The organism is Acidovorax sp. MR-S7 (assembly GCF_000400995.2).
GTDB lineage: Bacteria > Pseudomonadota > Gammaproteobacteria > Burkholderiales > Burkholderiaceae_C > MR-S7.
This window is the reverse complement of the sequence record NZ_DF238897.1, coordinates 1-110,791: the sequence shown is the minus strand read 5'-3', so window position 1 is coordinate 110,791 and position 110,791 is coordinate 1. Positions and strand designations below refer to the sequence as shown.

The window sequence follows — 110,791 nt, the reverse complement described above, 5'->3', positions numbered from 1 at the left end:
GCTTCATGCTCATGGGCCTGTACGTGCTGTGGGTGGTGATCCTCGCCATCTTCAAGCCCAAGGCCGTGCCGGCACTGCCGCCCGAGGCACGCATCTACCGCGAGGACAACGGCAGCTCCGGCTACACCTCGCTCGCCGTGGTGATGGGCCTGTCCACCGCCGTCGCCATCTTCCTGGCCGCGCACATGGCCGACGTCCACACCTGGTGGACGGGCACGGAAGTGCTGGACGTGCCCACCGACGAGAAGATCGTCACCGCCATGTGCGGCGGCACCTTCATCGCCTTCGTGCTCGCCAGCATCAACCGCGTGTTCAAGCTGGGCCTGCTCTCGCGCCTGGCCGAGCGTGTGACGTTCGTGCTGATCCCGCCGCTGCTGCTGATCTTCCTGGTGCTGGGCACCATTTTCCTGGGCATCGCTACGCCCACCGAGGGCGGCGCCATGGGCGCCATGGCCGCGCTGGTGATCGGCTTCGCGCGCAAGCGCCTGGACATGAAGCTGCTGCAGCAGGCCCTGGCCTCCACCACGCGCCTGGCCAGCTTCGTGATGTTCATCATGATCGGCGCCACCACCTTCAGCCTGGTGTTCCAGGCCGCCGACGGCCCGAAGTGGGTGGAGCACCTGCTGACCAGCCTGCCCGGCGGCCAGGTGGGCTTCCTGATCGTGGTGAACGTCATGATCTTCTTCCTGGCGTTCTTCCTGGACTACTTCGAGCTGTCCTTCATCGTGGTGCCGCTGCTGGGCCCCGTGGCCGAGAAGATGGGCATCGACCTGATCTGGTTCGGCGTGCTGCTGGCCATGAACATGCAGACCTCGTTCATGCACCCGCCGTTCGGCTTCGCGCTGTTCTTCCTGCGCTCCGTCGCGCCCGACAAGCCCTACGTGGACCGCGTGACGCAGAAGGTCATCCAGCCGGTGACCACCATGCAGATCTACAAGGGCGCGGTTCCCTTCGTGTTCATCCAGCTCGTCATGGTGACCACGCTCATCGCGTTCCCCGGCATCGTCACCGGCTCGCTCGACAAGAAGGTGGAAGTGAACATGGAGGCCGTGAACAGCCAGATGATGGATGCGCTCAAGAGCGAGGAAAGCTACGGCGACCCGGACAGCAACCCCTTCGGCGAGTCCAGCGAGCCCGCCGAGCCGGCCGAGGCCGAAGGCGCCGGGCCCGCAGCCTCCGACGCGGCGGAGGGCGGCTATGGCTCAGACGACCCGGCCAAGGACCTGCTGCAGCAGAGCAAGTAGCCTCGCGCAGGCTCCCCGCGAGCCCCGGCCCTGCCGGGGCTTTTTTTATGCCGAATCGGGCTGCAGCGCTTATCCATCAAGCGCAAGCAGCTCCATTTTCAATAGCAGAACAGCCATGAAAAAAGCCGCAGCGGCTGCTGCGGCTTCGTGGGCGCGGAGAACGCGCGCGGCGGTCAGATCTTGACCGAGTTCATGTACTGGTTGAACGGGAACTCCGAGAAGCGGTTCCACAGGATCTGGTCGCGCTGGAAGGCGCGCATGTCCTGGTGGATCTTCTTGAACTCGGGCGACTTGGCCTCGTGCTCCTTGAACACTTCCATCGCAGTCTTGAAGCCTGCGTCGATCACGGCCTTGGGGAAGGCCTTGAGCTGCGTCTTGTTGGCCACCAGGCGCTTGATGGCCTGGGGGTTCAGGAACTGGTACTTGGAAGTCATGTCGGCAGCGGCCACGCGCGTGGCCGCGTCCAGGATGGCCTTGTTCTCGGGCGACAGGGCGTTGTACTTCTTGATGTTGATGAAGAACTCCAGGTCCGCGCCGCCTTCCCACCAGCCAGGGTAATAGTAGAACGGCGCCACCTTGTTGAAGCCCAGCTTCTCGTCGTCGTAGGGGCCGACGAACTCGGCGGCATCCAGCGTGCCCTTCTCGAGCGCCTGGTACACGTCGCCGGCGGGCATGTTCTGCGCCACCACGCCCAGCTTGGCCATGGACTCGCCGAACACGCCGCCGCCCAGGCGCATCTTCAGGCCCTTGAGGTCGGCCACGGTCTTGATTTCCTTGCGGTACCAGCCGCCCATCTGGGTGGTGGTGTTGCCGGCGCTGGCGGTCTTGAAGTTGTACTTCTCGAAGAACGCGTCCAGCAGCTTGCGGCCGTTGCCGTGGTCCTTCCAGGCGTTGTTCTGCAGCGTGGTCAGGCCGAAGGGCACCGCGCAGCTGAAGGCGAAGATCGGGTCCTTGCCGGTGAAGTAGTAGGCGGCGGTCTGCGCCATGTCGATGGTGTCGGCCTGCAGGGCGTCCACCACGCCGAAGGCGGGCATCAGTTCGCCGGCGGGGTGCACCGAGATCTCGAACTTGCCGCCCGACAGGGCCTTGACGGTTTCAGAGAGCTTTTCCGCGCTGCCGAAGATCGTATCCAGGGACTTGGGAAAGCTGGAGGCGAGGCGCCAGCGCACGGCCGCTTGCGCGTGCACGGCGGGGGCTACGCCAGCGGCGAGCACGCCTGCCAGACCGGCCTGCTTGATGATTGAACGACGATCCATGGATTGATTCTCCGAAGTGATGAGTAGCAAACAAAACGGCGGCACGCGCCATGTGCGGCCGCCGACACCCACTTTTTGAGTGGATTCAAATTGTAGAAACTCGCCCGCTTGCCTCCCGTGCGGGTTTCCACCGAAAGAAACGTTTCATGCGGCCGCGCGCGCCGGCTGCTGCGCGCCGAAGCGCGCACGGATGGAACGCTCGATGCCCTGCGCATCCAGCCCCTGCAGCGCCAGCAGCTTGGCCGGGTCGCCATGCTCGATGAACGCATCGGGCAGGCCCAGCTGCAGCACCGGGCACTGCACGCCCGCGGCGTTCAGGGCCTCGGCCACCGCGCTGCCCGCGCCACCCATGGTGCAGCCCTCCTCCACCGTCACCAGCGCGTCGTGGCCGGCGGCGACGGAGAGCAGCAGCTCGGTGTCCAGCGGCTTGGCCCAGCGCATGTTGACCACCGTGGCGCCCAGCGCCTCGCCCGCCTCCAGGGCGGGATAGAGCAGCGTGCCGAAGGCCAGGATGGCGATGCGCGCGCCCTTGCGGCGCACCTCGCCCTTGCCGAAGGGCAGGCCCTCCAGGCTCGCCAGCGGCTGCACGCCCACGCCGGCGCCGCGCGGGTAGCGCACGGCCACGGGGTGGTCCTGCTCGAAGGCGGTGGTGAGCAACTGGCGGCATTCGCGCTCGTCGGCCGGGCAGGCCATGCTCATGTTCGGGATGCAGCGCACGAAGGCGATGTCGTAGGCGCCCGCGTGCGTGGCGCCGTCGGCGCCGACGAGGCCCGCGCGGTCGAGCGCGAAGACCACGGGCAGGTTCTGCAGCGCCACGTCGTGGATGAGCTGGTCGTAGGCGCGCTGCAGGAAGGTGGAATAGATGGCGACCACGGGTTTGACGCCCTCGCAGGCCATGCCGGCGGCGAAGGTCACGGCGTGCTGCTCGGCGATGCCCACGTCGTAGTAGCGGCCTGGGAAGCGCTGCTCGAACTCCACCATGCCCGAGCCCTCGCGCATCGCGGGCGTGATGCCGACCAGGCGCTCGTCCTTCGCGGCCATGTCGCACAGCCACTGGCCGAAGACCTGGGTGAAGGTCTGCTTCGGCGGCGTGGCGGGCTTGACCAGGCCCACGCGCGGGTCGAACTTGCCGGGGCCGTGGTAGGCCACGGGATCGGCCTCGGCGAGCTTGTAGCCCTGGCCCTTCTTGGTGACCACGTGCAGGAACTGCGGGCCCTTGAGGCCCTTGATGTTCTCCAGCGTGGGGATGAGCGAATCGAGGTCGTGCCCGTCGATGGGCCCGATGTAGTTGAAGCCGAATTTCTCGAACAGCGTGGCGGGCACCACCATGCCCTTGGCCTGCTGCTCCAGGCGCTTGGCGAGTTCGAGCAGCGGCGGCACGGGCCGCAGCACGCTCTTGCCCACGTCGCGCGCCTTGGCGTAGAACTGGCCGCTCATGAGCTGGGCGAGGTAGCGGTTGAGCGCGCCCACGGGCGGGCTGATGCTCATGTCGTTGTCGTTCAGGATCACGAGCAGGTTGGCGTCGGCCACGCCCGCGTTGTTGAGCGCCTCGAAGGCCATGCCGGCGGTCATCGCGCCGTCGCCGATCACCGCGATGGCGTGGCGGTCCTCGCCCTTCTGCTTGGCCGCCAGCGCCATGCCCAGCGCGGCCGAGATGCTGGTGGACGAGTGCGCGGTGCCGAAGGTGTCGTATTCGCTCTCGGCGCGCTGCGGAAAGCCCGACAGGCCGCCGAACTGGCGCAGTGTAGACATGCGCTCGCGCCGGCCGGTCAGGATCTTGTGCGGATAGGTCTGGTGGCCCACGTCCCACACCACGCGGTCGCGCGGCGTGTCGAACACCGCGTGCAGGGCGATGGTCAGCTCCACCGTGCCGAGGTTGGACGACAGGTGCCCGCCGGTTTTGGACACGCTCTCCAGCACGTAGGCGCGCAGCTCGGTGGCCAGGCTCTTGAGGTCGGCGCGCGGGAGCCGGCGCAGGTCGGCCGGGTCGTTCACGCTTTCGAGCAGCGGGTAGTTCGTCGTGGACATATGCTATGTTTTCCGTAGCTGTTTGCGCTTGCCACATAAGCGCTGGAGGCCAATTTGACTTCCAGAGCCGTCCTTCTATCTTCAGTGCGAACGGTGCACCACCATGTCGGCCAGCGCCGCGAGGGCGCGCGTATCTTGCAGGCCGCTGCCCTCCAGCGCCGCGCGCGCGTCGGCCAGCAGCGCCCGGGCATGCGCCTTCGCGGGCTCCAGGCCCATGAGCGACACGTAGGTGGGCTTGTCGCTCGCCGCGTCCTTGCCCGCCGTCTTGCCCAGCGTGGCGGAGTCCTGCGTCACGTCGAGGATGTCGTCCACCACCTGGAACGCCAGGCCCACGGCCGCGCCGTACTGCGCCAGCGCCTGCTGCGCCCGCGCATCGGGCTGGCCGCAGGCCGCACCCATCACTACGCTGGCCTGCAGCAGCGCGCCGGTCTTGAGGCGGTGCATCTGGCGCAGCTCTTGCTCGCCCAACTGCCTGCCCACGCTGGCCAGGTCGATGGCCTGGCCGCCGGCCATGCCGTCGGCGCCGGCAGCCAGCGCCAGCAGGCGGCACAGCCGTGCCTGCATCGCGGGGGGCACACCGTCCTCGGGCGTGAGCAGCGCGAAGGCCAGGGCCTGCAGGGCGTCGCCCGCCAGCAGCGCCTGGGCCTCGCCGAAGCGCACGTGCACCGTGGGCTTGCCGCGGCGCATCACGTCGTTGTCCATGCAAGGCATGTCGTCGTGCACCAGCGAATAGGCGTGGATCAGCTCCACGGCGCAGGCAGCGCGCAGCGCGGCCTCGCCCTGCCCCTGCACGGCCTCGCAGGCCGCCAGCACCAGCAGCGGGCGCAGGCGCTTGCCGCCGTCGAGCACCGCGTAGCGCATGGCTTCGCCCAGGCCCGCGGGCGCTTCGACGCACACCCAGCGCGACAAGGCGTCTTCCACCTGCGCCAGCTGGCGCTCCATCCAGGGGGTGAGATCGAACATCACTCTTGCGTCCACGGCTGCAGCGCCCCCTCGTCCAGCACCTTGATCTGGTTCTGCACGGCCTCCAGGCGCTTGCGGCAGAACTCCAGCAGCACCGCGCCGCGCTGGTAGCCGGCGAGCATCTCGTCCAGCGGCAACTGGCCCGATTCGATGCGGCCCACGAGCTGCTCCAGCTCCTCCAGCGCGGCTTCGTAGCTGGCGGGATCAGGCAATGGCGAAGGGGCGGCGGGGGCCTTGGGCATGGGGTGGGGAAGCGCCGGGCGCGCGAGTGGAAACCGCCGATTTTAGGCGCAGCCCCCGCACGGCCCCGCCGCGCGGGCAGGCAATACACATACCGCAGGCGCGGAAATAACCCCACCACCTATAATCCCATTCCTTTCACCGCGAACCGGCTACGGAGTCTTCCTGGGCCGGTTTCGTTTTTTCAGCTCCGTGCGCAACCGCACCCTCCCTGTGGGGAGTCTTTAGGTCAGGTCACCCATGTCTGATTTAAGTCTTCAACTGCAGCAGGCCGCAAGCCAACTTCCAGTTTCCAGCTATTTCGACGAAGCGCTGCTGCGGCGCGAGATGGAAACCATCTTCCAGCAAGGGCCCCGCTACGTGGGGCACACCTTGAGCGTCCCCGAACCCGGGGACTACTACGCCCTGCCCCAGGAGGGCGAGGGCCGCGCGCTGGTGCGCAACGCGCAGGGCCAGGTCGAGCTCATCTCCAACATCTGCCGCCACCGCCAGGCGGTGATGCTCAAGGGACGCGGCACACTGCAGGGCCAAGGCAAGGGCCACGCGGGCGGCAACATCGTCTGCCCGCTGCACCGCTGGACGTATTCGCCCAAGGGCGAGCTGCTGGGCGCGCCGCACTTCGCCCACGACCCCTGCCTGAACCTCAACAACTACCGGCTGCGCGAGTGGAACGGCCTGCTGTTCGAGGACAACGGGCGCGACATCGCCTTTGATCTGGCCGGCATGGGGCTGGAGCGCGCGCTGTCGTTCGACGGCTACACGCTCGACCACGTGGAGCTGCACGAGTGCAACTACAACTGGAAGACCTTCATCGAGGTCTATCTGGAGGACTACCACGTCGGCCCGTTCCACCCCGGCCTGGGCAACTTCGTGACCTGCGACGACCTGCGCTGGGAGTTCCAGAAGGAATACTCGGTGCAGACCGTGGGCGTGGCCTCCACCTTCGGCAAGCCGGGCTCCGACATCTACAGGAAGTGGCACGAGGTGCTGCTCAAGTACCGCGAGGGCAAGATGCCCGAGCGCGGCGCGATCTGGCTCACCTACTACCCGCACATCATGGTGGAGTGGTACCCGCACGTGCTCACCGTCTCCACGCTGCACCCCATCGGCGTGGACAAGACGCTGAACATGGTGGAGTTCTACTACCCCGAGGAAATCGTCGCCTTCGAGCGCGAGTTCGTCGAGGCCCAGCGCGCCGCCTACATGGAGACCTGCATCGAGGACGACGAGATCGCCGAGCGCATGGACGCGGGCCGCAAGGCCCTGTGGCAGCGCGGCGACAACGAGGTCGGCCCCTACCAGAGCCCCATGGAGGACGGCATGCAGCACTTCCACGAGTGGTACCGCGCCCGCCTGGGCGGCGCCGTTCCCCAGGCCTGATCCACGGCACCCCCCTTTTTGCTACCACAACCATAGCTGCCAGCGCTTATCCAGCAAGCGCTGGTGGCTTTTTTCGTATAGGTTTCCCATGCAAGCGCTCTGGATGGTATTGGCGGCGTTCCTGTTCGCCAGCATGGGGGTGTGCGTCAAGTTCGCCTCGGCGCACTTCAATTCGGCCGAGCTGGTGTTCTACCGCGGCGCCGTCGGCATGGCGGTGCTGTGGTGGCTGGCACGCTCGCAAGGCGTAGGCCTGGCCACGCGCTACCCCGGCATGCACGCCTGGCGCAGCCTGATCGGCGTGGTCTCCATCGGCGCCTGGTTCTACGCCATCGCCCACCTGCCCCTGGCCACGGCCATGACGCTCAACTACATGAGCAGTGTGTGGATCGCGGCCTTCCTCGTCGGCGGCGCGCTGATGACGTGGTGGCCCTCCAGCCGCGAGCCGCGCCCGCCGCTGCAGGTGCCGCTGGTGCTCGCCGTGCTCGCGGGCTTCGGCGGCGTGGTGATGATGCTGCGCCCCAGCATCAGCGAAAGCCAGGGCTTCGCCGCACTCATCGGCCTGTGCTCGGGCCTCACCGCCGCGCTGGCCTACATGCAGGTGGTGGCGCTGTCGCGCCTGGGCGAGCCCGAGACGCGCACCGTGTACTACTTCGCCGCCGGCTCGGCCGTGGCCGGCGGCGCCGCCATGGCGGTCACCGGCATGTCGCCCTGGCCCGGCTGGCCCGCACTGTGGCTGCTGCCGCTGGGGCTGCTGGCCGCGCTGGGGCAGCTGTGCATGACCCGCGCCTACTCGCGCGCGCTCACGCCGCGCGGCACGCTGGTGGTGGCCAACCTGCAGTACTCGGGCATCGTCTTCGCCAGCATCTACGGCGTGGCGCTGTTCGGCGACCAGATGCCGCTGATCGGCTGGGCCGGCATGGCGCTCATCATCGCCAGCGGCATCACCGCCACCATCCTGCGCGCCCGCGCCGCACCCAACACGCCAGCCGAAGAGCACTGACACAATGGGGGCTTCGACGCTCCCTTCCGTGTGCCCCCATGCCCTTCACCACGCTGATCTCCGTCTCCGAACTGCAGGCCCTCATGCGCAGCGGCCAGCCGCTGATGGTGTTCGACTGCAGCTTCGACCTGGCCCAGCCCTCGCTGGGCGCGGCGCAGTACCGCGAGGCCCACATCCCCGGCGCGCTGCATGCCGACCTGGACAAGGACCTGAGCGCCAAGCACGGCGCCCCAGGCCGGGGCGGCACCATCACCGCCTCGGCGGCCGACGAGCCGGCCTCGGGCGGGCGCCACCCGCTGCCCAACCGCGAGCGCTTCGCCACCTGGCTCTCGGGCATCGGCTTCGCCAACGACATGCAGGCTGTGGTCTACGACCGCAACGGCGCCAACTACTGCGGGCGCCTGTGGTGGATGCTCAAGTGGGCGGGCCACGACGCGGTGGCCGTGCTCGACGGCGGCCTGCAGGCCTGGAAGGCCGCGGGCGGCGCGCTGGCCAGCAGCGAGGAGCCCGCGCGCTTCCAGTCCAACTTCGCGCTGGGCGCGCCGCTGCGCCGCCTTGTGGGCGCGCAGGACGTGCTCGCGCACCTGGGCCAGGAAGGGCAGACTATCGTCGATGCCCGCGCCACGCCGCGCTACCTGGGCGAAACCGAGCCGCTGGACCCGGTAGCCGGCCACATTCCGGGCGCGCTCAACCGACCCTTCGGCCTGAACATCGGGCCGGACGGGCGCTTCAAGAGCGCCGAGCAGCTGCGTTCCGAGTTCCAGGCCCTGCTGGGCGCACGGCCGCCCGCCACCGTGGTGCACCAGTGCGGCAGCGGCGTGAGCGCCATCCCCAACCTGCTGGCCATGGAAATCGCAGGCCTGGGCCCCACGCAGCTCTTCGCGGGCAGCTGGAGCGAGTGGTGCAGCGACCCGAGCCGGCCCGTGGAACGCGGCTGAAATCAACGCCACCCCCTGAGACGCTTCGCGTCTTCCCCCTGCTCTCGGCTTCGCCGGGCAGGGGGACGCAGCCAGCGCGCAGCTATGGATAACTGAGCTGTTTCAGACGTTCGTGATCGAGATCGCGCGCGTGTTCAGGCAGGCCTCCAGCGCCTCCGGCCCGCCCTCGGAGCCGTAGCCCGAATCCTTGATGCCGCCGAACGGCAGCTCCGCGGACGGGCTGGCGGGCTGGTTGATCCACAGCATGCCCACCTCCACGCGCTGCGAGAGCAGGTGCGCGTTCTTGAGCGAGCGCGTGTAGGCGTAACCGGCCAGGCCGTAGGGCAGGCGGTTGGACTCGGCGATGGCGTCCTCCAACTGCGTGAAGCCGCGCACCGAGGCCACGGGGCCGAAGGGCTCTTCGTTGAAGATACGGGCGCTGGTGGGCACGTTGTCGAGCACCGTGGGCGCGAAGAAGTTGCCCGCGCTGCCGATGCGCTCGCCGCCGGTGCACATGGTGGCGCCCTGCTGCAGCGCATCGCCCAGCAGGTCGGCCATGGCGGCCACGCGGCGCGGGTTGGCCAGCGGGCCCATCTGCGTGCCCTCGGCCAGGCCGTCGCCCACCTTCAGGCCCTGGGCATGGCGCGTGAGCGCCGCCACGAAGTCTGCGCGCACGCTCTCGTGCACCAGGAAGCGCGTGGGCGCGATGCAGACCTGGCCCGCATTGCGGAACTTGGCGCCGCCGGAGGCCTTGACGGCCAGTTCGATGTCGGCGTCCTCGCAGACGATCACCGGGGCGTGGCCGCCCAGTTCCATGGTCACGCGCTTCATGTGCTGGCCGGCCAGGCCCGCCAGCATCTTGCCCACGGGGGTGGAGCCGGTGAAGGTGACCTTGCGCACGATGGGGTGCGGGATCAGGTAATTGGAGATCTCTGCCGGGTTGCCGTAGACCAGACCCACCACGCCGGCGGGCACGCCCGCGTCGGCGCACGCACGGATCAGCTCGGCCGGGCTGGCGGGCGTTTCCTCGGGCGCCTTGACCAGCACCGCGCAGCCCGCCGCCAGCGCCGCACCCAGCTTGCGCACGACCTGGTTGATGGGGAAGTTCCACGGCGTGAACGCGGCCACCACGCCCACCGGGTCCTTCACCACGAGCTGGCGCACGGCCAGGCTGCGCGAGGGCACGATGCGGCCGTAGACGCGCATGCCTTCGTCGGCGAACCATTCGATGATGTCGGCGGCGGCCATGGCCTCGATGCGCGCCTCGGCCAGGGGCTTGCCCTGCTCCTGCGTGAGGATGGCGGCGATGGCGTCGGCGCGCTCGCGCATCAGCGCGGCGGCGCGGCGCATGGTCTTCGCACGCTCGATGGCGGGCAGGTCGCGCCAAGTCTCGAAGCCCTTCTGGGCCGCGGCCAGCGCACGGTCCAGGTCGGCGGTGCCCGCATGCGCCACGCGGCCGATTTCCTGGCCGGTGGCCGGGTTGACGACGGGCAGCGTGCGGCCGTCGGCGGCGTCCTGCCATTCACCGGCGATGAAAAGGCGCGTGTCGGGATAGGTCATGCGGTGGCTCCTGTGTACTGAGAAAAGGAAGAGAAGAAGCGCGAGCAGGGCCGGCAGGCCCCGCATCGGCGGCAGCGGGCACTATAGAACGCATCACCCGTCCATGCAGACCCGCGCGCGCAAATCCCTGTCTGCCTCAGCCGGCGCTGTCCCAGCCCCCGCCCAGCGCACGGATCAGCCCCACCGTGGCGGTGTACTGCGCGGTGCGCACCTGCAGCGCCTGGCGGCGGTTGCGCAGCTCGCTGCGGCGCGCGTCCAGCAGTTCGAGCTGGCTCACCAGGCCGTTGCGGTAGCGCGAATCCGACAGTTGCGTGGCGCGGGCGGCCGACTGCACGGCGCGGCCCTGCGCCTCGGCCTGGCCGGCCAGCAGGCGCAGCGCGCTGAGCTGGTCCTCCACCTCGCGGAAGGCCGTGAGCACCTGCCCGCGGTGCGCGGCCAGCGCGCCGTCGAGCCGGGCGCGCGCGCCCTCTTCCTGCGCAGCGCGCTGGCCGCCGTCGAAGATCGGCAGCGACAGCAGCGCGCCGATGCCCCACGATCGTGCCGACCACTTGAACAGGTCACCCAGCTGGGGCGACGCGAGGCCGCCCTGGCCGGTGAGCGTGATGGCCGGGAACCACGCGGCCTGCGCCACGCCCACGCGCGCCTGCGCGGCGAGCACCGTGGCCTGGGCGGCGGACACGTCGGGCCGGCGCGCGAGCACCGTGCCCGGCACCCCCGGCGGGATCACGGGCAGCACGGTATCGCCCGCCGCCGCCGGCACCGCGAAGCCGCTGGCCACTTCGCCCACGAGCACGGCGAGCGCGTGCGCCAGCAGCGCCTGCTGGCGCTCCAGCGCAAGCGCCTCGGACTCGGTGGCCGCCACCTCGGTCTGCACGCGGGCCACGTCGAGTTCGGCCACGTCGCCCGCCTGGTAGCGGCGCTGCGTGAGGCGCAGCGTGCCCTGGTAGGCGGCCAGGCTTTCATCGACCAGCGCGCGCTCGGCCTGTACGACACGCAGCTGCAGGTAGGTCTGCACCACGTCGGCCTGCACCATGAGCCGCGTGCTCTGCAGGAGCGCGTCGCGTGCCTGCGCATCGAGCCGCGCCGCGTCGCTGGCCTGCGAGAGCCGGCCGAACAAGTCCAGCTCGTACGACACGTTGAGCCCTGCCGTGGCCAGCGTGGCTGGCTCGGCACTGCCCGTGGTGGAGGCGCCCGCCTGGCGCGACACGCCAGTGGAGGCGCCCACCTGCGGCGCCCGGTTGGCGTCGGCCGAGCGCAGCAGCGCTCGCGCCTCGGCGAGCCGCGCGGCGGCCTCCTGCACGGTGGTGTTGCCGTCGCCGGCACGCTCGACCAGGTTGCTCAGCACCGGGTCCTGGAAGCCCAGCCACCAGGCGCCGCGCGGCTGCGCTTCGGCCGGCGGCGCGGTGGTCCAGGCCGCGGTGCCGTCCGCGCTGAACGTGGCCGGCACGGCCACGCCCGCGTGCTCGGGCGGCGGGGCCAACGGGGTGCCCATGCAGCCGGCCAGCACCAGGGCCGCGGCGAGCGGCGCCAGCCGGTTCAGGAAAGGAAAGGGAAACATCGTCGTCATGGCAAAGGAACTCCTGCTCATTCGTGCGGCCCGCGCGGCGCGGCCAGCACGGGGCGGGCCACGGCGCCGAGGCCGGCTTCTTCCGTCAACGGCGCCGTGTGGCTGCCGTGCTGCTGCAGCGGCCGGTTGCCGGCCATGCGGCGCAGCGCCACGTAGAACACGGGCGTGAGGAACAGGCCGAAGGCCGTCACGCCGATCATCCCGGCGAACACCGCCACGCCCATGGCGCTGCGCATCTCGGCGCCCGCGCCGGTGGACAGCACCAGCGGCAGCACACCCATCACGAACGCCAGCGAGGTCATGAGGATGGGGCGCAGCCGCAGGCGGCTGGCCTCGATGGCGGCCTGCACCGGCGTGCGGCCGGCGAATTCCAGCTCGCGCGCGAACTCCACGATCAGGATGGCGTTCTTGGCCGACAGCCCCACCAGCACGATGAGCCCGATCTGCGTGAACACGTTGTTGTCGCCGCCCGAGAGCCACACGCCCGTCATGGCGGCCAGCAGGCCCATGGGCACGATGAGGATGATGGCGATCGGCAGCGTGAGGCTTTCGTACTGCGCGGCCAGCACCAGGAACACCAGCAGGATGGCGATGGGAAACACCAGCACGGCGGAATTGCCGGCCAGGATTTCCTGGTAGGTCAGTTCGGTCCATTCGAAGGAGATGCCCTGCGGCAGCGTCTCGGCGGCGACGCGCTCCACGGCGGCCTGCGCCTGGCCCGACGACCAGCCGGGCGCGGGCCCGCCGTTCACGTCGGCCGCCAGGAAGCCGTTGTAGCGCATGGCGCGCTCGGGGCCGAAGCTGGGTTCGATCTTCATCAGCGCCGACAGCGGCACCATCTCGCCCGTCGTGGAGCGCACCTTGAGCAGGCCCACGTCCTCGGCGCGCGCGCGGTAGGCCGCGTCGGCCTGCACGCGCACGCTGTAGGTGCGGCCAAACTGGTTGAAGTCGTTGGCGTACAGGCTGCCCAGGTAGATCTGCAGCGTCTCGAAGATGTCCGTCACCGGCACGCCGAGCTGGCGCGCCTTGGTGCGGTCGATGGCGGCGTAGAGCTGCGGCACGTTGACCTGCCAGCTCGTGAACAGGCCGGCCAGCTCGGGCGCCTGGTAGGCCTTGGCCATGAAGGCCTTCACGGCCGCATCCATGGCCTCGTAGCCCAGCGATGCGCGGTCCTCGATCTGCAGCTTGAAGCCGCCCGTAGTGCCCAGCCCGGCCACCGGCGGCGGCGGGAACATGGCGATGAACGCGTCCTGGATGCTGCCGAACGCCTGGTTGAGCTGCCCGGCCACCGCGCCGCCGCTCTGGTCGGCGCGCGTGCGCTCGGCGAAGGGCTTGAGCGTGGCGAACACGATGCCGGCGTTGGAGCTGTTGGTGAAGCCGTTGATCGACAGGCCCGGGAAGGCGATGGCGTCCTCCACGTTGGGGTTCTGCTTCATGATCTCGCCCATGCGGCGGATCACGTCGTCGGTGCGGTCCAGCGTGGCGCCGTCGGGCAGTTGCGCGAAGCCGATCAGGTATTGCTTGTCCTGCGCGGGCACGAAGCCGCCCGGCACGGCCTTGAACAGGCCCCAGGTGACGCCCACCAGCGCGAGGTAGACAGCCAGCATCAGCGCCTTGCGGCCGACGACGCGGCGCACGCCGCCGCTGTAGGCCTCGGAGCCGCGGTGGAATACGCGGTTGAAGCGGCGGAAGAAGCCGCCGAACACGCGGTCCATGCCGCGCGTGAGCGCGTCCTTGGGCTCGTGGTGGCCCTTGAGCAGCAGCGCGCTCAAGGCGGGCGACAGGGTGAGCGAGTTGATGGCCGAGATCACCGTGGAGATGGCGATGGTCACCGCGAACTGGCGGTAGAACTGCCCCGTGAGCCCGCTGATGAAGGCCAGCGGCACGAACACCGCCACCAGCACCAGCGCGATGGCGATGATGGGACCGGACACCTCGCGCATGGCACGGTAGGTGGCCTCGCGCGGGGTCAGGCCCGCCTCGATGTTGCGCTCCACGTTCTCCACCACCACGATGGCGTCGTCCACCACGATGCCGATGGCCAGCACCAGGCCGAAGAGCGACAGTGCGTTGATCGAGAAGCCCAGCAGGTGCAGCACGGCGAACGTGCCCACCACCGACACCGGCACGGCCAGCAGCGGGATGATGGAGGCGCGCCAGGTCTGCAGGAACAGGATCACCACGATCACCACCAGCGCCACGGCCTCCAGCAGCGTCTGGATGACGGACTTGATCGACGCCCGCACGAACTGCGTCGGGTCGTAGGCGATGCGGTATTCCACGCCCTCGGGCATGCTGCGCTGCAGTTCCGCCATGGTCTCGCGCACGTTGGCGGAGATGTCGAGCGCGTTAGAGCCCGGCGCCTGGAACACGCCCATGCCCACGGCCGGGTCGTTGTTGAGCAGCGAGCGCAGCGAGTAGTCGGCCGCGCCCAGCTCCAGCCGGGCCACGTCGCGCAGGCGCGTCACCGCGCCATCGGCACCGGTCTTGACGATGATGTCGCCGAACTCCTCCTCGGTCGTGAGGCGGCCCTGCGCGTTGATCGACAGCTGCATGTCCACGCCCGGCAGCCCGGGCGACTGGCCCACCACGCCGGCGGCGGCCTGCACGTTCTGGCCGCGGATGGCGGCCACCACGTCGCCGGCCGAGAGGCCGCGCTGCGCCACCTTCTGCGGGTCGAGCCAGGCGCGCATGGAATAGTCGCCGCCGCCGAAGATCTGCACCTGGCCCACGCCCTGGATGCGCGCGAGGCGGTCCTTCACGTTGAGCACGGCGTAGTTGCGCAGGTAGTCGATATCGTAGCGGCCGTTGGGCGAGACCATGTGCACGACCATGGTCAGGTCCGGCGCGCTCTTGACGGTGGTGATGCCGAGGCGCCGCACCTCCTCGGGCAGGCGCGGCTCGGCCTGCGAGACGCGGTTCTGCACCAGCTGCTGCGCCTTGTCGGGATCGGTGCCCAGCTGGAAGGTGACGGTGAGCGTCATCACGCCGTCGGTCGTGGCCTGGCTGCCCATGTAGAGCATGCCCTCCACGCCGTTGATGGATTCCTCCAGCGGCGTGGCCACGGTCTCGGCGATCACCTTGGGGCTGGCGCCGGGGTAGGTGGCACGCACCACCACCGAGGGCGGGGCGACCTCGGGGTACTCCGAAATCGGCAGCGCGCGCAGCGCGATCAGGCCGGAGAGGAAGATGAGCACCGACAGCACGCCCGCGAAGATCGGGCGGTCGATGAAGAAGCGGGAGAGGTTCATGGTGTTCTTGTCTTTCTAGCCACGGCGCGCTCAGGCGGCGGGCTGCCTGGGCGTGGCGCGCGCCTGCGCGCCTTCGCCCGCCAGTTCGGCCTTGGCGGCCATGGGCACGTCCTGCGGGGCGACCTGCGCGCCGGGGCGCACGCGCTGCAGGCCGTTGACGACGATGCGCTCGCCGGCCTTCAATCCGGAAGTGACGATGCGCAGCCCGTCCACGGGCGCGCCCAGCTGTACCTCGCGGTACTCGGCCTTGTCGCCCTCGCCGACCACCATCACGAACTTCTTGTTCTGGTCGGTGCCCACGGCGCGCTCGTTGATCAGCACGGCCTGCGTGCTGCGCGCCTGGCCCATGCGGATGCGCGCGAACTGGCCCGGCATGAGGGCGCCGTCGGCGTTGTCGAACACCGCCCGCACGCGCACCGTGCCGCTCCTCGCGTCCACCTGGTTGTCGATGAGCTGCAGGTGCCCCGCGTGCGGCGTGCCGCCCGTGGTGCCCGTGCCCATCTGCACCGGAATGCTCTCGATTGCGGTGCGTGCGCTCTTGCCGGAGCGCAGGCCTTCGAGCGCCCGCGCGACGATCTGCTCGTCGGTGTCGAAGCTCGCGTAGATCGGGCTCACCGAGACCAGCGTGGTCAGCACCGGCGCGCCGGCGCCCGAGGCCACGAGGTTGCCCACGGTGACCTCGATGCGGCCCACGCGGCCCGCCACCGGGGCGCGCACCTGCGTGTAGCCCAGGTTCAGCCGCGCGGTCTGCAGCGCGGCCTGCGCGGCGCGCAGGTTGGCGTCGGCCTCGCGCTGGGCGTTCACGCGCTCGTCGTGCTCGCGCTGGGCGATGGCGCGCTCCTCCCACAGGCGCGCGGCGCGTTCCATCTCGCTGCGCGTGTACGACACGCGGGCCTGCGCCGCGACGACCTGCGCCTCGGCCCGGTCCACCTCGGCCGCGTAGGGCGCCGGGTCCACGGTGAAGAGCAGGTCGCCCTGCTTCACCAGCGCCCCTTCGCGGAAGTGCACGGCCTGCACGGCGCCGGGCACGCGCGGGCGCACGTCCACGCGCTGCACGGCTTCGAGCCGGCCGGAGAATTCGTCCCACAGGGCGATGTCCTGCTGCAGCACCGCTGCCACGGAAACGGGAACGGCGGGGGGCGCGGCACCTTCGGCGGGCGCTTCGGCATGCGAGCTCTGCAGCCCGAAGACCGCGCCGCCGGCGATGGCGGCGGCCGCACCGGCGGCGGTCCACCAGCGGCGGCGGGACGATGAGAAAAGTGGCGAGTTCATGGTGATTCCTCCGTGTCTTCCAAATCAACGAAATGCGGTAAATGCAGGCAACGCTCCTCCCTCCGGCACGGAAGGCCGGAAAAGCAAGCAGGAGAAAAGCGCCGGGTGGTGTAAGGCGGGGTGTCAGGCCTCAGGCATCGCCGAGGGCGGACATCGGGTGGCCTCGAAGAACAGACGGAGCTGCTCCTGCACCTGCGCCGAGCAGGGGCAAGGGTTCGCTCGGGGCTGCAGCAGCGCCTCGGGCCACTGTTCCACCTGCGTGAAGATGTGGCGCGTGACGGAAAGCCCGGCCGCCTCCAGCCGCGCGGCATAGGCCAGGGCCTCGTCGCGCATGGGGTCTGCGTCGCCCACCAGCACCAGCGTGGGCGGCAGGCCCGCCAGCCGCTGGGCGGTGCCGGGCACGGCGTACGGGTGCTCGGCATCGCGCGCGCAGCGCAGGAACTTGAGCCAGCCGTCGGCCCACTTGCATGCCGTGGATTCGCCCGTGGCCGCGCGCAGCGACGGGGTGCCCACGCAGGGGTCGAGCATGGGCGACAGCAGGATCTGCCCCGCCAGCGGCGGATGCGACTGGTCGCGCGCCATCAGGCACACGCCGGCCGCCAGGTTGCCCCCGGCCTCCTCGCCCGCCAGGTACACGGGCGCACCCTGGCCGGCCAGCCGCGCACGGCGCTTGAACGCCCACTTGAGCACGGCGTAGCCCGTTTCCAGCGGCTGGGGGAACGGGTGCTCGGGCGACAGCGGATAGGCCACCGACACCACGCGCGCGCCAGCGGCCTCCAGCAGCCCGCCCACGGTGCAGCCGTTGTCGAGATCGCCCGACACGAACGCGCCGCCGTGGAAATGCACCACCAGCGGCAGCACCTCGCCCGCCTTCTTGCGGCCGTACAGGCGTACGGCGACCTCCTGCCCCTTGGCCACCTCAATGGTGGCGTCGGTGCAGACGGATGGCGATGACGATGGCGGTGGGAGCTTGGACATGGCGGAGACCGGCAGGACCGGGTGATGGAAATGTAGGCGCGCGGCCACCCACGATAAACCAGCGAAATGCCGCCGCAGTGTTTCCGATTGCCGAACAATCGGCACGGGGCGTGCGTGTGAGAATTCCCCGGCCCCTGCCATGGGGCCAGAACAAGGAGAGCACATGGACCAGATACAGGCCATGCGCATATTCGCGCGGGTGGTGGAAGCCGGCACGTTCACGCGCGCAGCCGATTCGTTGCAATTGCCCAAGGCCACCGTGACCAAGCACGTGCAGGCCCTCGAAGCGCGGCTGCGCGTGAAGCTGCTTAACCGCACCACGCGCCGCGTCACCGTCACGGCGGACGGGGCAGCGTATTACGACCGCACCGTGCGCCTGCTGGCCGATTTCGACGACATCGAGGCCAGCATGGGCCAGGCCCGCGCCAGCCCGCGCGGGCGGCTGCGCGTGGACGTGGGCACCTCGGTGGCGCGGCTGCTCATCGTGCCGCGTCTGGCGCAGTTCCAGGAGCGCTATCCCGACATCCAGATCGACCTGGGCGTGAGCGACCGCACCGTGGACCTGATCGGCGACAACGTGGACTGCGTGATCCGCGGCGGCGAGCTGGCCGACCAGTCGCTCGTGGCGCGGCGCATCGGCAACCTGGAGTTCATCACCGTGGCCGCGCCCGGCTACCTGGCGCGGCATGGCACGCCACAGCATCCGCTGGACCTGGAAGGCGGCCACAGGAGCGTGATCTATTTCTCGCCCGTGTCCGCGCGCCGCTATCCGCTCGAATTCCACCGGAATAGCGAAGTGATCGAAATTTCCGGCCCCTCGCAACTCGCCGTCAACGAGAGCAACGCCTACGTGAACGCCCTCGTGGCGGGCCAGGGCGTGGGGCAGATCACCACCTTCCAGGCACAGCAGCACGTCGAGCGCGGCGAACTCGTGCGCGTGCTCGACGGCTGGTCGCACCCGCTGCTGCCCGTCTACGTCGTGTACCCACCGAACCGCCACCTGAGCGCCAAGGTGCGCGCGTTCGTGGACTGGGCCGCGGAGCTGTTGGCGGGCGAGCCGCAGCTGCAGCGGCGATGACGGCCCGCAAGCTCCCCTTTTAATAGCTGGTAGCGCTTATCCAGCAAGCGCTGGAGTCCATTTTGGCTTGAGGCCCAGCCATGGGCGTATGCTCGCCGCCCATGACCGATGCCTCCCCATCCCCCGCTTCGCCGCCTCCGGCTCAGCCCCGCAATCCGCTGCACGGCATCACGCTGGAGGCGATGGTGGTCGCGCTGCAGCAGCATTTCGGCTGGGACGGGCTGTCGAGCCGCATTCCCGTGCGGTGCTTCCAGAACGATCCGAGCGTCGCCTCCAGCCTGCGGTTCCTGCGCAAGACACCCTGGGCGCGCGAGAAGGTCGAGGGCCTCTACCTGTTCATGCTGCGCGAACAGCGGCGCAACGCACGGCGCTGAGCCGCGAGCATTCGCGCCCCGTGCGCAGCAGCTCGCGCACGCCGGCGGCCGGTTCGTCGCAAACGGCTGTGACGCAGCGGCGTGCCCCGCCACAGTGGCGCCACGGACGGCATGGTGCCGCCGGCAACGCCTCTCCAGGAGCATCGTCATGAATACCTTCACGCTTCCCTTCCAGGGTCTTTCTGCCCGCCGCGCCATCGCCGCCGCCATTGCCGTGCTGGGCTTCGCAGCCGGCGCCGGCGCGCAGGCCCAGGCCCCCCAGGCACAAGCAGCCACGCAGGCGCAGCAGGCCCAGGCGGCCACGGCATCTGCCGGCCGCACGCGCGCCGAAGTGATCGCGGAGCTGGAGTGCGCGCGCGCATCGGGCGAACTGGAAGCGTCGGTGCTGCGCACCTACAGCCTGGTGGTCGCGCCGCGTCCCACGGGCACGCCCTGCGGCCAGAGCGGCACCCTGGCCGCGCTGGACAGCGCACCGGACGCCGCGTCGCGCTGATCAGTGCGGCGACGGCACGAGAAAGTCGCGGCTGATGCCGGCGCCCAGCTCGTTCACCCGGTCGAGGAACTGGGTGAGGTAGGCATGCAGGCCGGTGGCCAGGATCTCGTCGATGCGGCCATAGCGCAGGTCAGCCAGCAGCCGGCCGGCCTTGCGCTGCGTCTCGGCCGACTGGCCGTTGGAGACGACGGCGAGGTTGTCGGCCACCTCGTGCAGGCTGGCATGCAGCGAGCGCGGCATGTCCCGGCGCAGCATGAGCAGGTCGGCCACGCGCTCGGGCGTGATCACGTCGCGGTAGACCTTGCGGTAGACCTCGAAGGCCGAGACGCTGCGCAGGATGGCGCTCCAGTGGTAGAAGTCGGCCTCCGGCGTGGCGCGCCGCGCGCCGTTGCCGGCCTCGCGCGCCGTGCCGTGGAAGTCGCTCTGCACCGCGTGGAACTTCACGTCCAGCAGGCGCGCGGTGTTGTCGGCCCGCTCCAGGAAGGTGCCCAGGCGCAGAAAGTGGAAGGCCTCGTCCTGCAGCATGGTGCCCAGCACCACGCCGCGCGAGAGGTGCGAGCGGTACTTCACCCATTCGAAGAACTGCCCCGGGTCGCGCTCGAAACCATCGCCCTTGAGCAGGCGGCAGAGTTCCAGCCAGGTCTGGTTCTGCGTTTCCCAGACCTCGGTGGTGAGCGCGCCGCGCACGGCACGCGCGTTCTCGCGCGCGGCACGCAGGCAGGAGACGATGGACGACGGGTTGCCGTCGTCGCGCACCATGAACTCCAGCACGCCCGCGGGCGTGATCTCGCCATGGCGCGCCGTGTAGGCGGGAATCAGCTCGCTGATGGACAGCAGTCCCTTCCAGCCCTCCTGGGCCATGGCGGCGGACTGCGGCAGCAGCGAGGTCTCGTAGCTCACATTCAACATGCGGGCGGTGTTTTCTGCCCGTTCGGTGTAGCGGGACATCCAGAACAAGTGATCGGCGGTGCGGCTCAGCATGCGGCCTCCTTGTGCAAGTAGGGCAGAAAACCCCGCACGCGCTGCGCGCGCACGCGGTGTTGTGGCGAAGGCCCGCATGCGGCGGCCCTTTCTGCCCGTTCGGTGTAGCGGGACATCCAGAACAGGTGATCGGCGGTGCGGCTCAGCATGTCAGTTTCCTCCCTGCGATTGCGTCATGCCGCCCATGGACTGCGATTGCAGCGGCGGCGCGGCGCCGTCCTCTCCCAGCACCCAGGTGTCCTTGGTGCCGCCCCCTTGCGAGGAGTTGACGACCAGCGACCCTTCCTTGAGCGCCACGCGCGTGAGGCCGCCGGCCACCATCTGCACCTTCTGGCCCGAGAGCACGAAGGGCCGCAGGTCGATGTGGCGCGGCGCGATGCCCGATTCCACATAGGTGGGGCAGCTCGACAGGCTCAGCGTGGGCTGCGCGATGTAGCCGGCCGGGTTGGCCAGCAGCGCGGCGCGGAAGTCCTCGATCTCGGCTTTCGTGGCCGCGGGGCCGATCAGCATGCCGTAGCCGCCCGCGCCGTGCACTTCCTTGACCACCAGTTCACCGAGGTGGTCGAGCACGTATTTCAGGTCGTCGGGCCGGCGGCACATCCAGGTGGGCACGTTCTGCAGGATGGGCTCTTCGCCGAGGTAGAAGCGGATCATCTCGGGCACGTAGGGGTAGACGGACTTATCGTCCGCGATGCCCGTGCCCACGGCGTTGCAGATGGCGACATTGCCCGCGCGATAGGCCTGCATGAGGCCCGCGCAGCCCAGCGTGGAGGTGGGGCGGAACACCTGCGGGTCGAGGAAGTCGTCGTCCACGCGGCGGTAGATCACGTCCACCCTCTGCAGGCCGCGCGTGGTGCGCATGTAGACGAAGTTGTCCTTGACCACGAGGTCCTGCCCCTCGACCAGCTCCACGCCCATCTGCTGCGCGAGGAAGGCGTGCTCGAAGTAGGCGCTGTTGTACATGCCCGGCGTGAGCACCACCACCGTGGGGTCGGCGCTGGACGTGGGGGCGCTGGCGCGCAGCGTGTCCAGCAGCAGGTCGGGGTAGTGCGCCACGGGCGCCACCCTGTGCATGGAGAACAGCTCGGGGAAGAGCCGCATCATCATCTTGCGGTTCTCCAGCATGTACGACACGCCCGAGGGCACGCGCAGGTTGTCCTCCAGCACGTAGTAGATGCCCTCGCCGCCCTCGCCCGGCGCGCGCACGATGTCGATGCCCGCGATGTGCGCGTACACGCCCTGCGGCACGTCCAGACCCTCCATCTCGGGGCGGTACTGGGCATTGCCCACGATCAAGTCGGCCGGCACGATGCCCGCGCGGATGATCGCCTGCCCGTGGTAGACGTCGTGGATGAATCGGTTGAGCGCCGTCACGCGCTGCACCAGGCCCTGCTGCATGCGGCGCCACTCGTGGTCGGGAATGATGCGCGGGATCAGGTCGAACGGGATCAGCCGCTCGGTGCCGGCGCCGTCCTCGTCCTTGGCGCCGTACACCGCGAAGGTGATGCCGACGCGGCGGAAGATCATCTCGGCCTGGGTGCGGCGGGCCTGCATGGCCTCGGTACTCTGGCGCGACAGCCACTGGCCGTACCGCCGGTAGTGCGCACGCACGTCGCTGCCTTCCGTGGGCAGCATGGTGTACATCTCATCGAACTTCAACATGGGCGTGCCTCCTGTGCACAGGATAGCAAGCCCCGCGCCAGGTCTGCCGGCCTCAGTCCGCAGCGGGGCGGTGGTGCCAGTAGCGCTGAGACGCCTGGCGTTCGCAGCGCACCGGCTCCAGCCCTGCCGACGACCACGAGGCCGCACCACACCAGGGCGTCTGCACCACGGGGATGCCGCGGTCCGCATAGCGCTGCAGCACAGGCGCCGCCGGATGGCCGAAGCGGTTGCGGTAGCCCGCCTGCACCAGCGCGGTGCGGGGATGCACCGCATCCAGGAAAGCGTCGCTCGACGAGGTCTTGCTGCCGTGGTGCGGGACAAGCAGCAGGTCGGCCGCCAGCGGCGCGCCGCCGGCCACCAGGGCCTGCTCCTGCGCACGCTCGATGTCCCCCGCGAGCAGCGCGGAGGCGCCCTCGCCCCCGCCCTCCGCGGCAGCCGTGACGCGCAGCACGCAGCTCTGGGCATTGGGCCGGGCAGCCGGCGCACCCCGGGGTGGGTGCAGCACCTCGAAGCCCACGCCGTCCCAGTGCCAGCGCTGCCCTGCGACGCAGGGCTCCACCGCATGCAGCGCCTGCAGCGGGTGCCCAGCCTCGATGGAGCCGCGCAGCTGCGCCTGCGGGTGCTGCGCCAGCACCGCCACGGCGCCGCCCGTGTGGTCGCTGTCGCCGTGGCTCAGCACCAGCATGTCCAGCCGCTCGCCCAGGGCCCGCAGCAGCGGCACGAGCACGCGCTCGCCGGCATCGCTGTCCTGGTGGTAGCGCGGGCCCGCGTCGTAGAGCAGGGTGTGTCGCGCGGTGCGCACCAGCACCGCCTGCCCCTGTCCCACGTCCACGGCCAGCAGTTCGAACTGGCCGGCATCGGGCCGCGGCGGCTGCCACCACAGGGCCGGCAGCACCAGCGGCAGGCCCAGCAGGCGCGCGCGCCAGGGCAGGCGCAGCGCCAGAATCACGCCGCCCACCACGGCCGCTGCCCCCGCCCACAGCGGCGCCATGGGCAGCGCGGCCTGCGCCCACGGCCATGCGGCCAGCCAGTGCAGCAGCGCCGACAGGCCCTGCACGCACCACGCCGCCGCCTGCCACAGCGGCGCCCAGAGCACGCCCGCCAGCGCGAGCGGCGTGACCACCAGCGTGGTCCACGGAATGGCCACCACGTTGGCCGCGAAGCCCACGAGCGACACCTGCCCAAACAGCAGCAGCGTGAGCGGCGTGATCGCCAACGTGATCACCCACTGCTCGCGCAGCATGGAAAGAAATCGGGCTCCAGCGCTTATTCCACGAGCGCTACCAGCTATCGGATCAGTAGCAAACAGCACCGCCACGGCTACGAAGCTCAGCCAGAAGCCCGGCTGCAGCAGCGCCCACGGGTCCAGCGCCAGCACCACCGCGCAGGCCAGCAGCCACACCTGCGGCCACGGCCAGCGCCGCCCCGACAGGCGCAAGAGCGCCACCACGGCCAGCATGCACACCGTGCGCTGCGCGGGCACGCCCCAGCCGCTGAAGAGCGCATAGGCACCCGCCAGCAGCACGCCGCCTGCCAGCGCCGCCACAGGGGCAGGCACGGCCAGGCACAGCGTGCTGCTGCGCCGCCAGGCCCGGCCCACCAGGGCAGCGGCGAGCCAGGCGAACAGGGTGATGTGCAGGCCCGAGATGCTCATCAGGTGGGCCACGCCGGTGGCGCGGAACACGTCCCAGTCGGCACGCTCGATGGCACGCTGGTCCCCCGTGACCAGCGCGGCGACCACGCCCGCCGCGCGCCGGCGCGCGGCATCGTCCGCCGGCGCCACGAGGTGGCGCACGATGGCGTCGCGCACCCGCTGGCGCCATTGCTCGACGGGGTGATGCCAGGTGGCCCCGAGGCGCTCGGGCGGGCCGTGCAGCGCGTCCAGGCGCGCACCCGTGCGCACATAGCCCGTGGCCTGCACGCCCTGCTCCCACAGCCACAGTTCGTAGTCGAAGCCGTGGGGGTTGCGCGCGCCGTGCGGCGCCTTCAGGCGCACGACCAGGCGCCAGCGCTCGCCCGCGCGCACGGGCGGCGGCGGGGCCTGGGCATCGCCGTCCAGGCTGCCGGCGTACCACGTGAGGTCGATCAGCTCAGGCAGACGCACGGGCGCGCCACCCTGCTGCACGTCCTGCGCGGCTTCCACGGCCAGCCGCAGGCGCAGCCCGGTCTCGCGCGGCTGCGGCATGGCGGCGACCACGCCCGTCACGCGCACGTCGCGCCCTTCCCACGCAGGGTCGAGCGCCCCAGCCAGGAACGCCCCGGCGCGCAGGCCGCAAACGCTGCCCATCAGCAGGGCGCCCGCGAGGACGACGCAGGCGGTGCGCACGCGCGCCGCGCGCCGGCTGGCGGGCGCGGGTGCGCACGCCAGAGCGCCGGATGCCAGCAGCGCCAGGGCCAGCCCGACCGCGTAGGCCTGCCAGTGCCAGAGCGCAGGCTGCTGCAACTGCAGCGCCGTGCCCAGCAGGCCGCCGCACAGCCACGCAGGCAGGCGCCAAGCCGGACGCGCACCACGGTCATCCATGGCGTAGGCCCGGCGCATCTATGTGAAACTCGCGGGCACCGGCGCCGCCCGCCGCGCGCCGGCCGCCTGCCTGGGCCCCATAGCGCCCGCCGTCCGTTTTCAAGGGAATCTCCATGAGCGTTTACGACAAGCTGAAAGAACTCGACATCACCCTGCCTCCCGTGGCCGTGCCCGCCGCAGCCTACGTGCCCTACGTGCAGTCTGGCAAGCTGGTATTCCTGAGCGGCCACATCGCGCGCAAGGACGGCAAGCCCTGGGCCGCGCAGTTCGGCAAGAACATCACCACCGAGGAAGGCCAGGCCGCGGCGCGCGCCGTGGCCATCGACCTGCTGGGCACGCTGCACGCCGCGACGGACGGCAACCTGAACCGCGTCAAGCGCATCGTGAAGGTGATGAGCCTGGTCAATTCCACCGGCGACTACACCGAGCAGCACCTGGTGACCAACGGCGCCAGCGAGCTGTTCGGCCAGGTGTTCGGCGACAAGGGCAAGCACGCGCGCAGCGCCTTCGGCGTGGCGCAGATCCCGCTGGGCGCATGCGTCGAGATCGAGCTGATCGCGGAACTGGAGTGACACCCCCTGAGCGGCTGCGCCGCTTCCCCCTCTCTCTCTGCGCGCTGCGCGCTCCGGGAGGGGGACGCCGCCCGTGCGGCGAGGCGGCCCTTGCACGGCGGCCCTCGCCTAGGAGGCGCGCCCGTTTCAAGGCGCGGTGTTAGAAGGACTCCCAGTCGCCATCGCCTGCCGGGGTTGCCGGCGCCGCCAGGGCCTTGGGAGTTGCGGCGCGCGCCGCGCCGGCCGCTGCCACGCGCGGTGCGGCGGCAACGGGCTTGGCCGGGGGCGCAGCCACGGGCCGTGCTGCTGGCGCTGGTGTGCGTGCCGACAGGGCCGCCGACCCGTCGGTGCGGAAGGCCGACACCACGTGCGCCAGATGGTCGGCCTGCTCGCGCAGGCTTTGCGCGGCGGCGGCGCTTTGCTCCACCAGGGCGGCGTTCTGCTGCGTCATCTGGTCGAGCTGGCCCACGGCCTGGTTCACCTGCGAGATGCCTGCGCTCTGCTCGGCGGACGCGGCGGTGATCTCGCCGATCATGTCCACCACGCGCTGCACCGACTGCACGATCTCGGCCATGGTGGCGCCCGCGTCGTGCACCAGGCGCGAGCCGCTTTCCACGCGCTCGACCGACGTGCCGATCAGCCCCTTGATCTCCTTGGCCGCGTCGGCGCTGCGCTGCGCCAGGCTGCGCACCTCGCCGGCCACCACCGCGAAGCCCCGGCCTTGCTCGCCTGCGCGCGCGGCTTCCACGGCGGCGTTCAGCGCCAGGATGTTGGTCTGGAAGGCAATGCCGTCGATCACGCCGATGATGTCGGCGATCTTACGGCTGCTCTGCTGGATGTCGTCCATGGTGGAAACCACCTCGGTCACCACCGTGCCGCCGCGGCGTGCCACCTCGGAGGCGCTGCCCGCCAGCTGGCTCGCCGTGCTGGCGCTGCCCGCGCTCTGCTGGATGGTGCTGGTGAACTCCTCCATGGCGGCGGCGGTCTCCTGCAGGTTGCTGGAGGTCTGCTCGGTGCGCGCCGACAGGTCCTGGTTGCCGGTGGCGATCTCGGCGCTGGCCACGGTGATGCTGTCGGTGCTCTGGCGCACCTCCTGCACCATGCGCGCCAGGGCCTGGCGCATGCTGGCCAGCGAGCGCAGCAGCTCGCCGAATTCGTCGCCGCGCGTGGCCTCGGCGCCGTCGCTGCGCAGGTCGCCGCCCGCGATGCGCGCCGCCATGGCGTTGGCCTCGGCCAGAGGACGCTGGATGCTGCCGATGAGCAGGTAGGCCCCCGCCACGATGCCCAGCAGCAGCACCGCCACGGCGCCCGCCGCCAGCTTCACCGTGAGCATGCGCGATGCGGCCATCTCGGCCAGCTGCTCCTCCGCGGCGCGCTCCTGCATCTGCACGAAGTCGCGCAGCGTGCCCAGGTAGGTGGCCACGGCAGGGATGTAGGACTGCTGCACGAGGCGCACCGCCTCCTCCTGGCTGCCGCCCTCCTTGAGCTTGGCGGCCTGCCCGCGCAGGTCGATCATGGCCTTGCGCGCCTCGGCGATGCGCTGCATCTGGGCGCGGTCGGCCGGCGACAGATCCAGCCCTTCCAGGCGCTTCTGCAACTCAGAGATCTGGGCCGAGGTGGCCGGGATCTGCTCCTTGAAGGCCTGCGCCACCGCGCTTTCATTGCTCAGCGACAAGGCCAGGGTGCGGGCCGCATTCGTCTCGGTGAGGCCGGCCCAGCGCGTGGCCGTCTGCACGCGCAGCGTCATCTCCTTGGTGAGCGCGTCGGCCTCGGCCTGGGTTTGGGCCGAGCGGTAGCCCGACGCGGTGATGATCGCGATGAGCGCCACTACGACGCACGCCACGGACAGCCACAGCTTGTGGGAAATACGCAGGCTTTTCATGGCAGGCTCGCTCCTTGTCGGGTGGGGTTTTGTGTGCAACGCACCGCGCCCCTGCGGTGCAGCGTTGCATGCATGCTACCAAACGCAACAAGCAGAGCGATAGCCTATTCCACGCGCAGCACCTCGGTGGGCTTGAAGCCCAGGTCGGCCGCCTTGCCCTTGCGCCCGCGCACGGCGCGCGCGTTGTTGAGGCTGCGGATCTCGAGCTGCTCCTCGCGCGGCTTGCCGCCACGGCCCACGCCCGCGAAGCGCACGCTGCGCGTATAGGCCGCCGCGCCCGCCAGGGTGTCCTTGGGCTCCAGGTCGATCAGCATGAGGCCGCGCCCGCCCTTCTCCATGAGCTTGAGCTCGCCGATCTCGAACGTGAGGATGCGCCCGCCCGCGGACGCGCAGCACACGTGCGTGGCGGGCACGATGGCCTGGCTTCCACTGGTGAACGCGGCGTGCGACGGCCGGCACAGCCGCTCGCCCTCGCTTAAAGCGACGAAGGCCTTGCCGCCCCGGTTGCGCGCCGTCATGTGTTCCACGGTGGACAGGAACCCGTACCCGCCCGAGCCCGCCAGCAGCAGCGCCGCATTGCCCGGCCCGGCGAAGTAGTGCACCGGCTGCGTGCCCGCCTCCAGCTCGATCAGCGTGGTGATGGGCTGCCCGTCGCCGCGCCCGCCCGGCAGGCTGGCGACGGCTACCGAGTACACGCGCCCGTTGCTGCCGAAGACGATGAGCGTATCGATCGTGCGGCACTCGAAGGTACCGTAGAGCCCGTCGCCCGCCTTGAAGGCGAAGCTGCCGGCCTCGTGCCCGTGGCCCTGGCGTGCGCGCACCCAGCCTTTTTCGGAGACGACCACGGTGACCGGCTCGTCGAGCACCTTCACCTCGGCCACGGCCTTCTTCTCGGCCTGGATCAGCGTGCGACGCGCATCCTGGAACTGCTTGGCATCCGCCTCGATCTCCTTGACCATCAGGCGGCGCAGCGAGGCGGGGTTGGCCAGGATGTCCTCCAGCTTGCCCTGCTCCTCGCGCAGCTCCTTGAGCTCCTGCTCGATCTTGATGGCTTCCAGCCGCGCGAGCTGGCGCAGGCGGATTTCGAGGATGTCCTCGGCCTGCCGGTCGGAGAGGTTGAAGCGCGCGATCAACGCCGCCTTCGGCTCATCGCTCGCGCGGATGATGGCGATCACCTCGTCGATGTTGAGCAGCACGATCTGCCGCCCTTCGAGGATGTGGATGCGCTCCAGCACCTTGTTCAAGCGGTGCTGCGAGCGCCGCGCGATAGTGGTCTGGCGGAAGGCGATCCACTCCTCCAGCATCTGCCGCAGCGACTTCTGCACGGGCTTGCCGTCCAGCCCCACCATCGTGAGGTTGATGGGCGCCGAGGTCTCCAGGCTGGTGTGGGCGAGCAGCGTGGTGATGAGATCCTGCTGCGGCACCTTGCCAGTCTTGGGCTCGATGACGATGCGCACCGGCGCATCCTTGCTCGACTCGTCGCGCACGCCGTCGAGCAGCGCGAGCAGCGCGGCCTTGAGCTGGGTCTGCTCCTGGCTCAAGGTCTTCTTGCCGGCCTTGATCTTGGGATTGGTGATCTCCTCGATCTCCTCGAGCACCTTGGCGGTGGAAACGCCGGGCGGCAGCTCCGTCACCACCATCTGCCATTGGCCGCGCGCGAGTTCCTCGATCTTCCAGCGCGCGCGCACCTTGAGGCTGCCGCGCCCGGTGCGGTAGGCGTCCTGGATGTCGCTCGCCGCGCTGATGACCTGCCCGCCGCCGGGATAGTCCGGGCCGGGGATCAACGCGAACAGTTCTTCGTCGGCCAACTGCGGCTTCTTGACCAGCGCCACGCAGGCATCGGCCACCTCGCGCAGGTTGTGGCTCGGGATTTCCGTCGCCAGGCCCACGGCGATGCCGCTCGCGCCGTTGAGCAGTGCGAACGGCAGGCGCGCGGGCAACTGGCGCGGCTCCTGCGTGCTGCCGTCGTAGTTGGGCATGAAATCGACCGTGCCTTGGTCGATCTCGTCGAGCAGCAGGCCGGTGATCCTGGCAAGCCGCGCCTCGGTGTAGCGCATGGCCGCGGCGCCGTCGCCGTCGCGCGAGCCGAAATTGCCCTGGCCATCGATCAGCGGGTAGCGCTGGTTGAAATCCTGTGCCAGGCGCACCAGCGCGTCGTAAGCCGACTGGTCGCCGTGCGGGTGGAAGCGGCCCAGCACGTCGCCGACCACGCGGGCGCTCTTGACCGGCTTGGCGGCGGTGTTGCCGTTGAAGCCCAGCCCCATGCGATCCATCGCATAGAGGATGCGCCGCTGCACGGGCTTGAGGCCGTCGCACACGTCGGGCAGCGCGCGGCCCTTGACCACGCTGAGGGCGTATTCGAGGTAGGCGCGCTGGGCGTAGCCCGCGAGTTCCAGGCGGTCGCCGTCGTCCTGCGGCGCGGAAAGATCGAGTGTGGGTTGATCGCTCATGCTATTGAATCAGGAGCTACCAGCGCTTGATAGGAAAGCGCTGGAGGCCAAAAAGACTTAGATATCGACTTCGACCGCGTCGCCGTGCAGCTCCATCAGCTCGCGGCGCGAGGCGGCCTCGCCCTTGCCCATCAGCTTGGTGATGAGGCCTTCGGTGGCACCGAAGTCGAATGCGCCCAGCTGGATGGGCAGCAGCCGGCGTGTGTCGGGATTGAGCGTGGTTTCCCAGAGCTGCTCGGCGTTCATCTCGCCCAGGCCCTTGAAGCGGCTGATCTGGCACTTCTCGCGCGGCACGCCGTCCTTGGCGCATTTGTCGAGGATGGCTTCCAGCTCGCCCTCGTCCAGCGCGTACATCTTGGCGGCGGGCTTCTTGCCGCGCGCGGGCACGTCCACGCGGAACAGCGGAGGGCGGGCGACGTAGATGTGGCCCGCGTCGATCAGCTTGGGGAAGTGGCGGAAGAACAGCGTGAGCAGCAGCACCTGGATGTGGGAGCCGTCCACGTCGGCGTCGGACAGGATGCAGACCTTGCCGTAGCGCAGTCCGCTCAGGTCGGGCGAATCATGAGGGCCGTGCGGATCGACGCCGATGGCCACCGAGATGTCGTGCACTTCGGTGTTGGCGAACAGGCGATCACGATCCACCTCCCAGGTGTTGAGCACCTTGCCGCGCAGCGGCAGCACGGCCTGGTTCTCCTTGTCGCGGCCCATCTTGGCGCTGCCGCCGGCGGAGTCGCCCTCGACCAGGAACACCTCGTTGTAGGCCAGGTCGCGGCTTTCGCAGTCGGTGAGCTTGCCGGGCAGCACGGCCACGCCGGAGCCCTTCTTCTTCTCGACCTTCTGGCCCGCGCGCTGGCGGGTCTGCGCGGCCTTGATGGCGAGCTCTGCCAGCTTCTTGCCGTATTCCACGTGCTGGTTGAGCCAGAGTTCGAGCGCGGGGCGCACGAAGCCGCTGACCAGGCGCACGGCGTCGCGCGAGTTCAGGCGCTCCTTGATCTGGCCCTGGAACTGCGGGTCGAGCACCTTGGCGCTGAGCACGTAGGAAGCGCGCGCGAACACGTCCTCAGGCATGAGCTTGACGCCCTTGGGCAGCAGCGAATGCAGCTCGATGAAGCTCTTGACCGCGTTGAACAGGCCATCGCGCAGGCCCGCGTCGTGCGTGCCGCCCGCGCTGGTGGGGATGAGGTTGACGTAGCTCTCGCGCACGGGCGCGCCGTCTTCGGTGAAGGCTACGCACCATGCGGCGCCCTCGCCTTCGGCGAAGCTCTCGCTGTGGCGGTCGGCGAAGCCCTCGCCCTCGAACAGCGGGATCACCGGATCGACGGTGAGCGTCTGGCCCAGGTAGTCTCGCAGGCCGCCCTTGTACTGCCAGGTCTGCGTGTCCTTCTTCTTCTCGTCGATGAGCTGCACGGTGACGCCGGGCATCAGCACGGCCTTGCTGCGCAGCAGGTGCATCAGCTCGCCCATCGGCAGGCTGGCGGATTCGAAATACTTGGCGTCGGGCCACACGCGCACGGTGGTGCCCTGTTTGCGCTCGCCCTGCTGCAGGGGGCGCGCGGCCAGCGGCTCGGTCACGTCGCCGCCCGAGAAAACGATGCGCGCGGCCTGGCCCTCGCGGTGCGTGGTGGCCTCCAGCCGCGTGGCGAGGGCGTTGGTGACGGAGACGCCCACGCCGTGCAGGCCGCCCGAGAAGCTGTAGGCGCCGCCCTTGCCCTTGTCGAACTTGCCGCCCGCGTGCAGGCGGGTGAACACCAGCTCGATAACGGGTGCGCCCTCGTCAGGATGCAGGCCGAAGGGGATGCCCCGGCCGTCGTCCTCCACGCTGACCGAGGCGTCGGCGTGCAGCGTGACCTTGATGCGCTTGCAGTGGCCGGCCAGCGCCTCGTCGGCGGCGTTGTCGATCACCTCCTGCAGGATGTGCAGCGGGTTGTCGGTGCGGGTGTACATGCCGGGTCGCTGCTTGACCGGCTCCAGCCCTTTGAGAACGCGGATCGAGCCTTCGGAATAGTCGCTCGGGGATGCGGGTTTGACTGCCATAGGCGGCGGATTGTAGGGCTGGATATAAAACCAGTTCAACCGCCCCTCGCGAGCGGACGCCGCGGCTTTTCGCTACATTCGCCGGATGCACAACGAAACCCGAAAACTCCCGCTGGCGCAGGTGCTGCTGTGCGGTGGCGCCATCGTCACCCTCTCCATGGGCATCCGCCATGGTTTCGGCCTGTGGCTGCAGCCCATCACGCAGGAGATGGACTGGACGCGCCAGACCTTCGCGCTGGCGATCGCCGTGCAGAACCTGGCCTGGGGCCTGTTCGGCATCTTCGGCGGCATGGTGGCCGACAAGTTCGGAGCCTTCCGCGTACTCATCGGCGGGGCGGTGCTCTACGCGCTGGGGCTGGCGGGCATGGCGCTGTCGCCCTCGCCGCTGCTGTTCACGCTGACCACCGGCGTGCTGCTGGGCGCGGCGCAGGCGGGCACGACCTACGCCATCATCTACGGCGTGCTGGGGCGGCAGGTGCCGGCCGACAAGCGCTCGTGGGCCATGGGCGTGGCGGCGGCGGCAGGCTCGTTCGGGCAGTTCCTGATGATGCCGCTGGAAGGCCAGCTCATCCTGCACCTGGGCTGGAAGACGGCGCTGCTGGCGCTCTCGGCCATGGTGCTGCTCATCGTGCCGCTGGCCTGGGGGCTGCGCGAGCCGGGCTTCCACGGCAGCGCGCCCATGAAACGTACGCAGACCGTGCGCCAGGCGTTCGCCGAGGCGCTGCGCTACCGCAGCTTCCTGCTGCTCACGGCGGGCTACTTCGTCTGCGGCTTCCAGGTGGTGTTCATCGGTGTGCACATGCCCAGCTACCTGCGCGACCACGGCCTGTCGGTGCAGGTGGCGAGCTACGCGCTGGCGCTGATCGGCCTGTTCAACGTGTTCGGCACCTATGCGGCGGGCACGCTGGGCCAGCGCATGCCCAAGCGCCACATCCTGGCCTTCATCTATTTCGCGCGCGCCGTGGTCATCACCATCTTCCTGCTGGTGCCGCTGTCGCCGTTGTCGGTCTACGTGTTCTCGGCCGTGATGGGCGCGCTGTGGCTGTCCACCGTGCCGCCCACGAACGCCACGGTGGCGCAGATCTTCGGCGTGCAGCACCTGTCCATGCTCAGCGGCTTCGTGTTCTTCAGCCACCAGATCGGCAGCTTCCTGGGCGTGTGGCTCGGCGGCTACCTGTACGACCGCACGGGCAGCTACGACATCGTCTGGTACCTGGCCATCGCGCTGGGCATCTTCGCGGGCCTGGTGAACCTGCCCGTGCGCGAGAGCGCCATCCCCCGCGCCGCCCCGCAGGCAGCCTGACGCCATGACCCGCACACACCGGAAATGGCTGGCAGGCGCGGTGGCGCTTCTGGTGCTGCTGGCCGTCTTCGGCATGTACGCGCAGCCGGATTTCATGCTGTCGCTGGCCGATCAGCTCTGGAGCTGCTTCTGACCGCGTCCGACTGGATCCAGCGCTGGTCGCACCTCGTGCCCGAAGGCGGCACGGTGCTCGACGTGGCCTGCGGCGCGGGACGCCACATGCGCTGGTTTTCAGCGCGAAATCACCCTGTAACCGGCGTGGATCAAGCGCAAGCAGCTATTGAAGCAGTAGCACCGATGGGCGAAGCGATCCAGGCCGACATCGAGAACGGCCCCTGGCCCCTGCCCGGCCGGCGCTTCGACGGCGTGGTGGTCACCAACTACCTCTGGCGCCCGCTGCTGCCCACCATCGTGGAGAGCGTGGCCCCCGGCGGCGTGCTGCTCTACGAGACCTTCTCCCAGGGCAACGAAACCGTGGGGCGGCCCGCGCGGCCCGAGTTCCTGCTGCGCCCCGGTGAACTTCTGCACGCCTGCGAGAGTCTGCGGGTGGTGGCCTACGAAAACGGCTTCCTCGACGACCCCGCGCGCTTCGTGCAGCGCATCGCCGCCGTGCGCGAACCCGCCCTAGTTAGAATGCCCCTTTACCGTTTTTGAACGCGGACATGACCTCTCCCAGCGCCACCCTCACGGGCAGCATCGTCGCCCTCGTCACTCCCATGCACGACGACGGCAGCGTCGATTACCCCACCTTGCGCAAGCTCATCGACTGGCACATCCAGGAGGGCACGGATTGCCTGGGCGTCGTGGGCACCACGGGCGAATCGCCCACGGTGAACGTGGAGGAGCACTGCGAGGTCATCCGCGTGTCGGTCGAACAGGCGGCCGGGCGCGTACCCGTGATGGCCGGCTGCGGCGCCAACTCCACGGCCGAGGCGATCGAGCTGGCCCGCTTCGCCAAGAAGGTGGGCGCCGACAGCCAGCTCCAGGTGGTGCCCTACTACAACAAGCCCACGCAGGAAGGCCAGTACCGCCACTTCAAGGCCATCGCCGAAGCCGTGGGCGACCTGCCGATGGTGCTCTACAACGTGCCCGGCCGCTCGGTGGCCGACATGCACCACGAGACCGTGCTGCGCCTCACGCAGGTGCCGGGCATCGTGGGCATCAAGGAGGCCACGGGCAACATCGAGCGCGCGCAGTGGCTGATCCGCGACGTGCCCAAGGGCTTCGCCGTCTATTCGGGCGACGACCCGACGGCCGTGGCGCTCATGCTGTGCGGCGGCCAGGGCAACATCAGCGTCACCGCCAACGTGGCGCCGCGCCTGATGCACGAGCTGTGCGCGGCCGCCATCGCGGGCGATGCGCGCAAGGCCATGGAGATCCAGTTCCGCCTGCTGCCCGTGCACAAGCATCTTTTCGTCGAGGCCAATCCCATCCCCGTCAAGTGGGCCATGCAGCGCATGGGCCTGTGCGGCGGCGCCTTGCGCCTGCCCATGACGCCGCTGGCCCAGAGCAACGAGGCCGTGGTGGAAGGCGCCCTGCGCGCCGCCGGCCTGCTGTAACACGTTCCAAGGATATTCGCGTGAACGCTACCACCCGCCTGGGCCTGCTGGGCCTTGCCGTGACCCTGTCTGCCTGCTCCGTGCTGGAGAGCGACAAGATCGACTACAAAAGCGCCACCAAGGGCGCATCGCTGGAAGTGCCGCCGGACCTGAGCCAGCTCTCGCGCGACACGCGCTACACCGTGCCCGGCGGCGTGGTGTCCGCCGCGGCCTTCGAGGCCGGCCAGGCCCAGCAGCCGCGCGGTGCGGCAAATGCCGCGCCCCAAGCCATCGGAGACGTGCGCATCGAGCGCGACGGCAACCAGCGCTGGCTGGTGGTGGACCGCCCGGCCGACCAGCTCTGGGAGCCGGTGCGCGACTTCTGGCTCGAAAACGGCTTCGTCTATACGCTGGAGCAGCCCAACCTGGGCCTGCTCGAGACCGACTGGGCTGAGAACCGCGCCAAGCTGCCGCAGGACATCATCCGCTCCACCATCGGCAAGGTCTTCGATTCGCTCTATTCCACCGGCGAGCGCGACAAGTTCCGCACACGCCTGGAGCGCGCCTCCGACGGCCGCACCGAGATCTACGTCAGCCACCGCGGCATGGTCGAGGTCTACAGCACCGCGCAGAAGGACAGCACGATCTGGCAGCCGCGTCCCGCCGATCCCGAGCTGGAAACCGAGTTCCTGCGCCGCCTGATGGTCAAGCTGGGCGTGAGCGAGGAGCAGTCCAAGGCGGCAGCGGCCGCCGTCGTGCCCCCGGCACCCTCGGCCCGCATGGCCACGGCGAGCGGCGTGCCGGTGGTGCAGCTCGACGAGAATTTCGACCGCGCATGGCGCCGCGTGGGCGTGTCGCTGGACCGCACCGGCTTCACCGTGGAAGACCGCGACCGCAGCCAGGGCGTGTACTTCGTGCGCTATGTCGCGCCCACCGAGAAGAAGGAACAGGGCTTCTTCAGCAAGCTCTTCGGCCGCTCGCCGGATGCGGCCGCGCCGCTCAAGTACCGCATCGTGGTGCGCAGCGAAGGCAGCCAGAGCACCGTCTCGGTGCTGAACGCGGCAGGCGCCCCCGAGTCGTCCGCCAATGCCGAGCGCATCGTGCGCGTGCTTGCCGACGACCTGAAGTAGACCCGGCACCGGCCCAAACAAAAAGCCCCGGCCTGACGGCTCGGGGCTTTTTTTTGCGTCCTGCGCTCCGGAGAGGAGCACGGGAAGCGGAGAGGCCAGCGGATTACTTGGCTTCGGAAGCGGCGCCGGTAGCGGCTGCGGCAGCTGCATCGGCAGCGGCCTTGGCGGCGTCAGCGGCAGCGTCGTTGGCGGCAGCCGGTGCGTCTGCGGAGGCAGGCGCTTCTGCGGGCGCGGGAGCGGGTTCCGGAGCAGGCGCGGGGGCAGGTGCTTCCACGGGCGCGGGTGCGGGTGCCGGAGCGGGCTCTTCCTTCTTGCCGCAAGCGGCGAGAGCGGCAGCAGCGATCAGGGCGGCCAGAACGACGGAGTTTTTCATGTCGGTTTCCTTGGTTGGACAGATGACAGGTGATTGTTATGAAAATGCCGGCGTCCGCCTCTTGCAGCGGTGAACCCGGCGCGGGCGCATTCTTGCGGTGCACCCTGGGGCTATACCGGGTCGAAATTATAGGGAGGTTTCGTCAATACTGGTTAATACTAGGATCTGGCAACCCCTGTTACAAATGGCGCCCGTGCCGCGTCACAGCCCCAGCACGGTGGCCGGGAAACCCGGGCTGCTCTTGCGCTCCTGCCATTCGTTCAAAGCCTCGCGCAGCAGCACGCGCCTGTCGGGCTCGCGCCCGGTCACGCCGACGCAGCGCACCGGGTCATGGCGCTGCAACACCCAGCCCGGCGACCAGATGGCGCTGGGCAGGTCCAGCGGGTCGGCAGCAGCCCTGCGGCACACGATGATGTGGTCCCAGCGCACCCGCCACTGCACGAAACGGGCGTGCCGGCGCACGATCTCGCTGAAATCTGCCGCAAGCAGGGTGAAGCGCCGGCCCGTGCGCGACCATTGCTGCAGCGCGTCGGCCACAGCGCGTTCGCCCAGCGGCCAGTCGTGGAAATTGGCATCGCTGAACACCAGCTCGGGCCAGTCCTCACGCGCCGCGCACTGCAGGGCATCGCGCACCAGCTGCTGGAAGGCCTCCCGGCCCTCGAAGCGCCCGCTGGGCAGCGGGATGGTATCGGTATCGGTCATGCCCTGCTCCTTGTGCTGCGGCCTCAGGCCGGGGAGCTGGCATGCACCCAGCCGGCCTCGCACCAGGACGACAGCAGCTCCAGCGCCGCATCGCTCGCACGGGCCAGGTCCCGCGCGTCCAGGCGGCGCTGGTCCGCCAGCCGCTGCATCAGCGTGGCATCGCGCCCGGCGGCGCGGTAGCTCTCGCCGTTGATGAAGACGTGCCTGGCGTCGTACATCATGCGCGTGCGCCGGTCGAGCACCACGCATTCCATCATGCCTGCGGATGCCGAGGGCTCGAACCAGACGTTGGGCTTGGGCTCGGTCAGGGCTTCACCCAGTGCACGCTCCAGTGCCAGCGGCTCCTCCAGGGCACGGCGCACCGCATCGCGCGCGAAGGTTTGCAATTCCTGCGGAATGGCGCCCGAGGCGGACACGGCCGGCTGGCGCGGGTCACGGTAGATGGGCGAATCCTCCTCGTCCACCGCCGCGTCCGCCATGCGCAGCAGCACCTCATGGGCCAGATCCGCGCGGTTGGGCGAACGAAAACCGATGGAGTAGGTCATGCACTCTCCCTCGGCGATGCCATCGTGGGCCCAGCGCGGCGGCAGGTACAGCATGTCGCCCGGCTCCAGCACGTATTCCTCCTCGGGCTCGAACTGCTCCAGGATCTTCAGCGGCAGGCCGTCGCGCAGCGCGAAATTCTTCTGGCGCCCGATGCGCCAGCGCCGCCGGCCGTGGGCCTGCAGCAGGAAGACGTCGTAGCTGTCGAAGTGCGGGCCCACGCCGCCGCCGTCGCTGGCATAGCTGATCATCAGGTCGTCCAGCCGCGCCTGCGGCACGAAGCGGAACTGCTGCAGCAGCGCATGCACGGCCTCGTTGTGCAGGTCCACGCCCTGCACCAGCACCGTCCATTCGCGCGTGCCCAGCGGTGGCAAGGAACGCCGTGCGAGCGGGCCGTGGCGCAGACGCCAGCGGCCGTCCAGATGCTGGATGAAGCGGGATTCGACCTCCTCGCGCGCAGCCAGTTCGAACAGCGCCGCACGCCCGACAGGGGGCTTGAAGCCCGGGATGGCCTGCCGCACGAGGAGCGGCTTCTTGTGCCAGTGGCGCTGCATGAACTGCGCCGGGCTCAGGCCTGCGAGCAGGGGCGATGGTTGTTGAATGTCCATAAGCGACAATTCTCTTATGGAAATTACCGAACAATGTGTGGTCGCCTTGACCTGGATCTTGAAAGACACGCTGGGCGAGGAGCTCGACGTGCTCGACGATCCCGTGGAATTCCTGGTCGGCGGGGACGACCTGCTCGCACGCATCGAACAGGCCCTGCAAGGCCACGGCGTGGGCGCAGAACTCTCCTTGCACCTAGAGCCGGAAGAGGCTTTCGGCGACTACCAGGACCAATTGCTGTTCCTGGAACCCCGCCCGCTCTTCCCGGCGGACATCGAGGAAGGCATGACCTTCGAGGGCAGCGCCCTGCCCCATGGCATGAACCCCGAGGCGCCACGCGATGCGCTCTACACCGTGGCCCAGCTCTACCCCGACCATGTGGTGCTCGACGGCAACCACCCGCTGGCTGGGATCGCGCTGCGCCTGCAGCTCAAGGTGCACGGCGTGCGCGAAGCTACCGAGGAAGAAATCGGACGCGGCTCCGCCGGCACCGGCTTCTTCCGCATCCAGCCGCAGGCGCCAGGCAGCGGCCTGCTGCACTGACGCGGCTTACATGCGCGATATCTGGCCGCCGTCCAGCCGCACCCGGTCGCCGGGGCGCAGGTCGCCAGGCGAAGGCACGTCGTAGACGCGCTGGCCGCCCTGGTCCAGCCGGACGGTGATGCGGTAGGTGTCGTATTCGGTGCGGCTGTTGCGCCCCTCGATGGCGTTGCCGGCCACGGCGCCGCCCACGGCGCCGATGGCGGTAGCCGCAGCCCGGCCGGTGCCGCCGCCGACCTGGTTGCCCAGCACGCCGCCTACCACCGCGCCGAGGATGGCGCCAGCGCCACTGGTGCGGTTCTGGGCCTGCATCCCTTCGATGTAGAGCACCGAGCCGTATTCGATGCCGCGATCGGGATAGGCCTGGTAGCCGGGGGCGGGTTGGCCGACGTATTCCGGGCCATAGCTACGCGGTTGCTGGCCACAGGCCGCGAGCAGGCCTGACAGGCCCACCGCCACGCACAGGGATGCAAAACGGGAAGGGTTGCGCATGGTTCACTCCTCGCATTCACTGGAATGCGCTATGCGTCCATTGCAGCACCCCGCCCTCCAGGCTGGCGCCGGGCGATCGCCGCGCGCGCCGTAGTTCCAGGCGCACGCGGTTCGTAAGCCCAGGCCTACGCCTGCGGCCCTTCAGTGCTTGCCGGTTGAGCCGTAGCCACCCTCGCCGCGCTCGCTCGCGGGGAACTCGCTCACCACGTTGAACTGTGCCTGCACCACCGGCACGATGACCAGCTGCGCCAGCCGCTCCATGGGCTGCAGCGTGAAGGCCGTGTCGCTGCGGTTCCAGGCGCTGACCATGAGCTGGCCCTGGTAGTCGCTGTCGATCAGGCCCACGAGGTTGCCGAGCACGATGCCGTGCTTGTGCCCCAGGCCCGAGCGCGGCAGGATCAGCGCGGCGTAGCCGGGGTCCTTCAGGTAGATGGCGATGCCCGTGGGCACGAGCTGCCAGGCGTTGGGCTCCAGGGTCAGCGGCGCGTCGATGCACGCACGCAGGTCGAGCCCCGCGCTGCCAGGGGTGGCATAGGCGGGCAGTTGATCCGCCATGCGCGGATCGAGGATCTTGACGTCGATTTTCATGAGGAAGTGTTCAGGCGCCGGGCGATCTCGGTGACGAGCTGGCGGCCCAGCTCGGCCTTGCTCGCGCGCGGCAGTTCGTGGCTGCCGTTCTCGTCGATGAGCAGCAGCGCGTTGTCGTCCTGGCCGAAGGTCGCCGGGCCGATGTTGCCCACGAGCAGCGGCACGCCCTTGCGCACGCGCTTGGCACTGGCGTGGGCCAAAAGGTTCTCGCTCTCGGCCGCGAAGCCGACGCAGTAGAGCTGGCCGGCGCGCGCGCGTTCCGATTGCGCGATGGTGGCGAGGATGTCGGGGTTCTCCACGAAGGAGAGCTGAGGCACCTGGCCCGAGCTGTCCTTCTTGATCTTCTGGTCGGCGGCATTGGCCGGCCGCCAGTCGGCCACGGCCGCCGTCGCTATGAAAATAGTAGCTTCTTGCGCTTGTCCAGCAACGGTTTCAAGCATATTTTGTGCTGAACGCACGTCGATGCGCCGCACGCCGCGCGGCGTGGGCAGGTGCACCGGCCCGGCGACCAGCGTGACCTCGGCCCCGGCCTCGCGCGCCGCGCGGGCGATGGCGAAGCCCATCTTGCCGCTGGAGAGGTTGGTGATGCCGCGCACCGGGTCGATGGCCTCGAACGTGGGCCCGGCCGTGATGAGCACGTGCTGGCCCGCGAGCCGCTTGGGCGCGAAGAAGGCGGCCAGCTCTTCCATGATCTCCTCGGCCTCCAGCATGCGGCCGTCGCCCGTCTCGCCGCAGGCCTGGTCGCCGTTGCCCACGCCGAGCACGGTGGCGCCGTCCTGCGCCACCTGGGCGAGGTTGCGCTGCGTTGCGGGATGGGCCCACATCTCGCGGTTCATCGCGGGAGCGAGCAGCAACGGCACGCGCGCGATAGGGCGCGCGAGGCACAGCAGGGAGAGTAGTTCGTCGGCGCGGCCCTGCACGAGCCGCGCGACGAAATCGGCGCTGCACGGCGCGATGAGGATCGCATCGGCCTCGCGGCTCAGGTTGATGTGCGGCATGTTGTTGGGCTCGCGCGCATCCCACTGCGAGCCGTAGACGGGCCGGCCCGTGAGCGCCTGCATGGTCACGGGCGTGATGAACCGCTCGGCCGCCTCCGTCATCACGACCTGCACCGTGGCGCCGGCCTTCACCAGCAGCCGGGCGAGCTCGGCGGACTTGTAACAGGCCACGCCGCCGGAGAGGCCCAAAACGATGTGTTTGCCAGCAAGTGCATTCATGGGGGCGCATTCTGGCAGACCGGGCGTGCGGGAGCGGGACTTCTATAATCCCGATTTCCCACCACCAAAAAAGACATGACCAAATTTGTCTTCGTCACCGGCGGTGTGGTGTCTTCCCTGGGCAAGGGAATCGCCTCAGCCTCCCTTGCCGCGATCCTCGAATCGCGGGGTCTCAAAGTCACCCTCATCAAGCTCGATCCGTACATCAACGTCGATCCGGGCACCATGTCTCCCTTCCAGCACGGCGAGGTCTTCGTGACCGACGACGGGGCGGAGACCGACCTCGACCTGGGCCACTACGAGCGCTTCATCGAGACGCGCATGAAGCAGGCCAACAACTTCACCACGGGCCGCATCTACCAGAGCGTGCTGGAGAAGGAGCGCCGCGGCGACTATCTGGGCAAGACGGTGCAGGTGATCCCGCACGTCACCAACGAGATCCAGGAATTCATCAAGCGCGGCGCGGGCATCGGCACACCCGACGCGGTGGACGTGGCCATCTGCGAGGTCGGCGGCACGGTGGGCGACATCGAGTCGCTGCCCTTCCTCGAAGCCGTGCGCCAGCTCTCGCTGAAGCTCGGCCCCAACAACTCGGCCTTCGTGCACCTGACCTACCTGCCCTGGATCGCCACGGCGGGCGAACTCAAGACTAAGCCCACGCAGCACACGGTGCAGAAGCTGCGCGAGATCGGCATCCAGCCCGACGCGCTGCTGTGCCGTGCGCACCACGCCGTGCCCGAGGAAGAACGGGAGAAGATTTCCCTGTTCACCAACGTGGCCGAGTGGGGCGTGATCAGCATGTGGGACGTGGACACCATCTACAAGGTGCCGCGCATGCTGCACGAGCAGGGCCTGGACGGCCTGATCTGCGACAAGCTGCGCCTGAACACCCCGCCCGCCAACCTCAAGCGCTGGGACGACCTGGTGCGCGAGACCGAGCATCCGCAAGGCGAGGTGCAGATCGCCATGGTGGGCAAGTACGTGGAGCTGTCGGACGCCTACAAGTCCGTCAACGAGGCGCTCAAGCACGCCGGCATGCAGAGCCACGTGCGCGTGAAGATCACCCACGTGGATTCGGAAACCATCACCGACGCCAACGCCGCGCAGCAGCTGGGGGCCTACGACGCCATCCTGGTGCCCGGCGGCTTCGGCTCGCGCGGCGTGGAAGGCAAGATCAGTACCGCCAGGTATGCCCGCGAGCACAAGGTGCCCTACCTGGGCATCTGCCTGGGCATGCAGGTGGCCACCATCGAGTACGCGCGCCACATGGCGGGCCTGGACGGCGCGAACTCCACCGAGTTCGACGCGCACTGCAAGCACCCCGTGATCGCCCTCATCACCGAATGGAAGGACGAGGACGGCACGATCAAGACGCGCGACGCCAACTCCGATCTGGGCGGCACCATGCGCCTGGGCGCGCAAAGCTCCGACGTGCAGCCCGGCACGCTGGCCCACAGCATCTACGGCGACGTGGTCACCGAGCGCCACCGCCACCGCTACGAGGCCAACGTGCAGTACCTCGAACAGCTGCGCAAGGCGGGCCTGGTGATCTCCGCACTCACCCAGCGCGAGCACCTGACCGAGATCGTCGAGCTGCCCAGCGAAGTCCACCCCTGGTTCATCGGCGTGCAGTTCCACCCCGAGTTCAAATCCACGCCCTGGAATGGCCACCCGCTGTTCAACGCCTTCGTGAAGGCGGCCGTGGCGCATCAGAAAAAGGCTTGACCACCATGCAACTCTGCGGCTTCGACGTCGGCCTGGAACACCGTTTCTTCCTCATCGCGGGCACCTGCTCCATCGAAAGCCTGCAGATGTCGCTGGACGTGGCCGGTCAGCTCAAGGAAGCGTGCGGCGCCCTGGGCGTCCCGCTGATCTACAAGGGCTCGTTCGACAAGGCCAACCGCTCGTCGGGCGCCAGCCAGCGCGGCTTGGGGCTGGATGCGGGGCTCAAGATCCTCGACGAAGTGCGCCGCCAGCTGCAGCTGCCCATCCTGACCGACGTACATGACGCGTCGCAGGTGGCCGAGGTCGCTAGCGTGGTGGACGTGCTGCAGACGCCCGCGTTCTTGTGCCGCCAGACCGATTTCATCCGCGCCGTGGCCCAGTCCGGCAAGCCGGTGAACATCAAGAAGGGCCAGTTCCTCGCGCCCTGGGACATGAAGAACGTGATCGACAAGGCCCGCGCCGCTGCGCGCGAGGCGGGCCTGTCGGAGGACCGCTTCCTTGCCTGCGAGCGCGGCGTGAGCTTCGGCTACAACAACCTGGTAGCCGACATGACCAGCCTGGCCGAGATGCGCAACTCCGGCGCGCCCGTGGTGTTCGACGTGACCCACTCGGTGCAAAAGCCCGGAGGCCTGGGCGCCGTGAGCGGCGGGGCGCGCGACATGGTGCCCGTGCTGGCCCGCGCGGGCGTGGCCGTGGGCGTGGCGGGCCTGTTCATGGAAACCCACCCGTGCCCGGCAGAGGCCTGGTCCGACGGGCCGAACGCCGTGCCGCTCAAGCACATGCGCGCGCTGCTCGAAACCCTGGTCGCGCTGGATGACGTGACCAAGCAGAACGGTTTTCTCGAAAACAACTTTGGAGCCTGAGACATGCCCAGTGGATACGTCATCGCCAACGTACGCGTCACCAACCCCGCGCAGTACGAGGAATACAAGAAGTGGAGCACGGCCGCCTTCGAGGCGCACAAGGCCGAGATCTGCGTGCGCGGCGGCCAGGTCGAGGTGATGGAAGGCGACTGGACGCCCGAGCGCGTGGTGATCGCCAAGTTCCCGAGCTTCGAGGCCGCCAAGGCGTTCTACCACTCGCCCGAATACGGCAAGGCCCGCGCCGCGCGCGAGGGCGCGGCCATCATGCGGCTGGTGTGCGTGGAAGGTCTGTGACGCTACTTGTTTGATAGCTTCCAGCGCTTGCCTGTCAAGCGCTGGAGCCCGATTCGATTAAAAACTTCCCTACAAAGAGGAAACCATGAGTGCCATCGTTGACATCGTAGGCCGCGAAGTGCTGGACAGCCGCGGCAATCCCACCGTCGAATGCGACGTGCTGCTGGAAAGCGGCGTGATGGGCCGCGCCGCCGTGCCCAGCGGCGCGTCCACCGGCAGCCGCGAAGCCATCGAGCTGCGCGACGGCGACAAGAGCCGTTACCTGGGCAAGGGCGTTCTCAAGGCCGTGGAGCACATCAACACCGAGATCAGCGAGGCCGTGCTGGGCCTCGATGCCTCCGAGCAGGCCTTCCTCGACAAGACCCTGATCGACCTGGACGGCACCGACAACAAGAGCCGCCTGGGCGCCAACGCCATGCTCGCCGTCTCGATGGCCGTGGCCCGCGCCGCCGCTGAGGAATCCGGACTGCCCCTGTACCGCTACCTGGGCGGCATGGGCGGCATGCAGCTGCCCGTGCCGATGATGAACGTCATCAACGGCGGCGCGCACGCCAACAACAGCCTGGACCTGCAGGAATTCATGATCATCCCCGTGGGCGCGCCGAGCTTCCGCGAGGCCGTGCGCTGGGGCGCCGAAGTGTTCCACGCGCTCAAGAAGATCATCCACGACAAGGGCATGAGTACCGCCGTGGGCGACGAGGGCGGGTTCGCCCCGAGCGTGGACAGCCACGAGGCCGCGATCCAGCTCATCCTGCAGGCCATCGAGGCCGCCGGCTACACGGCGGGCGAGCAGATCGCCCTGGGCCTGGACTGCGCCGCCAGCGAGTTCTTCAAGGACGGCCAGTACGTGCTCGAAGGCGAAGGCGGCCTGCGCCTCAGCGCCCAGCAGTGGACGGACATGCTCGCCACGTGGTGCGACAAGTACCCCATCATCTCCATCGAGGACGGCATGGCCGAGGGCGACTGGGACGGCTGGAAGATCCTCACCGAGCGCCTGGGCAAGAACGTGCAGCTCGTGGGCGACGACCTGTTCGTGACCAACACCAAGATCCTCAAGGAAGGCATCGACAAGGGCATCGGCAACTCGATCCTCATCAAGATCAACCAGATCGGCACGCTCACCGAGACCTTCGCCGCCATCGAGATGGCCAAGCGCGCGGGCTACACCGCCGTGATCTCGCACCGCTCGGGCGAGACGGAAGACTCCACCATCGCCGACATCGCCGTGGGCACCAACGCGGGGCAGATCAAGACCGGCTCGCTCAGCCGCTCCGACCGCATCGCCAAGTACAACCAGCTCCTGCGCATCGAGGAAGACCTGGGCGACATCGCCCACTACCCCGGCCGCGACGCGTTCTACAACCTGAAGTAATGGCCCCCACGGTCGCCCACTGCGTGTGGCTCCCTGCCCCCCGAGGGGGCCGCGTTTCCCTGCCGGGGCTGACCGCCAAGCGGTTCAGAGCGCCTTGGGGCGGCCCGGCGGCGAAACCCCGCTCGCAGGGTTAACCCATGGGCTCACGCATCGTCCCGCTGTTCCTGCTGCTGCTGCTCGTGGGCATCCATGCGCAGCTGTGGACGGGGCGCGGCAGCGTGGGCCACGTGGAGGACATGCGCCGCCAGATCGCCGCGCAGCAGGCGGCCAACGCCCAGGCGCGCCAGGCCAACGAGCACCTGGCCGCCGAGGTGCAGGACCTCAAGGACGGGCTGGAGATGGTCGAGGAAAAGGCGCGCAGCGAACTCGGCATGGTCAAGCCGGGCGAGATCTACGTGCATGTCACTCCGGCCCGCCGCTGATCTGCGCATAGCGGTGACAGGCGCCGATGGCGGGGCCTGTGCGGCGCTGGCGCGGGGTTTGCACGAGGCACGGCCGCTCGCCCGCACCGAAGTCGTCACCGGGCCGCCCGGCCCCGGCTTTCAATTAACGTTGCTCTGCGCACTGCCCAGCCCCGCTGCCCGCGAGATGCAGCTGCGTGCCGCGCTCCTGCAGGCGGGCGTGGCGCACCAGGTGCTGCACGGCCCGCCGGATTCGCAACTGCGCAGCGCGCTGGAAGCTATTGATTTAATAGCTGCTTGCGCTTTACCAGAAAGCGCTGAGGCCCGATTTCATTCAAAACAGCGCCTGCGTCCCTGGGGCTGCGAGAAATGCAGCGACCCCGAGTGCGAGCACCGTCTGTTCACGGCGCTGCGCGAGTACTGAGGTTTATTGCACCCGCGACGTCGCAGGCGGCTGCTTGCCCGGCTCGGTGAAGAGCTGCGCCGCATCCACCGGGTCGAAGTGGTACTGCTGGCCGCAGTATTCGCAGCCCACCTCCACGTTGCCGCGCTCGGCCAGGATGCTCTCGACCTCCTCGGCGCCCAGGTTGCGCAGCATGTTGCCCACGCGCTCGCGGCTGCAGGTACAGGAAAAGCGCGGGCCGTCCGCCCCCTGGCGCGGGGCGAAGCGCAGCAGCTTCTCCTCCCAGAACAGGCGGCGCAGGATGGTGTCCACGTCCAGCGTGAGCAGTTCCTCGCGCGTGAGGCTCGCGGCCAGCGTGGCGATGCGGTTGTAGTCCTCGCTGCGGCCGATGGCATCCTCGTTCTCGGCGGCGGTCATGGCGCCCAGGTTGCCCTCGCCCTTGATCGGCATGCGCTGGATCAGCAGGCCGGCCGCCACCTGGTCGTTGGCGGCCAGTACCAGCGTGGTGTCGAGCTGTTCGGACTGCAGCATGTAGTGCTGCAGCACGTCGGAGAGGCGGTGCAGCTTCTCGCCCCGGTCGCCATGCAGCGGCACCACGCCCTGGTAGGGCTGCTGGCCGGGCCGGCGGTCCTGCGGGTCCAGCGTGATGGCGCAGCGCCCGCCGCCGCCCACGTTCACCATGTCGGGGAGCCGCGCATCCACCGGCAGTTCGCCCGCCACGGTGGCGGTGGCGCGCAGGCCCAGGTCGGAGCGCACCTCCGCCACGGCCAGCTTGACCGGGCCGTCGCCGAACACCTGCAGCACCAGCGCGCCGTTGAACTTGATGTTGGACTGCATCAGCACGCCCGCGGCGGCCATCTCGCCCAGCAGCTCAGCCACGGGCGGGGCATAGGGCCCCGTTTCGGTGTTACCGGCGCGGCGGGCCAGCAGCTCCGTCCAGGCATCGGTCAGGCGCACGACCATGCCGCGCACGGGCAAGCCGTCGAATAGAAACTTGTGGAGTTCGGACACTTCGTCTTTCAGCCGATCTTGCGCAGTCCGCCACGGAAGCGGCGCGCGTTCTCGATGTAATGCTGCGCGCTCTGGCGCAGGCCTTCGATCTGTTCGGGCGTGAGCTGGCGCACCGCCTTGGCGGGGCTGCCCAGGATCATGGAGCCGTCGGGGAATTCCTTGCCCTCGGTGACCAGCGAGCCGGCGCCTACCAGGCAGTTCTTGCCGATCCTGGCGCCGTTGAGCACGATGGCGCCGATGCCGATCAGCGACTCGTCGCCGATGGTGCAGCCGTGCAGCATGACCTGGTGGCCCACGGTGACGCGCTCGCCGATCACCAGCGGCTTGCCCACGTCGGCATGCAGCACGCTGGCATCCTGCACGTTGGAGCCCGCGCCGATGGCGATGCTCTCGCAGTCGCCGCGCACCACGGTGCCAAACCAGACGCTGGCGTCCTCGCCCACCGACACGTTGCCCATGACCTGCGCGCTGTCGGCCACCCAGGCCGATGCGGCCACCTGCGGTGCCGTGCCATCCAGTTCGTAGAGCGCCATCGCCGTTGTCTCCATGTGGGGGAAACCTAGAATTGTAGGGATGGAGCTTCGCCAACGTGCCCTGCAGGTCTTGTGCCTGACGGACCCTGAACAAAAATCGACTGCAGCGCTTGACCTGCAAGCGCAGGCAGCTACGCTTTCAATAGCATTCGACGCAGCACTCACCCCCAACCAGCCCCTGCCCGGCCACCCTGTGCGGCCCGAGCTGCGGCACCACACGGCCGTGGCGCGCCGCTCGCCGGCCACGGCCGAGGGGCGCGCGGTGCTGGTCCACGCCATCGCCCACATCGAGTTCAACGCCATCAACCTCGCGCTGGACGCCGTCTGGCGCTTTCCCGGCATGCCCCGCCAGTTCTACCTGGACTGGCTGCGCGTGGCCGGTGAAGAGGCCCGGCACTTCCGCCTGTTGCAGGGCCACCTGCGCACGCACCTGGGCCACGACTACGGCGACTTTCCCGCGCACCAGGGCCTGTGGAGCATGTGCGAGAAGACGGCCCACGACATCGTGGCGCGCATGGCCCTGGTGCCGCGCACGCTGGAGGCGCGCGGCCTGGACGCCACGCCGCTGATCCAGCACAAGCTGCGCAACGTGGGCACGCCCGACGCGCTGGCGGCCGTGGACATCCTTCATGTCATCCTGCGTGAGGAGGTGGGCCACGTGGCCATCGGCAACCACTGGTACGGCTGGCTGTGCGAGCGCGAGGGTCTGGACCCGGTGGCGCACTACGCCGTGCTGGTGCAGCGCCACGAGGCGCCACGCCCCAAGCCGCCGCTCAACGAGGCGGCGCGGCGCGCGGCGGGCTTCACCGAGGCGGAGATGCTCTGGCTGCAGCACGGCTAGGCCGCGTTCTTTTCCTACAATGCCTCCGGTATCCGCGCGGCGCGTGGCGCCCGCTCACCGTTTCCTGCCTGTCCATGTCCACATCGCCTAACGCCCCTCCTCCCCCTTCCAGCCCGGCAGCCGGCGGCACCAGCGGCGCGATGATCGCGCGCCAGGCCATCATGAACGGCCAGCAGGCGGTGGTGGGCTACGAGCTCTTCAACCGCTCCCGCTCCCACGGCGCGCACACGGCGGCCAGCGACGTGATCCTGGTCTTCACCGCCCTGTCCCACGCGGGCACGGAAGAGCTGGTGGGCAAGATGCTGATCTTCGTGAACTGCACCCACGAGAGTCTGGCTGGCGGGCACCTGGAGCTGGTGAACCCCGACAAGGTGGTGCTGGAGATCCCCGCGCTCGGCCATACCGCCAACCACGAAGTGGCCGCACGCCTGCCCATCCTGGCAGGCCTGCGCGCGCGGGGCTTCCACCTGGCGTTCACCCACACGGTGCTGGAATCGGCCTACGCGCCCTGGCTGCCGCTGGCGGACTACATCAAGCTCGACCTGTCGGTGCTGGCGCCGGACCAGGTGGCCGTGCTCATCAACTACGCCGGCCGCCACTCCCAAGCCGAGCTGATCGCCGAGAAGATCGAGACCGCGCAGCAATACGACATGGTGTCCTCCCTGGGCGTGCAGCTCTTCCAGGGCTACTGGTTCTCGCGCCCGGCGCTGATCGAGGCCAAGCTGCTCACTCCCACGCAGGCCAGCATCGTGCAGCTGCTGAACCTGGTGCGCAGCCAGGCCTCCACCGCCGAGATCGAGGAAGTGCTCAAGAAGGATGCGGGCCTGGCCTTCAACCTCATGCGGCTCATCAACTCCGCGGGCCTGGGGCTGGCGCACGAGGTCACGTCCTTCCGCCAGGCGGTGCTGCTGCTCGGCCTTAAAAAGCTCTTCCGCTGGGCCGCCCTGCTGCTGACGGCCATGCGCAGCGGCGGCACGCCGCCCGCCGTGGGCCAGACCGCCGTGGTGCGCGGGCGGCTCATGGAGCTGCTGGCCCAGGAATTCCTGCCGCCCGAGGAGGCGGACAAGGCCTTCGTCATCGGCATCTTCTCCATGCTCGACCAGATGCTGGGCATGCCACTGGCCTCCGCCGTGGGCCTGCTGCACATGCCCGACGGGGTGGACGACGCGCTGCTGCACCGCCAGGGCGTGTTCGGCGAGCTGCTCACCCTCGTGGAGGCCTGCGAAACCAGCAACGACAGCGCCTTCGACCACGCGGCGCAGTCGCTCAAGCTCTCCAACCAGCAGATCAACTGGGCGCACCTGCAGGCGCTGGCCTGGGCCGACCAGCTGGCACATTCCTAAAATCATCCAGAGTCCCTTGCCCCAGAGGCCCACCATGTCGAGCACCCCCGATTCCGCAGAGACAACCCTCGCGCCGCCCTCCCCGCAGGATGCAGGCACGGGCGCCGAGAACCTGGTCATCATCGCCCGCCAGGCCATCCTGGACGAGCACCGCGCCGTCTTCGGCTACGAGCTGTTCGACCGCTCCACCGCGGCCGATGCGCACACGGCCGCGAGCGACGCGGCGCTGCTGTTCAACGCCCTCTCCTACGCCGGCACCGAGGCCCTGGTGGGCCGCAAGACGGTGTTCATCAACTGCACGCACGACAGCCTGGCCGGCGCCCACCTCGAGCTGATCCACCCCGAGAAAGTGGTGCTGGAAGTACCCGTCCTCGCGGCCGACGCCACGCCCGAGCAGATCGAGGCGCAGATCCCCGTGCTCCACGCCCTGCGCACGCGGGGCTTTCGCGTGGCCTTCAACCAGAGCGTGCTGCGCCGCGCCTATGCGAGCTGGCTGCCGCTGGCCTCGTTCATCAAGCTCAACATGCAGGCCTTCAAGCCCGAGCTGGCCGAACCGCTGGTGAAATTCGCGCGCGCCCACACCCAGGCCACGCTGGTGGCGGAAAAGGTGGAGACGGCCGAGCAGCACGAGCGCATGGCCGCCCTGGGGGTGAAGCTGTTCCAGGGCTACTGGTTCGCGCAGCCGTCCGTGGTGAAGGCGCAGACCATCCGCCCCTCGCAGGCCACCATCATCCAGCTCATCAACCTGGTGCGCAAACAAGCCAGCACGGCCGAGATCGAGGACCTGCTCAAGAAGGACCCGACGCTGTCCTTCAACCTGCTGCGCTTCATCAACTCCTCGGGCTTCGGCCTGTCGTGCGAGATCACCTCGTTCCGCCACGCGGTGATGATCCTGGGGCTCAAGAAGCTGTTCCGCTGGGCCGCGCTGCTCATGACCACCTCGCGCGCCAGCGGCTCGCCGCCTGCCGTAGGCCAGACCGCCGTGGTGCGCGGGCGCCTCATGGAGCTGCTGGCGGCCGAGCTGCTGCCGCCCGAGGAGTGCGACAACGCCTTCGTGGTCGGCGTGTTCTCGCTGCTGGACACCATGCTCGGCGTGCCGCTGGAGCGTGCGCTCGAAACCGTGGCCCTGCCCCAGTCCGTGCTGGACGCGCTGCTGCACAACCAGGGCGTGTTCGCCCCCTTCCTGGAGCTGACCAAGGCCTGCGAAAGCGGGGACGACGTCACCTTCGCCCGCACAGCGGAGGCGCTGCACCTGTCCAACCGGCAGGTCAACTGGGCCCACCTGCAGGCCCTGGCCTGGGCTGAGAACCTGCAGGGCGACGACTGATCAATCCAGGCGGATATTCGCCGCGCGGATGATGCGCGCGTTGCTCTCGGACTCCTGCGCGATCTGGCGTGCGAACTCGGCCGCCGTGCCGCCCGTGGGCACGTTGTCGGACGCCTCCAGCCGCGCCCGGATGTCGGGCAGCGCCAGCGCGTGGTTGATCTCGGCATTGAGCCGCTCGCGCACCGGCGCGGGCGTTTTGGCGGGCGCGAAGATACCGAACACCGACGTCAGGTTGGCCGCGGGCAAGCCCAGCTCGGCCAGCGTGGGCACGTCGGGCAGCGCCTGCAGGCGCTTGGGCGCGCCCACGGCAAGCGGATGCAGCTTGCCGGCCTTGATGTGCTGCATCACCGCCGGGCCGGCATTGGTGGAGAGCACTTCGAACTGGCCGGAGAGCGCGTCGTTGAGCTGCTGGCCGCCGCCCTTGTAGGGCACGTGCGTGATCTGCACGCCGCTGCCCTGCATGATGTGCTCCAGCATGATGTGGCCCAGCGAGGCCAAGCCCGACGTCGCCCAGCGCACGTCGCCCGGCTTGGCCTTGGCCGCCGCCAGCAGCTGGCGGAAGTCCCGTGCGGCGGTGGCCTGCGTGCCCAGCAGCAGCACCGGCGAATACATCACGCTGGCCACGGGCGCGATGTCGCGCGCCGGGTCGAACGGGGGCTTGCCCAGGTGCGGATTGAGCACCAGCGGACTGATGGCGGAAAAGCCCAGCGTGTAGCCGTCCGGGGCCGCCTTGGCCACCATGTCCATACCGATCGTGCCGCCCGCGCCCGCCTTGTTCTCCACCACCACGGGCGTGCCCAGCCGCGCGGAGAGCTTGTCGCCCAGCGCACGCGCCACCACGTCGCTCACACCGCCGGCCGGATAGGCGACGACGATGCGGATGGGATTGGACGGCCACGGCGCCGGCTGGGCAGCCACGGACAGCGGAGCGACGGCAAGGGAAGCCAGAAGCTGGCGGCGGGTAGGGGATGGCATGGAAACAGTCCTGTAAGGGTTGGAAAAAATCAATCGAGCTGCAGCTTGCGCTCGCGGATCAGGCGCGCCCATTTTTCGTTGTCCGCCTTCACGAACGCCGCGAACTCGGCGGCGCCCAGCGGATGCACCTCGGCGCCCGCACCCGCGAACTTAGCCTTGACCTCCGGCTGCGCGAGCACCTTGGCCAGCTCGGCCGAAAGGCGGTCGGTGATGGCCTGCGGCAGGCCCGCGGGCGCCACGAGCCCCTGGAAGCCCACGGACTCCATGGCGCCCAGGCCCAGTTCGCGCACCGTGGGCACGTCGGGCAGTTGCGGGTCGCGCTGCGGACCGGTCACGGCCAGGGCCTTGAGCTTGCCGCCCTTCACCTGGGGCAGCAGCACGCTGCCCGCGTCGATCAGCAGCTGCGTCTGGCCGCCGAGCAGGTCCTGGATCGCGGGCGCGCTGCCCTTGTAGGGCACATGGGTGACGTTGAGCCCCGTGGCCTGGTTCATCAGCTCGCCGTTGAGGTGCGTCGAGGTGCCGGTGCCGCCCGAGGCGAAGTTGACCTTGCCCGTATTGGCGCGCGCCCACTGCACCCAGTCCTTCAGGTCCTTGGCCGGATGATCGGGCCGCGTGACGGCGATGTAGCTGCCCTGGCTGATCTGTCCGATGTAGGTGAACTGCGTGAGCGGGTCGTAGGGCTTCTTGGCCTGCAGGTAGGGCGCGATGGCGAAGGGCCCGGTGTTGGCCAGCAGCAGCGTGTAGCCGTCGGGCGCGGCGCGCGTGAGCTCCGTCGCCGCGATCATGCCGCTGGCGCCGGGCTTGTAGTCCATCACGATCTGCTGGCCCAGCGCCTCCTGCAGCGGCACCTGCACCGTGCGCGCGGCGAAGTCGATGCCGCCGCCGGGCGGATAGCCCACGATGAGCCGGATGGGCTTGGCTGCGGGCCAGGCCTGCGCGAAGGCCAGTGTCGCCGTGCCGGCCAGCGCCAGGGCGGCAGCCCAGTGCTTGAGAGTCATGGAGTCTCCTTGGGGGTGTTATCGGGTGGAAGGGCGCAAGCGTAACCGAGCTGCGGCCGCCCTGCTTACCGCCGCACCCTGCCGCGAGAGACGGGCTGAGCGCCCTGCACGCGCACCCGTTCCATCGGCATTTCGGGCGGCGACAACAGCTCCGGCACGGACACCTCCAGCCCCCGTGCCAGCACGTGCAGGGCGGTCAGCGTGGGATTGGCCTGCCCCGACTCGATGCGGCTCAGATAGGTGCGGAACATGTCGCAGCGGTCGGCCAGTTCCTCCTGCGTGACCCCCTTGCGCGCGCGCAATTCCCTGATCCTCTGGCCGAGGAGCTTGCGCGGGCCTGAAGTCGGTTGGTCCACCCGCGCACTGTTGGTTACGTATACTCATTCATACACACACCAATTCGTACATTTGGGATAGGACAACGGCGCGACCGCTTGTCGTACCCGCAGCGCCCGTGGTCCGGGGAGGGAATTTGGAAAAGCCCCAAAGCTTTCAGCACCGCAAAGAGTTCCTGAACCTGACCGCGAAGGACGAGCGCATCCTGCAGGGCCTGCACGCGGCGCTGGGCGAAGGAGCGCCGGGCTTCGTCGAAGGCTTCTACCGCCACCTGCTCTCGTTCGAGGAGATGCGCGCGCTCATCCCGGACGACGACTCCCTCGCCCGCCTGCAGCGGCTGCAAACCCGCTACTTCCACACGCTCACCGCCGGCCGCTACGACGAGGCCTATGGGCTGGAACGCCAGCGCGTGGGCCTGACGCACGCGCGCGTCGGGCTGCCCCCGGGCTGGTACCTGGGCGCCTACAGCCAGTACCTCACGCAGCTGTTGCCCGTGGTGGCGCGCCTGGGCCTGCCCGCCGACGACTGGGTGGCCGCGCTCCAGGCGCTGGTCAAGGTGGTCTTCCTGGACATGGGACTGGCCATCGACACTTACATCGCGTTGCGCGACGAGATGATCTCGGAGCTGCGCGACTACGGCGCCGCCTTCGCGCGCCTGCCCTACGGCACGGTGGTCGCCACCGCCGACCTGGACGTGGTGTTCGCCAACGAGGCCTTCGCGCACCTGGCCGGCTGCGCGCCCGAGGCGCTGGTGGGCCATCCGCTGGGCGCCCTGATGGACGTGGGCGGCCTGCCCGCGCTGGCGCAGCAGGCGCTGCTGCACGGCCATGCGCGGGGCACGGTGCAGTTGCGCCCGCGCGCGCAGGCCCTGGCCCTGCCGGTGGCCGTCACCGCGCACACCCTGCAGCCGGGCAGCGGCGCCGCACCACGCCTGCTGCTGACCATCGAGGACCTGCGCGAGCGCGAGCAGCTCCTGCGCGACCTGCTCAACGCCCAGGAGGTGGCCAACATCGGCACCTGGCACACCCTGTTCGACGGACGCATCACCCTCACGCCGCAGGCCGCGCGCATCCTCGGCTGGCCCGAAAGCCAGCCGTTCGGCTACGGCGACCTGCTGGACTGCGTGCACCCCGACGACCGCGGCTACGCGGATGCCCAGTGGGCCGACGGGCTGGCGCGCGGCCACCACGCCTTCTCGCTGCGCGTGCGCCACGACGGCCAGGTGCGCTGGGTGGACCTGCGCGGCAGGACCGAGCACGGCGCAGCCGGCCAGCCCGTGCGCGGCTACGGCACCGTGCTCGACATCACGGAACGCCACCACACCGAGCAGTACATGCAGCGGCTGGCCTTCTTCGACACGCTCACCGGCCTGCCCAACCGCATGCACGGCATGAAGCAGGTGCAGCGCCTGCTGCACGAGGCGGGCGAGCAGAAGCAGCGCGCCGTAGTGCTGTTCGCGGATCTCGACAAGTTCAAGGAAATCAACGACACCCAGGGCCACGCCGCTGGCGACCGCGTGCTCGTGGCGGTGGCCCGGTATTGCCAGGACGCGCTGGACACAGGCGGCGTGCTGGCGCGCCTGGGCGGCGACGAATTCATGTTCGCCCATCCCCTGGCCGATGGCGAGGACGTGCTGGCCCTGGCACGACAGGTGCACGCTGCGCTGCAGCGTCCCGTGTGGGTGGACGGCCTGCGCTTCGAGGTGGGCGCCAGCATCGGCGTGGCCCTCTACCCCGCGCATGGCCAGGACGTGGACGAGCTGCTGCAGTGCGCGGACATGGCGATGTACCGGGCCAAGATGCAGGGCTGCGGCTGCCTGCTCTACGACGAGGCTCTGGGCCGGCAGGTGCAGCGGCGCATCGCGCTCGGCACGCGGCTGGAGGCCGCGCTGCAGCAGTCTCTGCTGGAGCTGCACTTCCAGCCGAAGGTGGACATCGCATCGGGCCGGATCGTGGGCGTGGAGGCCCTGGCGCGCTGGCACGACGCCGAATGGGGCTGGGTGAGCCCGGCGGAGTTCATCGCGGCCGCCGAGGAGCGGGGGCTCATCATGGCGCTGGGCGACTGGAGCCTGGACGCCGCCGCGCGGCAATGGCGGGCCTGGCGCGACGCGGGCGTGACGCAGCCGCCGCCCATCGCCGTCAACGTCTCGGCCACGCAGATGATGGGCGATGCCTTCGCCGAGCGCGCGCTGGCGCTGGTGCGCGCGCACGGCGTGCGCCCGCAGGCGATCGAGCTGGAGATCACCGAATCCGCGCTGATGCTGCACCCCGACCGCGCGCGCCGCGTGGCCTCGCGCCTCGTGGAGCTGGGCTTCACGCTCTCCCTCGACGATTTCGGCACGGGCTACTCCTCGCTCGCGCGGCTGCGCGACTTTCCCGTCTCGCGCATCAAGATCGACATGTCCTTCGTGCACGGCATGCTCGCCGAGCCCGGCCACCTCGCCATCGTGACGGCGGTGATCGGCATGGCCCGCGCCCTGGGGCTGCGGACCGTGGCCGAGGGCGTGGAAACGCAGGAGCAGCGCCACAGGCTGCACGCGCTGCAGTGCGACGAGGTGCAGGGCTGGCTGTTCGGCCGCGCCATGCCCGCGGCCGAGCTGGAGCGCCGCTGGCTGCGCCCCGCCCCCCTCCCCACCGACGACACACTCCAAGGATAGGCGCCATGCGGATCAACCTCCCCGTCACCGCCAGCGAATACGCGTTCCCCGCGCAGGAAACGCTGGTTTCCGTCACCGATACCAAGGGCCGCATCACCTACTGCAACCCGGCCTTCATCGCGGTGAGCGGCTTCGTGCAGGACGAGCTGCTGGGCCGGCCGCACAACCTGATCCGCCACCCCGACATGCCCGCCGAGGCCTTCCGCGACCTGTGGGACACCATCCAGGCCGGCCAGCCATGGACGGGCCTCGTGAAGAACCGGCGCAAGAACGGCGATTTCTACTGGGTGCAGGCCAACGTCACGCCCATGCGCGACGGCGACCGGATCACGGGTTTCCTGTCGGTGCGCACCCTGCCCGCGCGCGAGCAGGTGCAAGCCGCCGAAGCGCTCTACACGGCCATGCGCGTGCAGGCCGGCGCGGGGCGCACGGTGCACGCGCTGCAACGCGGCGCCGTGGTGCGGCGGGACCTGCGCGGTCGCCTGGCACGGCTGGCCGCCCCCTCCACGCCCGTGCGGCTGGCGCTGGCACAGGCGCTCGCCGTGGCGGCGCCGCTGGCGTGCGCGGCGCTGGGCGCGCCCTGGGCGGCGACGGGCGCGGCGGCCGTGGCGGCAGCGACGGCCGCGGTGGCGCTGACGCGCAGGCTCGCCATCGCGCCGCTGGACGCCCTGGTGCGGGATGCCAACCACCTGGCATCGGGCGATCTGTCGCACACCGTGCAGACGGGCGCCAGCGGCAGCGTAGGGCAGTTGCAGCGCGCGCTGTTCCAGCTGTGCGTGAACCTGCGCACCGTGGTGCGCGACGTGCGCGCGGAGCTGCAGCGGCTCGACACCTCGGTGCGCGAGATCGCCCGCGGCAACCACGACCTGTCGTCGCGCACCGAGGCCCAGGCCGGCAGCCTGGAGCAGACGGCCGCATCGATGGAGCAGATCAACGGCACGGTGCACAGCAGCGCCGCCTCCGCCGGCCAGGGCGCGCGCTTCGCGGCCGAGGCCACGGCCACCACCCAGCGCGGCAGCGATTCGGTGCAGGCCGTGGGCGCCACCATGGAGGGCATCGCGAGCGCGTCGCGGCACATCGAGGGCATCGTGCAGATCATCGAAGGCGTGGCCTTCCAGACCAACCTGCTGGCGCTCAACGCCGCCGTCGAGGCAGCGCGCGCGGGCGATGCCGGGCGGGGCTTCGCCGTGGTGGCGGCGGAGGTGCGCACGCTGGCTTCGCGCACCGCGCAGGCCGCGCGCGACATCAAGCAGCTCATCGGCGAATCGTCCGCCCGCGTGGCATCGGGCACCGCGGCCGCGGGCGAGGCGCGCGAGCGCATGGACGAGGCGCTGCAGACCGTGCGCCGCGTGGACACGGCGCTGGGCGAGATCAGCACCGCCGCAGCCGAGCAGCAGAGCGGCATCGCGCAGATCAACGCGGCCGTCGCGCACCTGGACTCCATCACGCAGCAGAACGCCGCGCTGGTGGAGCAGCTCGCCGCCGCCGGCGAGGCACTGCAGGGCCAGGTGCGCGGCGTGGCCGACACGATGCGGCTGCTGCGCCTGGCGCACGGCGAGGCGTCGCTCTCGCAGATCGACGCGGCGGCCCTGCGCCGCGGGCGCCAAGCGCTGCCAGGCTGAGGAATCGCTTCTCTTTTAATAGCTGCTTGCGCTTTCTGGTAAAGCGCTGGAGGCCGATTTTCCTATCAACATCACCCGCGCGGGTGGTGCTGCGCATGGAGCGCCTTGAGCCGCTCGCGCGCCACGTGGGTGTAGATGGTGGTGGTGGAGATGTCCGCGTGCCCCAGCAGCAGCTGCACCACGCGCAGGTCGGCGCCGTGGTTGAGCAGGTGCGTGGCGAACGCATGGCGCAGCGTATGGGGCGAGAGCGGCGCGGTGATGCCCGCCGCCTGCGCGCATTTCTTGACGATGACCCAGAACATCACGCGCGTCATACCGCTGCCGCGCTGGGTAACGAACAGGTCGTCGGTCTGCTGCCCACCCAGGATGGTGCCGCGCGCCTCGGCCAGATAGCGCTCCAGCCAGCGCCGCGCTTCGTCGCCGAAGGGCACGAGCCGCTCCTTGCCGCCCTTGCCCATGATGCGCAGCACGCCCTCGGACAGCCCCACGTGGAAGGTCTTGAGCGTGACCAGCTCCGAGACGCGCAGGCCGCTCGCGTACATCAGCTCCAGCATGGCGCGGTCGCGCAGGCCCAGGGGCATGGCATCGTCGGGCGCCTGCAGCAGCGCCTCGACCTGCGCCTGCGTGAGCGTCCCCGGCACGCGTAGCGGCTGGCGTGCGGCCTGCAGGCGCACCGTGGGGTCGTGCGCGATGCGCCGCTCGCGCAGCGCCCAGTGGAAGTAGCGCCGCAGCACCGTGAGGCGCCGGTTGGCGGAGGTGGCGCGCGTCTCGGCATGGCGCGCGGCGAAGTAGCCGCTCAGGTGGTGCTCCTGCGTCGCATCAAGCGCCAGCACAGGCTCCTGCGCGGCGAGCCACTGTGCGTACATCGAGAGGTCGCGCCGGTAGGCGGCCAGGGTGTTGCGCGAGAGACCGTCCTCCAGCCACAGGGCGTCGATGAACAGGTCGATGGCGTTCTGGCTTTCGGGCAGCATGGTTTGGACAAAGGAAAAAGCCGCCCGGGGGCGGCTTTGGTCTGGGGGAACGCGCAGCTTACTCCAGCGTGAGCTTCTGCTTTTGCACCACCTGCTTGTAGATCTCGAACTCGGCCTTGATCTGCTCGGCGAACTGCTCGGGCGTGTTGGCGACGATGATGGAATCGGTGTCCTCGATGCGCTTGCGCACTGCCGGGTCTTCCAGGGCCTTCTTGGTGCCGGCGCTGATCTTGTCCACCACTTCCTTGGGCAGGTTCTTGGGGCCCAGGATGCCGTAGTAGGCCATGCGGTTCACGGGCTCCAGGCCCACTTCCTTGAAGGTGGGCACGTTGGGCAGGGCCGCCACGCGCTGGGGCGCCGAAACCACGATGGGGATCAGCTTGCCGGCCTTGATGAAGGGCAGCGCCGAAGGCAGGTTGTCGAAGATCATGGGCACCTGGCCCGCCACGGTGTCGTTCAGGGCCGGGCCCGCACCACGGTAGGGGATGTGCGTGATGAAGGTGTTGGTAAGGCTCTTGTACAGCTCCATCAGCAGATGGCCGATGCCACCCGTGCCCGAGGAGGAATACGAATACTTGCCAGGGTTCTTCTGGATCTCCGCCAGGAAGGACTTGTAGTCCTTGGCCGGGAAGCTCGGGTGCACCGCGATGATGTTGGGCGTGGCCGCGATGTTGATGATGGGCGTGAAGTCGGTGACCGGGTTGTAGGGGATCTTGGTGTTGATCGCCGGGTTGGCCGCCGTGGTGGACACGGTGGCCACGCCCAGGTTGTAGCCGTCGGGCGCGGCGCGCGAGGTTTCCTGCGCGCCGATGACGCCGCCGCCACCGCCGCGGTTCTCCACCACCACGGGCTGGCCCAGGGCCTTGCCCAGTGGATCGGCGATCACGCGGCCGATGATGTCCGTGGTGCCGCCAGGTGCGAAGGGCACCAGCAGCTTGACGGGCTTGTTGGGATAGCCCTGGGCGAAGGATGTACCTGCGGCGACGGCCAGTGCCAGTCCCAGCCAATTGCGGCGTTGCATAGAAAAGCTCCTCATCAAATTGTGTTTGGTGAAAGAAAAGAGGGGGTAGGCGGCGATCCTAAACGCACAGCCCGCCCATGCCCGCCCTCTGGGCCCATTATCTGTTGGGGATTTCCCCACACTGCGCACGGTATGCTGCGCGCCGTGAATTACGCGCAGCTCCTCGTTCCCGACTTCTCCCTGATCCTGTGCGGCTACCTGCTGTGCCGCTTCACCCCCCTGAACCGTTCGGTCTGGCAGCCGGTGGAAAGCCTGGTGTACTACCTGCTCTTTCCGGTGCTGCTGTTCCAGTCCATTGTCAAGAGTCCCATCAACGTGGGCGAGGCCTCGGGCCTGATCGCCGCAGGCTTGGGCACCGGCCTGTGCGGCATCGCGCTGGCCTACAGCCTGCCCCACCTGCCCTGGCTGGGCCGCCACATCGACCGGCGCGACCATGCGGCCAGCGCGCAGGTGGCCTTCCGGTTCAATTCCTTCATCGTGCTGGCGCTGGCCGAGCGCCTGGCGGGCGCCCAGGGCCTGTTGATGGCGGCCGTGCTCATCGGCGTGTGCGTGCCGCTCTTCAACGTGGCGGCCGTGTGGCCCATGGCGCGCGGCGGCCGGCAGGGCTTCGTGCGCGAGCTGGTGCGCAACCCACTGATCGTGGCCACCGCCACGGGGCTGGCGTCGAACCTGCTGGGCTTTCGCATCCCGTTCTGGATGGAGCCGACGGTGAGCCGCATCAGCGCCGCGTCGCTCGCGCTGGGGCTGATGGCGGCGGGCGCGGGCCTGCAGTTCGGGCTGCTCACGCGCAGCAAGCTGCTGTCCACGGCGCTGCTGGCCATCCGCCACGTGGTGCAGCCGCTGATCGCCTGGGGCCTGGCCCGGCTGCTCGGCCTGGATGCCGCGCAGACGGCGGTGCTGATGGCGTTCTGCGCCGTGTCCACCGCCTCCACCTGCTACGTGCTGGCGGCGCGCATGGGACACAACGGGGCCTACGTGGCGGGGCTGGTCACGCTGTCCACCGTGCTGGGCGCGGTCAGCCTGCCGCTGGCGCTGGGGATGGTGCGGTAGCCAGGTTCTCGATCCACGGCGTGGAGCGGTTGCGCCCGTTGCGCTTGGAAAAATACATCGCCGCGTCGGCACGCTCCAGGCAGGCCAGCGCCCGCGCATCGTCCGGCGCCAGGGCATAGACACCGAGGCTGATGGTGATGCGGATGTCGCCCACGCCATCCACGGCAATCGGGTGCGCTGCCACCGCCTCGCGCAGGCGCTCGGCACGCAGGTAGCCGGCTTCCGCGCCGGCCGAGGACAGCAGCGCCGCGAACTCCTCGCCGCCCAGGCGGCCCACCATGTCGTCCTTGCGCAGCTCCTGCTCCAGCACCCGGGCCAGTGCCTGGAGCACCACGTCGCCCACGGCGTGGCCGTAGGTGTCGTTCACGCGCTTGAAATGGTCGATGTCGAGCATGATGAGCGTGGCCGCGTCCACCAGGCCGGCGCGCAGGTGGTCCAGCTCCATGTCCAGCCGCTCCATGAAGGCCCGGCGGTTGGGGATGCCGGTGAGCGCGTCGGTGAGCGCCAGCGTCTCCAGCCGCGTTTCGCGCTGGCGGCGCGCGTCGGTGTCGATCAGGGTCCAGATCACGCCGCCGTCGCCGTCCTCGGGGTCGAGCTGCGTGCCCTGCATGTCGAACCAGCGCGGGTCGCCCGAAGGCAGGCGCAGCGCCCATTCCACGCGCACGGATCCTTCCGCCTGGAGCCGGTCGTAGAGCGCGGCGAACCGGGCGAAGCCTTCGTCGCTGTCGTGCAGCAGGCGAAACGACAGCCCCGGCGGCTGCCTGCCGGCCTGCAGGCCGAAGACCTGGGCCGCGCGTTCGTTGGCGTAGAGGATGTCGCGGCCGGGCGTGGCCACCATCACCAGCGCGCCGCCGCGGTCGATCAGCGCCTTGAGCATGCGGCCCTGCTCCACGCGCTGCTGGATGTCGGTGTGCGTGCCCAGCATGTGCAGCGGGCGGCCGCGCGCGTCGCGCTCGGACACCTCGCCGCGCGACTCGACGTGGAGCCAGCCGTTCTCCGCGGTGCGCAGGCGCATTTCCACGCGGAACTCCTCGCCCAGCTCCAGGTGGCGGCGCAGCCTTTCGCGCACCCGTTCGCCGTCCGCGGGGTGGATCCTGGCCAGGAAGTCCTCGTACAGCAGCGCAAAGGCGCCGTCCTCGAAACCCAGCATCTGGTAGCAGCGCGCATCCCATTCGACGCGGCCGCTCTCGCAGTCCCATTGCCACAGGCCGTCGCGCACGGCCTGCACGGTGGCACGCAGGCGCTCCTCGCTGCGGCGGATGGCTTCCTGCAGCGCCTGGTCCTGCGTCACATCGTGTACGTAGCCGTACCAGAGCAGCGTGCCGTCGTCCTCGCGCTGGGGCCGCGCATGGCCGTGCAGCCAACGCAGGCCGCCTCCGGGGTGGCGCACGCGGTATTTGTGGTCCCAGAGGCCCTGCGTGGCCATGCTGGCACGCACGGACGCGGCCAGCGCCGGCAGGTCGGCGGGGTGCACGCGGCTCGCCAGGACGGCCTCGCCCGCCGGGCCGGCAGCGGGGGGCAGGCCATGCACCTCGAAGAAGCCCGGCGTGGTGAACAGCAGGCGGAAATCCCCCGCCTCGTCCATGCGGCTCTGGAACAGGCCGCCGGGCACCTCCTGCGCCAGGCGGGCGAAGCGGCGCTCGCCCTGCAGGCGCAGCCGCTCGCTGCGCTCGCGCTGCACGGCCAGCCAGACGGTCAGCAGGGCGCCGAGCAGGATCAGCGCGCTCGTCACGCCGTTGCGTACCAGGCTGCGGGCCACGGTAGCCTGGTACGGCCCAAAGACGGCATGGCGATCCAGTCCGACAGAGACGATGAGCGGCTGGTCCGGCACGCGACTCCAGGCATAGAGCCGCCGCACGCCGTCCGGAGGGGCCTCCACGTCGTAGGTGCCCTGCATGCGCTGCGGCTCGAACAGGTGCAGCCGCTCGGGCGGCACCGCGTGGCCGAGCACGGCATCCTGCTGCTGGGAGCGGGCGAGGTAGGTGCCGTCGGTGCGCAGCAGGGAGATGATGTCGCCCGGCCCGTCGAGGATGGCCCGGAAATAGCGGGCGATGTAGTCGGGCGACAGCGAGAGCACCACCACGCCGTCGAATTCGCCGCCGCGCAGCAGGGGCCGGCTCAGCTGGATCGTCCACTGCCGCGACAGACGCCCCTGTACGGGCGTCCCCACGAACATGCCCGCGGCGCGGCGCTCGGCATGCGCCTGGAAATGCTCGCGGTCGCGGATCGACACCTTCTCCAGCGGCCCGCCGGGCGGGGCCAGGTTGGAATAGACGATGTCGCCGCCCGCATCGGCGACGGCCACCTGCACGAGCACGCCTGAGGGGTAGGCGTCGAACACCGTCATGACCATTTGAAAGCCGCCCCGTCTCCGGCGGCATAGCCGGTCGCCAGGCTTTGCAGGGTGTAGTCCAGCCCCGACAGCAGGGTCTGCACCTGCACGGACACCGCATGGGATATCTGGCCCACCCGCAGCCAGGTCTGCGCCTCGGTTTCGCGCTGCTGCGTGCGGTAGCCGTTGAACAGCACCGACCAATAGGCACCCATGGCCAGCACCAGGCAGGCGATGCCCGCCACCAGATTCCATGCGAACGGTGTCAGCCCCCGCTGGGAAGCGGGTGGGAAGAAGGCGGTCTTGGTGGGCATGTCCATTCTATTGTTGCGCCAGGGCCCAGCCTACATGCTCGCGCACCAGGGCGCTGCCGTGCTCTGCGCGGGTGCGCAGCGCGGTCTCGAGCGTGGGCGCCTGCGCCGGGCCGGCAGCGCGCAGCGCATTGCCCAGCGCCACGGCGATGTTGCGCAGCCAGCGCTCGTGGCCGATGCGGCGGATCGGCCCGCCCTCGGTCATGCGCAGGAAGGTGGCGTCGTCCCAGGAGAACAGGTGCACGAGCTGCTGCGCCACCAGGCCCGTGCGCGCGTCGAAGTCCGGCAGCCTGCTTGTCTGTGCGAACTTGTTCCAGGGACAGATGAGCTGGCAGTCGTCGCAGCCGTAGATGCGGTTGCCCATGAGCGGGCGCAGCTCCAGGGGGATGCTGCCCGCGTGCTCGATGGTCAGGTACGAGATGCAGCGCCGCGCGTCCACGCGGTGCGGCGCCACGATGGCCTGCGTCGGGCACACGTCCATGCAGGCCTGGCAGCTGCCGCAGTGCGCACTGACGGGCGCGGTGGGCTCCAGCGCCATGTCCACATAGATCTCGCCGAGGAAGAACATGGAACCCGCCTCGCGCGAGAGCACCAGCGTATGCTTGCCCCGCCAGCCCTGGCCGCTGCGGCGCGCGAGCTCCGCCTCCAGCACCGGAGCCGAGTCGGTGAACACGCGGTGGCCGAAGGGCCCCACCGCCTCGGCGACGCGGTCGCTGAGCTTTTGCAGCCGCGCGCGCAGCACCTTGTGGTAGTCGCGGCCCCGGGCGTAGACGGAGACGACGGCCTCCTGCGGGCGCGCCAGCCGGCCCAGCTCGACGGCCTGCCACTCCGGCGCCGTATCGCGCGGCAGGTAGTCCATGCGCGCGGTGATCACGCTCACGGTGCCGGGCACCAGCTCGGCCGGCCGGGCGCGCTTGAGCCCGTGGGCCGCCATGTAGTGCATCTCGCCATGGAACCCCTGGGCCAGCCATTGCATCAATCCGGGTTCGGCTTCGGACAAATCCCCCCCCGCCACGCCGATTTGGGAAAATCCAAGCTCGCGGGCCCAGCCTCGTATCTGAGGAACAAGTTGACTGCTGCACACCATTACCGCCAAATTGTAGAAAGCCCTCCCCTGCACAGCCTGGTGCAGCATTGGCAGAGCGAGGACGACACGGCCCTGTGCGCCGCGCGGCTGGCCGCTCAGCCCGCCCTGCGCAATGCCTTCATCACGCTGCATGGCGACCTGGGCGCGGGCAAGACCACGCTGGTGCGCCACCTGCTGCGCGCGCTGGGGGTGCAAGGCCGCATCAAGAGCCCGACCTATGCAGTGGTGGAGCCGCACCAGGCAGGGGACCTGCCCGTCTGGCACTTCGACTTCTACCGCTTCACCGATCCGCGCGAGTGGGAGGACGCGGGCTTCCGCGACATCTTCGCTGGCCCCGGCCTCAAGCTCGCCGAATGGCCCGGGAACGCAGGAAGCCTCACCCCGCCTGCGGATATTGCTATTTACATTGAAGCAGTGGATGATCACGCCCGGCACGTGACGCTGCAGGCCCACACGCCCCATGGCCGTGACGTGCTCCTAGGACTTTCCACGCCATGAGTGACGCGCCCCCACCCCGCTCACGCTCCACCCGCCGCTCGCTGCTGCAAGCAGGCAGCCTGGTGCTGTTGCTGGGCGCGCAGCAGATCGCGCGCGGCGCCACCATCGTGGCGGTGCGCGTGTGGCCCGCGCAGGACTACTCGCGCGTGACCATCGAGTCCGATCACCAGCTGGTCGCCAAGCAGTTCTTCGTGACCACGCCGCCGCGCTTGGCGGTGGACATCGAGGGCATCGACCTCAACCCCTCGCTGCGCGAGCTGGTGGCCCGGGTCATGCCGGACGACCCCAACATCGCCGGCATCCGCGTGGGGCAGAACGCACCCGGCGTGGTGCGCCTGGTGGTGGATTTGAAGCAGGCCGCGCTGCCGCAGGTGTTCACGCTGCCGCCCATCGCAGCCTACCAGCACCGGCTGGTGTTCGACCTCTACCCCGCCCAGGCGCCCGACCCGCTGGAAACGCTGATCGCCGAGCGGCTGCGCGAGGCGCCGCTGAACACCCCCGCGCCGCCACCGGCGTCCCTGGCGGAAGACCCGCTCGGCGACCTGATCGCCCAGCACAGCCTCAAGGTCCCGCCAGTGCCCGCGGCACCGGCCGCACCCGCACAGCAGCCCCCTCTGGCCGCCTCTCCGCCGGCGCGCCCGCCGGCACCCACCGTGGCCCGGGCAACGGACCGCCTCATCATCGTCGCCCTCGACCCGGGCCACGGAGGGGAAGACCCGGGCGCCATCGGTCCCGGCGGCACGCGCGAGAAGGACGTGGTGCTCAAGGTGGCCCACCTCCTGCGCGACCGCATCAACGCCACCAGCGTGGGCGGCAACCCCATGCGCGCCTTCCTCACGCGCGACGCGGACTACTTCGTGCCCCTGGCCACGCGCGTGGACAAGGCACGGCGCGTGCAGGCGGACCTGTTCGTCTCCATCCACGCCGATGCGTTCACCACTCCGGCCGCGCGCGGGGCCAGCGTGTTCGCGCTGAGCCAGAGCGGCGCCTCCAGCTCGGCCGCGCGCTGGCTCGCCAACAAGGAGAACCAGGCCGACCTGATCGGCGGCGTGAACGTCGGCTCGCAGCGCGACCGCCACCTGCAGCGCGCGCTGCTCGACATGAGCACCACGGCGCAGATCAACGACAGCCTCAAGCTCGGCAGCGTGCTGCTGGGCGAGATCGGCGGCATGGCCCGGCTGCACAAGCCCCGCGTGGAGCAGGCGGGCTTCGCCGTACTCAAGGCACCCGACATTCCCAGCGTGCTGGTGGAGACCGCCTTCATCAGCAACCCTGAGGAAGAGGCCAAGCTGCGGTCGAGCGCCTACCAGCAGCAGTTGGCCGATGCGCTGATGCGCGGCATCATCCGGTACTTCGCCAAGAACCCGCCGCTGGCACGCAGCCGGTCCGTGTGACCGGCGCGGCGCGGGCGGCGCACCAGGAGACCACCATGGCACTGCCCCACGCCCAATCCTCCGAAGTCGTCAGCGTCCGGCCCCTGGGCCAGTGCCTGACCGAGGCCACCACCTTCGCCATCATCAAGGCGCAGCAACTGGAAGTGATCCGCGTGGTACTGCCCGCGGGCAAGGCCCTGCGCCAGCACGACACGCCCGGTGAGATCACCGTACAGTGCATCGAGGGCGAGGTGGAGTTCAGCGTCGGACCCACGGCGCACATGCTGCGCGCATGCGATTTCCTGCACCTGGCGCCGCGCGCGCCGCATGCGCTGCGCGCGATCCGGGACGCGTCGCTGCTCGTCACCATCTGCCTGGCACCGGGCTAGTCCTACAGCCGGCGAATGGGCACACCTACAGCCCCGCGCAGAAGCGCAGGGCACAGTGAAGACATCCACCCACACAGGGTGCTTTCACGACAAGGAGCCCATCATGAACTACCGTCATCTTCTCTCCGCAGCCGCCTGCGCAGCAGCGCTGGGCATGGTCGGCTGCTCCAGCAATCCCACGAATGCGCAGATCGGCACCGGCGTAGGCGCCGTGGCCGGAGGCGTAGTGGGTAGCGCGCTCGGCGGCACGGCCGCTACGGTCGGCGGCGCCGCTGCCGGCGCGCTGATCGGCCACGAACTGGGCGAAGACCGCGACGGCCGCCAGGGCCGCCGCTAAAGCGTTTGAAGCCAAAACGGCCTCTTGCGCCCGCCCAGCGGGCGCAAGCAGCTACTTAAACCGTAGCAGAGGTGCTTTTGCGGCTGGCCCGCCAAGCCCCTCCGATGGCGATGAGGCCTGGGATGAAGATCATGGCCCAGATGATCTTGTCCAGGTGCTGCTGCACCCAGGCGAGGTTGCCGAAAAAGTAGCCTGCAGTGCAGATACCCATCACCCACAGTACGGCGCCCCCCACGTTGTAGGCGGTGAACTTGCCGCGGCCCATGGCCGCCACGCCTGCCACGAACGGGGCGAAGGTGCGGATGAAGGGCATGAATCGCGCCAGCACGATGGTGATGCCGCCATAACGCTCATAGAACGCATGGGCCTGGTCGAACGCCCGCTTGTTGAACCAGCGCGAGTTGTCCCACTGGAACACTTTCGGCCCGAAATAACGACCGATGCTGTAGTTGCACTGGTCCCCCAGGATCGCGGCTACCAGCAGGACGGCGCAGGCCAGCGGAAAGCTCATGAGGCCGGCGCCGCTGAGCGCGCCTACGACGAACAGCAGCGAATCGCCGGGCAGGAAGGGCATGACCACCACGCCTGTCTCCACGAACACGATGATGAACAGCAACGCGTACACCCAGGGCCCGTAGCTCGCGACGAAGGCCGCGAGATGCTTATCCACGTGCAGGATGAAATCGATCAGGAACTGGAAGACTTCCAAAACGGCAACCTCTTGTGACTGGCGCCGTACTGTAGCGCCTCACCCGGATGCCCCTGGCATGCCCTATGGCACTGCCGGTGCGTTCTTAGCAATCGGACACAACCGCTCGCAAAACGGTACGTATTGGGCGGCTGAGCTTCAAAGAGCGCGGGCATAGTCGGGCCATCGACAAGGAGGAACAACCATGACCGCACGATTCACCCGCACCCTGGCCGCCGCCGCCCTGATCGCCGGCGCACTGGCACTCTCCGGCTGCGCGCACCGTCCCACCAACAGCCAGATCGGCACCGGCGTGGGGGCCGTTGCGGGCGGCCTGGTCGGCAACGCCGTGTTCGGCTCCACGCTCGGGACCGTCGGCGGAGCGGCGGCCGGCGCGCTGATCGGCAACGAAGTCGGCCGCAACAACGACCGCGGCCACCGCCGCCGCTGACCGGCCCGCCCAGCGCCTGCGGGCCTGGCCACGCTGCATAGAATGCACCGGTGAACGCGCCCGCACCGACCTCTCCTTCCCGCCGCCCCATTCGCGACCTGCCCGACGAGCTCATCAGCCAGATTGCGGCAGGCGAAGTGGTCGAGCGCCCAGCCTCCGCCGTGCGGGAGCTGGTGGACAACGCGCTGGACGCCGGGGCCACTGCCATCACCGTGCGCCTGTCCGCGGGCGGCGTGCGCCTGATCTCCGTGGAGGACGACGGCGCCGGCATTCCCCAGGACGAGCTGCCCGTAGCCCTGCGCCGCCACGCCACCAGCAAGATCGCCAGCCTGGACGACCTGGAGTCCGTCGCCACCATGGGCTTTCGCGGCGAAGCGCTGGCGGCCATCGCGTCGGTGTCGGAGATGTCGCTGCTCTCGCGCACCGCGCAGCAGCCCAGCGCCTTCCTGCTGCACGCCCCGACAGGCGAGCTGCGCCCTGCCGCACGCGGCCAGGGGACGACCGTGGAGGTGAAGGAGCTGTTCTTCTCCACCCCCGCGCGGCGCAAGTTCCTCAAGACCGACGCCACCGAACTCGCCCACTGCATCGAGGCCGTGCGCCGCCACGCGCTGGCGCGGCCGGACGTGGGCTTCGCCATCTGGCACGAGGGAAAGCTGGTCGAGCAGTGGCGCGCCACGCTGGCACCCGATGCGCCTGCCGATGAGAGCGCACTGCGCGAGGCGCTGAACCGACGCCTGGCCGACGTGCTGGGCGACGATTTCCTGCGCGACTCCGTGGCCGTGCACCAGCGCACGGGCCATGTCACCGTGACCGGCCGCGCGGGCCTGCCCGATACCGCCCGCTCGCGCGCCGACCAGCAGTTCTGCTATGTGAACGGCCGCTTCGTGCGCGACAAGGTGCTCACCCATGCGGCCCGCAGCGCCTACGAGGACGTCCTGCACGGCCAGCGGCAGCCCGTGTATGCGCTCTATGTGCGCATCGACCCGCAGCGGGTGGACGTGAACGTGCACCCCACCAAGATCGAAGTGCGCTTCCGCGACAGCCGCGAGGTGCACCAGGCCGTGCGCCACGCCGTGGAGAACGCGCTGGCTGCGCCCCGCGCACAGGCGCTGGCCGCTGCCGCAGAATCCCCCGGCGGCACGCCAGTCCCGGCAGCGCCGGAATACACATCAAATAGGCCGCAAACGCCCATCTGGCAAGCGCAAGCAGCTATCAAATTCGATAATCCCGCCGGCCACAAGGTATCCGACCTGCAGGCGCTGTGGTCCCCCTCCGCGCCGCCGGCGGCTACTGCCGAGGACGTGGCGCCCGCACCGGCCGGCGCGTCGCAGCGCGAGGCTGCCGCAGCGTGGCCGGCCGGCGTTTCACTCCCTGCCGTGCAGGACGAGGCGTCTGCCTGGCCGCTGGGCCGCGCCGTGGCGCAGATCCATGGCGTGTACATCCTGGCCGAGAGCACGCAAGGCCTCGTCGTGGTGGACATGCACGCGGCCCATGAACGCATCGTCTACGAGCGCCTCAAGTCCCAGGTGGACAGCGGCGCGCGCATCGCCAGCCAGCCGCTGCTGATTCCCGCCACCTTCGCCGCCACTCCCGAGGAGGTGGCCACCGCCGAGGCCCATGGCGACACGCTGGACATGCTGGGGCTGGAGATCGCCCCTTTCTCGCCGCGCACCCTGGCCGTGCGCGCCGTCCCCACCACACTGGCGCAGGGCAATCCGGTGGAGCTGGCGCGCAGCGTGCTCGCCGAACTGGCCGCGCACGACGCGAGCACCGTGGTACAGCGTGCGCAGAGCGAGATCCTGGGCACCATGGCCTGCCACGGCGCGGTGCGCGCCAATCGCCGCCTCACGCTGGACGAGATGAACGCCCTGTTACGCCAGATGGAAGTGACGGAGCGCTCCGACCAGTGCAACCACGGGCGCCCCACCTGGCGCCAGCTCACGATGAAAGAGCTCGACGCGCTTTTCCTGCGCGGGCGCTGACCTCCTCCCTGCTTTGCGCACGCCGTGCAGGCTATGGCGTGGCCCCTTTCCCCTGCCCGTGATGATGGTCCGCACCCATGGCACTGCCGTGGTGCGGAGCAGCGCATGGGTGTGCACGGCCGCACCAAGGCCGGACACCACTCACCAAACAGGTGCATAACCGCATGTCTTTTTGGCATAATTCGATGCTGCATTGCCGCATTTGTCCATTTCCAGAGCAGAAAGTCCTTCTATGAAGCACCAGTCCGTGGGCCAATTCCTTGAACAGGTCGCCCAGCGCAACCCCGGCCAGCCCGAATACCTCCAAGCCGTGACGGAGGTGATGGAAAGCCTTTGGCCGTTCATCGAAAAGCACCCGCGCTACGCCGATCAAGCGCTGCTGGAACGCCTGGTGGAACCCGAGCGCGTGGTGATGTTCCGCGTCTCCTGGTTCGACGACCACGGCAATGTGCATGTCAACCGCGGCTACCGCATCCAGCACAGCATGGCCGTCGGCCCCTACAAGGGCGGCCTGCGCTTCCACCCGTCGGTGAACCTCTCGGTGCTGAAATTCCTGGCCTTCGAGCAGACCTTCAAGAACGCGCTGACCACGCTGCCCATGGGCGGCGGCAAGGGCGGCTCGGACTTCGATCCCAAGGGCAAGAGCCCCGCTGAAGTCATGCGCTTCTGCCAGGCCTTCGTGACCGAGCTGTACCGCCACGTGGGCCCCGACACCGACGTGCCGGCCGGCGACATCGGCGTGGGCGGCCGCGAGGTCGGCTTCATGGCCGGCATGTACAAGAAACTGGCCAACAACGCCGCCAGCGTGTTCACGGGCAAGGGCCTGTCGTTCGGCGGCTCGCTGATCCGCCCCGAGGCCACGGGCTACGGCACCGTCTACTTCGCCGACGAGATGCTCAAGACCCGCGGCAAGTCGTTCGACGGCCTGCGCGTGTCCGTCTCCGGCTCCGGCAACGTGGCGCAGTACGCGGTCGAGAAGGCCATGGAACTGGGCGCCAAGGTCATCACCGTGTCCGACTCCAGCGGCACCATCATCGACGAGGACGGCTTCACCCCCGAGAAGCTGGCCATCCTGATGGACGTGAAGAACCACCACTACGGCCGCGTGAGCGACTACGCGCAGCGCACCGGCGTGAAGTTCGAGGCCGGCGTGCGCCCCTGGCACGTGCCCGTGGACGTGGCCCTGCCCTGCGCCACGCAGAACGAGCTGGACGAAAAGGACGCCGCGACCCTCATCAAGAACGGCGTGGTCTGCGTGGCCGAAGGCGCCAACATGCCATCGACCATCGAGGCCGCCAAGGCCTTCGAAGCCGCTGGCGTGCTCTACGCGCCGGGCAAGGCCAGCAATGCCGGCGGCGTGGCGACCTCGGGCCTGGAAATGAGCCAGAATGCCCTGCGCCTGTCATGGCCCCGCGAGGAAGTCGACGGCCGCCTGCTGCAGATCATGCGCAGCATCCACACCGCCTGCCTGCAATACGGCAAGCGCGCCGATGGCAGCGTGAGCTATGTGGACGGCGCCAACGTGGCAGGCTTCGTGAAGGTGGCCGACGCCATGATGGCGCAAGGCGTGGTCTGACCCAGACCTGCGCCGCAGGAAGGGGGCGGCACGCGCCCCCTGCCCTGCTAGACTTCAGCGGTGGGTGGCCAGCAGCAGGCCGCCCGCTCCCATGAAGAACCCGCCCGTCGCCCGGTTCAGCCGCACCACGCCACGCTGCGTGCGGATCACGCGGCGGATCTGCAGCCCGCAGGCTGCATACACCGCGGTGGAAACGAATTCCGCCATCAGATAGACCGCCCCCAGCACCACGAACTGACGGGCTGCAGGCTGCGCCGGATCGATGAACTGCGGAAAGATGGCAGCGAACAGGATGATCGCCTTGGGGTTGGTAATGCCCAGCAGGAACTCCTGCAAGGCCATCGCGCGCACGGACACGGGCGCCGCCGCGCGGACTGCGGCCTCTGCCCCCTCGGCCAGCGCAGCGCCGCCGAATTCGCGGCTGCGCCAGGCGCGCCAGCCGATCCAGAACAGGTAGACGGCCCCGGCCCATTTCACGGCCGTGAACGCGGCCTCGGACGCAAGGAGCATGGCCCCCAGCCCGATGGCCGAGATGGTGAGGAAGATGGCGAATGCCGCCACCCGGCCCACGGTGGCCAGCAGCGCGGCCCCGACGCCCGCACGGATGCCATTGTTGAGTCCGCAGAAATTGTTGGGGCCGGGCGTGAGCGCGATGGCCACGGCGACGGGGGCGAAAAGCAGGGCATCCACGGCAGGGCTCCCGAGGTCAGAAGGCGTGGAGTTTATTCCTTCAGTTCGACGATGTGCCGCCAGGGCAGCGAGCCCAGTGTGTCGTAGTGGGCCACGATCACCGCCCGCGCGGGCCGGCGGGGATCGCTCACCGCCTCCACCAGCGCAGCCCGCAGATAGGCGATGGAAGGCCGGTCCAGCGCCGCCTCGGGCTCATCCAGCAAGGTCAGAGGCGCACCGCTGGCCAGCGCTGCCGCCAGCAGCACCTTGCGCTGGCTGCCGGTTGAAAGCTGGTGCATGGACTTGTGCAAGTGCGGCTCCAGTCCGAAGCCGGACACATGCCTCCGCCAGGCACTGTCGCACCATGCGGGGTACTGCGCGCGCTGGCCGTCCATCCAGCCTTGCGGCGTGACATCGCGCCATGGCGTGCGCGGGTCGCGCCAGAACACCAGTTCGCAGCCTAAAAGGTCCTGCACGCCAGCACCCGGGCCCTGGTATGTCACGGTGCCCGACTGCGGTGCACATTCCCCGGCCAACAGGCGCAACAGGCTGGTCTTGCCCACACCTTCGCCGCCGAGAATCAGCGACAGCCCTGCAGGAAAATCCGCATTCCAGTCCGTGAACAGGGGCCGAGCCGCAAAGCCGAAGCACAGGTTCCGCACCTTCAACGCCGTAAGGGAAGCGTCCTCTTTCACTCCAAGCATGGTTTTTTCTTCCTCATCATGGCATTGCATTTTCTGGAATTCGATTACAGCGAAGACAACGAGGGCACCTGCACATGGGACGCGCTGGCCAGCGCCACAGCCGAGCGCCTGCCCGAACTGTTGCGAGAGATCACGACCCTGCTGGCCTGGGCCTGCGCAGAATTCGGCGAGCAGCGCGGCTCTCTGGATGACGGCGGGCTCTGGGACTACGACCTGCAATGCGAGCGCGGCGACCATGCCCTGCAGCCTCTTGCCTATGACCCTGGAGCGCATCTTCTGCGCGCTCCGCCATCAGTCCAGGCCGGCGAGCGCGTGACACTGTCCTTGTCCATCAGCGGCACGCCGGCTTTCGCGGCGCCATTTGCCGAGCGCTTCGGGCTGCCCTCGCCTTGACGCGCACTGCGCACAGGGCTATTGCAACGGCTCCTTGGCAGCCTCGGGCAGCAACAGGGGCAGAACGGCAATGCCCTCGTCCAGCAATTCCGCGGTTTCCTGCGCCGAGGCCTGTCCACGGATGCCGCGCTCCTCGACCTCGCCATAGTGCATGCGCCGTGCCTCGGCAGCAAAACGGCTGCCCACATCCTCGGTCCCGGCGATGATGCGTCGCGCCATCTGCAGCCACGCCGCCTGCAGTGCCTGCGGAGAGGGAACAGCGGCGGCGTCGGCACTGGAGGACGCAGGCAGCGCCTCCGGGGGCGCATCCGCTGACGCACGGAGATTCAGGCGCGGTGCACTCAGCCCCTTGCGGATCTCCCCGCTACCGCACAGGGGGCATTGCACGAGCCCACGCGCGTGCTGGCTCTGGAAATCATCTTCAGATGCAAACCAGCCTTCGAACGCGTGGCCCAGGGGACAGAGCAGGTCGAGGACCTTCATGCCAGCGCTCCGTCAATCCGCCGCAGCGCCCCCGCCTCCTCGGCGCATCAGGTAGCGGTAGACGAATCCGGGAAAGGCCAGGGTGAGGAACAAGGTCGCCGTGACGGCATAGAACTCCCAGCCCTGGGCCGCGATCTGCCCCGCGCGCTTCTCGATCAGCAGCGCAATGCCGCCCACCACGAAGTACAGCAGCACCAGTTCCAACAGGCGCAGGGCCAGGGGCTTCGCGGCACGCACGCGCGGCCCCACCAGCAGCCAGCGCTCGGTCAGAAATGGCAGATTGGCCGCCACCAGGGCGGCCACGATAACGAGCCAGATGGCTGCCGTCTGCGACATGCGGCGCGCGCCGATGGATCAGGTCGCCAGCGCGCGCACGATGGCGTCGGCGCACAGGGACATCAGGCCGCCCGGCAGCAGGCCCAGGATCAGCACCAGCGCGCCGTTCACGGTCAACACCATGCGCACGTCCAGCGGGGCCGAAACGCTCGTGGCAGTGAGGGGCGCATCGAAATACATCACCTTCACGACGCGCAGGTAGTAGAAGGCGCCGATGAGCGACATCATCACCGCGAACACGGCCAGACCGATGTGGAAGGCCTGGCCCGAGGCCACGAGCGCCTGCAGCACCGCCAGCTTGGCATAGAAGCCCACCAGCGGCGGGATGCCTGCCATGGAGAACAGGCACACGGCCATCACGCCGGCATAGAGAGGGCTGCGCTGGTTGAGCCCGGCGAAGTCGGAGATCTCTTCGCTTTCAAAGCCTTCGCGGGCCAGCAGCAGGATCACGCCGAACGCCGCCAGCGTGGTCAGCACATAGGTCACCACGTAGAACATGGCGGAGCTATAGGCGTTCTCGACGGCATTGGCATCCACGTTGCCGTGCACCACGCCCGACATCAACCCCAGCAGCACGAAGCCCATCTGCGAAATGGTCGAATACGCCAGCATGCGCTTGAGGTTGGTCTGCATGATGGCGGCCAGGTTGCCCACCAGCAGCGATCCGATGGCCAGGACGGCCAGCATCTGCTGCCAGTCGATGGCCAGCGGCAGCAGCCCGTCCACGAGCAGGCGGATCGCCATGGCGAACGCCGCCAGCTTGGGGGCGCCGCCGATAACCAGCGTCACGGCCGTGGGAGCGCCCTGGTACACGTCGGGAATCCACATGTGGAAAGGCACCACGCCCAGCTTGAATGCCAGCCCCGCCACGACGAACACCAGGCCGAACACCAGCACCTGGTGGCGGATCTGACCTGCATTGATCGCCTTGAACACCTGGCCGATATCCAGGGAACCCGTGGCGCCGTACAGCATGGACAGGCCATAGAGCAGGAAACCGCTGGCCATGGCGCCGAGCACGAAGTACTTCATCGCCGCTTCGGTCGCGGTCACGTTGTCACGGCGCAGCGCCACGAGCGCATAGCTCGACAGCGTGAGCAGTTCCAGCCCCAGGTAGATCACCAGGAAGTTGTTGGCCGAGATCATCACGAAGATGCCCAGCAGCGCCAGCATGCACAGCGTGAACAGCTCGCCGCCGCGCAGCATGTCACGGTCCGCTGCATAGGGACGGCCGTAGACCAGCGTGACCATCATGGCCACCGTGGCGAAGCACTTGAGCCAGTTGCCCATGGCGTCGCTCACCACCATGTTCCCCCAGCCGTAGAAAGTGTTGCCGCTGCTGGCGTACATGGCCTGCAGCACGGCGACCACGGCGAGCGTGAGCATGGTCAGCACATAGGTGCCCGTGCGCCGCGGGCTGGTGACGCCCAGGTCCACCAGGGCGATCACGCATGCCATGACCAGCAGCACGATCTCGGGGTAAATCGCCAGCCAGCTGATGTTGTCAATCATCTCGTATCTCTCGGTTCAGTCTGGTCAGTGGAGCTTGGACTGCGCCACGTGCTTGAGCAGCTCCGCGACGGACGCGTCCATCACATCGGTGAAGGGCTTGGGATAGATGCCCATGTACAGCACGGCGATCGCCAGAAGCGCCAGCACGAGGAACTCTCGGGAATTGATGTCGCTGAGGCCGCGCACGTCGTCGTTGGCGACCGGGCCCAGGTAGACGCGCTTGTACATCCAGAGCGTGTAGCTGGCGCCCAGGATCAGCGCTGTGCCGGCGCCCAGGCCGATCCAGAAGTCGAACTTCACCGCGGCGATGATCACCATCCATTCGCCCACGAATCCGGCCGTCGCGGGCAGGCCGCAGTTGGCCATGGCGAACAGCAGCGCGAACGCGGCGAAGCGGGGCATGGTATTGACCACGCCGCCATAGGAGGCGATCTCCCGCGAATGCACGCGGTCGTAGAGCACGCCGATGCACAGGAACATCGCGCCGGACACGAAGCCGTGGGCGATCATCTGCACCAGACCGCCGGACACGCCCAGATCGTTGAACACGAAGAAGCCCAGCGTGACGAACCCCATGTGCGCCACCGACGAATACGCCACCAGCTTCTTCATGTCCTTCTGCACCATGGCCACCAAGCCCACGTAGATCACCGCGACCAGGGACAGGGTGATCATCAGCCAGGCCCATTTGTGGGCCGCGTCGGGAGCGATCGGCATGGAGAAGCGCAGGAAGCCATAGGCACCCAGCTTCAGCATGATGGCGGCCAGCACGGCGGAGCCGCCCGTGGGCGCCTCCACGTGCACATCCGGCAGCCAGGTGTGCACCGGCCACATCGGCACCTTCACCGCGAACGCAGCGAAGAACGCGAAGAACAGCAGGGTTTGCGCCGTCGCGGACAGCGGCAGCTTGTGCCAGGTGGCGATGTCGAAGCTGCCGCCCGACTGGTTGTAAAGGTAGATGAACGCGATCAGCGTCAGCAGCGAGCCCAGCAGCGTGTACAGGAAGAACTTGAACGCGGCATAGATCTTGTTTGGACCGCCCCAGATACCGATGATCAGGTACATGGGGATCAGCGTGGCCTCGAAGAACACGTAGAACAGCATGCCGTCGAGCGCGCTGAACACGCCGATCATCAGGCCCGACAGGATCAGGAACGCACCCATATACTGGTTCACGCGCTCGGTGATCGACTCCCAGGAAGCGATGACCACGATGACGGTGATGAACGCCGTCAGCGGCACGAACCACATGGAGATGCCGTCCACGCCCAGGTGGTAGTAGACGTTGAAGCGCTCGATCCACTGCGCCTTCTCCACGAACTGCGCAGCGGCGCTGCCCGTATCGAAACCGCTGATGAGCGGCACCGTGACGGCCAGGCCGATCAGTGCGCCGACCAGCGCGAGCCAGCGAACGACGCGCGCATGCTCATCGCGCCCGAGCGCCAGCAGAAGGACGCCAAACGCGATGGGCGTCCAAATGGCAAGACTCAACAAACCCATTTGTTTTCTTCTCCTACTTGTTGAGCCACACGAAATACGTCATGAGCGCGAACACGCCCAGGATCATGACCAGCGCATAGTGGTAGATGTAGCCGGACTGCACCCAGCGCACGAGGCCCGCGATGCGGCCCACGAGCTTCCACGAGCCGTTCACGATGCCGCCGTCGATCACGCCCTGGTCGCCGCCCTTCCACAGCGCGACGCCGAGGCCGCGTGCGCCGCGGGCGATGATGTTCTCGTTGATCCAGTCGAGGTAGTACTTGTTCTCGAACAGCGTGTAGATCGGCTGGAAGATGCGCTTGATCGCGGCAGGCAGCGCCGGGTTGATCATGTACATGTAATAGGAGGCCGCGACACCGGCCAGCGCCAGCCAGAACGGAGCTGTCTGCAGACCGTGGGCCGCCATCGCCAGCGGGCCGTGGAAGATACTGGCCAGCTCCGCCATGGCGGGATGCTTGGCCGCATCGACGAAGATCACGTCCTTGAAGAAATCGCCGAACAGCATCGGCTGGATGTACATGAAGCCGATGACTACCGAGGGGATCGCCAGCAAGATCAGCGGCACCGTCACCACCCAGGGGGATTCGTGCGGCTTGGCGTCATGGCCGTGGTGGTCGCCGTGGTGGTCGTCATGGTGCGCGTCGGGGTTCTGGTCGTAGCGTTCCTTGCCATGGAAGACCAGGAAATACATGCGGAACGAGTAGAACGCCGTCACGAATACACCTGCCAGCACGGCGAAGTGTGCGAAGCCTGCGGCGGGCAGCGTGCTGGCGTGCACGGCCTCGATGATGCTGTCCTTGGAATAGAAGCCCGAGAACAGCGGCGTGCCGATCAGCGCGAGCGAACCCAGCAGCGATGTGATCCAGGTGATGGGCATGTACTTGCGCACGCCGCCCATCCAGCGGATGTCCTGGTTGTGGTGCATGCCCATGATCACGGAACCCGCGCCGAGGAACAGCAATGCCTTGAAGAAGGCGTGCGTCATCAAGTGGAACACGGCCACCGAATAGGCCGACGCACCCAGCGCCACGGTCATGTAGCCGAGCTGCGACAGCGTGGAGTACGCCACCACGCGCTTGATGTCGTTCTGGATGATGCCGAGAAAGCCCATGAACAGGGCCGTGATCGCGCCGATCACAAGGATGAAGTTCAGCGCCGTGTCGGACAGCTCGAACAGCGGCGACATGCGCGAGACCATGAAGATGCCGGCTGTCACCATGGTGGCGGCGTGGATCAGCGCGGAGATCGGGGTCGGGCCTTCCATCGAATCGGGCAGCCACACGTGCAGCGGGAATTGCGCAGACTTGCCCATTGCCCCGATGAACAGGCAGATGCAGATCACGGTGATCAGCATCCAGTCGGTGCCAGGAAAGCCGATGCTGCCCAGCTCGCCCGCCTTGGCGAAGATCTCGCTGTAGTTGAATGTGCCCGCATACGCTGCGATCAGGCCGATGCCGAGGATGAAGCCGAAGTCGCCCACGCGGTTGACCAGGAAAGCCTTCATGTTCGCGAAGATCGCCGTCTGCTTGTTGAACCAGAAACCGATCAGCAGGTAGGACACCAGGCCCACGGCCTCCCAGCCGAAGAACAGCTGCAGCAGGTTGTTGCTCATGACCAGCATGAGCATCGAGAAAGTGAACAGCGAAATATAGGAGAAGAAACGGTTGTAGCCCTCGTCCTCCTCCATGTAGCCGATCGTGTAGATGTGCACCATGAGCGAGACGAACGTCACCACGCACATCATCATGGCGGTCAGGCTGTCGATGAGGAAGCCGACTTCCATCTTCAGGCCGCCCACCACCATCCACGTGTAGATGGTTTCGTTGAAGCGCGCGCCCTCCAGGGCAACGCTCTTGAGCGTCATGGCCGACAGCACGAAGGCCACCAGCACGCCCAGGATGGTCAGCGTGTGGGAGAGGCGGCGGCCGATCCGGTTGCCACCGAACGCCGTGCCGAAGATACCAGCGAGCGCGGAGCCCGCAAGCGGCGCGAGGGGCACCGCCAGCAGGGTCGAAGCAGAAAGGGTTTGACTCATTCTTGAGAACCTTGCAAGTACCGGGAGGCCTCAACCCTTGAGGGTGTTGAGTTCGTCCGCGTTGATGCTGGACTTGTTACGGAACAGCAGCACCAGGATGGCCAGGCCGATGGCAGACTCGGCTGCCGCCACTGTCAGGATGAAGAACACGAACACCTGCCCGTGCATGTCGCCCAGGTAGTGCGAGAAGGCCACGAAATTGATGTTCACGGCCAGCAGCATCAGCTCGATCGCCATGAGCAGGACGATCAGGTTCTTGCGGTTCAGGAAGATGCCGATCACCGCCATGGCGAACAGCATCGCGCCCAGCGAGAGGAAATGTCCCAGCGTCAGTGTCATTGCTTGCTCTCCTCGCCAGTTGCCTGTGCAGCAGGCGCCTGGGTGACGGGCATGTTGACGATCACCACGCGGTCGCTGGCGCGCACGCGCACCTGCTCCGCGGGGTTGATCGCCTTGGAATCCTTGCGCTCGCGCAGCGTGAGCGCAATGGCGGCGATCATGGCCACCAGCAAAATCACGGCCGCCACTTCCACGGGATAGATGTACTCGGTATAGAGCAGCTTGCCCAGGGCCTTGGTGTTGGAGTACGGCACGACCTTGCCCGCGGCATCGACTACGGCAGCCACGGCCTTGGGCTCTTCCATGCCCCGGAAACCGGTCATCAGCACGGCGGCCATTTCGAAGGCGATCAGGGCACCGATGAAGGCTGCCAGGGGGAAGTGCTTCCAGAAGCCTCGCCGCATCGCGTCGATACGGATGTCCAGCATCATCACGACGAAAAGGAACAGCACCATCACCGCACCCAGGTAGACGAGCACCAGTGTGATGGCGAGGAATTCGGCCTTCAGCAGCAGCCACACGCCCGCGGCTTGCGAAAAGGCAAGAATCAGATGCAGCACGGCGTGCACGGGATTGCGCGCCGTGATCACCCGGAAGGCCGCATACAGCAGCACTACCGAGAACAGATAGAAGAAACCGGTCTTGGCGTCCATGAATCGGGTCTTTTCAAAAGTTCAGGCTTGAAGGCCCGATCAACGGTACTTGGCATCCGCCGCCTTGGCGGCAGCGATCTCGGGTTCGTAGCGGTCACCGACGGCCAGCAGCATGTCCTTGGTGAAATACAGGTCACCACGCTTTTCACCGTGGTACTCGAAGATCTGCGTCTCCACGATGGAGTCCACCGGGCAGCTTTCCTCGCAGAAGCCGCAGAAGATGCATTTGGTCAGGTCGATGTCGTAGCGCGTTGTGCGGCGGGAGCCGTCGGCACGCACGTCGGATTCGATGGTGATCGCCAGTGCCGGGCAGACAGCCTCGCAGAGCTTGCAGGCGATGCAGCGCTCCTCGCCGTTGTCGTAACGGCGCAGTGCATGCAGGCCGCGGAAGCGCGGCGAAAGAGGTGTCTTTTCCTCGGGGAATTCCACCGTCACCTTGCGGCGGAAGGTGTAGCGCCCCGTCAGGGCCATGCCCTTGGCGAGTTCCCAGAGCATGAAGCTCTTGAAGAAGTCCTTGATGGAGAAAGATGCAGGAGCAGCGATAGCAGCCATGGATGTCCCCGCTTATTTCCAGATGTTCCAGGGCGACAGCAGCCAGGCGCCCACGATCAGCAGCCACACCAGGGTGACCGGAATGAAGATCTTCCAGCCCAGACGCATGATCTGGTCATAGCGGAAGCGCGGGAATGTGGCGCGGATCCAGATGAACATGGACACCACCAGGAAGGTCTTGATGCCCAGCCAGATCCAGCCCGGGATGAATGCCAGGACCTCAATGGGAGGCAGCCAGCCGCCGAGGAACATGATCACCGCCAGGATGGACACCAGCCACATGCTGGCGTATTCGGCCAGGAAGAAGACGGCGAAGCCCATGCCGGAGTACTCGACCATGTGGCCGGCCACGATCTCGGCTTCACCTTCCACCACGTCGAAGGGATGGCGGTTCACCTCCGCCACGCCGGAAATCAGGTAGACCAGGAAGATCGGCAGCAGGGGCAGCCAGTTCCAGGACAGGAAATTCAGGCCCATGCCCGCCATCGTCCCGTGGCCCTGGCCCAGCACGATGTCCGTCAGGTTCATGCTGCCCGACACCATGATCACCACCAGGAAGCAGAAGCCCATGGCGATTTCGTAGCTCACCATCTGCGCCGAGGCGCGCAGGGCGCCCAGGAAGGCGTACTTGGAGTTGGATGCCCAGCCTGCGATGATCACGCCATACACCTCGATGGAGGTGATGGCCATGATGAGCAGCAGGCCTGCGTTGACATTGGCCAGCGCCACGTCGGGCCCGAAGGGAATGGCCACCCAGGCAGCCAAGGCCGGCATGATGGCCATCACGGGGCCGAGATAGAACAGCCCCTTGGCGGCGGCCGTGGGCTGGATCAGTTCCTTGGTGATCAGCTTGAGGCCGTCGGCCAACGGCTGCAGCAGGCCGAAGGGCCCCACGCGGTTGGGCCCGAAGCGCACCTGCATGAAGCCGAGCAGCTTGCGCTCCCATAGCGTCAGATAAGCCACCGCCCCCATCAGCGGCGCGACGATGCAGACGATCTTGATCAGGTTCCAGAGGACTGGCCACACCACGCCGGTCCACCAGCCGGCCGCGACCAGGTTCAGGCCTCCGTTGTAGAGGGCGTCGATCATGCTGCGGCTCCTTCACGTGCCGTCCGCGCGTCGGCGGTCAATTGCAGCGACGGTGCGCGGCGCACCAGGCTGTCGAGCTGATAGATGCCGGCAACCACCGGCTCTGCGCATTCCACCGACATCTGGATGTCGGCGCTGGTGGCATTGCTCAGGCACTCGGCAGGCAATTGGGTGACGTCTCCCGCCGGTTTGCCCGTGGCAGCGGCCAGCACGTCCTGGGACGCCTCGTAGTCCATGCCCTCCATGCCCAGGAGATTGCCCAGGACGCGCAGCACCTTCCACGCAGGGCGCGCCTCGCCTGCAGGCTTGACCACCGCATGGAAACTCTGTAGCCGCCCTTCGGCATTCACGAAACTGCCGGAGGTTTCGGAGAACGGAGCGATGGGCAGCAGCACGTCGCTGAATTCCAGGTTGGTCTTGAAGGGGCTCAGGGTCACGACCATTTCCGCCTGGGCCAGCCCTCGCGCGGCAGCCGCCCCGGGGGCAGAATCGTGCTCGGGCTCGATATTGAGCAACAGTGCGGCCTTCAGGCCACCGCCCAGCATCTGGGCCGCATGCAAGCCGCCCTGCAGCGGCTGCGCGCCGACAAACTGCGCACCCACGGTATTGGCCGCCTCGGTGAGATAACCCACGGTCGCGCCGGTCTGGGCACCGATCCATTGCGCCAGCGCAAGCAGGCTCGACGCCTGCGCGTGGTGCGCCGCACCGTTGCCCAACAAAATAGCCTTGCGCTCGCCCGACAGCAGCGAAGCAGCCACGGCACGCGCTGCGTCGCCAATGTTGCCTGCTTCCTGGTCGGGAACGGCGATCCCCTTGGCTTCGCCCACGGCAGCCGCCACCTGGGCCAGAGCCCGGGCCCAGCCGGATGCGGGAGCCACCAGCGACTGCGCCACCGGCATGGCCCAGTCATAAGCCGTGCTATTGATCGCATTCACCGAGCACCCCTTGCGGGCCGCCTGGCGGATCCGCTGCGCAAACAGCGGATGGTCCTTGCGCAGGTTGGAGCCCACGACCAGCACGGACTGCAAGGTGCTCAGCGATGCAATGGTCGTGCCCAGCCAACGCACGCCGTCTGCCGGAGTGAAGTCGGCGTGGCGCAGGCGGTGGTCGATGTTGTCGCTACCGAGGCCGCGCACGAGCCTGGATGCCAGGAACAGCTCTTCCAGCGTGCTGTGGGGACTCACCAGGGCGCCAATGCTCTGCGCGCCATGCTCGGCCTTGACACCCTGCAGACCGTTGGCGACGTATTCCAGCGCAGTCTGCCAATCCACTTCCTTCCACTCGCCGCCCTGCTTGAGCATGGGGCGCGTCAGGCGGTCTTCGGAGTTCAGTGCCTCGTAGGAGAAGCGATCACGGTCAGCGATCCAGCACTCGTTCACGTCCTCGTTCTCGAGCGGGACGACACGCATCACCTTGTGGTTCTTGACCTGGACGATCAGGTTGGCGCCAGTGGAATCGTGCGGGCTCACGGACTTGCGGCGCGACAGCTCCCACGTGCGGGCACTGTAGCGGAAAGGCTTGCTGGTCAATGCACCCACCGGGCACAAGTCGATCATGTTGCCCGACAGCTCGGAATCGACCGTGTCGCCGATCACCGTGGTGATCTCGGAGTGCTCGCCACGGTTGACCATGCCGAGTTCCATCACGCCGGCGATCTCCTGGCCGAAGCGCACGCAGCGTGTGCAGTGGATGCAACGGCTCATCTCCTCCATGGAAATCAGCGGCCCCACGTCCTTGTGCACCACGACACGCTTTTCCTCGCCATAGCGCGAAGCGCTGCCGCCATAACCCACGGCCAGATCCTGCAACTGGCACTCGCCGCCCTGGTCGCAGATCGGGCAGTCCAGCGGGTGGTTGATGAGCAGGAACTCCATCACCGACTGCTGGGCCTTGATGGCCTTCTCGCTCTTGGTGCGCACGATCATGCCTTGCGTGACCGGCGTGGCGCAGGCAGGCAAGGGCTTGGGCGCCTTCTCCACCTCTACCAGGCACATGCGGCAGTTGGCGGCGATGGAGAGCTTCTTGTGGTAGCAGAAATGGGGAATGTAGGTGCCGGCCTTCTCGGCTGCATGCATCACCATGCAACCCTCGGTGACCTCTACCTTCTGCCCGTCCAGTTCGATTTCAACCATATTGCTTTACTCGCGTTCAGGCGCCGGCGGCAGCGGAACCCTGGGAGGCGGCATTGCGGATCAGCGCCTCGAACTCCGGACGGAAGTGCTTGATCATCGCGCGCACCGGCATCGCGGCGGCATCGCCCAGCGCGCAGATGGTGCGCCCCTGGATGTTGTCGGCCACGGAGTTGAGCAGGTCCAGATCGCCTCCGCGACCTTCGCCGTGCTGGATGCGATGGACTACGCGCCACATCCAGCCGGTGCCCTCGCGGCAAGGCGTGCATTGGCCGCAGGATTCATGCTGGTAGAAGTACGACAAGCGCAGCAGGCTCTCGACCATGCTGCGGGAATCGTCCATCACGATGACGGCGCCCGAACCCAGCATGGACCCTGCCTTGGCGATGGAGTCGTAGTCCATCGTGCATTCCATGATGATGGACGCCGGCAATACGGGCGCGGAGGAGCCGCCCGGGATCACGGCCTTGAGCTGGCGCCCCTTGCGCACACCGCCCGCCAGCTCCAGCAGCTTGGCGAAAGGCGTGCCCAGCGGAATCTCGTAGTTGCCCGGGCGCTCCACGTCGCCGGAAACGGAGAAGATCTTGGTGCCGCCGTTGTTGGGCTTGCCACACTCCAGGTAGGCCTGCCCGCCGTTGCGGATGATCCAGGGAACGGCCGCGAAGGTTTCGGTGTTGTTGATCGTGGTGGGCTTGCCGTAGAGGCCGAAACTGGCAGGGAATGGCGGCTTGAAGCGCGGCTGGCCCTTCTTGCCTTCGAGCGATTCCAGCAATGCGGTTTCCTCGCCGCAGATGTAGGCGCCGAAGCCGTGGTGGGCGTGGAGCTGGAAGCTGAAGCTGCTGCCCAGGATGTTGTCGCCCAGATAGCCCGCCGCACGCGCCTCTTCCAGGGCAGCCTCGAAACGCTCGTAGACCTGGAAAATCTCGCCGTGAATGTAGTTGTACCCGACGGAGATGCCCATCGCATACGCTGCGATGATCATGCCCTCGATCACGATGTGCGGGTTGTACATCAGGATGTCGCGGTCCTTGCATGTGCCCGGCTCGCCCTCGTCCGAATTGCACACCAGGTACTTCTGCCCGGGGAACTGGCGGGGCATGAAGCTCCACTTCAGGCCCGTGGGAAAGCCTGCACCGCCCCGGCCGCGCAGTCCCGACTCCTTGACGGTGGCGATGACCTGGTCCTGCGTCATGCCCTCGCCGCCGTCCCTGCCGAGCAGCTTGCGCAGCGCCTGGTAGCCGCCGCGCGCCTCATAGTCCTTGATGCTCCAGTTGCTGCCGTCCAGGCCCGCATAGATCTGCGGGCTGACATGGCGATCGTGGAAGCAGGTCTGTACGCCCGTCGCCTGGAATTGGGACAGGATCTGTGCGGCCGTGGTCATGCCTGCCCCTCCGCGGCGCGCAGGCCGTCCACAAGCTGGTCGAGTTTCTCGTCGTCCATGAAGCTGCACATGCTGCGGTCGTTGACCAGCATCACGGGCGCATCGGCGCAGGCGCCCAGGCATTCGCATTGCTGCAGCGTGAACAAGCCGTCCGCCGTGGTCTCGCCCATGGCGATGCCCAGCTTGTGCTCCAGGTGGTGCAGCGCGTCCTGCCCCCGGCGCAGCTGGCATGGCAGGTTAGTGCAGACGGCAAGCTTGTACTTGCCCACCGGCTGCTGGTTGTACATGTTGTAGAAGGTCGTGACCTCGTGCACGGCGATCTGAGGCATGCCCAGGTAGTCGGCGATCACGGCCTCGCTCTCGGCGCTGACCCAACCCTGCTCCTGCTGCACGATGGACAGGCAGGCCATCACGGCCGACTGCTTCTGATCGGCAGGGTATTTGGCCACTTCGCGGGCGAAACGTTGCTTGGTCGCTTCGGTAATCATCGGTCAATCTCTCCGAACACGATATCCATGGTGCCGATGATGGCCACGGCATCGGCCAGCATGTGGCCGCGCGCCATTTCGTCGAGCGTAGCCAAGTGCACGAAGCCCGGCGCACGGATCTTCAAGCGGTAGGGCTTGTTGGCGCCATCGCTCACCATGTAGATGCCGAATTCGCCCTTGGGGTGCTCCACGGCGGCATAGGCTTCGCCCGCCGGCACGCGGAAACCTTCGGTGAAGAGCTTGAAATGGTGGATCAGCTCTTCCATGTTCGACTTCATGGATTCGCGGGAAGGCGGCGCTACCTTGTGGTTGTCGGTGATGACCGGACCTGGGTTCGCACGCAGCCAGTCCACGCATTGCTTGACGATGCGGTTGGACTCGCGCATCTCGTTCACGCGCACGAGGTAGCGATCGTAGCTGTCGCCGGTCACACCCACGGGAATGTCGAACTCCACGCGGTCGTAGGCATCGTAGGGCTGCTTCTTGCGCAGGTCCCAGGCGATGCCGGAGCCGCGCAGCATGGGGCCGGTCATGCCGAGATTGAGCGCGCGCTCGGGCGGCACCACGCCGATGCCCACCGTGCGCTGCTTCCAGATGCGGTTGTCGGTCAGCAGCGTCTCGTATTCGTCGACGCACTTGGGGAAGCGCTGGGTGAAGTCGTCGATGAAGTCCAGCAGCGAGCCCTGGCGGTTGCGGTTGAGCTCCTCGATGGCCCGCGCGTTCTTGACCTTGCTGACCTTGTACTGCGGCATGCTGTCGGGCAGGTCGCGGTACACGCCGCCCGGGCGGAAGTAGGCCGCATGCATGCGCGCGCCGGAGACGGCCTCGTACATGTCGAACAGGTCTTCGCGCTCGCGGAAGGTGTAGATCAGGATCGTGGAGCTGCCGCAGTCATTGCCGTGCGACCCCAGCCACATCAGGTGGTTCAAGAGACGCGTGATCTCGCCGAACATCGTGCGGATGTACTTCGCGCGCAGCGGCACTTCGATGCCCAGCAGTTTCTCGATGGCCAGGCAATAGGCCTGCTCGTTGCACATCATGGACACGTAGTCGAGACGGTCCATGTAGGGCAGCGACTGGATATAGGTCTTGCTCTCGGCGAGCTTCTCGGTGGCGCGATGCAGCAGGCCGATGTGCGGGTCGGCACGCTGCACGACCTCGCCGTCGAGCTCCAGCACCAGTCGCAGCACGCCGTGCGCGGCAGGGTGCTGCGGACCGAAGTTCAGGGAGTAGTTCTTGATTTCAGCCATGGTTGGTCACCTGGGCGGCAGGCCGCCTCAGTGCAGGCCTCCGTACTTGTCTTCGCGGATGATGCGCGGCGTGACCTCGCGCGGCTCGATGCTCACGGGCTCGTAGACCACGCGGCGCTGTTCGGCGTCGTAGCGCATCTCCACATGGCCGGACAGTGGGAAATCCTTGCGGAAGGGATGGCCTATGAAGCCGTAGTCGGTCAGGATGCGGCGCAGGTCGTTGTGGCCATCGAAGACGATGCCGTACAGGTCGAAGGCCTCACGCTCGAACCAGTTGGCGGAGTTCCAGATGTCGTTCACCGACGGCACGACGGGAAGGTCGTCATCCGGGCAGAACACCTTCACGCGCACGCGCTGGTTCAGCGTGACCGACAGCAGGTGCGAGACGACTGCGTAACGGGGGCTCTCGGTACCGACGTTGCCGTAGGCCGAGTAGTCGACACCGCACAAGTCGATGAGCTGCTCGAAACGGCACTGCGGTGCGTCGCGCAGCGTCTGCATGGCTTCGAGGTAGTGCGCCGCGGGGACGATTACGGTCACCTCGTCCAGCGCAATGGTGATCTCGCGCGCCTTGTCACCCAGGGCGGCGGCGACCGCGTCACGCAGTTCTTCGGGTCGAATGGCAATGGCAGTCATCGTTTCCCCTCAGACACGCGCAATGGTGTTGGTACGGCGGATCTTCTGCTGGAGCTGGATGATCCCGTAGATCAGCGCCTCCGCGGTCGGGGGGCAGCCCGGCACATACACGTCCACCGGCACGATGCGGTCGCAGCCGCGCACGACCGAGTAGCTGTAGTGGTAGTAGCCGCCGCCGTTGGCGCACGAGCCCATGGAGATGACCCAGCGCGGCTCGGCCATCTGATCGTAGACCTTGCGCAGGGCGGGCGCCATCTTGTTGCAGAGCGTGCCGGCCACGATCATCAGGTCGGATTGGCGCGGGCTGGCGCGGAACACCTCGGCGCCGAAGCGGCCCAGGTCGTAGCGCGCGGCGGCCGCATGCATCATCTCGACGGCGCAACAGGCCAGGCCGAAGGTCATGGGCCAGAGGGATCCGGTCTTGGCCCAGTTCACCACGGAGTCGTAGCTCGTGGTGATGAAGCCTTCCTTCATCACACCTTCAATCATCGTGATATTCCTTGTGTAGCGCCGCTCATTCCCAGTTCAGGGCGCCCTTCTTCCATTCGTAGGCGAAGCCCACCACGAGGATGGCCAGGAAGACCAGCACGGCGGCGAAGCCCGTCACACCCACCTCCTGCAGCGTCACGGCCCAGGGGAAGAGGAAGGCGATTTCCAAATCGAACAGGATGAAGAGGATAGCGACCAGGTAGTAGCGCACGTCGAACTTCATGCGCGCGTCATCGAAGGCCTCGAAGCCGCATTCGTACGGGGAGTTCTTCGCAGCGTCCGGTCGGTTGGGGCCCAGCACATAGCCCAGCACGAGTGGCACAACACCGACGCCGATGCCGACCAAGATGAACAGGAGGACGGGGAGGTATTGATCGAGGTTCATCAGGGGACGCGCTCACCGTTGAAAAACCGCCTCGCATGTCCCGCATGCACGGGCCAAGGAGGCGGCCTTTTTGTGATTGGTGCCGTCGGCGAGACTCGAACTCGCACAGCTTTCGCCACTACCCCCTCAAGATAGCGTGTCTACCAATTTCACCACGACGGCTGTTGTATGCGTCTGGATGGCATGAGGACCGGAACGGTTTTGGCTTTCCAGACAATCCGAGATTCTACTCCGGAAAAACCCTGTCACAAAGGACGGGCTGATTTTTTTGTGCGGGTCCGCCCTGCCCGCACGTGCTTACTTGGTCGGAATCTGGGCAGCGCCCGATGCCGGCTCTGCGGCAGGCACAGGAACGGCGGCCTCCGATGCAGCCGGTGCCGAGGCAGCGGGCGCCACGGCAGCAGGCGTCTCGAGCACGCTGCCTGCGCTGGTCGGGCGCTGGTTGCCGAAATAGGCCAGCGCTAGCGTGGCGACGAAGAACACCGTCGCCAGCACGCCCGTGGTGCGCGACAGGAAGTTGGCACTGCCGCTTGCACCGAACAGGCTGCCGGAGCTGCCGCTGCCGAAGGCAGCCCCCATGTCGGCCCCCTTGCCATGCTGGATGAGGATCAGGCCGATCATGCCCAGGGCGGTCAGCATCTGCACCGCCAGAATCACGTTTACCATTGCATTCATGCTTTACCAACTCCTATATTCATAGCTGCCCGCGCTTATGCACTCTGCGCTGCAGCAATAATTTGCAAGAAATCCTGGGCCTTGAGCGAAGCCCCGCCGACCAGCCCGCCGTCGATGTCGGGCTGGGCCAGCAGCTGCGCCGCATTGGCCGCGTTCATGCTGCCGCCGTAGAGCAGCGGCACCTTGTCCGCGCGCTCGGTGGCTGCCGCCAGCTGGGCACGCAGCACCGCATGTACCTGCTGCGCCTGCTCAGGCGTCGCCGTGCGGCCGGTGCCGATGGCCCAGACGGGCTCATAGGCCACAACGAGCTCGCTCACGCAGTGGCCGACGGCATGGATCACGGCAGCCAACTGACGCTTCACCACCGATTCCGTCTGCCCGTCTTCGCGCTCCTGCAGCGTCTCGCCCACGCAGACAATGGGCGTGATGCCCGCCGCCAGCGCCTTCTGCGCCTTGGCCGCCACCACGGCATCGGTCTCGCCGTGGTACTGGCGGCGTTCGGAGTGCCCGACCAGCACGTAGCGCGCACCGAAGTCGCGCAGCATGCCCGCGGACACTTCGCCCGTGAACGCACCGCTGTCGTGCTGCGACACATCCTGCGCCGCCACCGCGATCGGCGAGCCTTCGGCCAGCGACTGCACCTGCGCGAGATAAGGCGCGGGCACGGCTACGGCGACGATGCACGCGGGCGTACCCACGCCCTCGCGCAGCGCCTGCAGCAAGGCCGCATTGGCGTCCAGGCTGCCGTTCATCTTCCAGTTGCCGGCAATGAGCTTTCTTTTCTGGTTCATGTCGTCCACGTCAAAACAATCTTGCCTACGTGCGCGTTGGACTCCATCAGCGCATGCGCCCGGGCCGCATCGGCCGCCGCGAACGTGCTGTGGATGACCGGCTTCACGGCCCCCGACGCCAGGAGCGGCCAGACCTGCTCGCGCAGCGCCTGGGCGATCGCCCCCTTGAAGGCCACAGGGCGCGGACGCAGCGTGGAGCCCGTGATGGTCAGGCGCTTGCGCAGCACCAGGCCGGCATTGAACTCTGCCTGCAGGCCGCCCTGGACGGCGATGATGACCACGCGCCCGTCCTCCGCCAGGCACTCTACCTCGCGCGCCACATAGGAGCCCGCAACCATATCGAGTACCACGTCCACGCCACGGCCTTCGGTGATGCGCCGCGTTTCGGCGACGAAGTCCTGCGTCTTGTAGTTGATGGCATGGTGCGCACCCAGCGCCAGACAGGCCGCGCACTTGTCGTCGCTGCCCGCGGTGACGATGACGGTTGCGCCCCGCGCGCGCGCCAGTTGGATGGCAGTGACGCCGATGCCGCTGCTGCCCCCCTGCACCAGCAGGGTCTCGCCCGGCTGCAGCCGTGCACGGTCGAAGACATTGCTCCAGACCGTGAAGAAGGTTTCAGGCAGCGAGGCTGCCTCCACGTCGCTGAGGCCCTCCGGCACCGGCAGGCACTGGGGCACGGGCGCCACGCACCACTGCGCGTAGCCACCGCCAGCCACCAGCGCGCACACGCGGTCGCCTACGCGCAGACCTGCCTGCGCCATGGCCTCGGAATCGCCCGCCTCCACTACGCCGGCCACCTCCAGGCCGGGCAGGTCCGACACGCCGGGCGGAGGAGCATAGCTCCCCTTGCGCTGCAGCACGTCGGGACGGTTCACGCCGCTGGCCGCAACGCGGATCAGCAGCTCTCCCGGCCCCGGCCGGGGCACCGGCCGCTCGCCCAGGCGCAACCCTTCGGGCGGCCCGAATGCCGCGATTTCCACGGCTTGCATCACAGTCGTCATGGCTTGGACTTTGCTCAATTAAGGGCTCCAGCGCTTATACAGCAAGCGCCGGCAGCTCCTTTATCAATAGCAAACGGTTTTCAGCCGTTCATCTGGCCAGAAGCCGCTCCGGCTTCAGGTGCCTGCTGCTGTTGCTGCTCAGAGGAACCATTGCCGTTGTCACGGCGCGGGCCACGCTCACCGCGTTCGCCACGCTCGGCGGGCGCGGGACGGCCGCTGTCGCCAGCGGGGCGCTCGGCCAGGGCCTTCATGGACAGCTTCACGCGGCCCTTTTCGTCGGTCTCGAGCACCTTGACCTTGACTACCTGGCCTTCCTGCAGGTAGTCGCTGACCCTCTCCACGCGCTCGTGGGCGATCTGGCTGATGTGCAGCAGGCCATCCTTGCCGGGCAGCAGGTTGATGAGGGCGCCGAAGTCCAGGATCTTCGTGACCGGGCCTTCGTAGATCTTGCCCACCTCGACCTCGGCCGTGATCTCTTCGATGCGGCGCTTGGCCTCGTCGGCCTTGGCGGCTTCGGTGGCGGCGATGGTGATGGTGCCGTCTTCCTCGATGTTGATCTGGCAGCCGGTCTCGTCCGTCAGTGCGCGGATGGTGGCGCCGCCCTTGCCGATCACGTCGCGGATCTTCTCGGGGTTGATCTTCATCGTGTAGAGCTTGGGTGCGAAGCTGCTGATCTCGGTCTTGGCCTCGCCCATGGCTTCCTGCATCTTGCCCAGGATGTGCATGCGCGCCTCCTTGGCCTGGGCCAGGGCGACCTGCATGATTTCCTTGGTGATGCCCTGGATCTTGATGTCCATCTGCAGAGCGGTGATGCCGTTGGTCGTGCCGGCCACCTTGAAGTCCATGTCGCCCAGGTGGTCCTCGTCGCCCAGGATGTCGGTCAGCACGGCAAAGCGGTTGTCTTCCTTGATCAGGCCCATGGCGATGCCGGCCACGTGCGCTTTCATGGGCACGCCGGCATCCATCAGCGACAGGCAGCCGCCGCAGACCGAGGCCATCGACGAGGAGCCGTTGGATTCGGTGATCTCGGACACCACGCGGATCGTGTAGGGGAACTCGTCCTTGCTGGGCAGGCAGGCCACCAGGGCACGCTTGGCCAGGCGGCCGTGGCCGACTTCGCGGCGCTTGGTCGAACCCATGCGGCCGACTTCGCCGGTGGCGAAGGGAGGCATGTTGTAGTGGAACAGGAAACGGTCTTCGAACTCGCCGGCCAGTGCGTCGATGCGCTGGGCATCGCGCTCGGTGCCCAGCGTGGAGATCACCAGCGCCTGCGTCTCGCCGCGTGTGAACAGCGCCGAGCCGTGGGTGCGCGGCAGCACGGAATTGCGGATCTCGATGGGGCGGACGGTGCGCGTGTCGCGGCCGTCGATACGCGGCTCGCCGGCCAGGATCTGGCTGCGCACGATCTTGGCTTCGATGTCGAACAGCAGGGCCTCGACCTTGACAGCGTCGAAGTCGGCGCCCTCGGCCTTCAGCGATTCCAGCACCGAAGCCGAGGCCTCGCGCAGGGCCTGCGTACGGGCCTGCTTGCTGCGGATCTGATAGGCAGCGCGCAGCTTTTCTTCAGCCAGTTGCGTGACCTTGGCGATGAACGGCTCATCCTTGGCAGGAGGCTGCCAGTCCCACACTGGCTTGCCCGCGTCGCGCACCAGCTCATGGATGGCGTTAATGGCGACCTTGCCCTGCTCGTGGCCGAACACCACGGCGCCCAGCATCACGTCTTCGGTCAGTTGCTGCGCCTCGGACTCGACCATCAGCACGGCAGCCTCGGTGCCCGCGACGACCAGGTCCATCTGCGAGTTCTTGCGCGCCGTCTGGCCGGGGTTCAGCACGTATTCGCCGTTGATATAGCCCACGCGCGCGGCACCGATCGGGCCGTTGAAGGGGATGCCGGAGATGGACAGCGCGGCGCTCACGGCGATCATGGCGGCGATGTCAGCATCCACTTCGGGGTTCAGCGAGATGGTGTGGATGACCACATGCACCTCGTTGTAGAAGCCTTCGGGGAACAGCGGACGGATCGGACGGTCGATCAGGCGGCTGGTCAGTGTCTCCAGCTCGCTGGGCTTGGCCTCGCGCTTGAAGAAGCTGCCGGGAATTTTGCCGGCGGCGTAGGTCTTCTCGATGTAGTCCACCGTCAGGGGGAAGAAGTCCTGGCCGGGCTTGGCGGTCTTGGAGCCGACGACCGTGGCCAGCACCACGGTGTCGTCGATGTTGACCAGCACGGCGCCGGAGGCCTGGCGGGCGATCTCGCCCGTTTCCATCACGACGGTCTTGTCGCCCCACTGGAACGACTTGGTGACTTTGTTGAAAATGCTCATGGTTCAGCTCCTTGCTTCCATATTGATAGCTGGTCGCGCTTGACCAGCAAGGGATGGAGTGCAATTGAAGAACACGATGCCATTCCAGTGATCCTGCCCCGGCAAGGCCATTGGAATGACACAGCTTCGCTCTGCGATTGCGACTCCGAAGTAAAAAACGCCTGAGCTAGTCCACACTAACCCAGGCGTTTTGGCATGCCGGCGTGCTTACTTGCGCAGGCCCAGCTTGGCGATCAGCGCCGTGTAGCGGTCAGCGTCCTTGGCCTTCAGGTAGTCCAGCAGCTTGCGGCGGCGGCTCACCATGCGCAACAGGCCGCGACGACCGTGGTGGTCCTTGGCGTGCTGCTTGAAGTGGGGGGTCAGCTCGTTGATACGGGCCGTGAGCAGGGCCACCTGCACTTCGGGGCTGCCTGTGTCGCTGGCGGAACGGGCGTTGGCCTTGACGACTTCGGCCTTGACGGAGGATGCGATCATGATTTTTCCTTGATTGAGAGACAGGGCGCACAGCCCGATCCCGGTTCTACTTGCGCCGGAGGCTGGAAGGGCCGCCAACGTGCGTCTTGCACCATGCAAAACCGGTCGATTATACCGCCAGTCGTTTTTTCGTCCCATCCGGGGTGGCCCCCGCCCCTTTCAGGACAGCACATCTGCAAGATGGCAGCTTCAGCCATTCTCCGGGTACGCCATGACCACAGTGAACCTTTCGCTCTCCACCACCCGCCTCTTGGGGGCAGCAGTCATCCTCTCCGCGGCATGCATGGCCGACATGGCACATGCCGTGACCAAGAAGACCCGCGAAGCGCAAAGCAGTGCCGCATCCGCACCGAAGAAGTCCCGCTCCGTCAAGATCAAGCAGCAGCAAAACCACTCCGGCGAAACCACTGCCGAGCGAGACCGCAGGCTCTACCGAGAATGCAAGGGCATGCCGAACGCGGGCGCCTGCCTGGGCTACACCAGCCGCTGACAGCGGGCCCTTTCCCGTGAGCGCAGCAAAAACTGCGCTACAATCCATCCCATCGTCACGATGCCGATCCGCAGAAACTCTGCAATCCCAGCAAGTGGCGATTTTTGAAATAGCGTGAAAACTTCGTGCTATAATTCAAAGCTTAGCGGCTGTAGCTCAGCTGGATAGAGTACTTGGCTACGAACCAAGGGGTCGTGGGTTCGATTCCTGCCAGCCGCACCAAACGGTAAGCCCTGGAACTGCAAGGTTCCAGGGCTTTTTCGTTTGCGCCAGCACTTTCAGGCACGATAGCGCCATGAGCAAAGCCTTCACCAAGGAAACCGACGAGGCCGACGACGAGCCTGCCCTGCCCGCCGGCATCCCCCTGGGCGGCAAGAACTACATCACGCCCCAGGGCTACGCCCGGCTGCGCGCCGAGTTGCTGACATTGATCGACGAAGAACGCCCCAAGGTCGTCGAGGTGGTCCACTGGGCCGCCAGCAATGGCGACCGCTCGGAAAACGGCGACTACCTGTATGGCAAGAAGCGTCTGCGGGAAATCGACCGGCGCATCCGCTTCCTCACGAAGCGGCTGGAAATCGCCGAGGTCGTGGACCCTTCGCTGCACGCCGGCAGCGACCAGGTGTTCTTCGGGGCGACGGTCGCTTACATCGATGACGAGGGCGTGGAGCGCACCGTGACCATCATGGGCGTGGACGAAGCCGACAACAGCCTGCACCAGATCAGCTGGATATCGCCCGTGGCGCGCGCGCTGCTCAAGGCGCGCGAAGGCGATGAGGTATCGCTGCAGACGCCCGCCGGAGCGCGCACGTTGGAAATCCTGTCCGTGCGCTACCCGGAGCCGGGCGCCTGAATCTCCGCACTACGCGGGCTGCGGCAGCACCCTGAACGCCCGCAGCACGGACTGCGTGCGGCGCAGGTTGCGCAGCACCGTTTCCATGTGCGCGAGGTCCCGCACGGCCACGACGAAGCGCAGGTCGATGGTGTCCATCGCATCGTCCATGTCCACACGCACGATGTCGGCCTCGGAACTGGCCAGCTCCAAGGCGATGCGTGCCAGCACGCCCTTGCCGTTGCTCACGGTGACGGTGATCGCCGTCTCGAACATGCGCGTGGGCTCGTCGGACCAGTCCACGGCGATGAAGCGCTCCCCATCCTTGTGCTGCAGCTTCTTGGCCACGCCGCACTGGGCGTGGTGCACCACCAGCCCCTCGCCGCGCCCCAGATAGCCCACGATGGGATCGCCGGGCACGGGCCGGCAGCAAGGCGCGTATTGCACGGAAGCGTTCTCACTGCCATCAAGCGTGATACTGCCCTGCGAGACGTTCTCGTGGGAGCTGTAGCGCTCGCGGGTCAGCAGCAGCGCATCAGGCCGCTGGCCGTCTTCTGTCAGCAGCAACACCAGCCGCTTGGCCACGATGTTGGCGATGCGCTTGCCCAGGCCGATATCGGTCATCAGTTCCGCGCGGCTGCGGCTGCCGGTGAAGCGCAGCAGTTTTTCCCAGAGAGCCGCATGTGTTTGCGCGTCGGGCAATTGCTCCATGCCTTCGGCACGCAGCGCCTGGGTGAGCAACTTCTCCCCCAGCCCCGCCGACTCGCTCTGCGCCATGTTCTTGAGGTAATGCCGGATCTTCGAGCGCGCACGGCCCGTGCGCACGAAGGCCAGCCAGGCCGGGTTCGGCCGTGCGCCCTGCTTGGTGACGACCTCGACCACGTCGCCGTTCTTGAGCTCGGTGCGCAAGGGCACCTGCTCGTTGTTGATGCGCGCCGCCGTGGTGCGGTCGCCCACGTCGCTGTGGATGGCATAGGCGAAATCCACGGCGGTGGCACCGCGCGGCAGCGCGAGGATCTGGCTCTTGGGCGTGAACACGTAGACCGCATCCGGGAACAGGTCCACCTTGACGTGATCCCAGAACTCCGCTGCATCGCGTGTTTCGTTCTGGATGTCGAGCAGCGACTGCAGCCACTTCGTGCCCAGCCGCTCGGCCACCGTGCCGTCCGTCTCCTGTGCCTTGTAAAGCCAGTGGGCGGCCACACCCGCCTCGGCCACGACGTGCATCTCTTCGGTACGCACCTGGAATTCGACGTTCAGCCCCGCCGGCCCCACGAGCGTGGTGTGCAGCGACTGGTAGCCGTTGAGCTTGGCGATCGCGATGTGGTCCTTGAACTTGCCCGGCACGGGCTTGTACATCTGGTGCAACACGCCCAGGGCGGTGTAGCAGTCCGTCACCGTGGGCACGATGATGCGAAAGCCGTACAGGTCCGTCACCTGGGCGAAGCTCAGGTGCTTGGCGTCCATCTTCTGGTAGATGGCGAAGAGCGTCTTCTCACGCCCCGCCAAGCGCACCGCCATGCCCTGGCGGGCGAAGGCCGCGTCCACCTCTGCCTGCACCTTCTGCACGATGTCGCGCCGGCGGTTGCGCGACTTGGCAACCGCCTTGGCCAGCGTCGCATAGCGCCAGGGATGCAGGTGGCGGAATGCCAGGTCCTGCAGTTCGCGGTAGGTCTGGTTCAGGCCGAGCCGATGAGCGATGGGCGCGTAGATTTCCAGCGTTTCCGACGAGATGCGGTGCCACTTGCTGCGCGGCATGTCCGACAGCGTGCGCATGTTGTGCGTACGGTCGGCCAGCTTGATGAGGATGACGCGCACGTCGCGCGCCATGGCCAGCAGCATCTTGCGGAAGGATTCCGCCTGGTTTTCCTCGCGGGTGTTGAACTGCAGCTTGTCGAGCTTGGTCAGGCCATCGACCAGTTCGGCCACCGGCGCGCCGAAGCGGTCGATCAGGTCGGCCTTGGTGATGCCGCAGTCCTCCATGGCATCGTGCAGCAGGGCCGCCATGAGGGCCTGCACGTCGAGCTTCCAGCTCGCGCACAGCGCGGCCACGGCGATGGGGTGCGTGATGTAGGGCTCTCCGCTGCTGCGCAACTGGCCCAGGTGCGCCGCATCGGCATAGCGGTATGCCTGGCGCACCTGCTCGATGCTGGCGCTGTCGAGGTAGTCGAGCTTTTCCAGAAGCGCGGCGAAGCTCGCCGCCGCGGCATTGGCCGCTGCGGCGGATGAGCTGTTTGGCACGGCGGGCTCCATCTGCGCACTGCCGGCGCCCCCCTTTTTCACGACCACGTCCATGCCTTTAATGTAGCGTGTCAGACAACCGGCGACAGGCGGGCAAAAAAAAGCACCGCCTCTGCGGTGCTTTCTCTGCCCGGTAGTGCGGGCGCCTGGCGTCTCCAGGTTCAGCCGGGCACTTTCTTCAGCATTTCCAGGCCGACCTTGCCGGCGGCGATCTCGCGCAGCGCCGTCACCGCGGGCTTGTTGCGGCTTTCGATCTTGGGGGCATGGCCCTGGCTCAGCATGCGGGCGCGGTACGTGGCAGCCAGCACCAGTTGGAAGCGGTTGGGAACGTTTTCGAGGCAGTCTTCCACGGTAATGCGGGCCATTGGGTCTCTCCGGGGCGATTCAGGGGATGTTGAGCGATTCGAACGTATCGGCCCGGGCGCGGCGCTGGGCGGTGTACTTGAGGCGCTGGGCATGGACGATGGTCTTCAGGTCGAAGAGCGCCCGTTCGAAAACTTCGTTGATTATAACGAAGTCGAATTTCTCGACCTGCGCCATCTCGTCGGCCGCATTGCGCAGGCGCATCTCGATCACTTCCGGCGCGTCCTCGCCGCGCCGCTCCAGGCGCGAGCGCAACTCCTCCCAGCTCGGCGGCAGGATGAAGATCAGCACGGCGTTCACGAAGGCCTGCTTGATCTGGAGCGCGCCCTGGAAGTCGATCTCCAGCACCACGTCGGCGCCGTGCGCAACGCGCTCCTCGATCACCTTGCGCGAGGTGCCGTAGCGCCGTCCGTGCACGTTGGCCCACTCCACGAAGCCGTTGGCCGACACCATGGCGTCGAACTCCTGCTCCGAGGCGAAGAAGTATTCCCGCCCGTGCTTTTCCTGCCCGCGCGGCGCGCGCGTGGTGTGGGACACCGAGGGCTGCACGTGCGAATCCAGCTCCAGCAGCGCCTTGACCAGGCTGGATTTGCCCGCTCCGCTGGGAGCCGATACGACGAAGAGGTTTCCGGGATAGTCCATGTTGAATTATTCGATGTTCTGCACCTGCTCGCGCATCTGCTCGATGAGCACCTTCATGTCCACGCTGATGCGCGTGAGCTCCATGGCTGCGGACTTGGAGCCGAGGGTGTTGGCCTCGCGGTGCAGCTCCTGGATGAGGAAGTCCAGGCGCTTGCCGATCTCGCCACCCTTCTTGAGCAGGCGCTCGATCTCGTCCAGATGGGCCTGCAGCCGGGTGATTTCCTCTGCCACGTCGATGCGGATGGCAAAGGCCGTGGCCTCGGTCAGGGCGCGGTCCTGGGCGGCTTCGGGCACAGCGGCGCCTTCGGCCAGCTGCATGGCCTCGCGCCAGCGTTCCATGAAGCGCTGACGCTGCTGTTCCACGAGCTGCGGCACCAGCGGGCCGGCCTGCTGCGCCAGGGCCCGCAGCTGGCCCAGGCGGTCGTGCAGCATGGCGGCCAGGCGCTCGCCCTCGCGCGCCCGGGCGGCGACCAGGTCGTCCAGCGCCTGCCGCGCCAGGGCCGGGAGCGATTCGCTCCAGTCCTGGGCGGGCGCGCTGGCGTTGGCGCACAGGCGCAGCGCGTCGGCCACGGACAGGGGAGCGGCGTCGGGCAGCCAGGAACGCACGGCGTCCTGCACGGCGCTCACCCGCTGCAGCAGGCGCGGCGCGGGCTCGGCCAGGGCTGTGGCGCCGTCCGCATCCACGAAGGCGCGCACCTCGACCTTGCCGCGCTTGAGCTGCGCCGTGAGCAGGGCGCGCAACGCCGGCTCGTGGGCGCGCAGCTCATCGGACAGGCGGAACGCCAGGTCGAGGAAACGGCTGTTGACGGAGCGTATCTCCAGGCCCAGGCGTCGGCCCTGTCCGTCCTTGTCATCCCCTGCCGCGGCTACGCCTCGCTGCGCGCTGGCGTATCCGGTCATGCTGTAAACTGCCATTGGACTTTTCGGTGGTGGATTGCTTGCAATCCGGCGATTATCCGGGTTCGCTCGCTGCGCCCGCGTCTTCCTCGCTCCCTATGTCAAAAATCAAGCCGGCTCCCCTGCCCCCCGATACCGTGATCGGCGGCTACCGCGTGGTGCGCAGGCTGGCTTCCGGCGGCTTTGGCGTGGTGTATCTCGCCGTGGATGCCGAGGGCCAGCAAGTCGCCATCAAGGAATACATCCCTGCATCGCTGGCCACGCGCGCGCCGGGCGAGCTGCTGCCCAAGGTGCCGCCCGAGAAGCTTTCGCTCTACCGCCTGGGCCTCAAGAGCTTCTTCGAGGAAGGGCGCTCGCTGGCGCAGATCTCGCACGCCTCCGTGGTGAGCGTGCTCAATTTCTTCCGCGAGAACGAAACCGTCTACATGGTGATGAACTACCTGGAGGGCGCGACCCTGCAGGATTTCATCATCACCGCGCGCGACCTCAAGACGCAGAAGGTGTTCCGCGAGTCCACCATCCGCTCGCTGTTCGACGAGGTGCTGCGCGGCCTGCGCATCGTGCACCAGCACAAGATGCTGCACCTGGACATCAAGCCGGCCAACATCTTCATCACCGACGACAACAAGGCGGTGATGATCGACTTCGGCGCCGCGCGCGAGGTGCTGTCCAAGGAAGGCAACTTCATCCGCCCCATGTACACGCCCGGCTTCGCCGCGCCCGAGATGTACCGCCGCGACGCGCAGATGGGCCCGTGGACGGACATCTACGCCATCGGCGCCTGCATCTACGCCTGCATGCAGGGCTTTCCGCCCAACGAGGCGCCGCAGCGCCAGGAGAAGGACCGCCTGTCGCTCGCGCTCAACAAGCTGCGCGGCATCTACTCCGACAACCTGATCGAGGTGGTGGAGTGGTGCATGGCGCTCGACCCGCTGTCGCGCCCGCAATCGGTCTTCGCGCTGCAAAAGGAGCTGAGCCGCGAGGGCGAGCGCCGCTATACCAAGCTGTCGGTGGCCGAGAAGGTGCGCATGCAGTTCGACACCCTGGTTTCCGACAACCGCAAGAGCGCGCCCAAGGCGACGGACGCCTCCGACCTCGCGGCCCGTCCCAAATGAAGTTCTCCGTCTTCCAGATCAGCCGCCGCGGCGGGCGCGAGAAGAACGAAGACCGCATGGGCTACTGCTACACGCGCGAGTGCGGCCTGTTCGTGCTGGCCGACGGCATGGGCGGCCACCCGCAGGGCGAGGTGGCGGCGCAGATCGCCATCCAGACGGTCTCGTCCATGTTCCAGCGCCAGGCCCGGCCGGCGCTGCAGAACGCGGGCGAGTTCCTCACCTCCGCGCTGCTGGCGGCGCACCACCAGATCCTGCGCTACGCCAGCAGCAAGGGCATGCTGGACACGCCGCGCACCACGCTGGTGGCGGCGGTGGTGCAGGAGGGCCGCGCCCACTGGGTCCACTGCGGCGACTCGCGCCTCTATGTGGTGCGCGCTGGCGACCTGCTCACGCGCACGCGCGACCACTCCTACCTGGAGCTGCGCAACGCCGCCATCCCCGGCCTGGAGCGCGTGAACCGCAACGTGCTGTTCACCTGCCTGGGCTCGCCCACCAAGCCCATCTACGACCTGAGCGGCCCCGTCCTGCTGGAGCAGGGCGACCGCATCCTGCTGTGCTCCGACGGCCTGTGGGGCGCGCTGGACGACGACGCCATCGTCCGCGGCCTGGGCCGCCAGGCTGTGTCCAACGCGGTGCCCGACCTGGTGGAGGACGCGCTGCGCGCTGCCGGCGACACCAGCGACAACGTCACCGTGGTGGCCATGGAGTGGGAGACGCCGGACGCGTTCGAGTCCACCCAGGGCGTGTCCACCGAGAGCATCAGCGACGACGTGTTCGAATCCACCATCCAGGCCGAACCCCTCGACGGCTTCGTGGACGACCTGGACGACGAGGCCATCGAGCGCTCCATCGCCGAGATCAACGAAGCCATCCGTCGCTCTGCTTCCAAAAAACCGTGAACCGCCCCCGGGGCCGTTCGCCGAAAGACACCCATGACCTTTGAACGCAGCGGCCAGCGCGCCGCCAGCGCCCTGCGCCCCATTCGCATCACGCGCCGCTACACCATGCACGCCGAGGGCGCGGTGCTCATCGAATTCGGCCACACCCGCGTGCTGTGCACCGCCTCGGTCGAGGAGAAGGTGCCCCCGCACCAGCGCGGTTCTGGCTGCGGCTGGGTGACGGCCGAATACGGCATGCTGCCGCGCTCCACCCACAAGCGCAGCGACCGGGAGGCCGCGCGCGGCAAGCAGAGCGGGCGCACACAGGAGATCCAGCGTCTCATCGGCCGCAGCCTGCGCGCGGTGTTCGACCTGAAGGTCCTGGGCGAGCGCACCATCCACCTGGACTGCGACGTGATCCAGGCCGACGGCGGCACGCGCACCGCCGCCATTACCGGCGCCTGGGTGGCCGCGCACGACGCGGTGGCCACGCTGCTGGCGGCGGGCAAGATCGCCGCCTCGCCCATCACCGGCGCGGTGGCGGCCGTGTCGGTCGGCATCGTGCAGGGCGCGCCGCTGCTCGACCTGGAATACGTGGAAGACGTGGCGTGCGACACCGACATGAACGTGGTGATGACCGGCGCCGGGCACTTCGTGGAAGTGCAGGGCACGGCCGAAGGCGCGGCCTTCTCGAAGGGCGAGCTGAACGCACTGCTGGCGCTGGCCGAGCAAGGCATCGCCGAGCTGGTCGCGCTGCAACAGCAATCGCTTCAAAATTAATAGCTGCCAGCGCTTTCCTAGCAAGCGCCAGAGGCCAAAATGACCATGAAACTCGTTCTTGCATCCAACAACAAGGGCAAGCTCGCCGAGCTGCAAACCATGCTGGCGCCGCTGGGCGTGCAGCTCATCGCGCAGGGCGCACTGGGCGTGGGCGAGGCCGAGGAGCCGTTCCACACCTTCGTCGAGAACGCGCTGGCCAAGGCGCGCTACGCCTGCGCGCACACCGGCCTGCCCGCGCTGGCCGACGACGCGGGCCTGTGCATCCACGCCTTTGGCGGCCTGCCCGGCGTGCAGACGGCCTACTACGCCACGCAGTTCGGCTATGAGAAGGGCGACGCCAACAACGTGCGCGCGCTGATCGAGCAGATGGAAGGCATCGACGACCGCCGCGCCGCCATGGTCAGCACCCTAGTCGCCGTGCGCAGCCCGCAGGACCCCGAGCCGCTGATCGCCGTGGGCCGCGTGGCCGGCGAGATCTCGCGCGCGCCGCGCGGCGCGGGCGGCTTCGGCTTCGACCCGGTGATGCTCATCCCCGAATTCGGCAAGACCTTCGCCGAGCTGCCCACCGAGGTGAAGAACGCCCACAGCCACCGCGGCCGCTCCGCGCAGCAGATGCTGGCGCTGATCCGCACGCATTGGCTATGAAAAAAGAGCTGCTTGCGCTTTCTACCCAAGGGATTCGCATGGTTTTCCTATGCAAACCCTTGCTGAACAAGCGCAGCCAGCTATGGTTTTGAGAGCCCGATGACCGTCCCCATCGTCACTGCGCCGCAGTCCCTGCCCCCGCGCGACGTGCAGCACTACATGCGCCCCGGCCTGCTGCAGCTGTCCAGCCTGCCGCCGCTGTCGCTGTATGTGCACATTCCCTGGTGCCTGCGCAAGTGCCCCTACTGCGACTTCAACTCGCACGAGGCGCGCGGCGACGTGCCCGCCGCCCGCTACCTCGACGCGCTGGTGGCCGACCTCGAAGCCGCCCTGCCCCTCGTCTGGGGCCGCACGGTGCACAGCATCTTCATCGGCGGCGGCACGCCCAGCCTGTTCGCGCCCGAGGCCATCGACCGGCTGCTGGCCGACATCCGCGCGCGCCTGCGGCTCGACGCGGGCTGCGAAGTCACGCTGGAGGCCAACCCCGGCACCTTCGAGAAGGAGCGCTTCCGCGCCTACCGCGGCGCGGGCGTCACGCGCCTGTCCATCGGCGTGCAGAGCTTCGACGACCGGCACCTGCAGGCCATCGGCCGCGTGCACGACCGCGCCCAGGCCCTGGCCGCCGTGGAGGAAGCCGCCGCGTCGTTCGACACCTTCAACCTCGACCTCATGTACGCCCTGCCCGGCCAGACGCTGGACGGACTGGAGCAGGAGGTGCGCACCGCGCTCGCGCTCGCGCCGCCGCACCTGTCCATCTACCACCTGACCGTGGAGCCCAACACCTGGTTCGCCAAGCACCCGCCGCCGCTGCCCGAGGAGGACACGGCCTACGCCATGCTCGACCGCATCACCGAGCTGACGGCCCAGCACGGCCTGCGGCGCTACGAAGTCTCAGCCTATGCGCGCGAAGGTCACCCGTGCCTGCACAACACCAACTACTGGCAGTTCGGCGACTATCTGGGCATCGGCGCGGGCGCGCACAGCAAGCTGAGCTTCGCGCACCGCATCGTGCGGCAGGTGCGCCTGCGCGACCCGCAGCGCTACATGCAGGGCGCGCTGGCCGGCCAGGCCATCGCCCAGGACGACGAGGTGCGCCGCGCCGACCTGCCGTTCGAGTTCATGCTGAATGCGCTGCGCCTGCGCGAAGGCTTCGCGCTGCAGGACTTCACCGCCCGCACGGGGCTGCCGCTCACGGCCATCGCCCAGGGGCTGCAGGAGGCCGAGGCACGGGGCCTCGTCGAGCGCGACATGGAGCGGGTACGCCCCACCGAGCGCGGCTTCGATTTCCTCAGCGACCTGCAGTCGCTGTTCCTCGGGGATTGATTTAGCCGCAGCGCGCGGCGGTGATCTTGCCGCTGCCGTCCACCTCCAGGTTCAACCGCTGGGCGTCGAACTCCATCGTGACCGGCTGGCCCTTGTGCAACACGCGGGCCATGCGGGCGCCGGCGCGCACGCGCGCCTCCTCCAGCACCTTGGCCGTGCCGTTCTTGCCCAGCGCCCACTGCGCGGCCTGCGTGTCGCACGTGCCGCCCACGGGCGCGGTGCTCGCGCCGATCGGCGGCGGCGCGGGCGTTGCCGCCGGGCCCACCGACGAGCAGCCCGATACCAGTGCCAACGCCGCCGCGGCGGCCGCCGCCGCCCAGGAAATCTTGCGCATAGTCACATCCTCCCGATGAAAAAAGCCGCACCTTAGCGCGGCGTGTGCGCCGCCGCCGTCACGATAGGTAACGCCCCCGGCCCGTCTACTCCACGGCCGCCGCCGCGTCCAACCCCAGCGTGCGCACCTGCGCCGCCGCCGCGTTGGCCTGCGCCGCCGAGGCGAACGGCCCCACCCGCACGCGCTGCAGCCGCCGGCCGTCGGCGCGCGCCACGGACTGCACGGTGGATGGCAGCCCGGCCTGGCGCAGCCGCGCATGCGCGCGGCGGGCGTTGGCCGGGTCCGCGAACAGGCCCACGTTGATGTAGAGCTTGCGCTGCGCCGCCGCCTGCGTCTGCCTGGCAGGCGGCACAGCGCGCTTGGCGGGAGCCAACGCAGACGCGGGCTGCGCCACGGGTGCGGGGAGCGTCTCCTGCACCGGGGGCGCAGGCGCGGCGTCCACCACCGCCGCAGGCACGGCGGGCTCCGGCGCCGCGCCGCTGCCGCTCTCTGCCTGCGGCGGCGGCACGGCGGCCGCATCGGCCACCGGCGTGCCGGACGGCATGGGCAAGGCATCCATGCGTTCGGCCTGACGGGCGGGAGGCTGCGGGGGCGGCAGGGCCGGCGCCTGTCCCTGGGCTTCGCCCGCTGGCGGCACACCGCGTTGGAACAGGGCCCAGGCCACCGCCGCCGCCAGCAACAGCGCTCCGCCCAGCGCCGCCGTCCAGGCCAGCCGCCGCCGGCTGCTGGCCTGGCGGTCCAGCAGGTCCATCGCCTCGCGCAGGGTGGGCGCGGACGCCACCGCGCGGTCGATCCGCCGCCGCACGTCGGCATGCAGCAGCGCGTCGCCATACAGTCCCGGCAGCCCGCACGCCACCAGCAGCCCGGCCAGCGCCAGGCCCGCCAGCATCGGCGGCGGCAGCGCCAGCCATTGGTGCCCGGCCGTGAACAGCAGCAGCGCGGCCGCCGCCAGCGCCGCCAGGTACACCAGCGCCGCCCGCCACAGGCGGCGGAACGCCAGCCAGCCCAGCGGACACAGCGCGGCCGCCGTGTTCCAGCCGGGCAGCACGCGGCCCGTCGCGTCCAGCCGTTCGAAGGCGGCCAGATAGTGCGCCACATTCACGGGGCCCAGCGCGGCCCGGTACAGCGACTGCGCGACGCTGGTGTCTTGCGGTTCGGGGCGGGGCGGCGCTGCGGCGTGCGCCGCATAGGCGGGGCGGGCTTGCATGCGCGCATTCTGGCACGACTGTCAAAAAAAGTAGCTGCTTGCGCTTGACTGGCAAGCGCTGGAGGCCGATTTCATACAGATTTTCCAGGCCGGCAGCCACGCCGGTGTGGCGCGCAGGTAGCGCGCTTTTTTCCTGCCCCGCCTGCAACCACCGGTAAGCTACGGCGTTTTACGCCCACTTACGACCCCGAGTTTTCAGGAGCATCCCGCATGAGCAAGCCCCCCGCCCCCCTGCGCCTGGCCGTTGTGGCCACCGCCGCCCTGTGCCTGGCCGCCACCGCGCAGGCCGCCGACAAGGTGAAGATCGGCCTGCTCAGCACGCTCTCTGGGCCGGGCGCCGGGCTGGGCGTGGACATCCGCGATGCCTTCCAGCTCGCCGTGAAGCAGAACGGCGGCAAGCTCGGCGGCCTGCCGGCCGAGGTCATCGTGGCCGACGACCAGCAGAGCCCCGACGCGGCCAAGCAGACGGCCGACCGCATGGTCAAGCGCGACAAGGTCGACTTCATGACCGGCATCGTCTTCTCCAACGTCATGCTGGCCGTGGGCCAGCCGGTGTTCCAGTCCAAGACCTTCTACATCAGCGCCAACGCCGGCCCCTCGCAGCTCGCGGGCGCGCAGTGCAACCCGTATTTCTTCAGCGCCTCCTACCAGAACGACAACCAGCACGAGGCCGCCGGCCAGACGGCGCAGGACAAGGGCGCGAAGAAGGTCGCTCTGCTCGCGCCCAACTACCCGGCGGGCAAGGACGCGCTGGCGGGCTTCAAGCGCTACTTCAAGGGCGAGATCGCGCTGGAGATGTACACGCCGCTGTCGCAGCTCGACTACGGTGCCGAGCTGTCGAAGATGCGCGCCTCGGGCGCCGATGCGGTCTACATCTTCCTGCCCGGCGGCCTGGGCGTGAACTTCATCAAGCAGTTCGTGGGCGCCGGCCTGTCCAAGGACATGACGCTGTACGGCCCCGGCTTCTCGGCCGACGAGGACGTGATCCGCGCCGTGGGCGAGCCCATGCTGGGCATGTTCAACACCTCGCAGTGGGCGCACGACCTGGACAACCCGGCCAACAAGCGCTTCGTGGCCGACTTCCAGAAGGAATACGGCCGCCTGCCCACGCTCTACGCCTCGCAGGGCTACGATGCGGCGCGCCTGATCGACGCCGCCGTGCGCGACGTGAAGGGCAACCTGGCCGACAAGGAAGCCGTGCGCCGCGCGCTCAAGGCGGCGAAGTTCGACTCGGTGCGCGGCCCGTTCAAGTTCGGCCCCAACCAGTTCCCCGTCCAGGACTACTACCTGCGCGTGATCACCAAGGACAGCCAGGGGCGCATCACCAACCGCACGGTGGCGCCCATCTTCAAGAACCACGGCGACGCCTACGCGTCTGAATGCAAGATGCCCGCATGACGGGCATCCTGGTGCTGGAGCAGGCCCTCAACGGCCTGCAGTTCGGCCTGATGCTCTTCCTGCTGGCAGCGGGGCTGACGCTGGTGTTCGGCATCATGGACATGATCAACCTCGCGCACGGCTCGCTCTACATGGTGGGCGCGTACCTCATCGCCACCTGCGCGGCGGCCTCGGGCTCGTTCTGGGTTGGGCTGGCTGCGGGCATCGCCGCCACGGCGGCGGTCGGCGTGCTGCTGGAGGTGACCTTGCTGCGGCGCCTGTACCAGCGCGACCACCTCTCGCAGGTGCTGGGCACCTTCGCCATCCTGCTCATGGCCAACGAGGCGGTGCGCATGGTCTGGGGCTCGCAGCCCGTGCCGCTCAACCCGCCCGCGTCGCTGGCGGGGCCGGTGGAGCTGCTGCCGGGCTTCTCGTACCCGGCCTACCGGCTCTTCATCATCGGCGTCGGGCTGGCAGTGGCGCTGCTGCTGTACCTGCTGGTCACGCGCACGCGCGTGGGCATGCAGGTGCGCGCGGGCGCATCCAACCGCGAGATGGCGCTGGCGATGGGCGCCAACGTGCGCGGCCTGTTCACCGCGCTGTTCGCGCTGGGCGCGGCCCTGTGCGCGGTGGCGGGCGGCATGCTGGGCCCGCTGCTGGCCGTGCAGGTGGGCATGGGCGAGAGCATCCTGATCCTGGCCTTCGTGGTCATCGTGATCGGCGGCATCGGCTCCATCCGCGGCGCGCTGCTGGGCGCGCTGCTGGTGGGCGTGGTGGATACGGCGGGGCGCACGCTGGTGCCCATGCTGTTCGGCCAGCTCATGGGGCCGGAGGCGGCCTCCAGCGCCGGGCCGGCCGTGGCCTCGATCCTGATCTACGTGCTCATGGCCGCCGTGCTGTTCTGGAAGCCCAAGGGCCTTTTCCCTACGCATTGAGATGAAACACCCCCTGAGTCGCTTCGCGCCTTCCCCCTCTCTCTACGCGCTTCGCGCTATGGGAGGGGGACGCAGCCAGCGCGGCGGGGCGGCCCTTGCGCGGCTGCCTGCGCCTGGGCCGCGCCGGTTTCACGCGATGCGGGTGGCGCGCAGCGCTATGGATAACTGATATGACGTCTCTTCTGGACCACCGGCTGCGCCCCGCCGTCGCCGTGCCGCTGCTGGTACTGCTGGCCCTGGTGCCCACCATCGCCGGCGCGCTGGGCGAGGATTTCTACGTGGGCGTGGCCAGCCGCGTGCTGGTGTTCGCGCTGGCCGCCACCAGCCTCAACCTGATCCTGGGCTTCGGCGGCATGGTCAGCTTCGGCCACGCGGCCTTCGTGGGCGTGGGGGCCTACGCCGCGGGCATTCTCATGCAGGCCGGAATCACCTCCGCCTGGGTGGCCTGGCCGCTGGCGTTCGTGGCGGGCGGGCTGTGCGCCTGCGTTGTGGGGCTGGTCAGCCTGCGCACGCAGGGCGTGTACTTCATCATGATCACGCTGGCCTTCGCGCAGATGCTGTACTACCTCATGGTGTCGCTCAAGGCCTACGGCGGTGAGGACGGACTTTCGCTGCCCGCGCGCTCGCACGTCGGGCTGGGCATCGACCTTGCCGACGACGCGCAGTTCTACTACGTGGCGCTGGCCGTGTCCGTGCTGGTGTTCCTCGCGCTCTGGCGCCTGCTGAACGCGCGCTTCGGCCACGCGCTGCAGGGCATCCGCGAGAACGAGACGCGCATGGAGGCCATGGGCTTTCCCGTCTACCGCTACAAGCTCGCGGCCTTCACGCTGGCTGGCGCCATCGCCGGGCTGGCGGGGGCGCTGCTGGCCAACCAGGGCAGCTTCATCAGTCCCTCCATGCTGCAGTGGAGCCAGTCGGGCATGCTGCTGGTGATGGTGATCCTGGGCGGCGTGGGGCATCTGTATGGCCCGCTGGCGGGCGCGGCGCTGTTCCTGCTGCTCGAAGAGGTGCTGGTGGCCTACACCATCCACTGGCAGTTCGGCCTGGGCGCGGTGCTGCTCGCCGTGGTGCTCCTGGCACCCAACGGCCTGCTGAGCCTGGCGCGGCGCAAGGGAGCCGCCGCATGACGGGCGAACTGCTGCGCATCGACAACCTCGTCAAGCGCTTCGGCGGGCTGGTGGCGACCGACCATGCCAGCCTCACCGTGCAAGCGGGCGAGATCCACGCGCTGATCGGCCCCAACGGAGCGGGCAAGACCACGCTGATCCACCAGCTCTCGGGCGCGCTCGCGCCCACCTCGGGCCGCATCCACTTCGCGGGGCAGGAGGTGACCGGCCTGCCCATGCACACGCGCGCGCAACGGGGCCTGGTGCGCTCCTACCAGATCACCAGCGTGTTCAAGCGCCTGCCGGTGCTGGACAACATCGCGCTGGCCCTCCAGTCGCGTGAGCGCGCGGGTTTCTGGCGCCCGGCGCGGGCCGATCGCGCGCGCTACGCGGCAGCAGCCGCCGTGGCCGAGCGCGTGGGCCTGGGCGCGCAGTTGCAGCGGCCCGCCGGCGCTCTGTCGCATGGCGAGCAGCGCCAGCTCGAAGTGGGCCTGGCGCTGGCGCTGCAGCCGCAACTGCTGCTGCTCGACGAACCCATGGCCGGCATGGGCCCGCACGAGGCCGAGCGCATGGTGGCGCTGCTGCAATCGCTGCGCGGCAGTACCACGCTGCTGCTGGTGGAACACGACATGGACGCCGTCTTCCGCCTGGCCGACCGCATCTCCACCCTGGTCTTCGGCCGCGTGATCGCCAGCGGCACGCCCGCCGAGATTCGCGAGCACCCCGAGGTGCGCCGCGCCTACCTGGGCGACGAACTGCCGGAGGCCACATGACCGCCTTGCTGGAAGTGCAGGCTCTGGAAACCGCCTATGGCAGCAGCCAGGTGCTGTTCGGCGTGCACCTCGCCATCGCCCAGGGCGAGGCCGCAACGCTGCTGGGCCGCAACGGCATGGGCAAGACCACCACGGTGCGTTCGCTGCTCGGCCTCGTGCGCCCGCGCGGCGGCAGCGTGCGCTTCCTGGGCGAGCGCATCGACGGCCTGCCGCCCGACCGCATCGCGCGCCGCGGGCTAGCCATCGTGCCAGAGGGGCGGCAGATCTTCCCCAACCTCTCGGTGCGCGAGAACCTGCTGGCCTTCGCCGCTCGGCGCAACGCCAGCGAAGAGCCCTGGACGCTGGAGCGCGTCTACCACCTGTTCCCGCGCCTGGCCGAGCGCCAGCGCAACATGGGCAACCAGCTCTCGGGCGGCGAGCAGCAGATGCTGGCCATCGGCCGCGCGCTGATGACCAACCCGCACCTGCTGATCCTGGACGAAGCCACCGAGGGCCTGGCACCGCTGGTGCGCGAGGAGATCTGGCAGTGCCTGGCGACCCTGCGTGCGCAAGGCCAGACGCTGCTGGTGATCGACAAGTACGTGCAGCGCCTCATCCGCCTGGCCGACCGCCACACCATCATCGAGCGCGGGCGCGTGGCGTGGCAGGGTACTTCGGCCGCGCTGGATGCCGACCACGGACTGTGGCAGCGCTACGTCGGTGTGTGATGGGCGACCCGGCACGCCGGGCCAGCCTGCGCGGTCCTATGTTTCTCCTCCTTGGAAACACTAAATTCTTATATTCGCAATTAACGATATGATGAATTGAGACCCGCCATCGGTGGGAAATTGGCCCCAGTTCCCCATGAGATTCACCACACGTCTGATCCTTTGCGCCGTCGCTCCGGCGAGCCTCTTCGTCCTTGCACTGGGAACCAGCCTGTGGGGCCTCGTGCGCACGCAGAACGACTTCAACAGCTACATCGGCACCGAGCAGGCCGTGGCGACAGGCCTGTCGGAACTCTATGCCCAGGGCCGGGCGTGTCCGAATTTTTGTGTAAACGGGTCGGACTTCAATTGACGGAGATGCGGTCTCCGAACTGAATGGTA

General features: G+C 68.3%; 109 protein-coding genes and 2 tRNA genes (1 of these 111 cut by a window edge). 48 read left to right on the top strand and 63 right to left on the bottom strand.

The features are described 5' to 3' along the window. Positions 1 to 1,244, top strand: the 3' portion of a protein-coding gene (locus AVS7_RS02760; protein ID WP_020226991.1) for a TRAP transporter large permease subunit. Its footprint begins 568 nt before the window's first position; the window shows 1,244 of its 1,812 coding nt (coding positions 569-1,812); the start codon falls outside the window, past its left edge; the stop codon is at positions 1,242 to 1,244. Positions 1,245 to 1,417: 173 nt separating this feature from the next. Here AVS7_RS02760 and AVS7_RS02755 read toward each other — a convergent pair whose 3' ends face one another. From AVS7_RS02755 to xseB, 4 genes are all read right to left on the bottom strand, one after another. Next, positions 1,418 to 2,500: a TRAP transporter substrate-binding protein gene (locus AVS7_RS02755; protein ID WP_020226990.1), complete on the bottom strand. Its 1,083-nt coding sequence runs from the start codon at positions 2,498 to 2,500 to the stop codon at positions 1,418 to 1,420. Between the two features lie 144 nt (positions 2,501 to 2,644). Beyond that, a complete protein-coding gene (gene dxs, locus AVS7_RS02750) occupies positions 2,645 to 4,528 on the bottom strand; it encodes a 1-deoxy-D-xylulose-5-phosphate synthase (protein WP_020226989.1) in 1,884 nt (627 codons plus the stop codon). Between the two features lie 81 nt (positions 4,529 to 4,609). Then, positions 4,610 to 5,491: a polyprenyl synthetase family protein gene (locus tag AVS7_RS02745; RefSeq protein ID WP_020226988.1), complete on the bottom strand. Its 882-nt coding sequence runs from the start codon at positions 5,489 to 5,491 to the stop codon at positions 4,610 to 4,612. Further along, on the bottom strand, positions 5,491 to 5,733 hold the full coding sequence (xseB, locus tag AVS7_RS02740; RefSeq protein ID WP_024000846.1) for an exodeoxyribonuclease VII small subunit: 243 nt from the start codon (positions 5,731 to 5,733) through the stop codon (positions 5,491 to 5,493). The genes AVS7_RS02745 and xseB overlap by 1 nt, the downstream gene beginning before the upstream one ends. Positions 5,734 to 5,971: 238 nt before the next feature. Between xseB and AVS7_RS02735 the strand changes: the two genes are divergently transcribed. From AVS7_RS02735 to AVS7_RS02725, 3 genes are all read left to right on the top strand, one after another. Continuing rightward, entirely contained in the window at positions 5,972 to 7,111 is a 1,140-nt protein-coding gene (locus tag AVS7_RS02735) for an aromatic ring-hydroxylating dioxygenase subunit alpha (RefSeq protein ID WP_024000845.1), read from the top strand. Between the two features lie 88 nt (positions 7,112 to 7,199). After that, a complete protein-coding gene (locus tag AVS7_RS02730) occupies positions 7,200 to 8,111 on the top strand; it encodes a DMT family transporter (protein ID WP_020226985.1) in 912 nt (303 codons plus the stop codon). 38 nt (positions 8,112 to 8,149) lie between these two features. Next, complete coding sequence (locus tag AVS7_RS02725) at positions 8,150 to 9,049, top strand: sulfurtransferase (protein ID WP_020226984.1); 900 nt, start codon at positions 8,150 to 8,152, stop codon at positions 9,047 to 9,049. Between the two features lie 102 nt (positions 9,050 to 9,151). On the opposite strand, the gene AVS7_RS02720 is transcribed toward AVS7_RS02725, so the two are convergent. The 5 genes from AVS7_RS02720 to AVS7_RS02700 form a co-directional block, all read right to left on the bottom strand. Continuing rightward, positions 9,152 to 10,588: an NAD-dependent succinate-semialdehyde dehydrogenase gene (locus tag AVS7_RS02720; protein WP_020226983.1), complete on the bottom strand. Its 1,437-nt coding sequence runs from the start codon at positions 10,586 to 10,588 to the stop codon at positions 9,152 to 9,154. Between the two features lie 136 nt (positions 10,589 to 10,724). Beyond that, entirely contained in the window at positions 10,725 to 12,146 is a 1,422-nt protein-coding gene (locus tag AVS7_RS02715; RefSeq protein WP_020226982.1) for an efflux transporter outer membrane subunit, read from the bottom strand. A 26-nt stretch (positions 12,147 to 12,172) separates the two neighbouring features. Then, positions 12,173 to 15,406, bottom strand: a complete 3,234-nt coding sequence (locus AVS7_RS02710; protein WP_020226981.1) for an efflux RND transporter permease subunit — start codon at positions 15,404 to 15,406, stop codon at positions 12,173 to 12,175. 30 nt (positions 15,407 to 15,436) lie between these two features. Then, complete coding sequence (locus AVS7_RS02705; protein WP_020226980.1) at positions 15,437 to 16,678, bottom strand: efflux RND transporter periplasmic adaptor subunit; 1,242 nt, start codon at positions 16,676 to 16,678, stop codon at positions 15,437 to 15,439. 123 nt (positions 16,679 to 16,801) lie between these two features. Next, a complete protein-coding gene (locus tag AVS7_RS02700; RefSeq protein WP_034689803.1) occupies positions 16,802 to 17,656 on the bottom strand; it encodes an alpha/beta hydrolase in 855 nt (284 codons plus the stop codon). Positions 17,657 to 17,819: 163 nt separating this feature from the next. Here AVS7_RS02700 and AVS7_RS02695 point away from each other — a divergent pair, with 163 nt between their 5' ends. The 3 genes from AVS7_RS02695 to AVS7_RS25010 all read left to right on the top strand — a co-directional run bounded on the left by AVS7_RS02695 (position 17,820) and on the right by AVS7_RS25010 (position 19,601). Continuing rightward, positions 17,820 to 18,734, top strand: coding sequence for a LysR family transcriptional regulator (locus tag AVS7_RS02695; protein WP_020226978.1), 915 nt, complete (start codon positions 17,820 to 17,822; stop codon positions 18,732 to 18,734). 101 nt (positions 18,735 to 18,835) lie between these two features. Further along, positions 18,836 to 19,108 (top strand): VF530 family DNA-binding protein, encoded by a 273-nt coding sequence (locus tag AVS7_RS02690; protein WP_034689862.1) that lies wholly within the window; start codon positions 18,836 to 18,838, stop codon positions 19,106 to 19,108. Positions 19,109 to 19,256: 148 nt separating this feature from the next. Next, positions 19,257 to 19,601 (top strand): hypothetical protein, encoded by a 345-nt coding sequence (locus tag AVS7_RS25010; protein ID WP_020226976.1) that lies wholly within the window; start codon positions 19,257 to 19,259, stop codon positions 19,599 to 19,601. On the opposite strand, the gene AVS7_RS02680 is transcribed toward AVS7_RS25010, so the two are convergent. Genes AVS7_RS02680 through AVS7_RS02670 form a run of 4 tightly spaced genes read right to left on the bottom strand, consistent with a single transcriptional unit; the run spans position 19,602 to position 24,765 of the window. Then, complete coding sequence (locus AVS7_RS02680) at positions 19,602 to 20,582, bottom strand: alpha-E domain-containing protein (protein ID WP_020226975.1); 981 nt, start codon at positions 20,580 to 20,582, stop codon at positions 19,602 to 19,604. Beyond that, positions 20,576 to 20,731 carry an alpha-E domain-containing protein gene (locus AVS7_RS23450; RefSeq protein WP_082176323.1) on the bottom strand — a complete coding sequence of 52 codons (156 nt, stop codon included), beginning with the start codon at positions 20,729 to 20,731 and terminating at the stop codon, positions 20,576 to 20,578. The genes AVS7_RS02680 and AVS7_RS23450 overlap by 7 nt, the downstream gene beginning before the upstream one ends. A gap of 1 nt (position 20,732) precedes the next feature. Continuing rightward, entirely contained in the window at positions 20,733 to 22,244 is a 1,512-nt protein-coding gene (locus AVS7_RS02675) for a circularly permuted type 2 ATP-grasp protein (RefSeq protein WP_020226974.1), read from the bottom strand. 52 nt (positions 22,245 to 22,296) lie between these two features. Then, positions 22,297 to 24,765, bottom strand: a complete 2,469-nt coding sequence (locus tag AVS7_RS02670) for a DNA internalization-related competence protein ComEC/Rec2 (RefSeq protein ID WP_020226973.1) — start codon at positions 24,763 to 24,765, stop codon at positions 22,297 to 22,299. Between the two features lie 113 nt (positions 24,766 to 24,878). On the opposite strand from AVS7_RS02670, the gene AVS7_RS02665 reads away from it, so the two are divergent. Next, positions 24,879 to 25,337, top strand: coding sequence for a RidA family protein (locus tag AVS7_RS02665; RefSeq protein WP_020226972.1), 459 nt, complete (start codon positions 24,879 to 24,881; stop codon positions 25,335 to 25,337). A 139-nt stretch (positions 25,338 to 25,476) separates the two neighbouring features. On the opposite strand, the gene AVS7_RS02660 is transcribed toward AVS7_RS02665, so the two are convergent. The 3 genes from AVS7_RS02660 to AVS7_RS02650 form a co-directional block, all read right to left on the bottom strand. Beyond that, complete coding sequence (locus AVS7_RS02660) at positions 25,477 to 27,198, bottom strand: methyl-accepting chemotaxis protein (protein ID WP_020226971.1); 1,722 nt, start codon at positions 27,196 to 27,198, stop codon at positions 25,477 to 25,479. A gap of 104 nt (positions 27,199 to 27,302) precedes the next feature. Further along, the gene (gene parC, locus AVS7_RS02655) at positions 27,303 to 29,648 is read right to left on the bottom strand and encodes a DNA topoisomerase IV subunit A (RefSeq protein ID WP_020226970.1); all 2,346 of its coding nucleotides are present in this window, start codon (positions 29,646 to 29,648) and stop codon (positions 27,303 to 27,305) included. Positions 29,649 to 29,705: 57 nt separating this feature from the next. Further along, positions 29,706 to 31,682 carry a DNA topoisomerase IV subunit B gene (locus tag AVS7_RS02650; RefSeq protein ID WP_024000841.1) on the bottom strand — a complete coding sequence of 659 codons (1,977 nt, stop codon included), beginning with the start codon at positions 31,680 to 31,682 and terminating at the stop codon, positions 29,706 to 29,708. A gap of 85 nt (positions 31,683 to 31,767) precedes the next feature. Here AVS7_RS02650 and AVS7_RS02645 point away from each other — a divergent pair, with 85 nt between their 5' ends. The 5 genes from AVS7_RS02645 to bamC are packed head-to-tail and all read left to right on the top strand — an operon-like array spanning position 31,768 to position 35,653. Next, positions 31,768 to 32,985 carry an MFS transporter gene (locus AVS7_RS02645; RefSeq protein ID WP_020226968.1) on the top strand — a complete coding sequence of 406 codons (1,218 nt, stop codon included), beginning with the start codon at positions 31,768 to 31,770 and terminating at the stop codon, positions 32,983 to 32,985. Between the two features lie 4 nt (positions 32,986 to 32,989). After that, positions 32,990 to 33,118, top strand: a complete 129-nt coding sequence (locus AVS7_RS25325; RefSeq protein ID WP_020226967.1) for a hypothetical protein — start codon at positions 32,990 to 32,992, stop codon at positions 33,116 to 33,118. Next, on the top strand, positions 33,115 to 33,639 hold the full coding sequence (locus AVS7_RS02640) for a bifunctional 2-polyprenyl-6-hydroxyphenol methylase/3-demethylubiquinol 3-O-methyltransferase UbiG (protein WP_034689856.1): 525 nt from the start codon (positions 33,115 to 33,117) through the stop codon (positions 33,637 to 33,639). The genes AVS7_RS25325 and AVS7_RS02640 overlap by 4 nt, the downstream gene beginning before the upstream one ends. Before the next feature lie 8 nt (positions 33,640 to 33,647). Beyond that, a complete protein-coding gene (gene dapA / locus AVS7_RS02635; protein ID WP_020226965.1) occupies positions 33,648 to 34,544 on the top strand; it encodes a 4-hydroxy-tetrahydrodipicolinate synthase in 897 nt (298 codons plus the stop codon). 20 nt (positions 34,545 to 34,564) lie between these two features. Beyond that, complete coding sequence (gene bamC, locus AVS7_RS02630) at positions 34,565 to 35,653, top strand: outer membrane protein assembly factor BamC (RefSeq protein ID WP_020226964.1); 1,089 nt, start codon at positions 34,565 to 34,567, stop codon at positions 35,651 to 35,653. Between the two features lie 103 nt (positions 35,654 to 35,756). On the opposite strand, the gene AVS7_RS23445 is transcribed toward bamC, so the two are convergent. The 3 genes from AVS7_RS23445 to AVS7_RS02620 all read right to left on the bottom strand — a co-directional run bounded on the left by AVS7_RS23445 (position 35,757) and on the right by AVS7_RS02620 (position 37,879). After that, positions 35,757 to 36,026: a hypothetical protein gene (locus AVS7_RS23445; protein ID WP_020226963.1), complete on the bottom strand. Its 270-nt coding sequence runs from the start codon at positions 36,024 to 36,026 to the stop codon at positions 35,757 to 35,759. A gap of 201 nt (positions 36,027 to 36,227) precedes the next feature. Further along, entirely contained in the window at positions 36,228 to 36,728 is a 501-nt protein-coding gene (locus tag AVS7_RS02625) for a hypothetical protein (RefSeq protein WP_020226962.1), read from the bottom strand. Positions 36,729 to 36,751: 23 nt separating this feature from the next. Next, a complete protein-coding gene (locus AVS7_RS02620; RefSeq protein ID WP_020226961.1) occupies positions 36,752 to 37,879 on the bottom strand; it encodes a JmjC domain-containing protein in 1,128 nt (375 codons plus the stop codon). Between the two features lie 16 nt (positions 37,880 to 37,895). Between AVS7_RS02620 and AVS7_RS02615 the strand changes: the two genes are divergently transcribed. After that, positions 37,896 to 38,420 carry a peptidylprolyl isomerase gene (locus AVS7_RS02615; protein ID WP_024000840.1) on the top strand — a complete coding sequence of 175 codons (525 nt, stop codon included), beginning with the start codon at positions 37,896 to 37,898 and terminating at the stop codon, positions 38,418 to 38,420. Positions 38,421 to 38,426: 6 nt separating this feature from the next. Here the strand turns inward: AVS7_RS02615 and AVS7_RS02610 are convergent, their stop codons facing one another. The 3 genes from AVS7_RS02610 to coaBC form a co-directional block, all read right to left on the bottom strand. Next, positions 38,427 to 38,909 (bottom strand): glycine zipper 2TM domain-containing protein, encoded by a 483-nt coding sequence (locus AVS7_RS02610; protein ID WP_020226959.1) that lies wholly within the window; start codon positions 38,907 to 38,909, stop codon positions 38,427 to 38,429. 141 nt (positions 38,910 to 39,050) lie between these two features. After that, a complete protein-coding gene (gene dut / locus AVS7_RS02605; RefSeq protein ID WP_020226958.1) occupies positions 39,051 to 39,497 on the bottom strand; it encodes a dUTP diphosphatase in 447 nt (148 codons plus the stop codon). Next, on the bottom strand, positions 39,494 to 40,714 hold the full coding sequence (gene coaBC / locus AVS7_RS02600; protein WP_024000839.1) for a bifunctional phosphopantothenoylcysteine decarboxylase/phosphopantothenate--cysteine ligase CoaBC: 1,221 nt from the start codon (positions 40,712 to 40,714) through the stop codon (positions 39,494 to 39,496). Before coaBC ends, dut begins: the two co-directional genes overlap by 4 nt. 75 nt (positions 40,715 to 40,789) lie before the next feature. On the opposite strand from coaBC, the gene AVS7_RS02595 reads away from it, so the two are divergent. The 6 genes from AVS7_RS02595 (at position 40,790) to AVS7_RS02570 (ending at position 45,793) form a co-directional block, all read left to right on the top strand. Then, entirely contained in the window at positions 40,790 to 42,439 is a 1,650-nt protein-coding gene (locus AVS7_RS02595) for a CTP synthase (RefSeq protein ID WP_020226956.1), read from the top strand. Between the two features lie 5 nt (positions 42,440 to 42,444). Further along, positions 42,445 to 43,302: a 3-deoxy-8-phosphooctulonate synthase gene (kdsA, locus tag AVS7_RS02590; RefSeq protein WP_024000838.1), complete on the top strand. Its 858-nt coding sequence runs from the start codon at positions 42,445 to 42,447 to the stop codon at positions 43,300 to 43,302. Positions 43,303 to 43,305: 3 nt separating this feature from the next. Then, complete coding sequence (locus AVS7_RS02585; protein WP_020226954.1) at positions 43,306 to 43,596, top strand: DUF1330 domain-containing protein; 291 nt, start codon at positions 43,306 to 43,308, stop codon at positions 43,594 to 43,596. Positions 43,597 to 43,681: 85 nt separating this feature from the next. Further along, a complete protein-coding gene (gene eno / locus AVS7_RS02580; RefSeq protein ID WP_020226953.1) occupies positions 43,682 to 44,968 on the top strand; it encodes a phosphopyruvate hydratase in 1,287 nt (428 codons plus the stop codon). A gap of 137 nt (positions 44,969 to 45,105) precedes the next feature. Beyond that, complete coding sequence (locus AVS7_RS02575; protein WP_020226952.1) at positions 45,106 to 45,390, top strand: septum formation initiator family protein; 285 nt, start codon at positions 45,106 to 45,108, stop codon at positions 45,388 to 45,390. Between the two features lie 13 nt (positions 45,391 to 45,403). Next, the gene (locus AVS7_RS02570; protein ID WP_024000837.1) at positions 45,404 to 45,793 is read left to right on the top strand and encodes a hypothetical protein; all 390 of its coding nucleotides are present in this window, start codon (positions 45,404 to 45,406) and stop codon (positions 45,791 to 45,793) included. 3 nt (positions 45,794 to 45,796) lie between these two features. Here AVS7_RS02570 and AVS7_RS02565 read toward each other — a convergent pair whose 3' ends face one another. Both AVS7_RS02565 and AVS7_RS02560 read right to left on the bottom strand, forming a co-directional pair. Continuing rightward, positions 45,797 to 46,783 carry an Hsp33 family molecular chaperone HslO gene (locus AVS7_RS02565; protein ID WP_020226950.1) on the bottom strand — a complete coding sequence of 329 codons (987 nt, stop codon included), beginning with the start codon at positions 46,781 to 46,783 and terminating at the stop codon, positions 45,797 to 45,799. An 8-nt stretch (positions 46,784 to 46,791) separates the two neighbouring features. Then, positions 46,792 to 47,316, bottom strand: coding sequence for a gamma carbonic anhydrase family protein (locus AVS7_RS02560; protein ID WP_020226949.1), 525 nt, complete (start codon positions 47,314 to 47,316; stop codon positions 46,792 to 46,794). 40 nt (positions 47,317 to 47,356) lie between these two features. On the opposite strand from AVS7_RS02560, the gene AVS7_RS02555 reads away from it, so the two are divergent. From AVS7_RS02555 to AVS7_RS02545, 3 genes are all read left to right on the top strand, one after another. Next, positions 47,357 to 48,157 carry a ferritin-like domain-containing protein gene (locus tag AVS7_RS02555; RefSeq protein ID WP_034689800.1) on the top strand — a complete coding sequence of 267 codons (801 nt, stop codon included), beginning with the start codon at positions 47,357 to 47,359 and terminating at the stop codon, positions 48,155 to 48,157. A 74-nt stretch (positions 48,158 to 48,231) separates the two neighbouring features. Next, positions 48,232 to 49,500 carry an EAL and HDOD domain-containing protein gene (locus tag AVS7_RS02550; RefSeq protein ID WP_034689799.1) on the top strand — a complete coding sequence of 423 codons (1,269 nt, stop codon included), beginning with the start codon at positions 48,232 to 48,234 and terminating at the stop codon, positions 49,498 to 49,500. 34 nt (positions 49,501 to 49,534) lie between these two features. Continuing rightward, entirely contained in the window at positions 49,535 to 50,827 is a 1,293-nt protein-coding gene (locus AVS7_RS02545) for an EAL and HDOD domain-containing protein (protein ID WP_020226946.1), read from the top strand. On the opposite strand, the gene AVS7_RS02540 is transcribed toward AVS7_RS02545, so the two are convergent. The 3 genes from AVS7_RS02540 to AVS7_RS02530 form a co-directional block, all read right to left on the bottom strand. Further along, complete coding sequence (locus AVS7_RS02540; protein ID WP_020226945.1) at positions 50,828 to 51,802, bottom strand: tripartite tricarboxylate transporter substrate binding protein; 975 nt, start codon at positions 51,800 to 51,802, stop codon at positions 50,828 to 50,830. A 29-nt stretch (positions 51,803 to 51,831) separates the two neighbouring features. Next, positions 51,832 to 52,800 (bottom strand): tripartite tricarboxylate transporter substrate binding protein, encoded by a 969-nt coding sequence (locus AVS7_RS02535; protein WP_020226944.1) that lies wholly within the window; start codon positions 52,798 to 52,800, stop codon positions 51,832 to 51,834. Between the two features lie 65 nt (positions 52,801 to 52,865). Then, positions 52,866 to 53,156: a helix-turn-helix domain-containing protein gene (locus AVS7_RS02530; protein ID WP_020226943.1), complete on the bottom strand. Its 291-nt coding sequence runs from the start codon at positions 53,154 to 53,156 to the stop codon at positions 52,866 to 52,868. Between the two features lie 116 nt (positions 53,157 to 53,272). Here AVS7_RS02530 and AVS7_RS02525 point away from each other — a divergent pair, with 116 nt between their 5' ends. Next, a complete protein-coding gene (locus AVS7_RS02525) occupies positions 53,273 to 55,792 on the top strand; it encodes an EAL domain-containing protein (protein WP_020226942.1) in 2,520 nt (839 codons plus the stop codon). Between the two features lie 5 nt (positions 55,793 to 55,797). After that, a complete protein-coding gene (locus tag AVS7_RS02520; RefSeq protein WP_020226941.1) occupies positions 55,798 to 57,414 on the top strand; it encodes a PAS domain-containing methyl-accepting chemotaxis protein in 1,617 nt (538 codons plus the stop codon). 71 nt (positions 57,415 to 57,485) lie between these two features. On the opposite strand, the gene xerD is transcribed toward AVS7_RS02520, so the two are convergent. After that, a complete protein-coding gene (xerD, locus tag AVS7_RS02515) occupies positions 57,486 to 58,385 on the bottom strand; it encodes a site-specific tyrosine recombinase XerD (RefSeq protein ID WP_020226940.1) in 900 nt (299 codons plus the stop codon). Between the two features lie 58 nt (positions 58,386 to 58,443). Then, positions 58,444 to 59,406, bottom strand: coding sequence for a tripartite tricarboxylate transporter substrate binding protein BugE (locus tag AVS7_RS02510; protein ID WP_020226939.1), 963 nt, complete (start codon positions 59,404 to 59,406; stop codon positions 58,444 to 58,446). A 132-nt stretch (positions 59,407 to 59,538) separates the two neighbouring features. Between AVS7_RS02510 and AVS7_RS02505 the strand changes: the two genes are divergently transcribed. Further along, positions 59,539 to 60,456, top strand: coding sequence for an AEC family transporter (locus tag AVS7_RS02505; protein ID WP_020226938.1), 918 nt, complete (start codon positions 59,539 to 59,541; stop codon positions 60,454 to 60,456). On the opposite strand, the gene AVS7_RS02500 is transcribed toward AVS7_RS02505, so the two are convergent. The 3 genes from AVS7_RS02500 to queG are packed head-to-tail and all read right to left on the bottom strand — an operon-like array spanning position 60,422 to position 64,156. Beyond that, positions 60,422 to 62,803 (bottom strand): diguanylate cyclase, encoded by a 2,382-nt coding sequence (locus AVS7_RS02500; RefSeq protein WP_020226937.1) that lies wholly within the window; start codon positions 62,801 to 62,803, stop codon positions 60,422 to 60,424. The two genes, AVS7_RS02505 and AVS7_RS02500, sit on opposite strands and share 35 nt — an antisense overlap. Then, positions 62,800 to 63,102: a hypothetical protein gene (locus tag AVS7_RS25005; protein WP_020226936.1), complete on the bottom strand. Its 303-nt coding sequence runs from the start codon at positions 63,100 to 63,102 to the stop codon at positions 62,800 to 62,802. The genes AVS7_RS02500 and AVS7_RS25005 overlap by 4 nt, the downstream gene beginning before the upstream one ends. Before the next feature lie 7 nt (positions 63,103 to 63,109). Then, positions 63,110 to 64,156: a tRNA epoxyqueuosine(34) reductase QueG gene (gene queG, locus AVS7_RS02495; protein WP_049696839.1), complete on the bottom strand. Its 1,047-nt coding sequence runs from the start codon at positions 64,154 to 64,156 to the stop codon at positions 63,110 to 63,112. Between the two features lie 12 nt (positions 64,157 to 64,168). Between queG and tsaE the strand changes: the two genes are divergently transcribed. From tsaE to AVS7_RS02475, 4 genes are all read left to right on the top strand, one after another. Continuing rightward, complete coding sequence (tsaE, locus tag AVS7_RS02490) at positions 64,169 to 64,684, top strand: tRNA (adenosine(37)-N6)-threonylcarbamoyltransferase complex ATPase subunit type 1 TsaE (RefSeq protein ID WP_034689794.1); 516 nt, start codon at positions 64,169 to 64,171, stop codon at positions 64,682 to 64,684. Then, entirely contained in the window at positions 64,681 to 66,078 is a 1,398-nt protein-coding gene (locus tag AVS7_RS02485; protein WP_024000830.1) for an N-acetylmuramoyl-L-alanine amidase, read from the top strand. Before tsaE ends, AVS7_RS02485 begins: the two co-directional genes overlap by 4 nt. 35 nt (positions 66,079 to 66,113) lie before the next feature. Then, entirely contained in the window at positions 66,114 to 66,446 is a 333-nt protein-coding gene (locus AVS7_RS02480) for a cupin domain-containing protein (RefSeq protein WP_034689850.1), read from the top strand. 103 nt (positions 66,447 to 66,549) lie between these two features. Then, a complete protein-coding gene (locus tag AVS7_RS02475) occupies positions 66,550 to 66,783 on the top strand; it encodes a glycine zipper 2TM domain-containing protein (protein WP_020226931.1) in 234 nt (77 codons plus the stop codon). Between the two features lie 55 nt (positions 66,784 to 66,838). Here AVS7_RS02475 and AVS7_RS02470 read toward each other — a convergent pair whose 3' ends face one another. Continuing rightward, positions 66,839 to 67,492 carry a DedA family protein gene (locus tag AVS7_RS02470; protein WP_020226930.1) on the bottom strand — a complete coding sequence of 218 codons (654 nt, stop codon included), beginning with the start codon at positions 67,490 to 67,492 and terminating at the stop codon, positions 66,839 to 66,841. Between the two features lie 184 nt (positions 67,493 to 67,676). Between AVS7_RS02470 and AVS7_RS02465 the strand changes: the two genes are divergently transcribed. From AVS7_RS02465 to gdhA, 3 genes are all read left to right on the top strand, one after another. Further along, positions 67,677 to 67,922: a glycine zipper 2TM domain-containing protein gene (locus AVS7_RS02465; RefSeq protein WP_020226929.1), complete on the top strand. Its 246-nt coding sequence runs from the start codon at positions 67,677 to 67,679 to the stop codon at positions 67,920 to 67,922. Positions 67,923 to 67,972: 50 nt separating this feature from the next. Further along, positions 67,973 to 69,904 (top strand): DNA mismatch repair endonuclease MutL, encoded by a 1,932-nt coding sequence (gene mutL / locus AVS7_RS02460; protein ID WP_020226928.1) that lies wholly within the window; start codon positions 67,973 to 67,975, stop codon positions 69,902 to 69,904. Positions 69,905 to 70,136: 232 nt separating this feature from the next. Beyond that, complete coding sequence (gdhA, locus tag AVS7_RS02455) at positions 70,137 to 71,480, top strand: NADP-specific glutamate dehydrogenase (protein ID WP_020226927.1); 1,344 nt, start codon at positions 70,137 to 70,139, stop codon at positions 71,478 to 71,480. Between the two features lie 54 nt (positions 71,481 to 71,534). On the opposite strand, the gene AVS7_RS02450 is transcribed toward gdhA, so the two are convergent. Both AVS7_RS02450 and AVS7_RS02445 read right to left on the bottom strand, forming a co-directional pair. After that, the gene (locus tag AVS7_RS02450) at positions 71,535 to 72,170 is read right to left on the bottom strand and encodes a LysE family translocator (protein WP_020226926.1); all 636 of its coding nucleotides are present in this window, start codon (positions 72,168 to 72,170) and stop codon (positions 71,535 to 71,537) included. Between the two features lie 32 nt (positions 72,171 to 72,202). Continuing rightward, on the bottom strand, positions 72,203 to 72,853 hold the full coding sequence (locus tag AVS7_RS02445) for an ATP-binding cassette domain-containing protein (protein ID WP_024000828.1): 651 nt from the start codon (positions 72,851 to 72,853) through the stop codon (positions 72,203 to 72,205). Positions 72,854 to 72,871: 18 nt separating this feature from the next. Between AVS7_RS02445 and AVS7_RS02440 the strand changes: the two genes are divergently transcribed. Next, positions 72,872 to 73,246, top strand: coding sequence for a hypothetical protein (locus AVS7_RS02440; RefSeq protein WP_020226924.1), 375 nt, complete (start codon positions 72,872 to 72,874; stop codon positions 73,244 to 73,246). An 18-nt stretch (positions 73,247 to 73,264) separates the two neighbouring features. On the opposite strand, the gene AVS7_RS02435 is transcribed toward AVS7_RS02440, so the two are convergent. The 22 genes from AVS7_RS02435 to rpsO form a co-directional block, all read right to left on the bottom strand. Further along, complete coding sequence (locus AVS7_RS02435; protein WP_020226923.1) at positions 73,265 to 73,729, bottom strand: DUF1178 family protein; 465 nt, start codon at positions 73,727 to 73,729, stop codon at positions 73,265 to 73,267. 12 nt (positions 73,730 to 73,741) lie between these two features. Beyond that, positions 73,742 to 74,065 carry a DUF2818 family protein gene (locus AVS7_RS02430; protein ID WP_020226922.1) on the bottom strand — a complete coding sequence of 108 codons (324 nt, stop codon included), beginning with the start codon at positions 74,063 to 74,065 and terminating at the stop codon, positions 73,742 to 73,744. A gap of 18 nt (positions 74,066 to 74,083) precedes the next feature. Beyond that, the gene (nuoN, locus tag AVS7_RS02425) at positions 74,084 to 75,577 is read right to left on the bottom strand and encodes an NADH-quinone oxidoreductase subunit NuoN (RefSeq protein WP_020226921.1); all 1,494 of its coding nucleotides are present in this window, start codon (positions 75,575 to 75,577) and stop codon (positions 74,084 to 74,086) included. A 24-nt stretch (positions 75,578 to 75,601) separates the two neighbouring features. Beyond that, positions 75,602 to 77,077, bottom strand: coding sequence for an NADH-quinone oxidoreductase subunit M (locus AVS7_RS02420; RefSeq protein ID WP_024000827.1), 1,476 nt, complete (start codon positions 77,075 to 77,077; stop codon positions 75,602 to 75,604). Positions 77,078 to 77,090: 13 nt separating this feature from the next. Then, positions 77,091 to 79,112, bottom strand: coding sequence for an NADH-quinone oxidoreductase subunit L (gene nuoL / locus AVS7_RS02415; protein ID WP_024000825.1), 2,022 nt, complete (start codon positions 79,110 to 79,112; stop codon positions 77,091 to 77,093). Positions 79,113 to 79,142: 30 nt separating this feature from the next. Continuing rightward, entirely contained in the window at positions 79,143 to 79,451 is a 309-nt protein-coding gene (gene nuoK / locus AVS7_RS02410; RefSeq protein WP_020226918.1) for an NADH-quinone oxidoreductase subunit NuoK, read from the bottom strand. Then, positions 79,448 to 80,104, bottom strand: coding sequence for an NADH-quinone oxidoreductase subunit J (locus tag AVS7_RS02405; protein ID WP_020226917.1), 657 nt, complete (start codon positions 80,102 to 80,104; stop codon positions 79,448 to 79,450). Before AVS7_RS02405 ends, nuoK begins: the two co-directional genes overlap by 4 nt. A 39-nt stretch (positions 80,105 to 80,143) precedes the next feature. Beyond that, on the bottom strand, positions 80,144 to 80,656 hold the full coding sequence (nuoI, locus tag AVS7_RS02400; RefSeq protein WP_020226916.1) for an NADH-quinone oxidoreductase subunit NuoI: 513 nt from the start codon (positions 80,654 to 80,656) through the stop codon (positions 80,144 to 80,146). 12 nt (positions 80,657 to 80,668) lie between these two features. Next, positions 80,669 to 81,745: an NADH-quinone oxidoreductase subunit NuoH gene (nuoH, locus tag AVS7_RS02395; protein WP_020226915.1), complete on the bottom strand. Its 1,077-nt coding sequence runs from the start codon at positions 81,743 to 81,745 to the stop codon at positions 80,669 to 80,671. Continuing rightward, entirely contained in the window at positions 81,742 to 83,877 is a 2,136-nt protein-coding gene (gene nuoG, locus AVS7_RS02390; protein WP_020226914.1) for an NADH-quinone oxidoreductase subunit NuoG, read from the bottom strand. The genes nuoH and nuoG overlap by 4 nt, the downstream gene beginning before the upstream one ends. 16 nt (positions 83,878 to 83,893) lie before the next feature. Further along, positions 83,894 to 85,255, bottom strand: coding sequence for an NADH-quinone oxidoreductase subunit NuoF (nuoF, locus tag AVS7_RS02385; protein ID WP_020226913.1), 1,362 nt, complete (start codon positions 85,253 to 85,255; stop codon positions 83,894 to 83,896). Then, complete coding sequence (gene nuoE / locus AVS7_RS02380; protein ID WP_020226912.1) at positions 85,252 to 85,743, bottom strand: NADH-quinone oxidoreductase subunit NuoE; 492 nt, start codon at positions 85,741 to 85,743, stop codon at positions 85,252 to 85,254. The genes nuoF and nuoE overlap by 4 nt, the downstream gene beginning before the upstream one ends. Further along, the gene (locus tag AVS7_RS02375) at positions 85,740 to 86,993 is read right to left on the bottom strand and encodes an NADH-quinone oxidoreductase subunit D (RefSeq protein ID WP_020226911.1); all 1,254 of its coding nucleotides are present in this window, start codon (positions 86,991 to 86,993) and stop codon (positions 85,740 to 85,742) included. The genes nuoE and AVS7_RS02375 overlap by 4 nt, the downstream gene beginning before the upstream one ends. Before the next feature lie 27 nt (positions 86,994 to 87,020). Continuing rightward, complete coding sequence (locus AVS7_RS02370) at positions 87,021 to 87,629, bottom strand: NADH-quinone oxidoreductase subunit C (RefSeq protein WP_020226910.1); 609 nt, start codon at positions 87,627 to 87,629, stop codon at positions 87,021 to 87,023. Between the two features lie 9 nt (positions 87,630 to 87,638). Beyond that, positions 87,639 to 88,118 (bottom strand): NADH-quinone oxidoreductase subunit B family protein, encoded by a 480-nt coding sequence (locus AVS7_RS02365; RefSeq protein WP_024000824.1) that lies wholly within the window; start codon positions 88,116 to 88,118, stop codon positions 87,639 to 87,641. A 25-nt stretch (positions 88,119 to 88,143) separates the two neighbouring features. Next, the gene (locus tag AVS7_RS02360; protein ID WP_020226908.1) at positions 88,144 to 88,503 is read right to left on the bottom strand and encodes an NADH-quinone oxidoreductase subunit A; all 360 of its coding nucleotides are present in this window, start codon (positions 88,501 to 88,503) and stop codon (positions 88,144 to 88,146) included. A 77-nt stretch (positions 88,504 to 88,580) separates the two neighbouring features. Next, a tRNA-Leu gene (locus AVS7_RS02355) sits at positions 88,581 to 88,665 on the bottom strand. Between the two features lie 135 nt (positions 88,666 to 88,800). Continuing rightward, positions 88,801 to 89,178, bottom strand: a complete 378-nt coding sequence (secG, locus tag AVS7_RS02350; RefSeq protein ID WP_034689788.1) for a preprotein translocase subunit SecG — start codon at positions 89,176 to 89,178, stop codon at positions 88,801 to 88,803. 35 nt (positions 89,179 to 89,213) lie between these two features. Next, positions 89,214 to 89,969 (bottom strand): triose-phosphate isomerase, encoded by a 756-nt coding sequence (gene tpiA, locus AVS7_RS02345; RefSeq protein ID WP_024000823.1) that lies wholly within the window; start codon positions 89,967 to 89,969, stop codon positions 89,214 to 89,216. Beyond that, positions 89,966 to 90,958 (bottom strand): NAD(P)H-quinone oxidoreductase, encoded by a 993-nt coding sequence (locus tag AVS7_RS02340; protein WP_020226905.1) that lies wholly within the window; start codon positions 90,956 to 90,958, stop codon positions 89,966 to 89,968. The genes tpiA and AVS7_RS02340 overlap by 4 nt, the downstream gene beginning before the upstream one ends. Positions 90,959 to 91,050: 92 nt before the next feature. Beyond that, positions 91,051 to 93,291 (bottom strand): polyribonucleotide nucleotidyltransferase, encoded by a 2,241-nt coding sequence (pnp, locus tag AVS7_RS02335; protein ID WP_020226904.1) that lies wholly within the window; start codon positions 93,289 to 93,291, stop codon positions 91,051 to 91,053. Between the two features lie 207 nt (positions 93,292 to 93,498). Further along, positions 93,499 to 93,765, bottom strand: a complete 267-nt coding sequence (gene rpsO, locus AVS7_RS02330) for a 30S ribosomal protein S15 (RefSeq protein WP_024000822.1) — start codon at positions 93,763 to 93,765, stop codon at positions 93,499 to 93,501. 211 nt (positions 93,766 to 93,976) lie between these two features. Here rpsO and AVS7_RS02325 point away from each other — a divergent pair, with 211 nt between their 5' ends. From AVS7_RS02325 to greB, 3 genes are all read left to right on the top strand, one after another. Beyond that, positions 93,977 to 94,255 (top strand): hypothetical protein, encoded by a 279-nt coding sequence (locus AVS7_RS02325; RefSeq protein WP_024000821.1) that lies wholly within the window; start codon positions 93,977 to 93,979, stop codon positions 94,253 to 94,255. Positions 94,256 to 94,400: 145 nt separating this feature from the next. Next, positions 94,401 to 94,477 (top strand) — tRNA-Arg (locus AVS7_RS02320). 73 nt (positions 94,478 to 94,550) lie between these two features. Next, positions 94,551 to 95,108 (top strand): transcription elongation factor GreB, encoded by a 558-nt coding sequence (greB, locus tag AVS7_RS02315; protein ID WP_020226900.1) that lies wholly within the window; start codon positions 94,551 to 94,553, stop codon positions 95,106 to 95,108. 9 nt (positions 95,109 to 95,117) lie between these two features. Here the strand turns inward: greB and AVS7_RS02310 are convergent, their stop codons facing one another. The 4 genes from AVS7_RS02310 to AVS7_RS02295 all read right to left on the bottom strand — a co-directional run bounded on the left by AVS7_RS02310 (position 95,118) and on the right by AVS7_RS02295 (position 99,233). Next, positions 95,118 to 97,340: a bifunctional (p)ppGpp synthetase/guanosine-3',5'-bis(diphosphate) 3'-pyrophosphohydrolase gene (locus AVS7_RS02310; protein WP_234449961.1), complete on the bottom strand. Its 2,223-nt coding sequence runs from the start codon at positions 97,338 to 97,340 to the stop codon at positions 95,118 to 95,120. Positions 97,341 to 97,489: 149 nt separating this feature from the next. Further along, entirely contained in the window at positions 97,490 to 97,693 is a 204-nt protein-coding gene (gene rpoZ / locus AVS7_RS02305) for a DNA-directed RNA polymerase subunit omega (protein WP_020226898.1), read from the bottom strand. 19 nt (positions 97,694 to 97,712) lie between these two features. Beyond that, positions 97,713 to 98,333, bottom strand: a complete 621-nt coding sequence (gene gmk / locus AVS7_RS02300; RefSeq protein ID WP_020226897.1) for a guanylate kinase — start codon at positions 98,331 to 98,333, stop codon at positions 97,713 to 97,715. Positions 98,334 to 98,339: 6 nt separating this feature from the next. Further along, on the bottom strand, positions 98,340 to 99,233 hold the full coding sequence (locus tag AVS7_RS02295) for a YicC/YloC family endoribonuclease (RefSeq protein WP_020226896.1): 894 nt from the start codon (positions 99,231 to 99,233) through the stop codon (positions 98,340 to 98,342). Between the two features lie 95 nt (positions 99,234 to 99,328). Between AVS7_RS02295 and AVS7_RS02290 the strand changes: the two genes are divergently transcribed. From AVS7_RS02290 to hemW, 5 genes are all read left to right on the top strand, one after another. Beyond that, entirely contained in the window at positions 99,329 to 100,345 is a 1,017-nt protein-coding gene (locus AVS7_RS02290; RefSeq protein ID WP_034689783.1) for a serine/threonine-protein kinase, read from the top strand. After that, complete coding sequence (locus AVS7_RS02285) at positions 100,342 to 101,244, top strand: PP2C family serine/threonine-protein phosphatase (RefSeq protein ID WP_020226894.1); 903 nt, start codon at positions 100,342 to 100,344, stop codon at positions 101,242 to 101,244. The genes AVS7_RS02290 and AVS7_RS02285 overlap by 4 nt, the downstream gene beginning before the upstream one ends. Positions 101,245 to 101,277: 33 nt before the next feature. Beyond that, on the top strand, positions 101,278 to 102,003 hold the full coding sequence (gene rph, locus AVS7_RS02280; protein WP_020226893.1) for a ribonuclease PH: 726 nt from the start codon (positions 101,278 to 101,280) through the stop codon (positions 102,001 to 102,003). Between the two features lie 45 nt (positions 102,004 to 102,048). Next, complete coding sequence (gene rdgB, locus AVS7_RS02275) at positions 102,049 to 102,648, top strand: RdgB/HAM1 family non-canonical purine NTP pyrophosphatase (protein WP_034689848.1); 600 nt, start codon at positions 102,049 to 102,051, stop codon at positions 102,646 to 102,648. A 99-nt stretch (positions 102,649 to 102,747) separates the two neighbouring features. Beyond that, positions 102,748 to 103,971, top strand: coding sequence for a radical SAM family heme chaperone HemW (gene hemW / locus AVS7_RS02270; RefSeq protein ID WP_020226891.1), 1,224 nt, complete (start codon positions 102,748 to 102,750; stop codon positions 103,969 to 103,971). Position 103,972: 1 nt separating this feature from the next. On the opposite strand, the gene AVS7_RS02265 is transcribed toward hemW, so the two are convergent. Together AVS7_RS02265 and AVS7_RS02260 are read right to left on the bottom strand one after the other, a co-directional pair. Next, positions 103,973 to 104,305: an I78 family peptidase inhibitor gene (locus tag AVS7_RS02265; RefSeq protein ID WP_020226890.1), complete on the bottom strand. Its 333-nt coding sequence runs from the start codon at positions 104,303 to 104,305 to the stop codon at positions 103,973 to 103,975. An 85-nt stretch (positions 104,306 to 104,390) separates the two neighbouring features. Beyond that, positions 104,391 to 105,512 (bottom strand): SPOR domain-containing protein, encoded by a 1,122-nt coding sequence (locus tag AVS7_RS02260; protein ID WP_020226889.1) that lies wholly within the window; start codon positions 105,510 to 105,512, stop codon positions 104,391 to 104,393. Between the two features lie 210 nt (positions 105,513 to 105,722). On the opposite strand from AVS7_RS02260, the gene AVS7_RS02255 reads away from it, so the two are divergent. The 6 genes from AVS7_RS02255 to AVS7_RS02230 all read left to right on the top strand — a co-directional run bounded on the left by AVS7_RS02255 (position 105,723) and on the right by AVS7_RS02230 (position 110,762). Continuing rightward, positions 105,723 to 106,910: an ABC transporter substrate-binding protein gene (locus AVS7_RS02255; protein ID WP_020226888.1), complete on the top strand. Its 1,188-nt coding sequence runs from the start codon at positions 105,723 to 105,725 to the stop codon at positions 106,908 to 106,910. Continuing rightward, the gene (locus tag AVS7_RS02250; RefSeq protein ID WP_020226887.1) at positions 106,907 to 107,824 is read left to right on the top strand and encodes a branched-chain amino acid ABC transporter permease; all 918 of its coding nucleotides are present in this window, start codon (positions 106,907 to 106,909) and stop codon (positions 107,822 to 107,824) included. The genes AVS7_RS02255 and AVS7_RS02250 overlap by 4 nt, the downstream gene beginning before the upstream one ends. A 170-nt stretch (positions 107,825 to 107,994) precedes the next feature. Beyond that, positions 107,995 to 108,951, top strand: a complete 957-nt coding sequence (locus AVS7_RS02245; RefSeq protein ID WP_020226886.1) for a branched-chain amino acid ABC transporter permease — start codon at positions 107,995 to 107,997, stop codon at positions 108,949 to 108,951. Beyond that, positions 108,948 to 109,703: an ABC transporter ATP-binding protein gene (locus AVS7_RS02240; RefSeq protein ID WP_020226885.1), complete on the top strand. Its 756-nt coding sequence runs from the start codon at positions 108,948 to 108,950 to the stop codon at positions 109,701 to 109,703. The genes AVS7_RS02245 and AVS7_RS02240 overlap by 4 nt, the downstream gene beginning before the upstream one ends. Next, positions 109,700 to 110,410, top strand: coding sequence for an ABC transporter ATP-binding protein (locus tag AVS7_RS02235; protein WP_020226884.1), 711 nt, complete (start codon positions 109,700 to 109,702; stop codon positions 110,408 to 110,410). The genes AVS7_RS02240 and AVS7_RS02235 overlap by 4 nt, the downstream gene beginning before the upstream one ends. Positions 110,411 to 110,546: 136 nt before the next feature. Then, positions 110,547 to 110,762: a hypothetical protein gene (locus tag AVS7_RS02230; protein ID WP_034689779.1), complete on the top strand. Its 216-nt coding sequence runs from the start codon at positions 110,547 to 110,549 to the stop codon at positions 110,760 to 110,762. The last annotated feature ends 29 nt before the right edge of the window (positions 110,763 to 110,791 follow it).

Bases quoted from the DNA above. Each gene is read 5' to 3' on its own strand.
- AVS7_RS02755 (WP_020226990.1), bottom strand. From the start codon at position 2,500: ATGGATCGTCGTTCAATCATCAAGCAGGCCGGTCTGGCAGGCGTGCTC.
- dxs (WP_020226989.1), bottom strand. From the start codon at position 4,528: ATGTCCACGACGAACTACCCGCTGCTCGAAAGCGTGAACGACCCGGCC.
- AVS7_RS02745 (WP_020226988.1), bottom strand. From the start codon at position 5,491: ATGTTCGATCTCACCCCCTGGATGGAGCGCCAGCTGGCGCAGGTGGAA.
- xseB (WP_024000846.1), bottom strand. From the start codon at position 5,733: ATGCCCAAGGCCCCCGCCGCCCCTTCGCCATTGCCTGATCCCGCCAGC.
- AVS7_RS02735 (WP_024000845.1), top strand. From the start codon at position 5,972: ATGTCTGATTTAAGTCTTCAACTGCAGCAGGCCGCAAGCCAACTTCCA.
- AVS7_RS02730 (WP_020226985.1), top strand. From the start codon at position 7,200: ATGCAAGCGCTCTGGATGGTATTGGCGGCGTTCCTGTTCGCCAGCATG.
- AVS7_RS02725 (WP_020226984.1), top strand. From the start codon at position 8,150: ATGCCCTTCACCACGCTGATCTCCGTCTCCGAACTGCAGGCCCTCATG.
- AVS7_RS02720 (WP_020226983.1), bottom strand. From the start codon at position 10,588: ATGACCTATCCCGACACGCGCCTTTTCATCGCCGGTGAATGGCAGGAC.
- AVS7_RS02715 (WP_020226982.1), bottom strand. From the start codon at position 12,146: ATGTTTCCCTTTCCTTTCCTGAACCGGCTGGCGCCGCTCGCCGCGGCC.
- AVS7_RS02710 (WP_020226981.1), bottom strand. From the start codon at position 15,406: ATGAACCTCTCCCGCTTCTTCATCGACCGCCCGATCTTCGCGGGCGTG.
- AVS7_RS02705 (WP_020226980.1), bottom strand. From the start codon at position 16,678: ATGAACTCGCCACTTTTCTCATCGTCCCGCCGCCGCTGGTGGACCGCC.
- AVS7_RS02700 (WP_034689803.1), bottom strand. From the start codon at position 17,656: ATGTCCAAGCTCCCACCGCCATCGTCATCGCCATCCGTCTGCACCGAC.
- AVS7_RS02695 (WP_020226978.1), top strand. From the start codon at position 17,820: ATGGACCAGATACAGGCCATGCGCATATTCGCGCGGGTGGTGGAAGCC.
- AVS7_RS02690 (WP_034689862.1), top strand. From the start codon at position 18,836: ATGACCGATGCCTCCCCATCCCCCGCTTCGCCGCCTCCGGCTCAGCCC.
- AVS7_RS25010 (WP_020226976.1), top strand. From the start codon at position 19,257: ATGAATACCTTCACGCTTCCCTTCCAGGGTCTTTCTGCCCGCCGCGCC.
- AVS7_RS02680 (WP_020226975.1), bottom strand. From the start codon at position 20,582: ATGCTGAGCCGCACCGCCGATCACTTGTTCTGGATGTCCCGCTACACC.
- AVS7_RS23450 (WP_082176323.1), bottom strand. From the start codon at position 20,731: ATGCTGAGCCGCACCGCCGATCACCTGTTCTGGATGTCCCGCTACACC.
- AVS7_RS02675 (WP_020226974.1), bottom strand. From the start codon at position 22,244: ATGTTGAAGTTCGATGAGATGTACACCATGCTGCCCACGGAAGGCAGC.
- AVS7_RS02670 (WP_020226973.1), bottom strand. From the start codon at position 24,765: ATGGATGACCGTGGTGCGCGTCCGGCTTGGCGCCTGCCTGCGTGGCTG.
- AVS7_RS02665 (WP_020226972.1), top strand. From the start codon at position 24,879: ATGAGCGTTTACGACAAGCTGAAAGAACTCGACATCACCCTGCCTCCC.
- AVS7_RS02660 (WP_020226971.1), bottom strand. From the start codon at position 27,198: ATGAAAAGCCTGCGTATTTCCCACAAGCTGTGGCTGTCCGTGGCGTGC.
- parC (WP_020226970.1), bottom strand. From the start codon at position 29,648: ATGAGCGATCAACCCACACTCGATCTTTCCGCGCCGCAGGACGACGGC.
- AVS7_RS02650 (WP_024000841.1), bottom strand. From the start codon at position 31,682: ATGGCAGTCAAACCCGCATCCCCGAGCGACTATTCCGAAGGCTCGATC.
- AVS7_RS02645 (WP_020226968.1), top strand. From the start codon at position 31,768: ATGCACAACGAAACCCGAAAACTCCCGCTGGCGCAGGTGCTGCTGTGC.
- AVS7_RS25325 (WP_020226967.1), top strand. From the start codon at position 32,990: ATGACCCGCACACACCGGAAATGGCTGGCAGGCGCGGTGGCGCTTCTG.
- dapA (WP_020226965.1), top strand. From the start codon at position 33,648: ATGACCTCTCCCAGCGCCACCCTCACGGGCAGCATCGTCGCCCTCGTC.
- AVS7_RS23445 (WP_020226963.1), bottom strand. From the start codon at position 36,026: ATGAAAAACTCCGTCGTTCTGGCCGCCCTGATCGCTGCTGCCGCTCTC.
- AVS7_RS02625 (WP_020226962.1), bottom strand. From the start codon at position 36,728: ATGACCGATACCGATACCATCCCGCTGCCCAGCGGGCGCTTCGAGGGC.
- AVS7_RS02620 (WP_020226961.1), bottom strand. From the start codon at position 37,879: ATGGACATTCAACAACCATCGCCCCTGCTCGCAGGCCTGAGCCCGGCG.
- AVS7_RS02615 (WP_024000840.1), top strand. From the start codon at position 37,896: ATGGAAATTACCGAACAATGTGTGGTCGCCTTGACCTGGATCTTGAAA.
- AVS7_RS02610 (WP_020226959.1), bottom strand. From the start codon at position 38,909: ATGCGCAACCCTTCCCGTTTTGCATCCCTGTGCGTGGCGGTGGGCCTG.
- dut (WP_020226958.1), bottom strand. From the start codon at position 39,497: ATGAAAATCGACGTCAAGATCCTCGATCCGCGCATGGCGGATCAACTG.
- coaBC (WP_024000839.1), bottom strand. From the start codon at position 40,714: ATGAATGCACTTGCTGGCAAACACATCGTTTTGGGCCTCTCCGGCGGC.
- AVS7_RS02595 (WP_020226956.1), top strand. From the start codon at position 40,790: ATGACCAAATTTGTCTTCGTCACCGGCGGTGTGGTGTCTTCCCTGGGC.
- kdsA (WP_024000838.1), top strand. From the start codon at position 42,445: ATGCAACTCTGCGGCTTCGACGTCGGCCTGGAACACCGTTTCTTCCTC.
- AVS7_RS02585 (WP_020226954.1), top strand. From the start codon at position 43,306: ATGCCCAGTGGATACGTCATCGCCAACGTACGCGTCACCAACCCCGCG.
- eno (WP_020226953.1), top strand. From the start codon at position 43,682: ATGAGTGCCATCGTTGACATCGTAGGCCGCGAAGTGCTGGACAGCCGC.
- AVS7_RS02575 (WP_020226952.1), top strand. From the start codon at position 45,106: ATGGGCTCACGCATCGTCCCGCTGTTCCTGCTGCTGCTGCTCGTGGGC.
- AVS7_RS02560 (WP_020226949.1), bottom strand. From the start codon at position 47,316: ATGGCGCTCTACGAACTGGATGGCACGGCACCGCAGGTGGCCGCATCG.
- AVS7_RS02555 (WP_034689800.1), top strand. From the start codon at position 47,357: ATGGAGCTTCGCCAACGTGCCCTGCAGGTCTTGTGCCTGACGGACCCT.
- AVS7_RS02550 (WP_034689799.1), top strand. From the start codon at position 48,232: ATGTCCACATCGCCTAACGCCCCTCCTCCCCCTTCCAGCCCGGCAGCC.
- AVS7_RS02545 (WP_020226946.1), top strand. From the start codon at position 49,535: ATGTCGAGCACCCCCGATTCCGCAGAGACAACCCTCGCGCCGCCCTCC.
- AVS7_RS02540 (WP_020226945.1), bottom strand. From the start codon at position 51,802: ATGCCATCCCCTACCCGCCGCCAGCTTCTGGCTTCCCTTGCCGTCGCT.
- AVS7_RS02535 (WP_020226944.1), bottom strand. From the start codon at position 52,800: ATGACTCTCAAGCACTGGGCTGCCGCCCTGGCGCTGGCCGGCACGGCG.
- AVS7_RS02520 (WP_020226941.1), top strand. From the start codon at position 55,798: ATGCGGATCAACCTCCCCGTCACCGCCAGCGAATACGCGTTCCCCGCG.
- xerD (WP_020226940.1), bottom strand. From the start codon at position 58,385: ATGCTGCCCGAAAGCCAGAACGCCATCGACCTGTTCATCGACGCCCTG.
- AVS7_RS02510 (WP_020226939.1), bottom strand. From the start codon at position 59,406: ATGCAACGCCGCAATTGGCTGGGACTGGCACTGGCCGTCGCCGCAGGT.
- AVS7_RS02505 (WP_020226938.1), top strand. From the start codon at position 59,539: ATGCTGCGCGCCGTGAATTACGCGCAGCTCCTCGTTCCCGACTTCTCC.
- AVS7_RS02500 (WP_020226937.1), bottom strand. From the start codon at position 62,803: ATGACGGTGTTCGACGCCTACCCCTCAGGCGTGCTCGTGCAGGTGGCC.
- AVS7_RS25005 (WP_020226936.1), bottom strand. From the start codon at position 63,102: ATGCCCACCAAGACCGCCTTCTTCCCACCCGCTTCCCAGCGGGGGCTG.
- AVS7_RS02485 (WP_024000830.1), top strand. From the start codon at position 64,681: ATGAGTGACGCGCCCCCACCCCGCTCACGCTCCACCCGCCGCTCGCTG.
- AVS7_RS02480 (WP_034689850.1), top strand. From the start codon at position 66,114: ATGGCACTGCCCCACGCCCAATCCTCCGAAGTCGTCAGCGTCCGGCCC.
- AVS7_RS02475 (WP_020226931.1), top strand. From the start codon at position 66,550: ATGAACTACCGTCATCTTCTCTCCGCAGCCGCCTGCGCAGCAGCGCTG.
- AVS7_RS02465 (WP_020226929.1), top strand. From the start codon at position 67,677: ATGACCGCACGATTCACCCGCACCCTGGCCGCCGCCGCCCTGATCGCC.
- gdhA (WP_020226927.1), top strand. From the start codon at position 70,137: ATGAAGCACCAGTCCGTGGGCCAATTCCTTGAACAGGTCGCCCAGCGC.
- AVS7_RS02445 (WP_024000828.1), bottom strand. From the start codon at position 72,853: ATGCTTGGAGTGAAAGAGGACGCTTCCCTTACGGCGTTGAAGGTGCGG.
- AVS7_RS02440 (WP_020226924.1), top strand. From the start codon at position 72,872: ATGGCATTGCATTTTCTGGAATTCGATTACAGCGAAGACAACGAGGGC.
- AVS7_RS02435 (WP_020226923.1), bottom strand. From the start codon at position 73,729: ATGAAGGTCCTCGACCTGCTCTGTCCCCTGGGCCACGCGTTCGAAGGC.
- AVS7_RS02430 (WP_020226922.1), bottom strand. From the start codon at position 74,065: ATGTCGCAGACGGCAGCCATCTGGCTCGTTATCGTGGCCGCCCTGGTG.
- nuoN (WP_020226921.1), bottom strand. From the start codon at position 75,577: ATGATTGACAACATCAGCTGGCTGGCGATTTACCCCGAGATCGTGCTG.
- AVS7_RS02420 (WP_024000827.1), bottom strand. From the start codon at position 77,077: ATGGGTTTGTTGAGTCTTGCCATTTGGACGCCCATCGCGTTTGGCGTC.
- nuoL (WP_024000825.1), bottom strand. From the start codon at position 79,112: ATGAGTCAAACCCTTTCTGCTTCGACCCTGCTGGCGGTGCCCCTCGCG.
- nuoK (WP_020226918.1), bottom strand. From the start codon at position 79,451: ATGACACTGACGCTGGGACATTTCCTCTCGCTGGGCGCGATGCTGTTC.
- AVS7_RS02405 (WP_020226917.1), bottom strand. From the start codon at position 80,104: ATGGACGCCAAGACCGGTTTCTTCTATCTGTTCTCGGTAGTGCTGCTG.
- nuoI (WP_020226916.1), bottom strand. From the start codon at position 80,656: ATGGCTGCTATCGCTGCTCCTGCATCTTTCTCCATCAAGGACTTCTTC.
- nuoH (WP_020226915.1), bottom strand. From the start codon at position 81,745: ATGATCGACGCCCTCTACAACGGAGGCCTGAACCTGGTCGCGGCCGGC.
- nuoG (WP_020226914.1), bottom strand. From the start codon at position 83,877: ATGGTTGAAATCGAACTGGACGGGCAGAAGGTAGAGGTCACCGAGGGT.
- nuoF (WP_020226913.1), bottom strand. From the start codon at position 85,255: ATGACCACGGCCGCACAGATCCTGTCCCAATTCCAGGCGACGGGCGTA.
- nuoE (WP_020226912.1), bottom strand. From the start codon at position 85,743: ATGATTACCGAAGCGACCAAGCAACGTTTCGCCCGCGAAGTGGCCAAA.
- AVS7_RS02375 (WP_020226911.1), bottom strand. From the start codon at position 86,993: ATGGCTGAAATCAAGAACTACTCCCTGAACTTCGGTCCGCAGCACCCT.
- AVS7_RS02370 (WP_020226910.1), bottom strand. From the start codon at position 87,629: ATGACTGCCATTGCCATTCGACCCGAAGAACTGCGTGACGCGGTCGCC.
- AVS7_RS02365 (WP_024000824.1), bottom strand. From the start codon at position 88,118: ATGATTGAAGGTGTGATGAAGGAAGGCTTCATCACCACGAGCTACGAC.
- AVS7_RS02360 (WP_020226908.1), bottom strand. From the start codon at position 88,503: ATGAACCTCGATCAATACCTCCCCGTCCTCCTGTTCATCTTGGTCGGC.
- secG (WP_034689788.1), bottom strand. From the start codon at position 89,178: ATGAATGCAATGGTAAACGTGATTCTGGCGGTGCAGATGCTGACCGCC.
- tpiA (WP_024000823.1), bottom strand. From the start codon at position 89,969: ATGAACCAGAAAAGAAAGCTCATTGCCGGCAACTGGAAGATGAACGGC.
- AVS7_RS02340 (WP_020226905.1), bottom strand. From the start codon at position 90,958: ATGCAAGCCGTGGAAATCGCGGCATTCGGGCCGCCCGAAGGGTTGCGC.
- pnp (WP_020226904.1), bottom strand. From the start codon at position 93,291: ATGAGCATTTTCAACAAAGTCACCAAGTCGTTCCAGTGGGGCGACAAG.
- rpsO (WP_024000822.1), bottom strand. From the start codon at position 93,765: ATGATCGCATCCTCCGTCAAGGCCGAAGTCGTCAAGGCCAACGCCCGT.
- AVS7_RS02325 (WP_024000821.1), top strand. From the start codon at position 93,977: ATGACCACAGTGAACCTTTCGCTCTCCACCACCCGCCTCTTGGGGGCA.
- greB (WP_020226900.1), top strand. From the start codon at position 94,551: ATGAGCAAAGCCTTCACCAAGGAAACCGACGAGGCCGACGACGAGCCT.
- AVS7_RS02310 (WP_234449961.1), bottom strand. From the start codon at position 97,340: ATGGAGCCCGCCGTGCCAAACAGCTCATCCGCCGCAGCGGCCAATGCC.
- rpoZ (WP_020226898.1), bottom strand. From the start codon at position 97,693: ATGGCCCGCATTACCGTGGAAGACTGCCTCGAAAACGTTCCCAACCGC.
- gmk (WP_020226897.1), bottom strand. From the start codon at position 98,333: ATGGACTATCCCGGAAACCTCTTCGTCGTATCGGCTCCCAGCGGAGCG.
- AVS7_RS02295 (WP_020226896.1), bottom strand. From the start codon at position 99,233: ATGACCGGATACGCCAGCGCGCAGCGAGGCGTAGCCGCGGCAGGGGAT.
- AVS7_RS02290 (WP_034689783.1), top strand. From the start codon at position 99,329: ATGTCAAAAATCAAGCCGGCTCCCCTGCCCCCCGATACCGTGATCGGC.
- AVS7_RS02285 (WP_020226894.1), top strand. From the start codon at position 100,342: ATGAAGTTCTCCGTCTTCCAGATCAGCCGCCGCGGCGGGCGCGAGAAG.
- rph (WP_020226893.1), top strand. From the start codon at position 101,278: ATGACCTTTGAACGCAGCGGCCAGCGCGCCGCCAGCGCCCTGCGCCCC.
- rdgB (WP_034689848.1), top strand. From the start codon at position 102,049: ATGAAACTCGTTCTTGCATCCAACAACAAGGGCAAGCTCGCCGAGCTG.
- hemW (WP_020226891.1), top strand. From the start codon at position 102,748: ATGACCGTCCCCATCGTCACTGCGCCGCAGTCCCTGCCCCCGCGCGAC.
- AVS7_RS02265 (WP_020226890.1), bottom strand. From the start codon at position 104,305: ATGCGCAAGATTTCCTGGGCGGCGGCGGCCGCCGCGGCGGCGTTGGCA.
- AVS7_RS02260 (WP_020226889.1), bottom strand. From the start codon at position 105,512: ATGCAAGCCCGCCCCGCCTATGCGGCGCACGCCGCAGCGCCGCCCCGC.
- AVS7_RS02255 (WP_020226888.1), top strand. From the start codon at position 105,723: ATGAGCAAGCCCCCCGCCCCCCTGCGCCTGGCCGTTGTGGCCACCGCC.
- AVS7_RS02250 (WP_020226887.1), top strand. From the start codon at position 106,907: ATGACGGGCATCCTGGTGCTGGAGCAGGCCCTCAACGGCCTGCAGTTC.
- AVS7_RS02245 (WP_020226886.1), top strand. From the start codon at position 107,995: ATGACGTCTCTTCTGGACCACCGGCTGCGCCCCGCCGTCGCCGTGCCG.
- AVS7_RS02240 (WP_020226885.1), top strand. From the start codon at position 108,948: ATGACGGGCGAACTGCTGCGCATCGACAACCTCGTCAAGCGCTTCGGC.
- AVS7_RS02235 (WP_020226884.1), top strand. From the start codon at position 109,700: ATGACCGCCTTGCTGGAAGTGCAGGCTCTGGAAACCGCCTATGGCAGC.
- AVS7_RS02230 (WP_034689779.1), top strand. From the start codon at position 110,547: ATGAGATTCACCACACGTCTGATCCTTTGCGCCGTCGCTCCGGCGAGC.